The sequence below is a fragment of the Rhizobium sp. M10 genome (assembly GCF_002531955.1).
In the GTDB taxonomy this organism is placed as follows: Bacteria; Pseudomonadota; Alphaproteobacteria; order Rhizobiales; family Rhizobiaceae; genus Rhizobium; species Rhizobium etli_C.
Map to the genome: position 1 here is coordinate 169,369 of NZ_NWTA01000008.1, position 115,343 is coordinate 284,711.

A 115,343-nucleotide genomic window follows, 5' to 3' on the forward strand; every position below is an offset into this window, starting at 1 on the left:
TGAGATCACCCTGCTCGATGTCTACAACGCCCTTGGCGAGCCTCACCTCTTCGCCATCGGCCCCGCCGACGACCAGCCGCAATGTCTGGTGGAGCGGGCCGTCAATAGCGCGCTGGCAGATGCGATGCAGGAGGCCGAGGCGCTGCTGCTGAGGCGGCTGGGCAGTGTGACTCTCAAGCAAATCGCGGACGAGTTCGAGGCAAAACTCGAAGCCCGCTCGGCTGCGGCTTATTCCTGCGCCTCGTGAGGGATTAAGTCCTCCAAAAGAGGAATAACTGCCACTGCAAATCGCGACAGCGGCCGATGCCGCAGTCCCCGCCCAATCGCTTACGTCCTGCGATAGAGGAAATACCGCCCTTCCTTGATCCCCTCCGGCAGCGGCAGCGCCGCCAGCTCCGGATGCTCAAGCGGCAGGCCGCTGACCGCGATGCCGTTATGAGCGAGCACGCCGGCGATCAGCTGCGGCAGCCAGGTCAGTGTCACGGCGTCGATCTCGTCGTGGCCGGTGCCGATATCGGCATGGGCGAGGGCCGCGCCGATGCCGAGGAAGGCCTGGCCGGAGTCGCGGATATTGCCGGTCACCATATCTTGCGGCTCCGGGGTCGAGGCCGAATAGGAGCGGACCTCCCAGTCGAAGGCGATGATGCGGCGGCCGGGGAAATGCTCGCGCAGGTGATCATAGGTGCGGCCGTTGCCGAGGCCGAATTCCAGCACCGGGCCGTCGATTTCGGCGACCAGGTCGATGATCGCGTTCAAAATATCGCGCTGAGCCGTCAACCGGCGAATGAAGCTGTCGAGGCGGCTCATCTAGATCCGTATCCGTCATGAAATCGTGAGCGCGTGCTAACACTGAAACCTTGCCAAGTCGATTGCCGTAAATGGGAATTGGCGTTGCAGCACCAACATGGGTCTGTGCTAAGGTCGATGACATGGAAACCGTGACCGACGAAGAATTCTTTGCCGCCGTGCCGCTCTTCAGCGCCTTCGAGGGCGTGACCGATGCCGCCAACTACCGGCCGCTGCCGGATGGCTGGGTGCTGGCGCTGGCCGATATTGTCGGCTCGACCCAGGCGATCGCCGGCGGCCGGTACAAGGACGTCAACATGGCGGGCGCCAGCGTCATTTCGGCGGTATTGAACGCCGTCGGCAAGGGCGACTATCCCTTCGTCTTCGGCGGCGACGGGGCGCTGATCGCGCTGCCGGGCGGGCTCGAGCAGACGGCCCGCGAAGCGCTTGCCGCCGTGCAGGTCTGGGTCGAGGAGGATCTCGGCCTGATGCTGCGCGTCGCCATCGTTCCGGTCGCCGATACCCGCGCCGAGGGGCTCGATGTGCGCGTCGCGCGTTACTCGGCAAGCCCCTATGTCACCTATGCGATGTTCTGGGGCGGCGGCACCAGCTGGGCGGAGCGGCAGATGAAGCAGGGCCATTACGGTATAGAGCGGGCGGCCCCGGGAACACGGCCCGATCTCGCCGGCCTTTCCTGCCGCTGGAGCCCGATCGACGCGCAGAACGGCGAGATCGTCTCGATCATCGCGGTTCCCGGCGAAGGCCGGCCGGGCGAAGAATTCCGCGACCTCGTCAACGGCATCGTCGCCATCACCGGCGAGCAGAACCGCGGCAGCCATCCGGTGCCGGCCGGCGGCCCGGATTTCGCCTTCTCGCTGCACGGCATCAATCGCGAGGCCAAGGCCACGGCGCCGGCCGGCCGGCGACTACGCCAGAAACTGATCATCTTCCTGCAGCTCGCCGTCACCGTCGTCTGCTACAAGCTCGGCATTCCGCTCGGCCGCTTCGATGCGCGCCGCTACAAAAACGACGTCGCCGGCAATTCCGATTTCCGCAAGTTCGACGACGGGCTGAAGATGACGGTCGATGTCGATGCCGAGCACCTGAAACGCATCGAGGCGCTGCTGGAAGCGGCGCGAGCAAAGGGCATCGCCCGCTACGGCTTGCATCGGCAGGCTTCGGCGCTGATGACCTGCTTCGTGCCGACGCCGATTTCGCGCGACCATATGCATTTCATCGATGGCGCATCGGGCGGTTATGCGGTGGCCGCAAGCCGGATGACCGGCAAGGCGCTCTCCGGCGTTGCCGTCACGCCTTGATGACATGATCGGCCGAAAGGCCGAGCCGGTTGAAGACGTTGCGGGTGTCGATGATCAGTGCCGCGCCTTTTGCGATCGCCGCATAATCCACGCTGTCATGGTCGGTTGCCACCAGCACGGCATCGTAGCCGGAAACGGCGTCCGGCGTCAGCGCCACCGATTTGCGGCCTTTCAGGGCCTGGTGTTCGCGCGTCGGCGGGATCTCGGCGACGAAGGGGTCGTGATAGTCGGCCCGGCCGCCGCGCTCCTCGATGATCTCGATCAGCCGCAGCGACGGGCTTTCTCTGATATCGGCGACGTTCTTCTTGTAGGCGAGCCCGAGCACCAGCACCTTGCTGCGGCTCAGCGCCTTGCCGGCGCGGATGTCGAGCGCTTCGGCGAGCTTGCCGACGACATAACGCGGCATTGCCGAATTGATCTCGCCGGCAAGCTCGATGAAGCGGGTCGGCAACTCGTATTCACGCGATTTCCAGGTGAGGTAGAAGGGATCGATCGGGATACAATGGCCGCCGAGGCCGGGGCCGGGATAGAAGGGCATATAGCCGAAGGGCTTGGTCTTGGCCGCCTCGATCACCTCCCAGACATCGATGCCCATCGCCGCATAGACGGTCTTCAACTCGTTGACGAGGGCGATGTTGACCGAACGGAAGATGTTCTCGGTGAGCTTGACCGCCTCGGCCGTCGCATTCGAGGAAACAGGCACGACGGTCGATACCGCCGCACCATAGAACGCCTTCATCAGCGCCAGCGCCTCGGGCCCGTCGCCGGCGACGACCTTCGGGATGGTGGCGGTGTGATAATGCTGGTTGCCGGGATCCTCGCGCTCCGGCGAGAAGCCGACGAAGAAATCCGCGCCGGATCTCAGCCCAGTGCCTTCGAGGATGACCTTGACGATATCGTCGGTGGTGCCGGGATAGGTGGTCGATTCCAGCACGACGAGCTGACCGGGGCGCAGATGCTGGGCGATCGAGCGCGACGTCGCCTCGACGAAGGACAGATCGGGATCGCGATGTTTGGTGAGCGGCGTCGGCACGCAGATGATGATGACGTCGCAGGCGGCCAGACCGGCGAAATCGGTCGTCGCCTGGAAGCGCCCGGCATCGATCTCGGCGGCAAGGGCTGCATCGCTGACGGCATCGATATAGGAGCGGCGGGCATCGAGCGCCACCATCTTGGAAGGGTCGATGTCGAAGCCGGTGACCGCAAAACCGCTGCGCGCCACGGCGATCGCCAGCGGCAGGCCGACATAGCCGAGCCCGATGACGCCGGCGCGCGCCGCGCGGGTTTCGATCTTCTGCAAAAGCGTATCGAAGGTGGAAGTGGCCAAGGCGGGATCTTTCAAACCGAGAAATTCAGAACGCTGATCTAATGCATGATTTCGGCAAATTAAACCCGATGTCAGGTCTTGCTCTTCTCTTCGGGGCAATTACGCGCAGTTGGCGACCTAAAACCCCTCCCCAACCCCTCCCCACAAGGGGGAGGGACTAATTCGCGGCGTCGGCCTGCCCTCTTTCGGCCTCAGCGTTCTCGGCGATGATTTTTGAGTGAGGCACTGCCGCAAGTTAAGCCCCTCCCCCTTGTGGGGAGGGGTTGGGGAGGGGGTGACTGCTCAAGATCCTTAGCCGGGTGTGGCCGAAATGCCCCGGTACAATCCTTTGTTGCAACTTCAGCGCACAAAAAAATCCCGCTCCCATTGTTTCGCATTTGCAGCATCCCTATTTTGACTTTTGATAATGAACCGCTGTGAAAGGACCACCCGTCCGGTCCCCGCCCGGGGGAGCTGAGGGGCGCTGCTGCCGGGCTTTCGGCAGATCGTTGACACAATAATACCGCTCGTACATCCTGATTTCCCTGTGACCTGCGCATGAAAATGTGCCGGCCGAGGGATTTTTGCCTCTTGGGGATGGCGTGCCTTATGAGGATCATACCGAGAATGAGCACGATCGAAACCAGCGTGTCCTCCATCCTGTTGGACCGCGTCGCCGAATGGCTGACGAATTCCTCGCTGGCAGGCGATGACCTCGAAAACATCGTGCGCGGCTTCTGCGAAAGGCTTGCCTCCGCCGGCCTGCCGATCGCCCGCGTGCATCTGACCTTTTCGATGCTGCATCCGCTCTACGACGCGCTGAGCTTCACCTGGCGGCGCGCCAGCGGCGTCACCATCGAGGGCTTCCGCATGCCGGCCGGGCAGAAGCCGGACCGCTTCCTGCAGAGCCCCTATTATTACCTGCTCGACAACAACCTGCAGCACATCCGCCGCCGGCTGTCGCAGGAGGGGCCGGCCGAATTCCCGATCTTCGAGGATCTGCGCAAGGACAAGATCACCGATTACCTTGCCTTCGTGCAGCCCTTCGGCGACGGTTCGGTGCAGGGTATGATGGGCTCGTGGTCGACCGACCACAATAACGGCTTTTCCGACGACATGATCGACGCGCTGCTGAGAATGCAGAACCATCTGGCGGTCGCCGCCAAGATGGCGGTGCTCGGCAAGCTCGCCAACAACATGCTGACCACCTATCTCGGCGGCGACGCCGGCAAGCGGGTGCTGAACGGCCAGATCCGCCGCGGCGACGGCGAGACGATCCGCGCCGCCCTCGTCATGGGCGACATGCGCGAATCCACCATGTATGCCGAAAAGGAAGGCCGGCAGGCCTATATCGACACGCTAAACCAGTTCTTCGACGCGATCGCCGCCCCCTTCAACCGTAATGGCGGCGAAATCCTGAGCTTCCTCGGCGACGGCTTCCTGGCCGTCTATCCCTGCGGCCGCCACAAAGACCCCTCGAAAATCGCCTGCGAGGCAGCGCTGTCGGCCGTCCACCAGGCGCAGGCGCGGGTGGCCGAGCTCAACAACGACCGCCAGCAGAAGGGTCTCAGCAAGATCGGCTACGGCATCGGCCTGCATGTCGGCAACGTCATGTTCGGCAATGTCGGCCTCAAGGACCGCCTGACCTTCTCCGCCTTCGGATCGGCGGTCAACGAGGTGCAGCGTCTGCAGATCCTGACCAAGAAATATGGCCGCGAAGTCGTCGCCAGCCAGGCTTTCGCCGGCTATTGCGGCGGCGAGTGGACGCGGCTCGGCGAAGAGAAGCTGCGCGGCATCCGCCAGAAGGTGACGGTGCTGCAGCCGCGCGCGCCGGCCCCCGAGCTCCATGTCGACGAACACTTCCGCGAGGCCGTGCAGAACGGGCTTTCCGAAGCCGAGCAGGTCATCCTGCTGCACCGGGACGCGAAGAAACAGGTCAAGCGCACAAGCATGGAGAAGTTCATCCAGTAAGACGCCAGGCTGACGCCGATAAGACTGCGTGTTTCGTCCGGATGACCACGGCGAAAGGCGGCGATATCCCCTTGATTGTCATCAACTAGACACCCCGTTTGCGGTACGATAGTGTGCCTGAAAGGGAACATAGAAGACTGGGGAATATCATTGGTATGGCGTCCGCTGCCGATTTGTTGCGTATCGAGAATCTCGACGTCTCCTTCTCCGTTTTCGGCGACCGGCTGCGTGTCGTAAAGGAAGCCAATCTCCGCATCCTTCCGGGCAAGGTCACCGCTCTCGTCGGTGAATCCGGCTCGGGCAAATCGGTGATCAGCCAGGCAATCATGGGCATCCTGCCCAATCCGGCCAAGGCATCGGGCAGCATCCTCTTCACCGATCCGCTCGACGGCAGCACGACCGATATCCTCTCCTTGTCGCGCGACAGCGAGGAAATGCGCGATCTGCGCGGCCGGCGCATGGCGACGATCTTCCAGGAGCCGATGACCTCGCTGTCGCCGCTGCATACCGTCGGCAACCAGATCAGCGAAGTGCTGTTGATCCACACCGAGATCGACAAGCAGGAGGCGCGCGAGAAGACCGAGGAAATGCTCGGTCTCGTCGGTTTTTCCAATCCGCACCGCACCTACGACATGTATCCGTTCGAATTGTCCGGCGGCATGCGCCAGCGCGCGATGATCGCCATGGCGCTGATCTGCAAGCCGGCGCTCTTGATCGCCGACGAGCCGACGACGGCCCTCGACGTGACGATCCAGGCGCAGATCCTGGAATTGCTGCGCGACCTGCAGGCCAAGCTCGGCATGGCGATGCTGCTCATCACCCACGATCTCGGTATCGTCGCCAACATGGCCGACGAGGTGGTCGTCATCTATCACGGCGAGATCATGGAAGCCGGGCCGGTCGAGGCGATCTTCCGCAATCCGCAGCATCCCTATCTCAAGGCCCTGATGGCCGCCGTTCCGCATTTCGACATGAAACCCGGCGAACGGCTGAAGGCGCTGCGCGACGTGCCGGTCAATCTCGAGACTCTCGTCGGCAAGAAGAAGCCGCTGCAGGCGGAGGCGCCGGGCACGCTGCTGTCGGTCACCAATCTCTCGAAGACCTACAAGACGCGCAAGCGCAGTCTCCTCGGCAAGCATGAGGCCACCGTCCTGCGCGCCGTCGACGATGTCAGCTTCGACATCCGCCGCGGCGAATGTCTCGGCCTGGTCGGCGAATCCGGCTGCGGCAAGACGACGCTCAGCAAGATCCTGATGCGCGCCATCACACCCGACAGCGGCGCGGTCGTGTTCAACGACGGCAAGGATGTCATCGACGTGCTTGCCGTCAAGGGCGACGAGCTGCAGGACATGCGCACCAAGATCCAGATGGTGTTCCAGGATCCGGTCTCCTCGCTGTCGCCGCGCATGACGGTGCGCAACATCCTCAGCGAACCGCTGGAGATCCACGATCGCGGCGACAGTGATGAGCGCAAGCGCAAGGTCGAGGGGCTGATGGGGGCGATCGGCCTCGACAAGCGTTATCTCAGCCGTTACCCGCACAGCTTCTCCGGCGGCCAGCGCCAGCGCATCGGCATCGCCCGCGCGCTTGCCCTCGGCCCGAAACTCGTCATCCTCGACGAGCCGGTCTCGGCGCTCGACGTCTCCGTCCAGGCGCAGATCCTCAACCTCCTGAAGGATCTGCAGAAGGAGCTGGGGCTGACCTATCTCTTCATCTCGCACAACCTCGCCGTCGTCGATTACATGGCCGACCGCATCGCCGTCATGTGCAAGGGCCGCATCGTCGAGATCGCGCCGCGCGAAATCATCCTGCGCGATCCGGTGCATCCCTATACGAAATCGCTGCTCGCCGCCGTCCCCTTCCCCGATCTCGACCGGCCGCTCGATTTCAAGGCGCTCCGGGAAAACGGCGCCGCCGACAAGCAGAATTGGGGCGTGACCTTCACCGCCGAGCATGACGATGCTTCCGAGCTTGCCTATGCCGATCTCGGCGACGGCCATCTGGTGCGCGCCCGCAAGGGTGCTACGGCCAAGGAGTTGCGCTGATGGTGACGCGTCGCACCTTTCTCGGCGGCCTTGTCGGGGCGGCGATCGCACCGGCGGTGCTTCGCGCCGAGCAGATAGTCGAGCCGGAATTCCTCAAAGAGCGGCTGGCCGCAGGCAGCCTGCCTGCAATGGCCGAGCGCATTCCCGCCCGTCCGCGCATCGTCAATCTCAAGGAGATGGGGCTCGAACCCGGCGCCTATGGCGGCACGGTGCGCACCATCATCGGCAGCCAGCGCGACATCCGCTTCATGACGATCTACGGCTATTCCCGCCTGATCGGCTACGACAAGCACCTGCAGTTTCAGCCGGATATCCTTGCCGACTTCCGCTCGGAGGACGATACGGTCTTCACCTTCACGCTGCGCGAAGGCCATAGGTGGTCCGATGGGCAGCCGTTCACCGCCGACGATTTCCGCTACTGGTGGGAAGACGTCATCCTGAACGACAAGCTGACGCCGGGCGGCGGCGCGCTCGAGCTTCGCCCGCACGGCAGCCTGCCGCGCTTCGAGATGCTCGATCCGCTGACGGTGCGTTACACCTGGGAAAAACCCAATCCGATGTTCCTGCCGACGCTGGCAGGTCCCCAGCCGCTCGTCATCTTCGGACCGGCGCATTACCTCAAGCAATTCCATAAGAAGTTCCAGCCCGACGAGGCGAAGATGGAACAGATGATGAAGACCAGCCGCGTCAAGAAGTGGCAGGATCTGCACATCAAGATGGCCCGTTCCTACCGGCCTGAAAATCCCAACCTGCCGACGCTCGATCCCTGGCGCAACACCACGGCGCTGCCGGCCGACCAGTTCGTCTTCGAGCGCAACCCGTTCTTCCACCGGGTCGACGAGACCGGCCGGCAGTTGCCCTATCTCGACCGTTTCGTCCTCAACGTCTCCTCCTCGTCGATCATCGCCGCCAAGGCGGGTGCGGGCGAAGCCGACCTGCAGGCGACCGGCATCGATTTCAACGACTACACCTTCCTGAAGGAGGCCGAAAAGCGCTTTCCGGTGAAGGTCAATCTCTGGAAGGTGGCGCGCGGCTCGCGCATCACGCTCTTGCCGAACCTCAACTGCGCCGACGAGGTGTGGCGCGGCCTGTTCCGCGACGTTCGCCTGCGCCGGGCGCTGTCGCTGGCGATCAACCGGCACGAGATCAACATGGTCGCCTTCTACGGCCTGGGCACGCCGAGCGCCGATACCGTGCTGCCCGACAGCCCGCTGTTCAAGCAGGAATATGCCGACGCCTTCGTCAAGTTCGATCCCGATGAGGCCAACCGCCTGCTCGACGAACTCGGCCTGACCAGACGTGGCGACGACGGCATAAGGCTGCTGCCGGACGGCCGGCGCGCCGAGATCACCGTCGAGACCGCCGGCGAAAGCAACCTCGATACCGACGTGCTGGAGCTGGTGCACGATCACTGGGCCGATATCGGCCTTGCGCTCTATACCCGCACCTCACAGCGCGACGTCTTCCGCAACCGCGCCATGAGCGGCACGATCATGATGTCGATCTGGTACGGCCTCGACAATGGCGTGCCGACGGCCGACATGTCGCCCTCGGGCCTGGCGCCGACGCTCGACGATCAGTTGCAATGGCCGCTCTGGGGCATGCATTACCTCTCCGCCGGCCAGGAGGGTGTCGCACCCGACCTGCCGGAGGCGGCCGAACTGGTCGACCTGCTCAAACAATGGGGCTCGACGGCCGAATTCGAGGAGCGTCAGGTGATCTGGCACAGGATGCTGTCGCTCTATACGCAGCAGGTGTTTTCAATCGGCCTGATCAACAGCACGCTGCAGCCGATCCTTCGCGCCGCCAAGCTGCAGAACCTGCCGGAGAAAGCCCTCTACGGCTTCGATCCCACCTCCTATCTCGGCATCTACATGCCGGATGCATTCTGGTACAAGGAGGCCTGAGGCGTGCTCAGATACATTCTCTGGCGCATCGCCGCCATGGTGCCGACGCTCTTCGTCATTTCAGCGCTGGTTTTCACCATCATCGAACTGCCGCCCGGCGACTTCTTCGAGAGCCAGATCGCCGAGCTGCGCGCCTCCGGGGAGACCGCCAATCTCCAGGAAATCGAGGAGATGCGCCAGCAATACGGCTTCGACAAGCCGGAGATCGTGCGCTATTTCTACTGGGTCGGCGGCATGCTGCACGGCGATTTCGGCTATTCCTTCGAATACCAGCTGCCGGTGTCCGACGTCGTCGGCGACCGGCTGTGGCTGACCATCCTCGTCTCCTTCACGACGATCCTGCTCACCTGGCTGATCGCCTTTCCGATCGGCATCTATTCGGCCACGCATCAGTACAGCTGGGGTGATTACGGCCTGACCTTCCTCGGCCTGCTCGGCATCGCCATTCCGAACTTCATGCTGGCGCTGATCCTGATGTATTTCGCCAATATCTGGTTCGGCATCTCGATCGGCCATCTGATGGACCAGCAATACATCTCGGCGCCGATGAGCTGGGAGAAGGCGCGCTCGATCCTCTCCCACCTGTGGATCCCCGTCATCATCGTCGGCACGGCGGGCACGGCCGGCATGATCCGTCGCTTACGCGCCAACCTGCTCGACGAGATGCAGAAGCAATATGTGACGACGGCACGCGCCAAGGGCCTGCATCCGATGCGGGCGCTGGTCAAATATCCGCTGCGCATGGCGCTCAACTTCTTCGTCGCCGATATCGGCTCGATCCTGCCGTCGATCATCTCGGGTGCGGAGATCGTCGCCATCGTGCTGTCCCTGGAAACGACCGGGCCGATGCTGATCAAGGCGCTGCAGAGCCAGGACATGTATCTCGCCGGCTCGTTCCTGATGTTCCTCGCCTTCCTCAACGTCATCGGCGTGCTGATTTCCGATATCGCCCTCGGCTTCCTCGATCCCCGCATCCGTCTGCAAGGCAGGAGCACCAAATAATGTCGCCCCTTCCCGCACCCGGCGCGCCGCTGCCGCATTACGTCTCGACCGCACCTTTCGATCCGCATGCGACCGAAACCATGACGGCGGCGCAATCGCGCATCCATCTCGCCTCGCAGAAGAAGCTGATGTGGTGGAAGTTCAAGCAGCACCGGCTGGCCTTGGTCTCCGGCATCTTTCTCGCCGCAATCTACCTGATGATCCTGATCGTCGAGTTCCTGGCGCCCTACGGCCTGCACACCCGCAATGTCGATTTCATTCATGCGCCGCCGCAGCGCGTCCATTTCTTCGACAAGGGAGAATTCGTCGGCCCCTTCGTCTACGGCCGCAGCATGACGCTCGACCTCGATACGCTGCATCGCGTCTATACCGACAGGCCGAACGACGTGCAGCCGATCCGTTTCTTCTGCCGCGGCGATTCCTATAAATTCTGGGGCCTCGTCGCCTCGAACTATCACCTCGTCTGCCCGTCAATCGGCGGCCAGATGTTCCTGCTCGGCACCGACCGGCTCGGCCGCGACGTGCTCTCGCGCATCCTCTACGGCGCGCGGATCTCGCTGACGATCGGCCTGATCGGCATCGCCATCAGTTTCGTGCTCGGCATCGTCATCGGCGGTCTTGCCGGCTATTGGGGCGGCGTTTTCGATCTCATCGTCCAGCGCCTGATCGAGATATTGCAATCGCTGCCGAGCCTGCCGCTGTGGATGGCGCTCGCCGCGATCATGCCGGTGACCTGGAGCCCGATCGTCATCTATTTCGGCATCACCGTCATCCTCGGCATCATCGACTGGACCGGGCTCGCGCGTGCCGTGCGCTCGAAACTTCTGGCGCTGCGCGAGGAGGATTACGTGCAGGCCGCCCAGCTGATGGGCGCCAGCACGCCGCGCATCATCGGCCGCCATCTGGTGCCGGGCTTCATGTCGCATCTCATCGCCTCGGCGACGATTTCGATCCCCGGCATGATCCTCGGCGAGACCGCGCTCTCCTTCCTCGGCCTCGGCCTTCGCCCGCCGATCACCAGCTGGGGCATTCTGCTGACCGAGGCAAAAAGCGTCAGCGTCATCGCCTTCTATCCTTGGCTGCTCTTTCCGATCATTCCTGTTGTTCTTGTCATTTTGGCGTTCAACTTTCTGGGAGACGGCTTGCGCGATGCGGCAGATCCCTACAAATAGCAGGAAACCCGGCGGCGCCGCACGGCACCGCCCCCGCCTCGTGGCCTCCGGACGGTGGGGGTACTAACGCATGTTGTTCACCCCGGAGGGAACACCCATGGCCAGACGTCTCGAAGATGCACGCATCCTCATGTACAGCCACGACACCTTCGGCCTCGGCCACCTGCGCCGCTGTCGCGCCATCGCCCATGCGCTGGTCGAGGATTATCGCGGCCTCAACATCCTGATCATTTCGGGCGCGACGATCGCCGGCGCCTTCGACTACCGCGCCCGCGTCGACTTCGTGAAAATCCCGAGCGTCATCAAGCTGCGCAACGGCGAATATACGTCGCTCGCCAGCCATATCGACCTGCACGAAACGCTGAAGATGCGCGAATCGAGCATTCGCCACACCGCCGAGACCTTCCAGCCCGATATTTTCATCGTCGACAAGGAGCCGATGGGGCTGAAGGGCGAGGTCGAGGATACGCTCGCCTATCTCAAGGCTCGCGGCACCGTGCTGGTGCTCGGGCTGCGCGAGATCATGGACGCGCCGCCTCTGCTCGATGCCGAGTGGAAGAGAAACGGCATCATGCAGAAGATCGACCAATATTACGACAGCGTCTGGGTCTACGGCCCGCCTGATTTCTACGACCCGCTGATCGGTCTCGACGTGCCGGCCAGCCTGCGCCGGAAGATGGATTTTGTCGGCTTCCTGCAGCGCAGCGTTTCCAAGGGCAAAACCTCGATCCACGCCCGCAAGGATAATTACCTATTGGTCACGACAGGCGGCGGCGGCGATGGTTCCGATCTCGTCCACGACGTGATGAATGCCTATGAGGCCGATCCGACGCTGACGCAGAAGGCGCTCGTCGTGCTCGGGCCCTATATGCCGGCGGCCGAGCGCGCCAAGCTGGTGCAGAAGGGCGAAGCCATCCCCTATATCGAGGTGATCGAGTTCGACAACCACATGGAAGAACTGATCGACGGCGCCACCGGCGTCGTCGCCATGGGCGGCTACAACACCTATTGCGAGATCCTCTCCTTCGACAAGCCGGCCCTCATCGTGCCGCGCGTCAAGCCGCGCGAGGAACAGCTGCTGCGCGCCAAGCGCGCCAGCGAGCTCGGCCTCGTCGACATGCTGCTGCCGGAACAATCGGTCGATCCCACCATCATGGCTGAGGCGCTGAAGCGCCTGCCCTCCCGCCTGCCGCCGTCGAAGAGCGGCAGCAATATGCATCTCGAAGGGCTCGACCACATCTCGCAGACCGTCGGCCGATGGATCGACGGCCGCGCCAGCCACCTCGCCCTCGTCGGCGCGGAATAGGACCAAGCCTTGCCGCCACGCCGCAAGATTCTCGTCGTGCTGAAAGGCTATCCCCGCCTTTCGGAAACCTTCATCGCCCAGGAGCTGCTCGGCCTCGAAAAGGCCGGCTTCGACCTGACGCTGATTTCGATGCGCCGGCCGACCGACAAAAAGCGCCATCCCGTGCATGACGAAATCAAGGCGCGCGTCGTCTACCTGCCGGAATATCTGCACGAGGAGCCGATCCGCGTGCTCAAAGGCTTTATCGCCGGTTTCTCCAAACCCGGCTTCAAGGCGCTGATCAAACGGTTTCTGGCCGATCTGCCACGCGACCTCTCGCGCAACCGCTTCCGCCGTCTCGGCCAGGCGCTGGTGCTGGGGCGCGAATGGCCTGATGGAGGCGAGTGGCTGCATGCGCATTTCATCCACACGCCGGCCTCGGTGACGGAATATGCAAGCATCCTGACGGGCACGCCCTGGAGCTGTTCGGCGCATGCCAAGGACATATGGACGTCGCCCGACTGGGAGCTCACCGAAAAACTGAACCGCGCCCGCTGGACCGTCACCTGCACCCGGGCGGGCTACGAGCACATGCGCACCCTGACATCGCGCAAGGATGCGGTGCACTTGAGTTACCACGGTCTCGACCTCGCGCGTTTCGGTCATTTTGCCGGCGAGCGTTCGCGGCGGACCGGCGATGATCCGAACGATCCCGCCTTCATCTTGAGCGTCGGCCGCGCCGTCGAGAAGAAGGGCTACGACGTGCTGCTGCGCGCCCTCGCCTTGCTGCCCGCCGATCTGCAGTGGCGCATGGAGCATATCGGCGGCGGCGAGGCGCTGGCGAAGCTGAAGGCGCTGGCCAGCGAACTCGGCCTTTCCGACCGCATCGTCTGGAAGGGCGCCCTGGCGCAGGAAGACGTGCTCGATCACTATCGCCGCGCCGACCTCTTCGCGCTCGCCTGCCGGATCGCCGCCAATGGCGACCGCGACGGCCTGCCAAACGTGCTTGTGGAAGCCTCGAGCCAGCGGCTGGTTTGCATTTCGACCGAAGTCTCCGGCGTGCCGGAACTTCTGAGGGACGGCGAAAACGGCCTCGTCGTGCCGCCGGAAGATCCGGCGCTGCTGGCCAGAGCCCTGGAGGCGGCGATCCGCGACCCGGCGCTGCGCAAGCGCCTCGGCGACGCCGCCGAAAGGCGGGTGCGCGACGATTTCGACTATCACTCCAGCATCAGACAGCTCAGCGGCCTGTTCGAGGCCGAATGGCAGAAGGCGTCATGACGGCACCACGTATCTTCTTCTACGTCCAGCACCTGCTCGGCATCGGCCATATCGCCCGCGCCAGCCGCATCGCCAATGCGCTCGTTAAGGACGGTTTCGACGTCACTGTCGTGACCGGCGGCCTGCCGGTGCCGGGCTTTCCCGGCGAGGGCGTCAAGACCGTGGCGCTGCCGGCGGTCGTCGCCAGCAATTCCGGCTTTTCCGGCCTTGCCGATGCCGATGGCCGGCCGGTGGGCGAGGATTTCCTCCATGCCCGCCGCGACCTGCTGCTCGAGGCCCTTCATGCCGCAAGGCCCGATGTCGTCATCATCGAAGCCTTCCCCTTCGGCCGGCGGCAGATGCGCTTCGAACTGCTGCCTTTGCTCGCGGCGATCGAGAAAGCCGAACCGCGGCCGAAGCTGCTGAGCTCGGTCCGCGACATCCTGCAGGAGAATCGCAAGGCCGGCCGCGACGCGGAAACCGCAGCCCTGGTCAGGGATCATTTCGACGCCGTGCTCGTCCACGGCGATCCCGGCTTCGTCAGGCTCGAGGACACCTTCCCGCTGACGGCAGAGATTGCCGACAGGGTACGTTATACCGGCCTCGTCGCCGCACCGCCGGCGCCGGAACCGGCTGAGGCCTTCGACATCATCGCGTCGGCGGGCGGCGGTGCGGTCGGCGCGGCGCTGATCGGCGCGGCAAAAGAGGCGGCGGCGTTATTGCCGGCCGATCTACGCTGGCTGCTGATCGCGGGACCGAACCTGCCGGAGGCCGATTTCGCCGCGCTGTCGCAGGATGCGCCGGCGAATGTGACGCTGGTGCGCTTCCGCAAGGATTTTCCCTCGCTGCTGCGCGGCGCCAAGGTCTCGATCTCGCAGGCCGGCTACAACACGGTCGGCGACCTCCTGCGCAGTCAGTGCCGGGCGATCCTGATCCCCTTCGTCGCCGGCGGCGAGACCGAGCAGACGGTGCGCGCCGAACGGCTGCAGGCGCTTGACCTCGCCGACATCCTGCCGGAAGAGGGACTGACGCCGGGCCATGTGAAGGAAGCCGTCGAAAAGGCGCTCGCCGCACCGCGTCGCGGGAGGGTCCTGCTCGATCTCGACGGGGCGGAGAAAACCGCCGGCATCATCCGCTCCATGCTGGCCGGCAATTCGAAGGTTTGAGGATTTCGATGAGCGCCCGCGGTTAAAGACGCGGGCGCACGGCTTCGGCAAAGCCCGGCAAATCTTATCCTGCCACTATCTGGCAGCAGCAAGCCTGTATAAGCTTGCCTCATGTCAGTATGATGGGCGGTGACGACCAGGTGAGTGTCGATGCCCTGATCGACAGATTTTCCTGGCTGCGGTCGCGGAAGCGGCCGACACGATGAAGATTCACGACGCGTAGAAGGCTTTCGCGACTTTCGCCCTTGTTTAGCTCCGCGGTTGTTGTCTTGCGCAAGTCCTCGTCGTCGATCCAGTCGAGCGTGAACAGTGTCCGCTCGCGATCCGGCCATCTGCCGGAGCGCCTGGGCAAGACCGCTCTTCAGCTAAGTGTTCGGTTGCGGGATTGCCAGCCCGTCCACCAGAGTGGCAATGGCTGCGTCCAGCGGCGCCGATCCGACTTTTTCTGGCACCAGAAGTCCATCGATCGCGAGCAGGGTGATGCCGTGAATGAGCGCCCATGCGGCGGTCGCCTGTCCCCTGACTGGCCGCTTGCGAATGGTCCCGGCAGCCTGGCCGCGTCCGAGCATGTCCAGCACCACGTCGAATACGGCGAGCGCCCTATGATCGAGATGCATTCCTACAGCCCGCCCCTCCTCCGGGCTGAACATCAGGCGATATAAGGCCGGGTTTTCGGTTCCGAACGCGACATATGCCAGAGATATCGGAGTGATCTCCTCGAGCAGAGATCGGGGGGCTTCGGGTTTCGCATCCACTAGCGCCTCGCGTAGTCGATCGAACCCAATCATGGCGAGTTCTACAAGAAGGGCAGTCCGATCCGGAAAGTGCTTGTAGGGCGCCGCGTGGCTGACGCCTGCCCGACGGGCAACTTCCCGCAGCGTGAACTGCCAGTCCTTCTCTGTACGAAGCATGTCCAGAGCAGTTTCGATAATCGCACGGCGGAGATCACCGTGATGATAGGGGCGGTGCGGTGCAGCCTGCATGGTACCTCGAAGTTTCTCGTAGAAACATTGTTGACACTGATAACTTCATCGCCTATGTAGAGGCATAAGTTTCTTCTGTCTACATCGGAATTCACCTTGAACGCCATAGCAAAAGTCACCGACGCCGATCAAAGGGATGCAGGCCTGCCAGCAGAATAGTGCCTATCACGGCGTCGAGGGCTTCAGGCGACTGAGCCATGCCAAAGGCATCTATGAGCAGGGACGGTGGAACATCGTGAAACTGCTCCAGCCCCCATTCGGAACACTCACCGAACGCATCTTGAGCTTCCTGCTCCGGTAGACGTTCGAATTCTATACGGGCGGGTAAAGGCCAACATTGTGCCAGCTCCGCCAGAGATCCACGTAGTTAAAAGGAAAACAGATGCAACACGTTGCTAACGCGGAAACGCAAACGTCCCTCGTAGGAAAGCTGAATGGTGCCGCAACGAAGCGGGCTCTGATCACCGGTGCCTCCAGTGGCATGGGTCTCGAATATGCCGAACTCTTGGCAGCGCAGAAAGTAAATGTCGTGCTCGCCGCCCGGCGCAGGGAACCGATGGAGAAGCTCGCCATAGAGCTTCGCCAGAAATATGGTGTCGAGATCGTTGTTGAACCGATCGATCTTGCAGCCCCTGGCGCTGCCGCTCGCTTGAAAAGCAGTCTGGACGACAAGTCGCTGCAGATCGATATTCTGGTGAACAATGCCGGGTATGGGTTGCACGGGGATTTTCTGGACACCCCGCTGGAGCGCACGACCGATATGATACAGCTCAACATCACGGCGGTAACGGAACTGAGCTTTATCTTCGGACAGGATATGGCAACCCGCGGGTCGGGACAAATACTTCTCATAGGGAGCATTCTGGCATTCCAACCCGTCCCTGGGTTTTCTGCCTATGCAGCAACGAAGTCTTACGTGCTGTCGTTTGGAGAAGCTTTGCACGACGAACTCAGCCCTCGAGGCGTGACTGTCACCTGCCTTTGCCCAGGACACACCGAAACCGGATTCGATTCGGCCGCTAGCGCCCCTGTCTCGCGCATGCTGCGTATTCTGACGATGAAGCCCCGTCCTGTCGCGCAAAGCGGTCTTCGCGCGCTGTCACAAGGCAAGGCCTCCGTAGTTGCCGGGTTCATGAACAAGATCGTTATATTTTCAAATCGCCTGACACCGCGTTCGATGCAGCGAGCCGTCATGAAAAGCGTTACGGGAGGATAGAACTGCAGTCGGCCGGCGACCGACGCGTCCGTTGCCGGCCTGTTGATCTTGGCGGCCGGTCTGCGTTCGGGAAGATCGGCATCCAGATGACAACGGCGAATCCCGCCCGTATCACTATCTGTGTCCATCTGATGCTCGGCGGCTCGCATCGAGACGTATGATACTGCCAGAATTTGGCAGTGTCGGGTCATAAGGTTCTGCTGTCCAACGAACAGCAGGAGACCCTTATGACGGCCAGAAAAGCCTGGATCGCCGTCGCCTCAGCAGAGCATGTCCGCATCGGCCGTCAAGCCGGCTTCATGCAGGTCTGTCACGGCAAGGCATCACCCCTCAGGCGGATCACGCTCGGGGATCGCGTGATCTATTATTCGCCCACCGTGGTCTTTGGCGGCAAGGACCGCCTTCAGGCTTTCACTGCGATCGGCATGGCCCGCGACGGCGCGCCTTACCAGGTGGAGATGGAAAGCGGGTTCAGGCCCTGGCGGCGGGATGTCGATTGGCAGCCTGCGGAAGAAACCCCGATCCGGTCACTGCTCGGCCGGCTCGCCTTCACCAGGGTCGGCCCCAATTGGGGCTATCAGCTCCGCTTCGGTTTGTTCGGCATCGGCGATGAGGATGCCGATATGATCGCGGAGGCGATGAGCCATGCCGATCCGAGCGCCTGAACGCGACCGGTCTTGCGATCTGGAATGACGAGCCCCCGGATTTTCCGGGGGTTTCTTTTGCTCGCAGCACCGATATCGGCATGCTGTAATCCAAAATTCCTGTGATATAAGCAATGTTCCGGCGAGAATCGGCATTGTTGCGGCCGGTCGCTCCGCCTTGTTTTCATTGCGATATCGGCGGTCCGGCTGCATGATCCTGTTCTCAAAATTCTCCCCGTTCCGGCGCCCGGATCGCGCCTCCGGACTTTCCCTGCAAGCTGACGGTTAGCTATGGAAAAAAGCCTCGCCCGCTACATCTGGAAGAACACGCGGCTGCAGCAGCTGTGGATCCTGGCCGTCGTCGCGGCCTCGATGATCCCCTACTTCCTGTCCTTCGACCTGCCGAAGCAGATCGTCAACGGACCGATCCAGGGCGACGGCTTCGAAGGGCCTGGGGCAACGCAGCGATTCATGCATATCGCCTACGACATTCCGCTGATCGGCCATGTCGAATTCTTTCAAGGCGTAGAGCTCAACCGTTTCCAGATGCTGATGGCCCTCAGCCTGGTGTTCCTGGCGCTGGTGGTGCTGAACGGCCTCTTCAAATTCTACATCAACACCTATAAGGGCCGGCTCGGCGAGCGCATGCTGCGCCGTATCCGCTTCGAGCTGATCGACCGAGTGCTGCGGTTTCCGCCGATCCACTTCAAGCGGGTGAAATCGGCCGAGATCGCCACGATGATCAAGGACGAGGTCGAGCCGATGGGCGGCTTCACCGGCGATGCCTTCGTTTCGCCCGCCCTTCTCGGCGGCCAGGCGATCACCGCGCTTGCCTTCATCATCGTGCAGAATTTCTGGCTCGGCATGATCGCCGCCGGCATCGTCGGCGTGCAGGCGGTCGTCATCCCCCGCATGAGGAAACGCCTCTTGGATCTCGGCCGCCAGCGGCAGCTGACGGCGCGTGAACTATCGGGCCGCGTCGGCGAAATCGTCGAGGGCATCGGCACGATCCACGGCAACGACACATCCAACCTCGAACGTGCCGACATCGCCTGGCGGCTCGGCCGCATCTTCTCGATCCGTTACGACCTTTACCAGTGGAAATTCCTGGTGAAGTTCATCAACAACTTCCTCGCCCAGGTCACGCCTTTCCTGTTCTACGCGATCGGCGGTTATTTGGCGCTGCAGGGCAGGCTCGATATCGGCCAGCTCGTCGCCGTCATATCGGCCTACAAGGATCTGCCCGGTCCGCTGAAGGAACTGATCGACTGGGACCAGATGCGCCAGGACGTGCAGGTGAAATACCAGCAGGTCTACGAACAGTTCAACGTCGAACCGCTGATCGACAGCCAGATCCAGGAACTCGCCACCACCCCGGTCGGGGCGCTGACGAGCGCCCTCGTCGTCACCAACCTGACGCTTTCCGACGATAGCGGCGCCCGCCTCGTCGACCACGTCTCGGTCGAAATCAAGCCGAATGAGACGGTGGCGATCGTCGGCCCGAACGGCAGCGGCGCGGAAGCCTTCGCCGAAGCGCTTGGCCGCATGATCTGGCCGGATTCCGGCCGCATCACCATCGATGGGCGCGACCTGCTGGACCTGCCGGAATCGATCACCGGCCGGCGCATCTCCTATGCCTCGGCCGACACCTTCTTCTTCCATGGCTCGCTCGCCAGCAATCTGCTCTACGGCCTCAAGCATGCGCCGATGACCGATCCCGTCTACGACGAGAAGGAAGCGCTCGAATATAAATGGCATTCGGCCGAGGCCGTGAAGGCCGGCAATCCGACCCTCGACCTCAACAGCGACTGGGTGGATTACCAGGCCGCCGGCGCCAGCGGGCCGGAAGACCTTCTGAAAGCGATCCGGCCGGTGCTCGACGCCGTGCTGATCTCGCAGGACATTCTCGATCTGGCGCTGCGCTCGACCGTCAACACCGACGTGCATGTGGCCGTCAGCGACCATGTCGTCGCGTTGCGCGCTTCGCTGCGGGACCGGCTGCGTGACGAGGGGCTCGACGGCATCGTCGTACCTTTCGATTTCGACGCCTACAACGCCCAGGCGACGGTCGGCGAAAACCTGCTCTTCGGCACGATGAAGCGGCCGCTGATGACCAACCGCAGGCTGGCTGCGCACCCCTATTTCCAGCAGCTCTTCCGCGAGACGGGCCTCAGCACCGATCTCTACGCCATGGGTCTCGAGATCGCCGAAAACGCCGTCGAGCTCTTCCATGACCTGCCGCCGGACCATCCTTTCTTCCAGCAGCTGACCTTCATGACGGCGGACGACATTCCGACCTATCAGGCGCTGCTGCAGAAGCTGCAAAGCCGGCGCTTCGAGGACGCCACGCCGGAGGAGCGCTCGGCGATCATCCGGCTGAGCTTCGCCTATATCGAGCCGCGCCACCGCTTCGGCCTGTTGACGACCGAGCTGATGGACAAGATCGTCAGCGCCCGCAAACAGTTCCACGCGCATATTCCGGCCGACCTCGCCGAGCTGATCGAGCGCTATGATGCCGAACGCTTCACCCCGTCGGCCAGCCTGATGGACAATGTGCTGTTCGGCCGCATCGCCTACCAGCAGGCCGACGCCTCCGACCGTATCCGCGCCGTCATGGGCGAACTCTTCGACGCGCTCGACCTTTATGACGACGTGCTGTCGATCGGGCTGGAATTCGACGTCGGCTCGGGCGGCAAGCGGTTGACCATGGTGCAACGGCAGAAGCTGAACCTTGCCCGCGCGCTTCTGAAGCGTTCGGACTATTTCATCTTCAACCGGCCGCTGTCGGCGCTCGATCAGCGCGTCCAGGACCAGATCACCCGCAACATCATCGAAGACCTGCATAAGGAAGGCGAGCGGCCGGCGATCATCTGGGTGCTTTCCAATGCGCGGCTTGCCGAGATGTTCGACCGGATCCTGCTCTTCGACCGCGGCGGCCTGGCCGAGGCCGGGAACTATCCGGAACTTTCCGAGAAAAACGGTATGTTCAAGGAACTGTTATCGTAATATTCTATGGGAGCGGCGATGGTAGGCGTTCCCTAGGGAATGCCCGGGAATTGAAGGCGTCTGGTTCGAAGAACCCTGCGCCCAGGGGATTGAAACGCTAATGCTGTTGAGAGACGAAGTCGAAATGCTGCGCCGGGTGCCGATCTTTTCAAGGATTGCGCCAGCAAAGCTCAAGCTTTTGGCCTTCACCTCCGACCGCATGACCTACAAGGCCGGTCAGGATCTCTTCCATCAGGGTGATGTCGGCGACGCCGCCTATGTCATTCTCTCCGGCAGCGCCGACATCATCGTCTCCTCGCCGGCCGGCGAGATCAAGGTCGCCGACGTCGAGCTCAATTCCATCGTCGGCGAAATCGCCATCCTCTGCGACGTCTCGCGCACGGCAACGGTGCGCGCCACCTCGCCGCTGGAAGTGCTGCGCATCAGCAAGGAACACTTCCTGAAGCTGCTCAGCGACTTCCCCGAAATGGCCGTCGAAATCATGCGCGTGCTCGCCGACCGCCTGAACCACACCACCGCGGAACTGACCGCGGCGCGGGCGGCGAAGCAGCCGCAGATGGCGCAGTAAAGCCGCCGAACCAGAATTGCTCCACAGCAAATACAAAGACCGAACGGGCTGTAAACATCATGCAGTCCGGAGGATTTTGCAGCGTTTCAACGGGTCTGCAGGAGCTTCATCCGGCTGCCATGGATGAGAAGCGCGCTTAGGACGCCTGTTTCGCAGGCCCCGGTGTCCAGGTTGATCCTGTGTTGGTTGCCGAGAACGACATCAGCGATGGGCGTGTGACCATGTATGACAGCCAGGTTATTTTCATATGGCCCGTTCGAAGAAAGCCAAGGCTCGCGAATCCACGCAAGAGTTTCTGCTGTCTGACGATCGATCGGAACCTCTACATCGATGCCCGCATGGACGAAAAGCAGGTCTCCGAGCTGCAGCTTTAGAGGCAGCGAATGCAGCCATTCAATTGTATGGCCGCCTAGAAGCTCCGACACTCGGCCTTCCCATCCGTCGCGGGGGTCAACGCTGAGCTCCTCGAAGAATTCGGCACCGCCATTCGCCAGCCAACGATCCATCATCTTGGCGTCAGGTGCGCGAAGCAATTGAAGCAATCGATCTTAATGATTTCCGATCAGGGTGCAGTTGGTCGCACCGGGAATGCCCTGCATGGCCAAGCTGAGCGCCCGCAAGCTTTCCGGGCCCCGGTCGATCAGATCGCCGAGATGGATACAGTAAGCAGCGCGTGGAGAGATGAGGTCAAATTCATGGGCGATACCGGCATGCATCTCTTGGAGAAGATCGGCGCATCCATGAACGTCGCCTATTGCGCAAATGGCCGTCTGTCCGTCGATTTCGCGGACTGCGGGCATCCACTCTGAACAAGCCAGCACCATTCGACCCTCGCAACGATTACAGATCCTTGAAGAGGATATCGAAGTTCATCCCCAAAGCAAGATGAGCAGGCCATCCCGGAGGCGAGAAGACTGCCGCCTGCAACAAGGTTCAGGATTTTGGCGGCCATTTCTGCGCGCCGTGGACGAGGCGCAGAATTTCCACCTGTTTGATTTTATGGCGAACACGATAGATGACGATAAAAGGTGTGCGTGAAATGACCAGTTCACGCGTTCCATCAATTCGTCCGCGCCGGCCGATCTCCGGCTGATCGATGAGCAAATCGGTCTGACGCTCGATCTCATCGAGCTGGTTTATCGCAGCGGCGACATTCTGGTCGGCAATAAACTGAATTGCTTTCTTACGATCGGATGCAGCTTTCGCATGCCAGACGAGCTTCACTTGGTCTCGCTCTTAAGCCGCGCCAGCAGCTCTGCCCGTTCGCGCGCCATCTCTTCCTCGACGACTTCGTGCGGGATCCAGACCGTATTCGGATCATCGGCCTCCCGGATCGCTTCCTCGACCTGTTCGCGGAACCACTTGTCGTATTCCGCCGCCTCATGGGTCCGACGCAGCGCGGCGGCCCGGTCCGGTCGCGATGCCGTCTCCGGAGCGTAATCGGCCGCATCGACATCGAACTGCGAGATGCCGACATCCTTGAGATAGGAAACCAAAGTATCCATGCGCTTGAACAGGCGCACCTGCCGACTGCGTTGGGCAGCAAGCGCGTGCTCTGATTTGCCGTAGCGAATGACGAGCGACCAGCCGCCGGTCTTGCCGACGACATGCGCGGCATCGACCGCGCCTGCTTCGACAAGGCGGGAAAGGGTCGAATGATCGATGGTTTCCGCGGTCATGGCATATCCTCGCTAAGGCCGACAGGATATGCATTTAATTATAGATTGCAATGCGTTCAATAATTGGAATTGCGCCGATGGCTGCCCCTCACCCTAACCCTCTCCCCGTTTTGACGGGGAGAGGGGACGTGCCCTCCGAGAGGTTGGCGAGGGACGGAAAGGTCGCGGCATATCCCCTTCGCCCCGTTTACGGGGAGAAGGTGCCGGCAGGCGGATGAGGGGCGGGCCGCGACGCCCCATCTATTCGCGCTGTTCCAGCGCCCTGCTGAAGGCCAGTGCGGCCAGCGTGCAGATGGCGCCGGAGAGCAGGTAGTAGCCGACGAAGGTCAGGCCGAAGCGGCTGGAGAGGCTGAGCGCCACCAGCGGTGCGAAGCCGGCGCCGACCAGCCAGGCGAGGTCCGAGGTGAAGGCAGCACCGGTATAGCGATAGCCGCGGCCGAAGCGCGACGAGATCGAACCGGTCGCCTGGCCGAAGGACAGGCCGAGCACGCCGAAGCCGATGATGACGAAGGCATCGTGGCCGTTATTGCCGGATGCGATCAGGATCGGCCCGATAAAGCTGAAGACGGCGATGATGACGGCGCAGATGGCGAGCTGGGCGCGCCGCCCGATGCGGTCGGCAATCAGGCCCGAGGCGATGATGGCGACGATGCCGACCATGGCGCCGACCACCTGCACCACCATGAAGGTGCCGATCGGCTGGTTGCCGTACAGGCTCATCCAGCCGAGCGGGAAGATGGTCACCAGGTGGAACATGGCGAAACTGGCGAGCGGTACGAAGGCGCCGATCAGAATGTCGCGGCCGTGAACGCGCAGCACTTCGAGGATCGGTGCGGCCTCCAGCTCATGTTGCTCGAGCAGCGTGCCGAATTCCTTGGTCATGACCAGGCGCAGACGCGCAAACAGCGCCACGACGTTGATCGCGAAGGCGACGAAGAAGGGATAACGCCAGCCCCAGGAGAGGAAATCCTCGCTGGAAAGGTTGGCGACGAAATAACCGAAGAGCGTGCTTGCCAGCGCAAAACCGATCGGCGCGCCGAGCTGCGGGATCATCGCGTACCAGCCACGGTGATTGGGCGGCGCGTTGAGTGCGAGCAGCGATGCCAGACCGTCCCAGGCGCCGCCGAGCGCAAAACCCTGGCCGAGACGGAAGAGCGCCAGAAGCGCGATCGACCAAACGCCGATCTGCTCGTAACCCGGCAGGAAGGCGATCGAGGCGGTCGAGCCGCCGAGCAGAAAGAGTGCGATCGTCAGCTTGGTGCCGCGCCCATACATCCGGTCGATGGCCATGAAGACGACGGAGCCGACGGGACGGGCGAGGAAAGCGAGCGAGAAGATGGCGAAGGAATAGAGCGTGCCGGTCAGCCTGTCGGGCGCGAAAGGAAAGACGAGCTGCGGAAAGACCAGGACCGAGGCGAGACCGTAGACGAAGAAATCGAAGAATTCCGACATGCGGCCGATCACCACGCCGATGGCGATGCTGCCCGGTGACACCGGCTTGTCGTCGTGAATGCGCCGCGCGTCGCGTTCCAGCGACGACGACGACGGTCCGTAATGTGATGTTGTTGCCATAGACGCCTCCTCGTTAAGGCGCTTCCGGCAAGGCGCCCCAAGCGTGATCTTGATCAAACCCGCAGGCTTATCAAGTCCGTAAGACGGAAATAGTTCATCATCACGGCTCAAATGAAGCGCGGACCGAAAAATTTGCGTGATCCGGACGGTGATTTTCCCCTGCAAATGCTGGCCTGACCGGCTGATGCGGATATATTGGCCTGAGACATGCGCGCGCCTAAAATCCTTCTATATTTCATCAGGATTTCAGAGCACTAGCGCCCGATGATTTTTGCCGCAGTGCGGCATGTTTGCTGCACTGCGACCTTCCGCCTCATGTCGCGATCCGGTTCAGTGCTTTAGTCGCGGACCAAACGAAACAACAAGAGCTTAGAGACGTGCCAAAACTCATGAAGTTTTCCCGCCTTCTATCCGTCTTGCCGCTGCTTTTCCTGGCAGGATGCAACATGGTGGTCATGGCGCCCTCCGGCGACATCGCCGCGCAACAGCGCGATCTGATCGTCGTCTCGACGGTGCTGATGCTTCTGATCATCGTTCCGGTGATCTTCCTGACGCTGCTCTTCGCCTGGCGCTACCGCCGCTCCAACACGGCCGCCACCTACGCGCCGGAATGGCATCATTCGACCCGCCTCGAAATCGTCATCTGGGCTGCACCCCTGGCGATCATCATTGCGCTCGGTGCCGTCACCTGGATTTCCACGCATAAGCTCGATCCCTACCGCCCGCTCGACCGCCTCGATGCCGAGCGCGCCATTCCGGCCGATACCAAGCCGCTGACCGTCGAGGTCGTGGCGCTCGACTGGAAGTGGCTGTTCTTCTATCCCGAACTCGGCATTGCCACCGTCAACGAGATGGCCGCGCCGGTGGATCAACCGATCAATTTCAAGATCACCGCTTCCTCGGTGATGAACTCCTTTTACATCCCTGCCCTTGCCGGCCAGATCTATGCCATGCCCGGCATGGAGACGAAGCTGCACGCCGTCATCAACAAGGAAGGCGAGTATGAGGGCTTCTCGGCCAATTACAGCGGCGCCGGCTTCTCCCACATGCGCTTCAAATTCCACGGCCTCACCCGCGAAGGCTTCGACGCCTGGGTGGCCAAGGTCAAGCAGCAGGGCACGATGCTCAACCGCGACGCCTATCTGAAGCTCGAGAAGCCGAGCGAGAAGGAGCCGGTGCGTTATTATGCCGGCGCCGACGCCGATCTCTACACCGCCATCCTCAACATGTGCGCCACGCCGGGCAAGATGTGCATGAACGAGATGATGCACATCGACATGATGGGCGGCGGCGGCAAGGAAAGCGCCGAGAATCGCGAGAAGCTGCAATATGACAACCGCCATGCCGGCGAAGGCGTCGTGGCGCCCGCCGCCACCGTGCCGGCAACGGGGGCTCCGGCACGCAGCGAGCCAGACAGAAGCACCGATGGCAACAGCATGCAGCACGACATGCCCGGCATGCAGCACGACATGCCCGGCATGCAGGGCGCGCCCGGTACGGACAGCACGCCCGGTACGGGCATGCAGCATGACGGCCATTCCATGCCCGGCATGAGCAACGGCACCGATCCGGCGCCTGCGCAGCTCAACAACAACAATTAACCTGGCGCTTTGCGTCGCAAGACATAATGAACGGGTTGCTCCATGTTTTCCAATCCTGACCTCCTGAAGTTCATCTTCGGCCGGTTGACCCTCGACGCCATCCCCTATCACGAGCCGATCCTGGTCGTGACCTTCATCGGCGTCGTCATCGGCGGTCTCGCCGTGCTCGCCGCCATCACCTATTTCAAGTTCTGGGGTCCGCTCTGGCACGACTGGATCTGCAGCGTCGATCACAAGAAGATCGGCATCATGTATGTGATCCTGGCCGTCATCATGCTGTTGCGCGGCTTCTCCGATGCGATCCTGATGCGCATCCAGCAGGCGATCGCCTTCAACGGGTCGGAAGGCTACCTGCCGCCGCACCATTACGACCAGATCTTCACTGCCCACGGCGTCATCATGATCTTCTTCGTGGCGATGCCCTTCGTCACCGGCCTGATGAACTTCGTCGTGCCGCTGCAGATCGGCGCGCGCGACGTGTCGTTCCCCTTCCTCAACAATTTCTCCTTCTGGATGACCACCGCCGGCGCGATCGTCATCATGCTGTCGCTGTTCATCGGCGAATTCGCCCAGACCGGCTGGCTCGCCTACCCGCCGCTGTCGGGCGCCGCCTACAGTCCGGGCGTCGGCGTCGACTATTATATCTGGGGCCTGCAGGTGGCCGGTGTCGGAACGACGCTCTCGGGCATCAACCTGATCGCCACCATCGTCAAGATGCGCGCGCCGGGCATGACCTTCATGAAGATGCCAGTCTTCACCTGGACGGCGCTCTGCACCAACGTGCTGATCGTCGCCTCCTTCCCGATCCTGACGGCAACGCTCGCCCTGTTGTCGCTCGACCGTTATGCCGGGACGAACTTCTTCACCAACGACCTCGGCGGCAATCCGATGATGTACATCAACCTCATCTGGATCTGGGGCCATCCGGAGGTCTACATCCTCGTGCTGCCGGCCTTCGGCATCTTCTCGGAAGTCGTCGCCACCTTCTCGGGAAAACGCCTCTTCGGCTACGCCTCCATGGTTTACGCCACCTGCGTGATCATGATCCTGTCCTACATCGTCTGGCTGCACCACTTCTTCACCATGGGCTCGGGTGCTTCCGTCAACTCCTTCTTCGGCATCACCACGATGATCATCTCGATCCCGACAGGGGCGAAGATCTTCAACTGGCTCTTCACCATGTATCGCGGCCGTATCCGCTACGAGGTGCCGATGCTGTGGACGGTCGGCTTCATGGTGACCTTCGTCATCGGCGGCATGACCGGCGTCATGCTCGCCGTGCCGCCGGCCGACTTCGTGCTGCACAATTCGCTGTTCCTCATCGCCCACTTCCACAACGTCATCATCGGCGGCGTTCTGTTCGGCATGTTCGCCGGCGTGAACTACTGGTTCCCGAAGGCCTTCGGCTTCAAGCTCGATCCCTTCTGGGGCAAGCTGAGCTTCTGGTTCTGGCAGATCGGCTTCTGGTTCGCCTTCATGCCGCTCTATGTGCTCGGCCTGATGGGCGTCACCCGCCGCATGAGCCAGTTCGAGGATCCGTCGCTGCAGATCTGGTTCATCATCGCCGCCTTCGGCGTCGGCCTGATCGCGCTCGGAATCGCCGCCTTCCTGATCCAGATCGTCGTCAGCTTCATGAAGCGCGAGGAACTGCGCGACGACAGCGGCGATCCCTGGGACGGCCGGACGCTCGAATGGTCGACCGCCTCGCCGCCGCCGGACTACAACTTCGCCTTCACGCCTGTCGTGCACGACCATGACAGCTGGTACGACATGAAGAACCGCGGCTACCAGCGCCCGCTCGGCGGCTTCAAGCCGATCCATATGCCGAAGAATACCGGCACCGGCGCCATCCTCTCGGCCATCAGCGTCGCCCTCGCCTTCGGCCTGATCTGGTATATGTGGTGGCTGGTCGTCGTCTCCTTCGTCGCCCTGCTGGTCGTGGCGATCGGCCATACCTTCAACTACAGACGCGATTTCTACATCCCCGCCGACGCGGTGACCGAAACCGAAGGCAAGCGCACCGCGCTGCTTGCCGAGCAGGTGTAATGACCATGAGCGATCACACCATCGACACGGCCGAAAAGCCTGAATTCTACCTGACGGAAGACCATCATCCGGAGAACAGCACCAATCTCGGCTTCTGGCTCTACCTGATGAGCGACTGCCTGATTTTCGCGGTGCTGTTTGCGACGCACGGCGTGCTCGGCCGCAATTATGCCGCCGGTCCGTCGCCGGCCGATCTCTTCGATCTGCCGATCGTCGCCCTCAACACCTCGATGCTGCTCTTCTCCTCGATCACCTACGGCTTCGCCATGCTGCAGATGGAGCGCAACGCCAAGGCGGAGACGCTGTTCTGGCTCGCCGTCACCGGCCTGTTCGGCGCAGCCTTCATCGGGCTCGAACTCTACGAGTTCGTCCACCTGATCCACGAAGGCGCCGGGCCGACGCGCAGCGCCTTCCTCTCCTCCTTCTTCACGCTGGTCGGCACGCACGGTCTGCACGTCACCTTCGGCATCGTCTGGCTGATCACGCTGATGGTCCAGGTGTCGATGCACGGGCTGGTCGAGGCCAACCGCCGCCGGCTGATGTGCCTGTCGATGTTCTGGCACTTCCTCGACGTCGTCTGGATCGGCGTCTTTTCCTTCGTCTATCTCTTGGGAGTTCTCGGATGAGTTCGCAAGCACCTGCCCATGAGGATGCCCACGAGGCCCATCACGGCCACAGCCACGGCCATCAGGCCGGTCACGGCACCTTCCGCAGCTATATGACGGGCTTCGCGCTCTCCGTCATCCTGACCGCCATTCCCTTCTGGCTGGTCATGGCCGGCGTCTTCGATAGCCCGGCAGTGACGGCGGTGCTGGTGATGGTCATCGGGGCGATCCAGATCGTCGTCCATATGGTCTTCTTCCTGCACATGAACCCCCGGAGCGAAGGCGGCTGGACGATGATGGCGCTGATCTTCACCCTCATCATCGTCGCCATCGCGCTCTCCGGTTCGCTCTGGGTCATGCATCATCTCAATACCAACATGATGCCGATGAGCCCCGAGATGATGAAGAACATGCCGTGACGATATCGAAAGGGCGGCGGCACCGCCGCCCGAAGCGATTCTTGCCATGAGTGGGGTTCCCTCGGAACAAGCGGAAAGACGGCATTCGCGTGCAAAGCGCGCGCTCTTCTGCGTCTGCCTGGCGCTGCTCGCCGCCGCGCTCTTTGGCCTCGGCAGCTGGCAGGTGCAGCGCCTCGGCTGGAAGCGCGATCTCATCGCCCGCATCGACCAGCGTGTGCATGCCGCACCCGTGCCGGCCCCGGCGCGTGCCGACTGGGACAAGGTCAATGCCGCCGACGACGAATATCGCCGGGTGGCCGTGGCTGGAACGCTGGCGAACGACAAGGAGACGCTGGTCTATGCCTCGACGGTGCTCGGTCCCGGTTATTGGGTGATGACGCCACTGTCGCTTGCCGACGGCACCGACATCCTCATCAATCGCGGCTTCGTGCCGATCGAACGGCGCGATCCGGCCACGCGCCGCGAGGGTCAGCCGGCAGGCTCTGTCGAAATCACAGGGCTGGTGCGGATGACGGAGCCGAAAGGATCATTGCTGCAATCCAACGACGTCGCCGCTGACCGCTGGTATTCGCGCGATGTCGCAGCGATCGCGCAGAAGCGCGGCCTTGATGCGGTCGCGCCCTATTTCATCGATGCCGATGCGACCGCCAATCCCGGCGGCCTGCCCGTCGGCGGCCTGACGGTCATCCATTTTCCCAACAACCATCTTCTCTATGCGATCACCTGGTACGGGCTGGCGGCGATGGCGCTGGCACTGCTGGTGTTCATCCTGCGCGGCGAGATCGGAAGAGATCGCCGCGGATAATACGCGTTCCGGCAAGCAGTTGCGCCGCGCAGCTCAAGCGCAGCCGATTAATATCTTATAAAGTCATGTCGGCTACTGCTTGCCTGACCAGAATAGATAAAAGCTGCAGATGAGCCGGCCGGATTACATCCCCAGTCTCGATGGCCTGCGCGGCATCGCCGCGCTGCTGGTCGTTCAAGCGCATATCGGCCTCATCTTTCCAGGTAGCGCCCCGCATTTGATGACGATGGGCAGTGAAGCCGTCGGCTTGTTCTTTGCCCTCAGCGGCTTTCTCATGGCCCATCTCTACGGTTCGCGGCCGGTGACCAGGGAAAACGTCCTGGATTTCCTGGTGAGCCGCTTTGCCCGCATTTATCCGGTCTATCTGGCTGCCGTTCTGCTTGTGGCGATGCTGTCCGGCATGCAGGATCTAAACTTCGTTCAGCCGATCGTCGGCGGCATGGACTTTGTGCGCCATGTCTTTCTTCTCGGCTCGAGCGGCGTTTTCTGGTCAATTCCGCCCGAAATTCAATTCTATCTGCTCTTCCCGGTTCTATGGCTTTGCCTCGCCCGCCCGCATCGCCATAGCGCCGTGATCGCAGGCTTCGCCATTGTCGTCGTCGTCGATGGCCTGCTCGAATTGCCGGGGCCCGGAATCCTACTCCTGTCCAAGCTCCCCTACTTTCTTTTCGGCGCACTTGCCGGTGCGCTGCATTCTCATTTGGAACGATGGACGCCGTCCGCCCTCACGGGGATTTTCACGCTGGTCCTGCTGGCGGTATTCTTCACCTACAGGCATGTCCTGCCGAATTTCTCGCCTGAATTTTGGGGCTTGCAAAGCGCGGCCGCCGCAGCCGTCATCGTAGCGCTCGTCGCGCGACAACCGCCCATCGCAGCACGCGTCCTGGCAGCTGCCCCCGTCAGGTTTTTGGGCACGATCAGCTTCTCGCTCTATCTTTTCCACGTCCCGATCATGTTCCTTGTCCACCGGGCTTTTGAAACTCTGCTGCCTGAACCGGCGCTGATTGCGGCAGCGCTTTTCGTTGCGGTCGGCGGAGCATGGTTCCTGCATGAAACGATAGAAGTCCCGAGCCGGCGCCTGCTCGTCACCTTGTGGCAGCATCATCGCTCGCGCCTGGTCTCGCGCCAGATCCCGGCCGAGGGGATCGAACGGGCGATCCTTGATCTGCAAGAGACCGAAAAGCGTCTTCTCGGCGGCACACCTTCAGCCACGACGGGTGACCTTCGGGAAGCAGCCGACAGCGCGGTCATCCAGGATGATGGCGACGAGAAGCTCCGCGCATAGCGCAAACATTCGGAACGTGGCGAAGTCACGCACGTCAGAATCCAGCCCGCCCGTCACGCGCCTTGAGCAGCGACCCGGCTGATCGCATCGGCGAGCTGTGCCTGCGAGAAGGGTTTGCCGAGCCGGGGCAGATTGGCGGCGCCGGCGCCGTCGGGCAGATCGGCGTAACCGGTGGCGAGGATGATCGGCATCCCGGGCCACTCGCTGCGGATCGCCTCCGCGAGCTGCGCTCCGGTCATCCGCGGCATCGCGTGATCGCAGATGACCAGATCGACCGGCTCCTTGCGCAGGATGTCGAGCGCCTCGGGACCGGCCATCGCCTCAAAAACGGTGTGGCCGAGATCCTCCAGCATCAGCGTCGTATTCATCAGCACCAGGCCGTCGTCATCGACGGCGACGATGCGCAGCCGGCGCCGTGTATCGTCGTCCGGCTGCGGCACGTCGATCGCGGCCGCAGCCCTCTGTTCGACGGTCGCGACCGGGAACCACAATTCCGCCGTCGTCCCTTGGCCCGGGCTGCTCTGCAGCATCAGCCGGCCGCCGGACTGGGTGGCAAGACCCTGCACCATGGAAAGGCCGAGACCGGTGCCCTTGCCGACACCCTTGGTGGTGAAGAACGGCGTGACCGCCTGCTCCAGCGTCTTCGCATCCATGCCCTCGCCTTCATCGATCACCGCGATCCTGATATAGCGGCCGGCCGATAGCGGCCCCTTGCCGGCGGCGATCGATTCTTCGGAGGCGCGCAGTGTGATGCGGCCGCCGGCCGGCATGGCGTCACGGGCGTTGACGACGAGGTTGAGGATCGCCATCTCCAGCTGGTTCGGATCGGTGAGGATGGTCGGCAGCCGGACGGGATAAGAAGTCTCGATCGTGGTGAGGGGGCCGAGCGAACGGCTCAGAATATCCATCATCCCACGCACTAGGCCGGAGACGTCGAGCGGCTCCATATGCAATTCCTGCCGGCGGGAGAAGGCCAGCATGCGCTGGGTCAAGGCAGCACCGCGCTGGGCGCCCTGCATGGCATTGTCGACCAGCGATGTCAGCGACAGATCCTGCGGCATGCGTTTCTTCAGGATCTCCAGGCTGCCGAGCACGGCCATCAGCAGATTGTTGAAATCATGGGCGATGCCGCCGGTCAGCTGACCGATCGCCTCCATCTTCTGCGATTGGAAAAGCTCTTCGCGCGCCTGCTCCAGCGCCCGCTGCGTCTCCATCTTCTCGGTGATATCGCGGGTAATCTTGGCAAAACCGAGCACCTCGCCGTCATCGCCGCGGATGACGTCGACGACGATGCTGGCCCAGAAGCGGGTGCCGTCCTTGCGGACACGCCAGCCTTCCCGCTCGAACCGGCCTTCGGCGCGGGCGACGCGGAGCGCCGTCTCCGGCAGGCCGGCGGCGCGGTCCTCCGGCGTATAGAAGGTCGAGAAGTGCCGGCCGATGATTTCATCCGGCCGATAGCCCTTGATCCGCTCGGCGCCGGAATTCCAGCTGCTGACATTGCCATTGGGATCGAGCATGTAGATCGCGTAGTCGGAGACGCCCTGGACAAGCCGGCGGAACTGTTCCTCACTCTGACGGATGGCGTTTTCGGCTGCCCTGCGTTCGGTCAGATCGCGGGTGATCTTGGCAAAGCCGATGAGCTCGCCGGAGGGGCGGCGGATCGGATCGATGACGACATGCGCCCAGAAGCGGCTGCCATCCTTGCGCTGCCGCCAGCCCTCCCCCTCGAACCGTCCCTGCTCGAGCGCCGTGGCAAGCGCGCGCTCGGGAATGCCGGCCGCGCGATCCTCTTCGACATAAAAACGGGAAAAATGCTCGCCGAGAATTTCCGAAGGCTTGTAGCCTTTGAAGCGCTGAGCGCCGGTATTCCAGCTGGTGACGATGCCTTCGGGGCTCAGCATGTAGATGGCGTAGTCGGTGATGGCATCGACCAGAAGACGAAAGCGCCCTTCTTCGTGAAGAGACGTATCATGTCGATCCAGCACTTCCATCTGCCCCTCTCGGTCACCAGCGTTTTTAACGCGACGGGGCGCAGATGGTTCCGAAAAGATCACACTTTTTCAGACCGCCTTGACCTGCGGATAGAACAGCTCGCCGATCCGTTCGGCCGCCGCATAGGCCTGCGAGACGATCTCGGGCACGAGATCGATATCGGGCAGGCTGCCGAGGCCGAGCGGACCGACGGCAAAGAGCCCGGCAACCGTCGAACCGTCCTCCAGGAAGGGCTCGCCGCGGGCAGTGACCGCCAGTCCGAGCGAGAGTTCGTCCGGCATGGCAAGGCCGGCGGAAAACAGGCTTTGCATCAGCGGCGCCGAGAGATCCGGCGCCTGGCAGCGGCAATCGATGATGCGCTCGGCATGGATCACCTCCTCGGCAGAGGATCCCGCCGGGGTGAAAAACAGGCCGCTCAGGCCCCGGCGACCGACCCGGCCGCGGCGCAGCACGGTGCGGCCTTCGGCAAGCTCGCGCTGCAGGCGCAGGTGCATGGCCTCCGGCAGGCGGTTGCGATGGCTGTCGTAGATCGCTCTCAAATGCCGGTTGAACTGGTGCTTGTCGCGGGCCGGCAGCGCGCGCCAGAGCGAGCGGGCGTGTTTGCGCAGGCCGTTCATCACCGATTGCCAGCTTCGGCCCTCTTCCTCCGCCTCGCGACAGGCCTGGCGGATGAAGCGCACGATCTCGGGCAGGCTCTCGGGCAGCGCTTCGGCCGGAAAGACCGGATCGGCAGCGTTCGGCGTGTGGCTCTGCGGCAGAAAACCGTGTCGCGAAAGGATCGTCACCTGGCCGGCATAGCCGGAATCGCGAAGCTGCAGCAGCTGATCGACGACGCGGATGCCGCTGCCGAGCAGCACCGCATGCGGTCGCGCCACAAGGCGCTGGGCGCGGACCGGCGAAGCATCCGGCTCCTCCGCATGCGGATCGCTGAGGCCGTAGCCGGTGGCGAGGATCACCGTATCGAACAGCGGATTGGCCGGATTGGTGCTTTCGAGCAGGAAGCGATTGCCGTGGCTGCGGCGGATCGTCACCACAGGATCGTTGCAGACCTGAACGGTGATGTCCCGGCGCGCCGCCAGCGCTTCGGAAAAGCGCTGGTAGACGTAATCGCTGAAGATTTCCTTCGGCACGAAGATCTGCCGGAAACCCGGAATGGCGGCCGGCACGGCGGCGCGGAAGGCGGCGTTGCTACAGAGCCAGTCGTTGAAATCGTCGCTGTCGCCGACCGAGACCGAGAGATCGCGAACGCGGGTATTAAGGATCGTCGAGGCACGGGCAGAGGCGAGCGCCTGGCCGCCGCTGACCGAGGAATTCGGATCGAACAGCTGCAGGTGGAAGGGTGCGCGCACCGTCCTCATCAGCGCAATGGCCGTCATCATGCCGGAGAAGCCGCGCCCGACGATCGCAATGCGCGCAACGGCTGATATCTTCGCCGCCACATTGGCCCTTCCGGAGAAAAGTCCCTGAACCGTCATCGCAACTCCTTTGCGGTTTGATCCGCAGCGTGGGTCGATCGAGGTTTCAACGCATGAACATCCGGCCACGCGTTGATGAGGGTCGTGCGGCAAATTCACGGCTGCCGCAGCATCGGGTCCGATCAGGCGGGCCCGCAAGAAAACGAGGGGTAACTCCCCTCGCCGATAGTCTATCAAACTGGTCGTGTATGAAAGCGCGAAACAGCAGCCCTGGCAAGAACTTTGTTGCCAATTTCCATAACCTATTGAATCAATTAGTAATTTCGAAGGGTTCTCCGTGACCAAACCTCAACCGCCCTCGCCAGGATATTGCTTCGCCTTCAATAGGCCCGCCAGATGCGCCGTATTGCGCGCCAGCATGTCGACGGCTTTCGTCACGACCTTCGGCACCTTGTCGAGATCGACGAAATTGGGGGAACCCATCGCCTCTCCAACCCAGTAGGCGACGGCATTGGCCGGGATGGTGAAGCCGACATCGTTCAGCGCCTGATAGAGTTCGGCCGACACGTGATGGGCACCATCCTCATTGCCGACGACGGCAACGGCCGCGACCCTGCCGTAGGAAACCATGCGGCCCTGATCGTCCGTCTCCTCAAGGAAGGCGTCCATGCGCTCGAGCGCCCGCTTGCAGACGCTGGAGGGCTGGCCGAGCCAGATCGGCGTCGCCAGCAGCAGGATATCGGCGTCGAGCAGCTTTGCGCGAATATCGGGCCAGTCGTCGCCTTCGCCCTCGTCCGACGTGACGCCCGGCTTGACGTTGAAATCGGCAAGGCGGAGCACTTCGGTCACGACCCCGTATTCGGACATTGCCTTGTCGATGAGCCCGACCATCCGGTCGGTGGAAGATGGATCCTCGGCGTCGCTCGTCTTCAGCGTGGCGTTGAGAGCAAGGGCTTTCAGCGGCATCGTATCTCTCCGGTAACGGTTGCCCGACGGGTCTGCCTGCTGCAACCCAGCCGCGCGCCGATTGTTCCCGCGGCGGAGGCGAGGCGGCCTCACGCAAAAATAACCAGTTGGTGAATTCTTTACTTGAACCGCCAAATGGAATCGGCAAAAGTGACGGTGCTATCAATCCTTTCATGGATTTGCCGTCTTTCCGGGCCAGCGTCCGAGCACACATCTATTGGAAAAAATACCGTGAGCAGCGAAGCGTCAACACGCGCGACGAAGCCTTCGGCTTCGATGGCGCTTGCAACTGCGGCAGGCTGGGGCCGAGGCCTCTATACACTGGTGCGCATCACCGTGATGGCCTTCCGCCACCCCTGGCAGGCGGGTTTTGCGATCGGCGCCACCCTCGTCGCCTCGACCTTCCAGCTGATGATCCCCCGCCTTCTCGGCCAGGCCGTCGACCACACGCAGATGGCGATGGGCGGCGGTGCGGCGGGCCAGGCGGCGCAGGACGCGCTGCTGACCACGGCCTTGCTGCTGCTCGGGGCCAGCGTGCTGCGCGGCCTCTTCACCATGGTGCAGAACTATTACAGCGAAGCCGTCGGCCACCACATAGGCTACGAGCTGCGCCTGGCCTGCTACGAAAAGATCCAGCGTCTCTCCTTCAGCTTTCACGACACGGTGCATTCCGGCGACCTGATCACCGTCGGCATGCTCGATCTCGAAGGCGTGCGCATGTATTTTTCCACCGCGCTGGTGCGCATGATCCTGCTGACGATCCTGATCGGCATCGGCGCCTATCTGCTGCTGTCGACCGATGTCGTGCTCGGGCTGCTGGCGCTCTCCTTCGTGCCCTTCGTCGGCTGGCGCTCCTCGGTGACGCAGCTCAGGCTGCGCGCCACCTGGCTTGATCTGCAGGAGCGGCTGTCGGTGCTGACCCGCATCATGGAGGAGAATCTCGGCGGTATCCGCGTCGTGCGCGCCTTTGCCGCGCAGGAGCATGAGCTCACCAAATTCGAGGCGGCCTCGAAGAATGCCCTGGCGCTCGCCCATCAGCGCGTCGGCATCCGCGTCACCAATACCAGCGCCATGACCTTCTCCTTCTTCGCCGCCATGGGCCTCGTGCTCTGGATCGGCGGCGGCAAGGTGATGTCGGGCGAGATCACCGTCGGTACGCTCGCCTCGTTCCTGACCTTCATGACCATTCTGCAGATGCCGGTGCGCCAGCTCGGCCTGATGGTCAACGCCTTTGCCCGCGCCTCCACCTGCGGCTCGCGCCTCTTTGCCCTGCTCGACCTCGACATCGCGATCAAGGACGCCCCGGATGCCAGGGAACTGGCGGTGACGGACGGCGTGCTGCGCTTCGAGAATGTCAGCTTCGCCTATCCCGGCTCGGAAAAGCGCACCGTGCTCCACGATGTCTCCTTCGAAGCCCGGCGCGGCCAGACGATCGGCATCGTCGGGCCGCCCGGCAGCGGCAAATCGACCATCGCCCATCTGATCCCGCGTTTCTACGACGTCAGCGGCGGCAGGATCACCATCGACGGCCAGGATATCCGCAAGGCGACGCTGCAGTCGCTGCGCCGCGCCGTTGCCGTCGTGCAGCAGGATTCCTTTCTGTTCACGACGACGATCGAGAACAACATCGCCTATGGCGACCCATGGGCGAAGGAAAGCCGCATCGAACGCGCCAGCGAAAGCGCCCAGCTGCACAATTACGTGCTCGGCCTGCCCACCGGCTACGGCACCGTCGTCGGCGAGCGCGGCGTATCGCTATCCGGCGGCCAGCGGCAACGCCTCTCGATCGCCCGCGCGCTGATGCTGAAGCCGGCGGTGATGGTGTTCGACGATTCGACGGCGGCAATCGACGCGGCGACCGAACAGCGCATCCGCAGCGCCATGCGCCGCTATGCCGCCGACCGGGTGACGATTATCGTCGCCCATCGCCTGAGCTCGCTGATGCATGCCGACCAGATCCTGTTCGTCGAAGACGGAAGGATCGTCGAGCGCGGCACGCATCAGGCGCTGCTTGCGCTCGGCGGCCGCTACAAGGCGCTCTACGACCTGCAGGTGCGGCCGGGCGACGAGGTGCTGAGTGCGTGATGCCTGGGTGGTGGCGTTTCCTCTTGCTCCCTCATCCCTGTGCTCGTCACAGGGATCCAGTGCGCCAAGTCCTTGGCGCGGGAAACCGTTTTAAGAGTCATTCACCGCGCAGATGCGCGGTGGCTGGATTCCTGTGACGAGCACAGGAATGAGGGGAGGAGAGGTTATTCCTCCACAACCACTCGCTGCGGATTGAGGCTATCCGCGGTCAGCGGCCGGCCAAACCAGAACAAAGGCCGTGGTACTAGGGAGATTGTGATGGCCGAGGAACTGGAAACCGAGCGTCCCGACGTGCGCGAGGATGGGCGCCGGCCGCCGCGGGCGGTGGTCGGTTCGCACCGCGTCGAGGAGGAAATGTTCGGCAAGGCCTTCGACGGCAACATCGTCAAGCGCATCTGGGCTTTCGTCCACCCCTACCGCACCCAGGTGCTCTGGGCGGTCGTCGCCGTCCTGACCTTCACGACGATGCAATTGTTGATCCCGCTGATCATCCGTTACGCCATCGACCACGGCATGTCGCCGGGCGGCAATCCTTCGGCGCTGATTTGGGCGATCGTCGCCTTCGCCATCGCCATCCTTATCAATTATGCGGCAAGCTATGCCCAGGAGACGCTGGTCGGCAATGTCGCGGAAGAGGTGCTCTTCGACATCCGCAAGGCGATGTTCTCGCATCTCCAGCGCGTCTCGCTCTCCTTCATGGACAAGACCGAAGTGGGGCGGCTGATGTCGCGCCTGCAGGGCGACGTCAACTCGATGCAGGAATTCCTCGAAACCTCGGTGCTTTCGGTCGGCGACATCGTGCTGCTCTTCGGCATCGTCTTCGTGATGCTCTATCTGGATTTCAAGCTGGGGCTGCTGACGCTCTCGGTGCTGCCGGTGCTCTTCGTCGTCCGGCTGTTCTGGCTGCCTCTCGCCCGCAAATCCTTCATGGCCGCGCATGAGACCAATTCGGTCGCCAACGGCGCCCTTGCCGAAGCGATCCATGGCGTGCGCGCCGTCCAGAGCATGGACCGGCAGGGCGTCAACTTCACGCTCTACGACGACAAGGCGCACGCCAACCTGAAGACGCATCTGACGGCGGCGCGTTATGCGCAGGTGATGGTGCCGATCGTCGACAGCCTGACGGGCGTGGCAATGGCGCTCGTCATCGTCGTCGGCGGCGCCCGCGTTCTCAACCAGGCGCTCGATGTCGGCGTGCTCGTCGCCTTCCTGTTCTACATCCAGCGCTTCTTCGACCCGATCCGGTCGCTGACCCTGCAATATTCGGTGATGCAGCGCGCCATGGCGTCCGGCCAGCGGCTGACCGAAGTGCTCGACGTGCCGGTCGACATCAAGGACGCCCCCGACGCCAAGACCCTGTCGCGCGACATGGACGGCTCGGTCGAATTCAAGGACGTCGTCTTCGGCTACAATCCGAAGCATCCGGTGCTGAAACATGTGAGCTTCAAGGTCAATCCGGGCGAGACGGTGGCGCTGGTCGGGCCGACGGGTTCCGGCAAATCAAGCTGCATGTCGCTGATCCACCGCTTCTACGATGTGCAGCAGGGCGAGGTGCTGGTCGGCGGCCACGATGTGCGTGACCTGACGCAGGATTCGCTCGGGGCGCAGATCGCCATGGTGCTGCAGGAACCCTTCCTCTTCACCGGCACCGTCTTCGAAAACATCCGCTACCACAAGCTGGAGGCGACGCGCGAGCAGGTGATCGAGGCGGCGAAGGCCGTCGGCGCCCATGATTTCATCATGCGCCTGCCCGATGGCTACGACAGCATTCTCGGCGAGCGCGGCGGCAATCTATCGCTCGGCCAGCGCCAGCTTTTGAGCTTTGCCCGGGCGCTGGTGGCGGACGCGAAGATCCTCGTGCTGGACGAAGCCACCGCCAATATCGACAGCTATACCGAAATGCTGATCCAGAAGGCGCTGGTGAAGCTCTTGGAAAACCGCACCGGCCTGGTCATCGCTCACCGCCTGGCGACGATCCGCGAGGCCGACCGCATCATCGTGCTGCAGAACGGCGAGATCATCGAAAGCGGCGACCATCGCCAGCTGATGAAGAACGGCAAGCTGTACTCCAGGCTCTATAACCTCAATTACGCCTCTTTCGACGATATACCCGAAGATGTGCTGGAGGAGACGACGGCGACGCAATCGGCGACCTGACTGCATTAACGCCTGTCGCAAAGTTTGAACGAACAAACGCCTTGCTGCCGTATTTTCCTCTTATCCGGGACGAGTGCCCACTGAGGAGAATGTTATGAAGAGAATTATTAGCAGCCTGTTGATCGCGACGGCCCTTGTTGGATCGGCTATTCAGCCCGCTGCCGCGCGCGACCGTCATCACGACAATACCGGCCGCATCATCGCCGGCGGCGTAGCCGCAGGTGTCGTCGGCGGCCTGATCGGCGGCGCAATCGCCAATGGTGGCCCGCGCTACGTCGATGAAGGCCCTCGTTATGTCGAGAGCCCCCGCTATGTCGAACCCGAGCCGAGATGCTGGTATGAGGATCGCGACGTCCGCAACCGCTATGACGGCGGCTACCACGCCGAAACCGTGCGGGTCTGCGAGTAGACCTGAAGTTTTTGCAGCGGCGTTGAACCCGTCAGCGCCGCTCGGCTCTCAGCCGAGGTTGCGTCCCGCAGCCTCGGCTTTGTCATTTTATATCAGGGACATCGGCCAAGAATTAGCCCCTCATCCGGCTGCCGCCACCTTCTCCCCGTAAACGGGGCGAAGGGGACAGGCCGCGACCTCTCCGTCCCTCGTCAACGTCTCGCGGGGCACGTCCCCTCGCCCCGTTTACAGGGAGAGGGTTAGGGTGAGGGGCAGCCTTTGGCGTGATTCGGTCGATCATCCCAACGACAATGCCTTCGCAAAAATTTCCCCCGCCCCACCGGCTGTCATCTGCCTGTCAGAGTCGAGCAATAGCTGAGGGCCGATGAATGATAGTTCCATAAATGCCGGCAAAGCGCCGAAAAAAGAACGCATGCGCTTCGTCAGCGCCGAGCAGGTGGCGCAACTGGCGGGCGTTTCGCGCTCAGCCGTCTCGCGCACCTTCACGCCGGGCGCAAGCGTCGCCCCGGCAACGCGCGAAAAGGTGCTGCGGGCGGCTGAAGAGCTCGGCTACCATGTCAACGATCTGGCGCGCGGCGTCCTCGCCAATCAGAGCCGCCTCGTCGGCATCGTCGCAACGCGGCCGGAGGTCGGCTTTCGCGCGCATCTGGCCGCAGCCCTTGCCAAATCGCTGATCCGGCGCGGCAGCATTCCGATCCTCATCAACACCGGTCAGACGGAAGAGGAGTTGCTCGCCGCCCAGAAGATGCTGATCGGCCACCGCGCCGAGGCGATCATCATTCTCTCCGGCTCGCCGCCGGCAAGTTTCCTCGAGCTCGCGTAGCGAAACGGCCAGCCGCTCGTCGTCATCGGCCGGTCGGAGCCCGACGCCGACCACGTGCGCGCCGGCAACTCCGAAGCCTCACGCAAGGCGGCGACGGCGTTTTACGACAGCGGCCGGCGGCGGCTGGCGGTCATCGGCTCCAATACGGGAACGCCTGCGATCGTCGAACGCGAAAGCGCCTTCCTTTCGGCGGCGGAGACGCTTGGCGCATCCGTCACCCTCGCCCGCGGCGGCGATTCCGATTATGACGGCGGCGTCACCGCCGGGCGCGCGCTTCTCGCGGAAAAAACAAAGCCCGACGCCATCTTCTGCGCCAATGACCAGATCGCCTTCGGGCTGATGGATGTCCTGCGCCTGGAAGCGCAGCTACGCGTCCCCGAAGATGTCGCCGTCATCGGCTTCGACGACGTGCCGGAATCGGCCTGGCTGAGCTATCAACTGACCACCTTCCGCCAGGACCCGCTGATGATGGCGCAACGCGCCGTCGCGCTGTTGGAGCGGCGGCTGGAAAACCCGGATTCGCCGCCAGCTTACGAACGCGTCATTCCGGAACTCGTCATCCGCCAGAGCTTCAGACCGTAACCTCTTCCCCCATGGCTTTTCGCAGACGCCGTCCTGTGGCAAGAAGGGCGATGACGCGCGGCGCGGCAAGGGAGGACGATCGCCAGAGATGAAGGGAATTCGCCAGCTCGCCGAGCATCTCGACATTTCGATCGGCACCGTATCCCGCGCGCTGAACGGCAAGCCCGACGTCAATGACGAAACGCGCCGGCGCGTGCTCGCCGCCGCCGAAGAGCTCGGTTATGTCGCCAATCAGTCGGGCCGCAGCCTGCGCCAGGGCATGACCAATGTCATCGGGCTGATGCTCGAGGTCAGCCGCGAGACGGTCGAAAACAGCGACGACTTCTTCCTCGGCGTCACCGACGGGCTGCAGAGCGTCTTTTCCCGCCACAAGCTCGATCTGGTCATGCTGCCCTGCCCCGATGACGAGGATCCGCACGAATATCTGAAGCGGATGGTGGCGCGCCGCCTCGTCGATGCGCTGATCATCTCGGCGACACGGCGCACCGACCGGCGCATCGAGCTCCTGGAAAAGGCGCGCATCCCCTTCGTGGCGCTCGGCCGCAGCGCGTCCGGCGGCAGCTATACCTGGATGGACCTCGATTTCGAAGGCGTGGCGGCGCGCGGCGTCGACCGGCTCGTCGCCAAGGGCCACCGGCGGATTGCGGTGGCTGCCCCCTCCTCCGACATCAATCTCGGCTACATCTTCCTCGACAGCTATCGTCAGGCGCTGCAACGCCACGGCCTTGCCTTCGACCCGGCGCTGGTCATCCGCGTCAAGTCGAGCGAACAGGGCGGCTATCAGGCCGGCCACGAATTGCTGATGATCGAAGACCGGCCAACCGCGATCATCCTGATCCACGAGCTGATGGCGATCGGGCTTTACCGCAGGCTGGCCGAGGCCGGCATCGTGCCCGGCCGCGACCTTGCCGTCGTCGGTTTCCGCGAGGAGCCGCGCACGCATTTCCTGCAGCCGTCGCTGACCTCCTTCCGCATGTCGCTGCGCGATCTCGGCGCCCAGCTCGGCGAAACCCTGCTCGCCACCATGCCGGCCTATGCCGAGCATTATCCGCAGGGCGCCCGCAACAGGATCTGGCCGATGGAGTTGGTTCCGGGCGAAAGCGACGCTTTCACACTGACGGGCTGAAGCCTTCAGATCCGGCTCGGCGCCGCCGCAGCCTCCCGGCTCGACAACTGACGCGTCACGAAGAAGACCAAGAGGGCGCCGGCGGCAAGGCAGGCGGCGAGGAAGAACATCGGTGCGATCGTGCTGCCGCTTTCATCCTTGATCCAGGGCACGACGTTCTGGGCGACGAAGCCGCCGAGATTGCCCACCGAATTGATGGCGGCAAGCCCGGCCGCCGCACCCGCCCCTTTCAGGAACCGCGAGGGCAGGCTCCAGAACACCGGCTGCGGCGCGAAGATGCCGGCGGCGGCGACGCAGAGGGAGGCGAATTGCAGCGTGTGGTTCGGGATCAGCGCCGACAGCAGCAGGCAGGCCGCGCCGATGAACGCCGGAATGACGATATAGGGCGTCTTCGATTGCGCCTTGTCGGCCATGGCGGGAACGGCATAGAGCGAGACGGCGACCAGCAGCCAGGGAATGACGTTGAGAAAACCGTTGACGGTGTTGCTGACGCCGAAGGCCTTGACGATGGTCGGCAGCCAGTAACTCAGCCCATAGGCCGATAGCGGAAAGGCGATATAGCAGAGCGCCATCAAAAGGACGCGCGGGTCGACGAGCGCCTTGAAGCCGTCCGACGCATGTTCGCCCATGCCGGCATTTTCCGAGGCGAGCCGGCGTTCGAGCCAGCTCTTCTCCTCGCTGCTCAGGAAGCTCGCATTTTCCGGCCGGCCGGGAAGATAGAAGAAGGTGACAATGCCGGCGATGACGGCGGGAATACCGGTCGCCAGGAACACCCATTCCCAGCCGGCAAAGCCGTAGAGGCCGTCGAGATCGAGCAGCGCGCCGCCGAGCGGTGCGCCGACGGCATTGGCGATCGCGCTGAAGATCATGAACAGGCCAACCATCCGGCCGCGATAGGCCGACGGGAACCACAGCGTCAGGAGATAGAGGACACCGGGAAAGAAGCCGGCTTCGCAGACGCCGAGCAGGAAGCGCAGGATATAGAACATAGCCGCGTTCTGGGTGAAGGCGAGCCCGATGGTGACGAGGCCCCAGGAGACCAGGATGCGGGCGAACCAGACACGCGCGCCGAGCCTGTCGAGGAAGAGATTGCTCGGCACCTCGAAGAGAAAATAGCCGATGAAGAAGAGCGAAGCGCCGAGGCCATAGGCATATTCGCTCAGGCCGAGAGCATCGACCATTTGCAGCTTGGCGAAGCTGACATTCTGCCGGTCGATATAGGCGATCAGATAGAGGATGCCGAGAAACGGCATCAGCTTCCAGGTGATTTTCGAGATCAGCCGCTTCTCATCAACCATGCGTATTCTCCGGAATGATCATGTGCGTCGGAGGAGCGTAGATAGTGCCGCCCGCCAATATTCAATTGGACGAGGTATTTTCTCCGATCCCGCAACCCAGATTGGTGGCCGCATCCGGGGATCGGTGCGGCCGGTCTTTGACTATTCGGCAGCGGCGACGGCGGCGCGGCGGCCGATCGTCGCCTGGGTCAGCACGAAGGCTGCGAAGGCGCAGAGCGCGATGCCAGCGGCCATCGGAACGGCGGTGCCGTCGAAGAACAGGCTCGAGATCACCATGGCGACGGCGGCGATGACGAAATGCAGCGTGCCCATCAGCGACGAGGCGGTGCCGGCGATTGCGCCGTGATCCTCAAGCGCCAGCACCGCGCTCGTCGGGATGACAAGCCCGAGGAAACCGTAACCGATGAACAGGAAGCTCGCCATGACAGGCAGCGCATTGAAGCCCGCAGCCATCATCACCGCCATGACGACCATGGCCAGCGCAAAGGCGCTGACGGCAATCCGCATGACGCGCACCAGGCCGAAACGCTCTCCGAGCCAGCCCGTCGCCTGCGATACCGCAAAGAAGGAGACGGCATTGATCGAGAAGGCGAAGCTGTATTGCGTCGGCGTCAGCCCATAATGCTCAATCAGCACGAAGGGCGAGTTGGCGAGATAGACGAGGAAGCTCGAAATGCCGAGACCGCCGATGAAGGTCAGCGTCAGGAAGTTGCGGTCGGAAAGCAGCAGCCGGTAGGCGGCCATGGCGCTCCCGAGGCCGCTGCCGCTGCGCTCGGTGGCCGGGCGCGTCTCGTCAAGCTGGGTGGCAAGCAGGACGAGGCCGATCAGGGCGGCTGCTGTCACGGCCCAGAACACGCCGCGCCAGCCGTAGAATTCGATGACGGCGCTGCCGGTCAGCGGCGCCAGGATCGGCGAGATCGAGAAGACCAGCATCAGCAGCGACATCAGGCGCGCGGCCTGAACGCCGGTATGCATGTCGCGGACGATGGCGCGCGGAATGACCATGCCGGCGGCGCCGCCGAAGCCCTGGACGAAACGGAAGGCGATCAGCGTTTCGATATCGGTCGCAAGCGCGCAGCCGACCGAGGCGAGCGCGAAGAGGCCGATGCCGAGATAGAGCGGCAGCTTGCGGCCCCACATATCGGACAGGGGACCATAGAAGAGCTGGGCGAGCGCGAAGGAGATGAAGAAGGCGAGCAGGGTCAGCTGCGTGACATTATTATTGGCCCGCAGGTCCTGGCCGATCGAAGGCAGCGCCGGCAGATACATATCGATGGCAAAGGGGCCGATCGCTGACAAAAGGCCGAGAATGAGCGCAATGCGAAAGAAGGAAGCCGTCATAATGGTGATCTTTCATAAAAGCGGAGCGGAGCGCCGGATCGTCACTCCGCCGCATTGCTCTTAGGGGTTCAATGATGATCGTTCGCGCGAAGACGAAGTTGGGAGCTCATAGCTTCAGCGGCTGAACCAGGAGTGTCAATAAATTTGGACACTGATGTAAAACTAGACGCCATTGTCTAAAAGGTCAAGACGTCTTATCTTCGCTCGCATGAAAGATCGCATGACACCGGCAGGCCGGATGACGGGACATACCCAGCGCGGGCAATGCGCCAAGCGCATGTCCATCCTCGATGCCGCCGCCGACGTCTTCTGCCGCCAGGGTTTCGCCGCCGCCAGCATCGATGAGATCGCCGCCGTCGCCTGTGTCTCCCGCCAGACGATCTACAACCACTATCGCGAGAAGGAAACGCTGTTCGTCGCCGTCGTCGAGGACGTCATGAACCGCGCCAACGCCATGCTCTTCTCCGTGCTGTCGGCCTTCCCTGACAATGCCGACAATCTCGAGGACGACCTGACGGCCTTCGTCGTGCGCCTCAACAAGAACTGCCTCTGCAACCATGACGGAAAATTCCTGCGCAAGCTGGTGCAGACGGAGGGCGAGCGCTATCCGCACCTCTTCGAGAGCTGGCGCCAGCACGGGCCCGGCAAGCTGACCACCGCGCTTTCCGCGCTTCTCGCGCGGCTGGCGCAAAAGGGAGCTCTCGTCATCGACGATTTCGACGTCGCCGCCCGGCAGTTCGTCGCGCTCGCCAATGCCGACCTGCAGATGATGACCCTTTTCGGGGGAACTCCGAGCGACGCGGAACTGGAAAAGGCAGCGCGCAACGCGGTGTGTACCTTTCTCAGGGCCTATGGCGGCCCGAAGGCCGAAAAGGCCGAGGCTCAGCCGCAGCTTGCCGCTTTGTCCGGCTGATCAAGCGCTTCCGATCACGCAAAAACCGTCATCTGCGCCGGCACGACCGCGAACATGCCGACGCGGCGCGCGGCAAGATATTTCACCAGCTGTTCGACAACCGACGGCATGACCGGCTTCTGGACGACGCCGACCGCGCCCTTGACGCCGTCGGCGACGGTCTCGGGATTGCCGGTCATGAAGACGACGGCGATGCCGTGCTCTTCCGCCAGCCGCCTGCCGAGCTCGGGCCCGGTCGGGCCGTCGGCAAGATTGACGTCGACGAAGGCGATATCGGCCGACGGCGCCAGTCGCAGCGCCTGTTCGCGATCATTCGCCAGGCCGGCGACCTGCATGCCCATGCCTTCCACCGTCGCGCCGAGATCGAGTGCGATGAGGAATTCATCTTCGACGATCAATACGCGCTGTTGCATGAGATCATCCCGTTGCCAGCGCCGCACGACATTGGTGGCCATGATACGTCCCCTTGTTACGCCATACTTCGAAAGAAGGATCCGCTCCGGCAGCCTGTGCTGCTCGAAACTCATTGTCGTAACGGGCAACTTGACGATATGTTCCGCCGTGAAACGCGATTTCCCGGATTTAAGATATTGTTAACGTTGATAAAATCTTAACCGAAAGCCGGCAAAGCAAAAACCGGTGCTCGATCGTGTTCAATCCCGGGCCCGCGCTTCTTGATGCGGGCGCAATGATACGATTTGATTATTCCATTGCTTTTGGAGGATCCCGTTGAGAACCAAGCTTATCGTCCTTGCCCTCGTGGCGATCAGCCTTTTCGCCTATACCAAGGTGATGGCCAGGATCGGCTCGGGCTCGCCGCCTCCGGATGCACCGCTGGAGCAACGCGCCGACCTCATCCGTGTTTATAAATCCGAACGCCGCATGGTTCTTCTCAGAGCGGACGCTCCCATCGCGACATATCGGATTTCGCTCGGGAGGGCGGCGGATGCCGGCCCTAAGCAGCGCGAAGGCGACGAAAAAACACCGGAAGGGCGCTATGAAATAGACTGGCGCAATCCGAAATCCATGGCGCATCTGAGCCTGCACATTTCCTATCCGAAGCCGGAAGAGCAGCGCGCAGCTCAAGTGAACGGCTTTCCGCCCGGCGGCAACATCATGATCCACGGGCTGCCCAATGGCTGGGGCCTGCTCGGAGACGTTCACCGCCTGTTGGATTGGACGGATGGCTGTATCGCAGTCACCAACGCGGAGATGCGCGATATCTGGGCCCGCGTGCCCGACCATACGCCGATCGACATCATGCCCTGACGATCAATCAGCCCTTCGCCTTCCCGACGAGGACCGGCTCGCTGCGGTAGTCGGCCGGAAACAGCGACTTCAGGTTCTCGATTTTCGGAGGTCGTTGTAGACGATATAGGGATAGGTCGGGTTGAGCGTCAGGAAATCCTGATGATAGGCCTCGGCCGGATAGAAGCCGGCGGCATCCGATACTTTGGTGACGATCGGTTGCTGGAACACATGCGCCCTGTCGAGCTGATCGATATAGCGTTCGGCGACCTTGCGCTGCTGCGGATTGGAGACGAACAGCGCCGAGCGATACTGCGTGCCCCGGTCAGGTCCCTGGAAATTCAGTTGCGTCGGGTTGTGCGCCACGGAGAAGAAGATCTGAAGCAACCTGCCGTAGCTTATCTTTTTCGGGTCGAACCGCACCTCGACGGCTTCGGCGTGACCTGTCGAGCCGATGCTGACAGTTTCGTACTGCGCCGTTTTCGCCTCGCCGCCGGCATAACCGGAGACGGCGCTCTCGACGCCCTTGACGTGCTGGAAGACGCCCTGGACGCCCCAGAAACAGCCGCCGGCGAAAATGGCGGTCTCGGTGCCCGATGTGGCGGTTTCGTCGATATCAGGCGGCGGGATGACGACCGCCTCCTCGGCGGCGCCCGCTGCACTCACACCGAGTAAGACAACAGCGGCGGCAAGGAGCGCGGCGAAGCGCCTGCGGTGGAAAGACATGGACATGGCGCGACCTCCTGCGAGTTGTCCAAATCCTTGCGCATCCTTGCAAAAGCGGCAAATCACAAGGCGATCACTCACGCCGATGTGACAACCAAAAGAAAGTGGCTGTGCGAAGTTGAAACAGCGCTCAAGTTGAGTTGACAATCGCGTGAGGAGTGAGGAGAGTGCCGCCGGTTAGAGCCAGCATCGCCTGTATCCTTGGGGGGAACCTATGTCCGTGCGCTCGTTCTTTGCTTTCGCCAGCATCGCCTTTTTGTCCGTGATCACCGTTAGCTTTCCAGCCGCCGCCGCGGAGACGAAGCGTGACATTCAGACGATCAAGGACGCCGATTTCTTCGGCTTCGATCTTCGCACCGAGCAGAACGTCTCGCTCGATCAGTGCAAGACCTCCTGCATCGGCGACAAGAGCTGCAAGGCCTTCACCTACAATCCCAAGGTGAAATGGTGCTTCCTCAAATCCGATTTCAAGACGATGAACGCCTTCCCCGGCGCCATCGCCGGCAAGATCGTCGAGACGGCCGCCCAGAAGGAGCCGGATATCGGCGCGGCGCCGCGCCTGACCTTCCTGACCAACGACCTGATCCAGCAGGCCCACGACTTCAGGGACAATCTTGCCCTGACCGACGCCCAGCAGGGCCAGAGCGTCGACAGCCTGACGGCCAGCGCCCGTCTCGACATGACCGCCAACAATCTGACCGACGCGCTGATCGCCTTCCACGGCGCGCTGTCGATCACCCCCGGTGATGCCGATCTCTGGCTCGAAACCGCCCGCGCCGCCGCTTCGCTCGGCAGCGCCCAGACCGGCACGAGCGGCCAGGCCGTGCTCGACGCGCTGAACGGCTACGAGCTGACCCGCACCAAGGCCAAGCGCGCCGAGGCGCTCGCCGTGCTCGCCGACGCCCTGGACCGAAACGCCAATTACCGCCCGGCCCTCCACGCCTACAAGGCTAGCCTGGAGCTGGTTGCCTCCGACGATGTGCAGGCGGCCTATCTGCAGCTGAAGGCGACGCAGGGCTTCCGCATCACCGAACACACGGTCGATGCCGACAGCGCCACACCGCGGGCCTGCGCCACCTTCTCCGAGTCGCTCGTCAAGACCACCGACTACACGCCCTTCGTGACGCTCAACGGCGCCGCTCCCAAGGCGGTGGAAACCAAGGACAAGCAGATCTGCGTCGAGGGACTGACGCACGGCGAGACCTATAAGATCGCCTTCCGCACCGGCCTGCCGTCGTCGGTCGACGAGACCCTTGAAGCGCCCGTCAGCATCGACGTCTACATCAAGGACCGCAGCCAGATGGTGCGGTTTACCGGCGACAGCTTCGTGCTGCCCTCGACGGCGCGCCGCGGCATTCCGATCGTCTCGGTCAACCTGACCTCGGCCAACCTCAAGCTCTACCGCATCGGCGATCGCGCCATCGCACCGCTGTTGGCCAACTCGCAGTTCCTGAGCCAGCTCGACGGCTACAGCGCCCAGAACATCCAGGACCAGAACGGCGAACTGGTCTGGCAGGGCGCGATCGACATCGCCAATGATCTCAACAAGGACATCGTCACCAGCTTCCCGGTCGACGAGGCGCTGCCCGAGCGCAAGCCCGGCATCTACGTGATGACCGCGACGGCGCCGAACGCTCCGTCGCAGGAGTGGGATTCGCAGGCGACACAATGGTTCCTCGTCTCCGATATCGGCATCACGACCTATGCCGGCACCGACGGGCTCAACGTCTTCGCCCGCTCGCTCGCCTCGGCCAAGCCGATGTCAGGCGTCGAGCTGCAGCTGCTCGCCAAGAACAATGAAGTGCTCGGCACCGCGACGACCGACGAAAACGGCCGCGCCACCTTCACCGCCGGCCTGATCCGCGGCACGGCGGCGCTGACGCCCGCCGTCATCGCCGCCAAGAACGGCACGTCGGACTATGTCTTCCTCGACATGACCCGGGCCGGCTTCGATCTCTCCGACCGCGGCGTCACCGGCCGCGCCGCACCCGGCGCGATCGATGTGCTGACCTTCACCGAACGCGGCATCTACCGCGCCGGCGAGACGGTGCATGCCCAGGCGCTTGCCCGCGACACCGACGGCAACGCCATCGAGAACCTGCCGCTCACCTTCATCTTCAGCCGCCCGGACGGCGTCGAAGACCGGCGGATCGTCAGCCAGACCAGCAATCTCGGCGGCTATTCCGTCGATTTCGCCACCCAGGAAAACGCCATGCGCGGCACCTGGACGATGAACATCTATACCGATCCCAAAGGCAGCGCGATCGCCAGCAAAACGTTCCTCGTCGATGATTTCGTGCCCGATCGCACCGACATGGAGATCAAGACCGAAGCCAAGGAAATCGGCCCGGATACGCCGGCGAATATTACGATTTCGGGCAAGTATCTCTACGGCGCCCCGGCCGTCGGCCTGACGCTTGAAGGCGACGTCGTCGTCAAGCCGACGCGTGAGAGCGCCGCCTATAAGGGCTTCCAGTTCGGGCTTGCCGACGAGGAAGCGAGCGAAGATTCCCGCCTGCCGATCGACGGCCTGCCGGAACTCGACGAGAACGGGCAAGCCTCGACCGACCTCACCGTCGGCGATCTGCCGGCAACGACGCAGCTGCTCAACGCCACCGTCTATATCAGGATGCAGGAAGCGGGCGGGCGCGCCATCGAACGCTCGCTTGTCATTCCGGTGAAGAACGAGCGCGCGACGATCGGCATCAAGCCGGAATTTTCCGACGAGCTGCCCGAGAATTCGATCGCCAACTTCACGGTGATCGGCGTCAGCGCCGATGGCAAGAAGCAGGAGAGCAAGGGGCTGCGCTGGAAATTCTACAGCCTCAACCGCCAATACCAATGGTATCGCGAGGGAACCACCTGGAAATATGAGCCGGTCTATACCGCCGAGCAGATTTCCAACGGCAGCGTCGACGCGACGATGGACGGCGGCAAGATCTCCGTGCCGGTGACATGGGGCCGCTATCGCCTCGAGGTGGAAAGTCCGGATGCCGACGGTCCGACCTCCAGCGTCGAATTCGATGCCGGCTGGTTCGTGAGCTCGACCTCGACCGAAACGCCGGACGGCCTGGAAATCGCCCTCGACAAGGACAGCTACAAGATCGGCGAGACGGCCAAGCTGAAAGTCACCTCGCGCTACGGCGGCGAGCTGATGGTGACATCAGGAACCGAAAAGCTGGTCGCCGTGCAGAATGCGACGATCGGCGAGACCGGCGGCGAGATCGAAATCCCCGTCACCGCCGACTGGGGCGCCGGCGCCTATGTGACCGCGACCCTCTTCCGTCCCGGCGACGCCCAGGACAGCCACATGCCGATGCGCTCAATCGGCATCCAATGGCTGAAGGTCGATCCCGAACAGCGCGCCCTGCAGGTCAAACTCGACACACCGGAAAAGATGCTGCCGCGCGGACCGTTGAACATCGGCCTGCAGGTGGCCGGTGCGGGCGCCAATGAGGATGCCTATGTCACAGTTGCCGCCGTCGATGTCGGCATTCTCAACCTGACGCGCTACGAACCGCCGAATCCGGAGGACTGGTATTTCGGCCAGCGCCAGCTGGGCCTCGAAATCCGCGACCTCTATGGCCGCCTGATCGACGGTTCGCTGGGTGCCACCGGCAAGCTCCGGACCGGCGGCGACGGCGGCGCCATTGCGCTGCAGGCAAGCCCGCCGACGCAGAAGCTCGTCTCCTTCTTCTCCGGACCGGTGAAGCTCGACGCCGAAGGCAAGGCCAACGTCTCCTTCGACATTCCGCAATTCAACGGCACGGCGCGCGTCATGGCGGTCGCCTGGTCAAAATCCGGTGTCGGCCACGGCGTCAAGGATGTCATCATCCGTGATCCGGTCGTCGTGACCGCGAGCCTGCCGAAATTCCTCGCCCCCGGCGACAAGGCCGATCTGCGCCTCGACATCGCCAATACCGATGCGCCGGCCGGCGACTTCAAACTGCAGCTGACCGGCAATGAGGCGGTCGGCATCGAGCAGACCTCGGCCGCGCAGACGATCCGCCTCGAGGCCGGCGCAAAGACGGAGCTGACGCTTTCGCTGATCGGCAGGCAGCCGGGCGCCGGCAGCGTCTCGATCAACCTCTCCGACGCTTCCGGCCTTTCGCTCGACCAGATCGTCGACGTGCCGGTACGCCCGGCATCCCTGCCGATCACTCAGCGCAGGGTGCTGGCGCTGAAGCCCGGGGCAAAACTCACCGTCGACAGGAACCTCTTGGCCGACAGCGTGCTGCCCGGGGCCGCAATCAGCGTCAACGTCACCCGTTCGGCCGCCTTCGACATTCCGGCGCTGCTGATGACGCTCGACCGCTATCCCTTCGGCTGCGCCGAGCAGACCACCAGCCGGGCGCTGCCGCTGCTCTACTTCGCCGAAGTGGCGAAGCAGGCCGGCATCGAAAACGACGCCGACGTGCACAAGCGCGTGCAGGACGCGATCTACCGCGTGCTCTCCTATCAGGCCTCGGCCGGCAGCTTCGGCCTCTGGGGGCCGGATTCGGGCGACGTCTGGCTCGATTCCTACGTCACCGATTTCTTGACGCGAGCCCGCGAAATGAAATATGACGTGCCGGAAAGGGCCTTCGTGCAGGCGCTCGAAAACCTGCAGAATACCCTCTCCTACACCACCGACATCAAGGGCCAGGGCGACCAGATCGCCTATGCCGTCTATGTGCTGGCCCGCAACAAGAAGGCCGCGATCAGCGATCTGCGTTATTACGCCGATACGATGATCAACGACTTCCCGACGCCGCTCGCCAAGGCGCATATCGCCGCCGCATTGGCGCTCTACGGCGACGCCCAGCGCTCGAAGAACATCTTCCTCGACGCGCTGCAGATGTCGCAGCAGTCGATGGTGTCGCGCGTGAACCTGTCGCGTACCGATTACGGCACGATCCTGCGCGACGGCGCGGCGATCCTGGCGCTTGCCGCCGAAAGCCGGCCGGTGCCGCCTGTCATCCCGGATCTCGCCAAGGCCGTCGCCAAGGAATGGGGGCGCAGCAAATACAAGAGCACCCAGGAAGAAACCTGGATGCTGCTGGCCGCCCGCGCCATCCAGGGTGGCGATGACGGGTTGAAGGTCGACGTCAACGGCGCGGCGCACACCGGCGCCTATATGGCCCGGATGACCGGCGAGGCGCTCGCCGACCATCCGTTGACGCTGACCAACCAGACGAACGACACGGTCTCGGCCATCGTCACCACCGTTGCCGCTCCGACCGTGCCACTGCCGGCCGGCGGCGACGGCTTCCTCATCGAGCGCAGCTATTACACGCTCGACGGCGAGCAGGCGAATGTCAGCGAGGCCAAGCAGAACGAACGCTATGTCGTCGTCATCCACGTGCGCGAGACCAACGACTGGCCGTCGCGCATCGTCATCACCGATCTCCTGCCGGCCGGTTTCGAGATCGACAATCCGAACCTCGTCGACAGCGCCCAGATGACGAATTTCGACTGGATCGGCGAAATCTCCGCCGCCCATACCGAATTCCGCTACGACCGCTTTGTCGCCGCTTTCAACCGAGCGGCCGGCGACAATCGTGAATTCAACGTCGCCTATGTCGTGCGCGCCGTCACTCCCGGCACCTACGACCATCCGGCCGCAAGCGTCGAGGACATGTATCGGCCCGAGCTTTCGGCCCGCACGGCGACCGGGAAGATGGAGGTCGTGGCGGCGCAACAATGAGGCTGTGGCGCAAGTTTGCCATCGGATCCGCCGCCGGCATCATTCTTGCCGGCGGGGCCCTCCTTGCGCTCGACGCCGCCGACAAGGCCTTTCCGCCGCCGCTCGACAAGGCGGATATGCTTTCCCCGGAAGTGCTGGATGCCGACGGGCAGTTGTTGCGCGCCTTCGCGACGGCCGAAGGCCGCTGGCGGCTGAAGACTGGAGTCGCCGATGTCGATCCGCAATTCCTGCGCATGCTTGTTGCCTATGAGGATCAGCGTTTTTACGATCACGGCGGCGTCGACGTCTGGGCCCTCGGGCGGGCCAGCCTGCAATTCGTCCGCAATGGCCGCATTGTCTCCGGCGCCTCGACGCTGTCGATGCAGGTGGCGCGGCTGATCGAGCCGCGAGCGGAACGTTCGTTTGCGGCAAAACTGCTGCAGCTCGCCCGCGCCGTGCAGATCGAACGGCGGCTGTCGAAGGAAGAGATTCTCGATCTCTATCTCACCCATGCGCCCTATGGCGGCAATCTGGAAGGCGTGCGCGCCGCAAGCCTCGCCTATTTCGGCAAGGAGCCGCGCCGCCTGACGGTCGCCGAAGCCGCCCTGCTCGTCGCCCTGCCGCAATTGCCGGAACGGCGCCGGCCGGACCGCAATCTCCAGGCGGCGCAAGAGGCGCGCAAGCGCGTGCTCGAGCGCGCCGCGGTGGCCGAGGCCGTCGGCGATGGCGAGGCGGAGCGGGCCGAAGCTGTCGCGATCCCCATGCGGCGCATGCAGCTGCCGGCATTGGCCGCCCATGTGGCCGAAGCCGCGCTGCGCAAGCAGCCTGATGTGCTCAAGCATCAGACGACCCTGAAGAAGCCGGTGCAGCAAGGGCTGGAAGCGGTCGCCCGGGCCGCGGCCATGAAGCTCGGGCCGAAGCTTTCGCTCGCCATGGTGATGGCCGATGCCCAGACCGGGGCGATCGTCGGCGAGGTCGGCTCGGCCGATTATTTCGACGCCAGCCGCTCCGGCTGGATCGATATGACGCGCGTCAACCGCTCGCCCGGCTCGACGCTGAAGCCCTTCATCTACGGACTTGCCTTCGAGCAAGGCCTCGTCTCTCAGGAGACGATCATCGAAGACCGGCCGGCCGATTTCTTCGGCTACCGGCCGCGCAATTTCGACATGAGCTACCAGGGCGACGTCACCGTGCGCGAGGCCTTGCAACTCTCCTTGAATGTGCCGGCCGTCAAGCTGCTCGACGCCGTCGGGCCGTCGCGGCTGCTGGTGCGCTTCCGCCGCGCCGAAGTGCGTCCGGCCCTGCCGCCGAACGAGACGCCGGGCCTTGCGATCGGTCTTGGCGGCGTCGGCATCACGCTGAAGGATCTGGTGCAGCTCTATACGGCGCTCGCCAATCGCGGTCAGCCGGCAAGGCTCGGCGACGGCATCACCGGCACACCTGGCAAGCTCGACGGCGAACCGCTGCTCGAGCCGGTGGCGGTCTGGAACGTCGCCGATATTCTCTCCGGCGTCATTCCCCCCGCCGGCGCGCCGCAGCGCGGCATCGCCTACAAGACCGGCACCAGCTACGGCTATCGCGACGCCTGGTCGGTCGGCTATGACGGACGCTATGTGCTCGGCGTCTGGGTCGGGCGGCCCGACAACAGCGCCGTGCCCGGCCTGACCGGCTATGGCACCGCCGCACCGATCCTGTTCGAGGCTTTCGCCAAGTCAGGCATCGCGACGACGCCCTTGCCGCGACCTCCGGCCGGAGCCGTGCGCATCGCCCAATCGGAGCTTCCGATCAGCCAGCGGCGTTTTGCGCTGAATGCCAGCGGCCTGCTCGTCGCCTCCGGACGCGAACCCGCGCCGCAGATTGTCTATCCGCCCGAAGGCGCCCATATCGATCTCGGTGCAAAAGGCGGCGATCTGTCGCCGTTGATGCTGAAGCTGCAGGGCGGCCGCGCGCCCTTCCGCTGGCTTGCCAACGGCAAGCCGCTGCCCGACCTTTCGCGCCGGCGCACCCAGCAATGGCAGCCCGACGGCGGCGGCTATTCGAAGCTGACCGTCATCGACTCCGCCGGACGAGCCGCGAGCGTCGGCGTCTTCATCGACTAAAGCCCTTTGTTTTGATGCATGTCGTTGTCCCGGAACCGCTGCACACTTCCGGACGACATGCATTAGCGCACAAGACACGCGGCGCCATGAGGGAACAAAAACCCGGCCACAACCGTTGAAAAGGGTCTCCCTCCAACGTCAGACGGCCTCATGACATTTCCGACCGCGACCTACCGGATACAGTTCCGCAACGGCATGACCTTCGATCGCGCCTGCGGCCTCATTCCCTATCTCAAGACGCTCGGCATCAGCCACCTTTACGCCTCACCCATCTTCACCGCCGTCAGCGGTTCGACCCATGGCTATGACGTCACCGACGCCAACGACATCGACCCCGCACTTGGCGGCCGGGCAGGCTTCGACCGGCTGACGGAAAGACTTGCTGCCGCCGGCATGGGATTGGTTCTCGACATCGTCCCGAACCATATGGCCGCCTCGCCAGATAACGCTTGGTGGCGCGACGTGCTGACATTCGGCCGGCAAAGCGCCTATGCCGGCCACTTCGACATTGATTGGCGCGAGCCGCTGACCCTGCCGCAGCTCGGCCGGGACTTCGAAGAGGCGCTGGCTGCAGGCGAACTGCGTCTTGTGCTCAACGAGACGCAGGGCAACTTCGCCTTGGCTTACTTCCAGACCTTGTTGCCGCTGAACCCCGCCAGCTACGGTGCGCTCGCCAACCGCCTCGACGATCCGGTCGCCATGCGAATGGCCGAGGCGGCCGTGACGTCGGGCGAGGATTTCGCCCGCGCGATGCGCGATATCCTCTTCGAAGGCGGCGATCGGGCGATCCTCCGGCAAAAACTCGAAGACGTCTCGTCCGATCATGATTTTCTCCGAGGCCTGCATGAGGAACAGCATTGGCGCCTGACCCATTGGAAGGAGGCGGCGCGGCATCTGAGCTACCGCCGTTTTTTCGAGGTGACCGGACTGGTCGGCACCCGCGTCGAAGATCCCCCGGTGTTCGAAGATCTGCATCGGCTGGTGCTCGAGCTGGTGGGCCAGGGCAAAGTGCAGGGGCTGCGCATCGACCACGTCGACGGGCTCGCCGAACCCAAGGCCTATCTCGACAGACTGAGGGCAGCGGTCGGAGCCGATATCTATATCGTCGTGGAAAAGATCCTCGGGGCGGGCGAGGTGCTGCCGGAGAGCTGGCCGGTCGCCGGCACGACAGGATATGAATTCATCGCCGCGCTGAGCGAGCTCTTCATCGACGCTGGCGGACTGCGCATATTGAATGATGCCTATCGCGGCCTCGCCGGCGAGGCGGCTGATCCCGAAGAGAGCCGGCGGCTTGCCAGGCGACAGATGGTGGAGCGCAATTTCGCCGGCGAGTCCGGCAGGCTGGCAACGATCGCGGCAGGCATCTTTCCCGAACTCGACAGAGCGGAGATCGCCGCCGCGCTCGGCGCGCTGTTGGTCGCCTTTCCCGTCTACCGCACCTATGGCGACGGCGGTCCGCTTTCCTGGCAGGATTCGGCCGTCCTTGCCGCGACCGCGTCGCACGTCATGGCAGAACTTGACGACCGGCGCGCGCTCGATCATGTGCTGAAGCTTCTCGAAGGCAGGATCGAGGGCGATGCGGCTCATGAATTCCGGATCCGCTTCCAGCAATTGAGCGGGCCGGTCATGGCGAAAGCGACGGAGGATACGCTGTTCTACCGCTATAACAGACTGTTGGCCGCAAACGAGGTCGGCAGCGAACCGGGCAAACCGCCCGAGGGCCCGGACGGCTTCCATCGCCGCATGGCCGAGCGGGCGCGGCTACAGCCGCATGGGCTTTCGGCAACGGCCACCCACGACACCAAGCGCGGCGAAGATGCGCGCGCGCGGCTTTACGCCTTGAGCGAGGGGGCGGATGTTTTTGCCCAGGCGGTGGCACGTTGGCGTGAGATGAACCGGCCGTGGCTGAAGGATCTCGCGGATGGCGCGGCGCCGGAGCCGAATACCGAATGGATGCTCTATCAGGCGCTTGCCGGCGTCTGGCCGGAGGATTTCGACAGAGGACAGATGGAAGAGCTGCGCGCCCGCTTTACCGACTACGCGGTCAAGGCGGTGCGCGAGGCGAAATTGCGCACCGCCTGGACCGAACAGAATGACGCTTATGAGGAGGCCGTCGCGAGTTATGCCGCGGCGCTGGTGTCGCCGGACAATGACGGCTTTCTCGAAGATTTCGAAAGAGTATTGCAGCCCTTCATTGCGGCCGGCTACGTCAACAGCCTGTCGCAGACACTGCTCAAGCTGACGGCGCCGGGCATTCCCGACATTTACCAGGGCGCGGAAGGTTTCGATTTCAGTCTTGTCGATCCCGACAATCGCCGACCGGTCGACCACGAACAGCTGGCTGCCTGGCTTGCTGAAGCCGGACCGATCGCCAAGCTTCAGGCGGCGGCGTTGAAGCAGCGTATCGTCAGCATTGGCCTGCAGCTGCGCCGGCGGCACGCGGCTCTGTTTTCGAAAGGCGATTATTTGCCGTTGAAGGCGACGGGCAGCCGCCGGGATCATCTGCTCGCCTTTGCCCGGGTGCATAAAGGCGATTTCGCAATCGTCGCCGTGCCCCGAATGATGTTCGGCTGGCTCGATCCCGGCGTGCTTTTTGCCGGCACGGAGTTCTGGGAGGACACGGCGATCGCGGTGCCCTCCCCTCTTCACGGGTTGAAGGCGGATCTGCTGACCGGAAAAACCATCGAGCCCGGCGGCAGCATTTCGGTTGCCGCCTTGCTCGGAAGCCAGCCCCTCGGGCTGATCAGCCCGACCTGAGGATGGCGCCACGCCACCCGGGTCCGTCACATAAAATAGGCCCAGATATACGCTAAGGATGGCGGGTGTCTAAAAACACCTGTTTGTCGCACATTGGAGCAGGAATAGCCGCTTGCCACCTTCGACGCGTCCGATCCTCCGTCGGAATCTGCCGTAGGTTCGACGGCAAGGTTGCCGCGTCCGGACAGAGTCCGCTAACGGTGTGGGTGTGTGAAAAAGAGACGTTCGGACTGGCGTAAGAATCAAACATGCGGAAATCGGCGCAACAAGCTTTTGCAAGGATTATCATTGAACAACGAGTTGGACGTTGGGGAAGCAAGCATGACTGAAGCCCGAACTAAAATTATTCGCCTTTTCGAGAAGCACCGCGCGACGCCGGGCGCACCCTACGACGAAGACCACTTTCTCGACTTTTTGTTGGCCGATCCCAAAAGGAAGGGTGCGCTCTACGACAGCTTTCGAGGGCTTCGTAGGTTCCGCGCTTTTCTGGATGACGTCCAGTACGAGTTGGAGGTGTGCTTTTCGATCGAGGATCGGGAAGCCAATTATCCGCTCAACAAGTTTATAGCCCGGGCGATGGAGCTTCAGCAATCTCGGCGCGGGTCGCTGCGGTCCCTGCAACGTCAAATTAACGCCGGACCAGGATGGGGAGTGCTGATCGTCGCAGATGTCTTGCTACTGACTATTGGCAGCTTCTTAAGCGGCAGTCTGTGGGCGCTTACGACCGTTGTCACCCTTGCAGTGGCTGTAAACATCAGCTTTGCGCTATTCGCTTGGAAGGCCAGGTCTTATCTCCTCAAGCTTCGGGCACGCATTAAAGGTAACTGAAGTCTCGAAAGCTCGAATGTCCGCCACGGCTTTCCGGACATTGGTCGCGCTGCAGTTCGTCGGAAAGCTGCCTGTCGGCAAAAACATGTTTTTTGACAGGGGCCTGCGCTCTCGGATCGCGCCTCCACGACGGCCGGAAGGCTGCGGCCGTTGCGCCAAAAGTTCGGAGTTTCCGATGCCCAAAGCGCTTAGCGTATATCTGTGCCCATTTTATGTGACGCCCCACCCGCTCCGGAAGCGAGCGGCGGCCGTCGAAAAATCAATCTCGCCGAAATTAGCGCTTGACCTTCCAGTTGCTGGAAGGTCGATAAGTCTCTCCAACTGCCCTGCGGGCATAGGAGACAAGCATGAACATAAAACACGACCACCATCACGGCCACGCCCATGGCGATGATGATCATAGCCTTTGCAGCCATGATCGGGCGAAAGTCGCCGACGCCATCATTCGTGATCCCGTCTGCGGCATGACCGTCGATCCGGAGGCCGGCAAGCCATCGCTTACGCATGCTGGCCGCATTCATCATTTCTGCTCCGAGAGCTGCCGGACGAAATTTGCGGCCGCGCCGCAGGATTACCTGACAGCGAAGGACCCTGTCTGCGGCATGGCCGTCGATCGTTCGACGGCAAGACATTTTCTGAAGGTCGAGGGCGAGAAATTCTACTTCTGCTCGGCCGCTTGCCAGACGAAATTCGAAGCCGACCCCACGGCCTATCGCGACGGCAACCGCCCGGCTGCAAAGCCGGCGCCGAAGGGTACGCTCTATACCTGCCCGATGCATCCGGAGGTCGTCAGCGACCGTCCCGGCGACTGCCCGAAATGCGGCATGGCGCTGGAACCGATGGGCATTCCTCCTGCTGACGAGGGCCCGAACCCGGAACTTGTGGATTTCACCAGACGGCTCTGGGTCAGCGCCATCCTTGCCCTGCCGCTGCTGGCGCTCGGCATGGGGCCGATGCTCGGCCTGCCGCTCCGCGAAGCGATCGGCGAACCGCAGGCGACCTACATCGAGCTATTGCTGGCAACGCCGGTGGTGCTGTGGGCGGCCCTGCCCTTCTTCCGCCGCGCCTGGGCGTCCCTCGTCAACCGCAGCCCGAACATGTGGACGCTGATCGGTCTCGGCGTCGGCACCGCCTATCTCTACAGCCTCGTCGCCACGCTTGCGCCCGGGATCTTCCCGATGAGCTTTCGCGGCCACGGCGCCGCCGTGCCGGTCTATTTCGAGGCGGCCGCCGTCATCGTCGCGCTCGTCTTCGTCGGCCAGGTGCTGGAATTGAAGGCGCGCGAACGCACCGGCTCGGCGATCCGCGCCCTACTTGATCTCGCGCCGAAGACGGCGCGCCGCATCAATGCCGACGGCAGCGAAAGCGACGTGCCGGTGGACGACATCCAGGCCGGCGACCGGCTGCGCGTGCGTCCCGGCGAACGCATTCCGGTCGACGGTTCCGTCCTCGAAGGCCAGTCGACCGTCGATGAATCGATGATTACCGGCGAGCCCCTGCCTCTGGAGAAAGCGAAGGGCGATGCTCTGACCGGCGGCACGATCAACAAGAATGGATCGCTCGTCATGGCGGCCGAGAAGGTCGGCGCCGACATGGTGCTGTCGCGCATTATCGACATGGTCGCCGCGGCGCAACGCTCGCGGGCGCCAATCCAGGGCGCGGTCGACCGGGTGTCGGCCGTCTTCGTGCCGGCCGTCGTCGTCGTGGCCATCCTTGCCTTCATCGTCTGGGCCGCGATCGGGCCGGAACCGAGCCTGGCCAATGCTCTGCTGGCCGCCGTCGCCGTTCTGATCATCGCCTGCCCCTGCGCGCTCGGTCTTGCGACGCCGATGTCGATCATGATCGCAACCGGGCGCGGCGCTCAGGAAGGCGTGCTGATCAAGGATGCCGAAGCGCTGGAACGCTTTTCCAAGGTCGACACGCTGATCGTCGACAAAACAGGCACGCTGACCGAAGGCAAACCAGTTCTCACCGACATCGTCGCCTTCGGCGGCATCGAGGAGAACCGGCTGCTATCGCTGGCGGCAAGCCTGGAGCGCGGCTCTGAACATCCGCTGGCCGAAGCGATCGTTTCCGGCGCCGAAGAGCGCGATGCCACCTTCGTCGAGGTCACCGGCTTCGAGGCAAAGACGGGCAAGGGTGTCATGGGCCTTGCCGGCGGCATGACGGTGGCGCTCGGCAATGCGGCGATGCTCGCCGATCTCGGCATCGATCCCGCGGCGCTGTCGGAAAAGGCCGAAGCCCTGCGCGGCGATGGCAAGACGGTGATGTTCGTCACGCTCGACGGCAAGCTTGCCGGCCTCGTTGCCGTCGCCGACCGGATCAAGCCGACGACATCAGCCGCCATCAAGGCGCTGCACGACAGCGGGCTGAAGATCATCATGGCCACCGGCGACAACGAGCGCACGGCGCGGGCGGTCGCAAAAAGCCTCGGCATCGATGAGGTCCGCGCCGACGTGCTGCCGGAAGGCAAGAAGGCGCTGATCGAGGAATTGCGCGCCAAGGGCGCCGTCATCGCCATGGCCGGCGACGGCGTCAACGACGCCCCGGCACTTGCTTCGGCCGATGTCGGCATCGCCATGGGCACCGGCGCCGATGTTGCGATGGAAAGCGCCGGCATTACATTGGTAAAGGGCGACCTCAACGGCATCGTTAGAGCGCGGCGGCTGGCGGAGGCGACGATGCGCAACATCCGTCAGAATCTCGGCTTCGCCTTCGGCTATAATGCCCTCGGCGTTCCGGTCGCCGCCGGCGTGCTCTATCCGGTCTTCGGCCTGCTGCTGTCGCCGATGATCGCGGCAGCGGCGATGAGCCTGTCGTCCGTGTCGGTGATTGCCAACGCGCTGAGGCTGCGCTTGGCAAAATTATAGGAGATGGCAATGAATATCGGCGAAGCATCCGAGCGGTCCGGTCTGCCTTCGAAGACGATCCGCTATTACGAGGATATTGGCCTGATCCGCCCCGAAAGGGGCGGAAACGGCTATCGCGACTACGCTGCGAGCGACGTTCACAAACTGCGTTTCCTGCAGCGCTCGCGCGGTCTCGGCTTTTCGGTCGAGGAATGCCGGCAATTGCTGGCGCTCTATGAAGACAAGGCTCGGGCGAGCGCCGACGTCAAGGATATAGCCGAGAGCAAACTCGGTGAGATCGACCGCAAGATCCGTGAGCTGACGGAACTTCGCCGCACGCTGGAGCACCTCGTGCATGCCTGCCACGGCAATGACCGGCCGGACTGTCCGATTCTCGAAGAGCTTTCAGATGGCCGCTGAGCATTTCAGGAAGGTCGAGATGTGTCCTGGATGACCGCGTGAGAGAACGGCGCCGGCTCCGCGGCATCGTCCTCGTCGCCGTCATCGAGCACGCCCTCGTCGAGGCGGTGCTTGATCGCAAGCGCATAGATCACGTCGAGGATGTTGCGGTCCTTGAGATGCGGATCGGTCAGGGCGAGAAGCGAGGCCCGGACGATCTTCTTGCTGGTGGCCTTCGGGCAACGCATCTTGACGAAATCATACAGCGCCTCACCCGTCAGCCCTTCCATGGCGCCGTCCACGAGAGCTTCGTAGACCCGCTTCTTTTCCTTCATTGTGTATCTTCCCCTCCAAATCAGCGGCGTGATGATCTGTCATGTAATTGTCATAAACAATCGCCGATTTAGGGCGCTCATCGTATCCTGGCCGAATATTCGGCAACGATGTTCCGTCCGGATGACTTTTTTTGTCCCGCCGGGAATAAAATCCGGCGCGCTTGCGTATACTCAATCATGGAACGCAAAGACCGCCCGTTCGACGTCATCGGCCAGCTCGCAGCGCTGAGGCGCTACGCGCGCGCGCTGGTGCGCAATTCGGACGAGGCAGAGGATCTGGTGCATGATGCGCTGGTGCGCGCCTTCGAGAAGCGAAAGAGCTTCCGCAGCGGCGGCAACCTGCGCACCTGGCTGCTGTCCATCCTGCACAATGCCCATATCGATCGCCTTCGCCAGAAGCGGTCGCTGACACGGCGCCACGACGAAGCGGCTGTCGAAGCCGAGCAGTCCTTGCCGGCCGGCCAGGAACACGCCGTGCGCCTGCAGCAGGTGCGCGACGCCTTCTTCGACCTGCCGGAGGAACAGCGCGAGGCGCTACATCTCGTGGCGATCGAAGACCTTTCCTATCAGGAAGCCGCCAATGCGCTCGGCATTCCGATCGGCACGCTGATGTCGCGCATCTCCCGCGCCCGCACGCAGCTGCGCGAATTCGAGGAGAAGACACCGCGCATTTCGCATCTGAGATTAATCGGAGGGAACGGCCATGAAAGCAGTTGACCCGATCGTCGACGCCGATCTCGACGCCTATGTGGACGGCGAGCTCGATGTCGCCCGCCGCATCCAGGTGGAGTCCTATCTTTCCGAAAATCCGGCGATTGCCGCCAAGGTGATGGCCGATCTCAGCGTGAAAGGTGAACTGCGCCTGGCGCTTGCCGGCAAAAGCGCCTTCGGCCGTGCCGAGACCCGCGATGCCGCCCGCCGGCTGGAGCGTGGCCTTTCCTATGGCCGCATCTTCCACTCCATGCAGCGCATCGCCGCCGTCGGTATTCTGGTGACCGCCGGCTGGGTGGCGCACAATTCCTTCGGTGCATTCTCGGCGACCGAGGTGGCGGCCTCCGTTCCAGCGCCCGCCTATGTCGAGGATGCCGTCCGCGCCTATCAGACCGCGGTCCTGCGCGAAACCATGCCTTCGCAGCCACCGACCACTTACAGCGCCGACGAAATCCGCGCGGCCACCGCGATCGTGATGCCCGAACTGCCTAGGGATTGGAAGATCGCCGACGTGCAGATCTTCCCATCCGAATTCGGCCCGAGCGTCGAGATGGCGATCGAGCAGTCGGATGGAAAGCGGCTGTCGCTTTTCGCCGTCCGTCCGGGCGCTTTCGAGGTCAAGCCGGTCAGCCATCTCACGCTCGAAAAAGCAGAAGCCGCCTATTGGCAGATCGGCGAGGTCGCTTACGCCCTGATCGCTGACGATAGCGGTCTCAATCTCGATCAGGCGGCCGAACGGCTCGCCCGCTCGCTCTATTAGTTCTAACCGAGGAGATCAGCATGAACCCGATCAATCCCCGCTATGGCGCCGTTGCCGGCTCCCAGGCTATCTTCGACGAGGGTCTGCGCCAGCACATGCTGCGCGTCTACAACTACATGGCTCTCGGCCTTGTCATCACCGGCCTCGTCGCCTTCGTCGTTGGTTCGACGCCGGCGCTTTACGTGCCTATCTTTGGCTCGCCGCTGAAGTGGGTGGTGATGCTGGCGCCGCTCGCCTTCGTCTTCTTCTTCTCGTTCCGAATCCAGACGATGTCGGCGAGCACGGCGCAGATCACCTTCTGGGCCTTCTGTGCCGTGATGGGCCTGTCGCTCGCCTCCATCTTCCTGGTCTTCACCGGAATGAGCATCGCGCGAACCTTCTTCATCACCGCCACGATGTTCGGCGCCACCAGCCTTTACGGCTATGTGACGAAGCGAGACCTGTCGCGCATGGGCTCGTTCCTGATGATGGGCCTCTTCGGCGTCATCATCGCCAGCATCGTCAACATCTTCCTGGGTTCGAGCGCGCTGCAGTTCGCGATCTCGGTGATCGGCATCGTCGTCTTCGTCGGCCTTACCGCCTACGACACGCAGAACATCAAGGAACAGTATTCGGAAAACTACGATCAGGAATCGAACCAGAAGCTCGCCGTCTTCGGAGCGCTCTCGCTCTACCTGAACTTCGTCAACATCTTCACGCTTCTGCTCAACTTCACGGGCGAGCGGGAATAGGACCGCGCTTCCGGGGGCAATGGAAGCGCAAGAGCGCTCGGTCTGCAGTCTGTGACAGGATGGCAGATCGGGTGCTCATCTCAAAACGAAGCGGCCGGGTTCACGCCCGGCCGCTTTCATTTCAGATGATACCCCAGGCACGATAGCGACCGCGGCCGGTGATTTCGCGAATGCCGATCTCATTGACGAGGTTCAGTGCGCCGCGCGGCGTAATCCTGAGATGGCGGGCGATCATCGCCGCCGAGACCATCGGCCGCGACAGGATGAAATCGGCAAGGTCCGGCAGGCTGCTGTTCGAGCGTCGGCCGCGGAAGCGCAGCTCCATCTGCGTGCGTGCCAGCGACAACCGGTCGACTTCCTTGAGACCGGCTGCGGCACCCAGATGCATCGCCTCCAGAAAGGCTTGCAGCCGTGTGGCCCGGTCGCGGGCCCGACGCCGCTCATGGCGCACCAGCTTCAGCCCGCCGTAGAAGGAGAAGAGATGCGAGGCGACCTTGCCGCGGGCGCGCAGATAACTTGCGACCAGAAGACCGCCGAGCCAATGCTGGCGCCGTAGCGGCTCGATCCTGTCCCAGGCTTCGAAAAGAATGACGGCGCCGAGAACCGGCGGCAGGCTGTCGGCCAACGGCAGCACGCTTCGCCACTCCGCAAGCCGCTGTTCCTCGTCCCATTCCTCGTCACCGAGCAACCCGAGCGGGTCGTCGGTGCGCTTGGTCGTCGATACTGCCGCTGTCTCTCCAGCCGGCGCCTTGCCGGTATGGATATCGATGAGCTTCTGCGAGCGGGCAAGAAGCGCATCGATCTCCGCCATCTCGGCAGCGAGCGGCCCGTCTTCATCCTCGTCCTCGTCGTCGGTCTTGACCACGGTCGCCGGGCTTTTGCTTTCCTGGGCCGTGCCCTCCCCTTCCCCCATGGTCGCGGTCAGCGTTGCAAGGCCCGGCCCGCTAAGAGCCCAGGAAGGTTCCCCGGTCCAGATGCGCCGACGCGTCCGCAGCACCGAATGGGCGATCGTCAGTTCGTGGCTCGGCGCGCGGCTATCCATATGCGCGTCGTGCAAAACGAGATCCTCGACATGCACGAGTTCGCCGGCGACCCAGAGCGCACCGGCGGCATCGAAGAAATGACTGCGTTCGGCAAATCCCTCGCCGACCGGCGAGCGCAACACCCGCTCGTCCAGCCGTGCCAATCCGTCCTCTGCGGCGGCAAGGGGTGGAAGCAGGTTTTGCAGCATCGCACCGTCTATATCGTAGCGCATTGTTAAGCTTTACGGTTTTTCACAAATGGAAGCAAAAGACATGTTTTCTTCCGTCACTATGACATGGTTAACGGTGTATTTCAATAAAAGTGGTGGGGGAAGAAAGCGGTTAGGGGTCTCATCGACAGGCCGCATTTCCTTCTAACCCTCGCAGCTGGCGCGAGGCTTTTTGGCCACCCGCTCACCCGGTTCTCCTCGCCAGCGGACCATTTGCCCGCATCAACGCCATCAGCATCGGCCCGAGCGAGAATTCGCCGCGTTCCGCCCGCCGGGTCAGGTCGCGCAGATAGCCGCCGGCCGAGTTGATATGGCCGCCTCGTTCCAGAATGCAGGCGATCACCGTGGCGGCGTTTTCCGGCCCCATGATATCGCAGGCCAGTTGATAGGCGCTCGGGCTGACGCCCAGCGTCGAGCGGACGATGACGGCCGCGGCCATCAGATCCCGCCAGCTGCCGATCCCGCCGCCCGGCCCATAAGCGGCGATCTCGGGGCAGGCCTGCAACACCATGGCAAGCGGGAAGGACTTTGGCGGCTCCCGCCACGCCCGCGGTTCTTCCTCCGGCTTTGCGCCCTGCTTCGTTTCGAAGCCTGGTTCAAGTTCAGATATTAGGTGTGGGTTTGAATTATGTATGTGCCGACCGTTTTGGCTGTCATTGGCGTCTGTTTTTTCTGTTTTCGTTTTCGATTCCAGCGTCTTGATGATCATTTCGCGGAACGCTTCGAGATCCGCCAGCAGGCTTCTCATCTCCGCAGCCGACGGACGGCGCGGCAGGCTGGCCGACAGCAGATTGAAATGCTTCTGCATCTCGATCCATTCGCCCGCAATTTCCTCTTCCAGCGCGATCTCGATCAGCTTGGCGATGTCACGCCGGCAGAGCGTCAGGCGCTCCCTCAGGCGCTTCCATTCGAGCCTATCGGCCATCACCTGAGCCGCCTGCGCTTCGATCTCGCCGGCGCGGGCAAGAAGCGGCGCCAAGCTGAACCCGAAGGCCTCGCCAAACCCGCCCTCACCGTTGCGGCGGGCAAACCGTTTGCCGTTCGGGCTATCGCGCCGGATGATCAGGCCGGCTTCCACCAGCATCGCCAGGTTCCGCCGCAGCGTCGTGCCGGCCATGCCATGCGTGCGCAGCGAGAGCTGCTCATTCGAAGGAAAAACCACGAAGCCGTTGGCCTCGGCAATCTCGTTCTTCGGATAGAAGGTCAACAACGCGTTGAGAACGGCAAGCGCACGATCGGATACGCCGATCATGTCCTTTGCCTCGCAGAGCGAGCGAAAGATCTTCCACTTGTCGACCGATGCGTCCGGATCGACCTTGCTGGCGCTTTCCTGGCTTGCCAGCATGCCAAGCGTCATCGATCGCCGCCCAAAGGGCGTCGATACATATTGAGGCTCCATGTCCCTCACCTTTTTTTCAAGGCAAAAGAAATCTTACCACCCAAAAGGATGCCGAAGATGCTTGACAGTGATTCGAGGAAGTGCGATTCTCAGATTGTCCAGATATGAGAAAGGCTTCCGCGACGGCAACGTTCGGAGGCTTTTTTCTTTTGCGGCCTACTCTCCTGCTTGCAACTTGCCGGCCCGATAGGCTTCGTAAAGCTCATCGAGACGGCGTGAAATGTAAGCGCCGAAATCCGGCGCATCGCCTGTTTTCAACGCTATCGTGAAAGAATTGCCGGCGCTTCTGATTCGCCCGGCAATCTTGCCGCCGCTCTTCGGCTTCCAGTCATATTCCGTGGGCTCCGGCTTCGCCTCTTTCCTGGCGAGCTCGGCAACCAAAAGCTCGAAACGGCGGTCGCTCTCTTCCGCCATAAACTGTTCCGAGGCGATAAGCTTCGCAAGCCGCGCCGCCGTCATCCCGTTCCAGTCCTGGGCCAGCGCCATCCATTTACGCCGTCCAATGCCGGGGGCAGCTCCCACGGAGCGGACGATCTCGGCCGGGATGGCTTTTGCGACCGACAGCAGCTTCGACAGCTCCGTCTTGTCGGTCGACAGCGCCTTCATGATGACAGGACGCTCAAACCCCTTGAGCTCGAGATTGAAGGCGAAGACGGCGCGTTCGATATAGGAAAGGTTCCGGCGCGCCGAGTTCTCGATACCCTGCGCGATGACGACATCGGTATCGTCGAGCTGACGGACGATCGCCTGCACTTTGCGTCCGAGCAACCTGACGGCCTGCAGGCGTCGATGGCCGTAGGCGATCTGGTAGCGGGCCTCGTCATCAGGATGGCGACGAACCAGAACCGGCACTTCCTGGCCATTCTCGGCAATCGACTGCACCAGCTCGTCTTCCATATCGAGCGGCTGGTCGGCAAGCCGGTCGCGCACGAAGGAGGAATCGATCAGATCGGGATCGAGTTCGACGATGCGTTCGCCGGAGAGCAAGGCCTCCTGCATCGCCCTGCTCTCTTCCTCCATGCGCCCGAGGGTCAGCGCCATCGTCCGGACCGGCCCGGCCGATCCGCGTGAAGAAGACTCCTCGTAGTTGGCCGCGGCCAACTCCTGCGCCGTATCGTCGAAAAGACCTTTGAGGCGATCGCGTCTGCTCATGTCCTGCCCCAGGCTTTGTGAATGCCGACAAGAACCTCGCTGTTGGCGGCATTGACCGATTCCAACGCCCGATCGTAAGTCGAGCGGCGCACCTGCCCCTTCTCGATTTCGAAGAGCGTCTGCTTGGTCAGGCCGGCATCGGCAATCGCCGTCGATTTGAGAATGGTTGCCGTCAACACGTCATCGCCGAACAGGCTGCGCAACAGCGCAACGATCTGCGACTGCGGTGCATCGAAAGGTTCGTGGCGGGTGACGACATATTTGATGAAGTCGTGCTGCAGGTCGCCGCCGGCCTTGCGAACGACGGAGAGCAGATCCGAGGTCATCAGCAGGAACTGCGACATGGACGCGACGTCGACCATCTGCGGATGGATGGTGATGAGCAGCGATGTGGCGGCGCAGACGGCTCCGAGGGTGAGATAGCCGAGCTGCGGCGGGCAATCGATCACCACCACGTCGTAATCCGCCTCGACCTCGGCAATCGCCACGCCGACCCGGCGGAAGAACAGCTCGGCCGGCTTCTGGCGATCATTGAGCGCCCGCGGGGTCTCGTGCTCGAACTCCATCAGCTCGAGATTGCCCGGCACCAGATCGAGCCCGTCGAAATAGGTCTTGCGGACAATCTCTTTCAGTGGCTTGCGTCCGGCATCGTAGCGAATTGCGCCATAGAGCGTATCGCCGTCGGAGAGATCGAATTCGGGCTGCACGCCGAGCATGGAGGAGAGCGAGGCCTGCGGATCGAGATCGATGGCAAGCACCCGGTAACCGGCCAGCGCCAGATACTGCGCCAGATAGAGTGTCGTCGTCGTCTTGGCCGAACCGCCCTTGAAATTGGTCACGGCGACCGTCTGCAGCTTCTCGCCGGGACGCCGCCAGGGAAGATAGCTGAGCGCATCCTTCGGCTTCAGCTTCGCCATATAATGGCGCAATTCATTGATTTGGCCGAGCGTATAGGAGCGCCTGCCATTCGGGGAAAGTTCCGGCTGCGGCCCCTTGCCATCCAGCGAAAGCTGGCGAAGATAGCCGTCGGAAACGCCGATCATCTGAGCGGCCTCGCCGGAGGAGAATGTACGCAGCGTCTTCTGCGAAAGCGGCGGAAACAGCTTGTCACGCAGCAGCTTCAACTGCCGCGACAGCTGGTTCGCATGCCGCTCGATCCGCACATCTGTCGTCGATACGCTAATGTTGTCCAAAACACCCAATCCTTTTCGATGCGCTTTTCTGTCAACATAGCGTCAAAAAGCGTATCGAAAGTGACACGATTCGGGATTTCCGGCAACAATAGGGGCCAGGGCCTCATCGGCGGCCCGGTTGGCCGCGGCCAACTCCCTGCCCTGCCCTTGCGGCGACCCGGCTTTTTCGGCAAGACCGCCAGGAATCATGGGAGTATCGGCGTGAAGCACATCCATATCATCGGCATCGGCACGGGCAACCCGGAGCACGTCACCATACAGGCAATCAATGCGATGAACGCCGCCGACGTGATCTTCCTGCCGCTCAAGGGCGCGGCCAAGGAAGAGCTTGCCGAGGTCCGCCGCGAGATCTGCGAGCGATATATCACACGGCCGGGGATCCGGATTTCAGAATTCGCAGTGCCGCAGAGACAGACGGCGGACAGAAGCTACGCGCAAAGCGTCGACGCCTGGCATGGCGAGATCGCCCATATCTATGGAGAGCTGATCGCCGGCCTGCCCGAGGATGGCCGCGGCGCCTTTCTGGTCTGGGGCGATCCCAGTCTCTACGACAGCACGATCCGCATTATCGAACGGGTGCGGCAGCAAGCCGACCTGGATTTCGATTACAGTGTCGTTCCCGGCGTCACCAGCATCCAGGCCCTGGCGGCCAGCCACAAAATCCCGATCAATCTCGTCGGCAAGCCGATCGAAATTACCACGGGGCGCCGGCTGGCGCGGGAGGGGCTCCAGGCGCCCACGACGGTCGTCATGCTCGACGGCGAACAGGCTTTTGCGAAGATCGACGACCCAGATGCCGAGATCTTCTGGGGCGCCTATCTCGGTACCGAGGACGAGATCGTCCGATCAGGGCGGCTCGGCGATGTCGCGACCGATATCCTCACCCTCAGGAGCGAGGCCCGGCAACGGCATGGCTGGATCATGGACATCTATCTCCTGCGCAAGGGACGGGATTTCGAGGAATAGCCGGCCGACCGTTTCCATCATGTTTTGCCGCGTCTGCCGCGATCATGTAAGACACGGACAGAGGATTAAGAATGGGCAGTGAGACCGCCAAGGCGATCGACAGAAGAGACGCGACGGACGGCCGTGATCGCGCGGCGGCGAAGAAGCGCGCGCGCGGCGCCTGCCCCGCCCTTGCCGCGCCGATGCCGACCGGTGATGGCCTGCTCGTGCGGCTGCGGCCGGCCGGCGGCGCGTTGACGCTCTCGCAATTCTCCGCCCTTGCTCGCTCAGCTGCGGCGCATGGAAACGGCATTCTCGAGATCACCGCACGCGGCAATCTGCAGATCCGCGGGCTGCGGGCCGAGACGGTCGGACAGCTCGCTTCCGATATCGATGCCGCCGGGATCACCATGCCGGACGGGCCGGCGATCGAGATCTCGCCGCTGCATGGCATCGACCCGGAAGAGGTGAGCGATCCGGCCGCAATGGAACTGGCCCTGCGCAGCAAGCTTCAGGAACTGCTCGCCTCGCCGCGGCTTGCGCCGAAACTGTCGATCGTCATCGACGGCGGTGGAACCTTTGGCTTGTCGGCGCTTTCCGCCGATATTCGTGTCGTCGCACTATCCCAAGCGCATTGGCTTGTCGCCATCAACGGCGATGGCGCGACCGCAACCCCGGTCGCGGCCGGTCCTGCGGAGGCGGCCGTCTCGGCCCTAGGCGAAATCCTGGTTCTGCTGGCAATGCTCGGGCAGGGCAGTCGGGCACGGGATATCGATCCGGTGCTTCTGCAAACACATTTTCCCGCCATGGCCGCCATCCGATCCATTCAGTCGTGCTCGGCAAGGATGCCGCTACCGGGCCTGCATAGGCTGGCGGACGGCAAAGCCGTGCTCGGCGTGCGGCCGGAATTCGGCCAGACGAGAGCGTCCGACCTGACCGCCCTGCTCGATCTCGCCAAAGCCTCCGGCGCAACGGCCATCCGGCTGGCGCCGGGTCGCGGTTTCTTCTTCCTCGGCCTGCCGGCAGAGAGAGTGCCGGCGATCAGAGCCGCGGCCGCCCAATATGGCTTCAGCGCGCAACCTGGCGAGAAAGCGGAGCATATTGCCGCCTGCGCCGGCGCCGGCGCCTGTGGCTCCGCCTTCTACGAGACACGAACGCTGGCCCGCCGCATCCTGGCCGCCGCACCCGACCTGTTCGACGGCTCGCTGACGCTGCATCTCTCCGGCTGCGCCAAAGGCTGCGCGCATGTGCGCCCGGCGCTGACCCTGACCGGCACGGCTGAAGGTTACGATCTCATCCTCAACGGGTTGGCAATGGATCGGCCGGATGAACGGATCGCTGGCGGACGGATCGATTTCGCTATAGAGAGGCTCGCCCGCTCCATCGAAGATAACAGAGGCGCTGGCGAATCGACCGCCGCCTGCCTTACACGGCTTGGCGCAACCGGCGTTTCGAAGGCGCTGCGACAGGAATAGGAATGCCAGACTACGATTATATCCGCAGCGGCGACGCGATCTATGAGCGTTCCTTTGCGATCATCCGCGCCGAGGCCGATCTTTCGCGCTTCACCGAAGAGCAGGCCGAGATCGCCGTGCGCATGATCCATGCCTGCGGGCTGGTCGAAGCGGCGGAGCATTTTGTGTTTTCCGCCGATGTCGTCAGCGCGGCGCGCGAGGCGCTGAAAGGTGGGGCACCGATCTTCTGCGACGCGGAAATGGTCGCTCAGGGCGTTACCAGGGCACGGCTGCCGGCGATGAACGAGGTGATCTGCACGCTGCGCGATCCCGCCACGCCGGAGCTTGCGGTTAAGACCGGCAATACGCGCTCAGCCGCCGCCATGCATCTGTGGCTCGACCGGCTCGGCGGAAGCATTGTCGCGATCGGCAATGCGCCGACGGCGCTGTTCCACCTGCTCGAACTCTTGCGCGACGGCGCCCCGAAACCCGCTGCCATCCTCGGCATGCCCGTTGGTTTCGTCGGCGCGGCGGAATCGAAAGATGCGCTGGCGGAAAATTCCTATGGCGTCCCCTTTGCCATCGTGCGCGGCCGGCTCGGCGGCAGCGCCATGACGGCGGCCGCCATCAATGCGCTGGCGAGGCCGGGCCTATGACAAAACAAGGCCGCCTGATCGGCGTCGGCACGGGTCCCGGCGACCCGGAGCTCCTGACCCTTAAAGCCGTCCGCGCTATCGAAGATGCCGACGTCATTGCTTACTTCGCCAAAGAGGGCAGGGGCGGCAACGGCAAGGCGATCGTCGAGCCGCTGCTGAAATCCGGCGTGACGCTGCTGCCGCTCTATTATCCCGTCACCACCGAAATCGACAAGAACGACGAGCGTTACCGGAGCCTGATCACCCAGTTCTATGACCGGTCCGCCGAGGCAATCGCCGGCCATCTCGATGCCGGGCGGACCGTCGCCGTGCTCAGCGAGGGCGATCCGCTGTTCTACGGCTCCTACATGCACCTGCATGTCAGACTTTCCCAGCGTTACCAGACGGAAGTGATCCCCGGCATCAGCGCCATGTCGGGCTGCTGGTCCTTGGCCGGCATGCCGATCGTCCAGGGGGATGACGTGCTATCCGTACTGCCCGGTACGATGGCCGAGGCCGAGCTGACGCGTCGCCTGGCCGATACGCAAGCCGCCGTCATCATGAAGGTCGGTCGCAATCTGCCGAAAATCCGCCGGGCGCTGGAAACTGCCGGACGACTCGGCGAAGCCGTCTATGTCGAACGCGGCACCATGGCGAATGCGGCCATGGCAAAGCTTGCTGACAGGGCTGACGGCGATGCGCCGTATTTTTCGCTCGTCCTGGTGCCGGGCTGGGAGGGCCGCCGATGAGCGGCGCGCTTTTCGTAATCGGCACCGGTCCCGGCAATCCCGAACAGATGACGCCGGAGGCATTGGCTGCCGTCGACGCAGCGACGGATTTCTTCGGTTATGGACCCTATCTCGACAGGCTGCAGCTCCGCCACGATCAGCTGCGCCATGCCTCGGACAATCGCGAAGAGCTCGACAGGGCAGGGGCGGCACTTTCGATGGCAGCCGACGGCGCCAAGGTCTGTGTCGTCTCCGGCGGCGACCCCGGTGTCTTCGCCATGGCTGCCGCCGTCTGCGAGGCGATCGAGAACGGACCGGCCGCCTGGCGCGCGGTTGATCTCACCATCCTGCCCGGCATCACGGCGATGCTGGCGGTGGCGGCAAGAGCCGGTGCGCCGCTTGGCCACGATTTCTGCGCCATCTCGCTGTCTGACAATCTAAAGCCTTGGAATATAATAGAAAACCGTCTCGAATTGGCGGCCAGGGCCGGCTTCGTCGTCGCCCTTTATAATCCGATCAGCCGGGCGCGGCCCTGGCAGCTCGGCGAGGCCTTCAAGCTGTTGCGCGACCATCTGCCGGCAATGACACCGGTCATATTCGGCCGCGCGGCCGGACGGCCGGACGAACGTATCGCCGTACAGCCGCTGTCGCAGGCGGATGCCTCGATGGCCGATATGGCGACCTGCATCATCATCGGTTCGGCCGAAACGCGGATCGTCACGCGGCCCGGCAGGCCGGACCTCGTCTACACCCCGCGTTACATGGCAGAGGGGAAGAGGTGATCGATCGCCGCCAGCGCCGCCTCGACCGTTTCGACCGTCTTGACCGTGGACGCCTCAGCACGCGTGACCATCATCACCTCGATGCCGAGCAGGCGGGCTGCCTCGATCTTCGCATAGGTGGCGACGCCGCCGCTGTTCTTGGCAATGATGACATCGATATGGTGCTGCCTCAACAGAGCCAATTCGCCTTCCAGCGTGAACGGACCACGATCGAGGATATAATCGACATTCGCAAGCGCAAGCGGCGGCTCGACGGGGTCGACACTGCGAACGAGATAGTGATGCTGTGCTGCCGCTTCGGCATAATGCGCACCCTGCCGGCCCGTTGCCAGGAAAACATGGCGGGGGGAGGGGCCAAGCGCCTCAATGGCCGCCGGAATGCTCCGCACGTCCCGCCAATGATCACTCGGCAGGCGCTGCCATTCGGGACGACGCAGAGCGATCGCGCTTATGCCGGTGGCCTCGGCAGCATGGGCGGCATTGGCGGAGATGCGCTCGGCGAAGGGATGCGTGGCGTCGATCAGCAGATCATATCCGCCCCCGTTCAGGAAATCGGCGAGCGCCGCGGCGCCGCCGAAACCACCGATTCGAACCGGAACCGGCTGCGCAGCCGGTTTTTCGGTGCGACCGGCCAGCGACAGAAGAACGTCGCAATCGTCGCGCGCCGCGAGCGCTTCGGCCAGCAGGCGCGCCTCGCTGGTGCCGCCGAGGATCAGAATGCGAGGTCGTCCCATGTCTGATCTCTCTCCTCCCGGCAATCAGCCCTGGCTGACTATTATCGGCATCGGTGAAGATGGTCCAGAAGGGCTGGGCGAGGAGGCGAAAAGGCTGATCGCCAGCGCACCGGCCGTCTTTGGCGGCGCACGGCATCATGCGCTGGCGGCGCCGCTGATATCAGGTGAGAGATTTTCCTGGCAGAGCCCGTTCGCGCGCTCGATCGAGGCCATCCTTGCAAGGCGCGGCACGCCGGTCGTCGTGCTCGCCTCCGGCGATCCGTTTCTCCATGGCGTCGGCGCAACGCTCTCCCGCCATGTGGCGGTGGAAGAGATGCGTACCATCCCGGCGCCTTCGGCCTTCAGCCTTGCCGCCTCGCGCCTTGGCTGGCCGCTGCAGGACGTCGCGACGATTTCGCTGCATGGCAGGCCGATCGACCTGATCCGGCCGCATCTGCACCCTGGACGGCGCATCATCGCGCTGACCTCGGACGAGAACGGGCCTCGCGCGCTGGCAAACCTGCTTGCCGCCGATGGTTTCGGTCAGTCACAGCTTACGGTTCTCGAGGCTCTGGGCGGCGCGCGGGAACGGCGCAGAAGCGCGATCGCCGCGGATTTCGATCTGGCGGACATCGATCCCCTCAATGTCTGCGCCCTCCATATCGCGGCAGGGGAGGGGGCGCGCATTCTGCCTTTCGTCGCCGGGCTCGAGGACGAACTGTTCGAGCATGACGGACAGATCACCAAACGCGAAACCCGGGCAATGACGCTGTCGGCGCTCGCGCCGCGGCACGGTCAACTGCTCTGGGATATCGGCGCGGGTTCGGGATCGATCGGCATCGAATGGATGCTTGCCGACCCGTCGCTGAAGACGATTGCCATCGAGCAATCGCCGGAGCGGGCGGCGCGGATCGCCCGCAACGCATCCGCCTTCGGCGTGCCGCATCTTGCCGTCGTCGAAGGCGCAGCACCCGGCGCGCTGGCGGGCCTGCCGGAGCCGGACGCGATCTTCCTCGGCGGCGGCGGCAGCGAGCCCGGCGTCATCGATGCTGCCGTTGCGGCGCTGAAGCGGGGAGGGCGGCTCGTCGCCAACGCCGTGACGCTGGAGATGGAAGCCGTGCTGCTCTCAGAACATGCAAAGCGCGGCGGCTCGCTGACGCGCATCGAAATAGCGCGCGCGGGGCCTGTCGGCGGCATGAGCGGCTGGCGGCCCGCCATGCCGGTGACGCAGTGGCGCTGGACGAAAGGATGACGGAATGACGGTGCATTTCATCGGCGCGGGGCCAGGGGCTGCGGATCTGATCACGGTGCGTGGCCGCGATCTCATCGCCCAGTGCCCGGTCTGTCTCTATGCCGGTTCGATCGTCTCTCCCGAACTGCTGCAATATTGCCCGCCGGGCGCGCGTATCGTCGATACCGCGCCGATGTCGCTCGACGAGATCGAGGCGGAATATCTCGCCGCCGCGGCTGCCGGGCAGGATGTCGCAAGGCTGCATTCCGGCGATCTCTCGGTCTGGAGTGCGGTGGCTGAGCAGGTGCGCCGGCTGCAAAAACACGGCATCGCCTATACGATGACGCCGGGTGTTCCGGCCTTTGCCGCCGCTGCCTCCGTGCTCGGCCGCGAACTGACGATCCCGGCCGTGGCCCAGAGCCTGGTGCTCACCCGCGTTTCCGGCCGCGCTTCGCCGATGCCGAATGACGAGACGCTGGCGAAATTCGGCACCACCGGCGCCACGCTGGCGATCCATCTGGCAATCCATGCGCTGAAGCAGGTGGTGGCGGAATTGACGCCGCTCTACGGCGCCGACTGCCCGGTCGCGATCGTCGTCAAGGCCTCCTGGCCGGACGAGCGCGTGCTGCGCGGCACACTCCGCGATATCGAGGCAAAGGTTGCGGCCGAGCCGATCGAACGCACGGCGATCATCTTCGTCGGCCCATCGCTTGCGGCAGAGGATTTTCGCGAGAGCTCGCTTTACGACCCCGCCTATCAGCGCCGGTTCAGGGGCCGCGAATAGATTAATGCGGTCGGCCGCTCGCCAGCGGCCGACCGCATCGACAATCGTGGCGACGCTTCATGACAGCGCCGCAGGTCTTTGCAGTCTCAAACTCGTGCGGTGAGATGATCCATGCTGGTGCGTAGCGCTGCAGCCGGGTCCTTGACGGCATGCACTTCGGCTGCGAAGGGCTCGAAGGAGAACGGACCCTTGTAGCCCGCCTGCAGCAGCGCCTTGATCTGCCCGGCATTGTCGAGCCGGTCGTCGCCGTCGACGAGCACGCGATGGGAATCGCGCATATCGGCAACCGACACAGAGGGGTCGCTGACGCCGGAAATGTGGACGAGACCGGCAAGCTCCGGGAAGGTCGCCGCTTCGCCGGCAAGGTGATGGTGGAAGGTGTCGTGGACGAGCTTGAAGGTCGATTGCGCGCCGAGTTCCTTGATCGCCTCGGCCGCCTCGGTCTTCGAACGCAGCGAGCAGATCTCGAAACCGAGCGGCTCGACGAGGCCGATGATCCCAGCTTTCTCGAGCATCGGCTTCAACGCCGTCAGGGACTGGCGCAGATTGGCCTGCCGTTCGCCATCGGCGCAGCCGGTGCCATCGTTCTTCGGAACGAGGACGAGCGCCTTGGCGCCGCAGGCGCTGGCATAGTCGATCAGTTCCTGCGCTTCGCCAGCCCGGGTTGCATTCCATTCGTTGAAGCGCTGCAGCGCATTGATCGAGATGATCGTCAGCCCGTGGCTCTCGGCGGCTTGCTTGATCGCTTCGGGTTTGGTCCCGTCGAGAATGGCGTTGCCGGAAAGGTCGTTGCGGATCTCGACCGCGTCGATGCCGAGCGACTTTGCCAGCGCGAAGAAATCATCGATGGCAAGCGACGGCGCGGCCATATGGTTGAGCGCAAAGCGGATCGAAGTCATGGCTGGTATTTCCTCCTCGTCTCCGCGTCGTGGCGGAGCAGTCCTCGTGAATAGTCCGGGAATCTCTATCGGAATTTGCCTGGCAATCCATCCGTCATCGCTCACGCGTCGCTCTCATCGCTGAAAGAATTTCCGTCGGAATGATGGAATTCCATCATTTCTCAGATGTTCTCCGAAATATGAATGTCGAAAGGCAGGAAGATCTGCCCGGGAACAGCGGTTTCGCCGTTTTCGATCGCGCTCCTCATCAGAGCCATTAGCTCCTTGCAGAGTGCCGGCAACGGAGTGCCGATCGCCATGGCAACGATTTCGTCGGCAAGACCCGCCTTGCTATCGGGTGTCAGCTCGTTGACCACGAGGACGATTCTGCCGCCGACGTCCTCTTCGCGGATCGCCGAGATCGCACCTTCCATGCCGCCGCCGCAAACGTAAAAGCCGACGAGATCGGGATGTTTCTCTAACAGTGTCAGCGTTGCCTCGTGGGTGATCTCCGGGGTATCCAAGTTGATCAACGTATCGATGACGTCGAATTCCGGCGCGTTTTCACGAAAATAGGAACGAAAACCGATCTCGCGCAGCTCATGCCCGTGAAAACGGTGGCTGCCGACGAAACAGGCGACTTTGCCCGGCACACGGGCAGTCTTGGCAATCACCCAGGCGGCGGTACGGCCGACCTTGCGGTTGTTGACGCCAATATAGGCATTGCGTACCCCTGAGGCGAAGTCGGAAAGCAGCGAAAAGACGGGAATGTCTCTTTCCCTCAGGTCCTCGATTGCCGCCGTCACCGCAGGATAGTCTGGAGCGACGAGAGCGATGGCCTGATTGCGGGCGCCGAGGGCCTTGAGCTTCTCGACGATCGCCGCCGGTGTCGAAGCGGAGGGATAGTCGATCTGGATCTGGAGACGGGCGGTGGTCACGGCACGCGCCGCCACTTCGATCTCGCGAGCGAAAGCCTGATAGAAGGGTTGCATCGGCTTCTGTAGCAGGAAGGCCAGCCTGTATTGCGGCAGATCCTCGAAGACGCGTTGCCGGATGAGACCGACGGCATGGTAGCCGATCGACTGGGCTGCATCATAAACCCGCCGCGCCGTTTCCTCGCGCACGCGGTGGCGACCGTTGAGAACCCGGTCGACGGTGGCAACACTGACGCCCGAGGCGCGGGCGAGATCGGAGATGGTGGGACGGCGCATCGGGGTTCCTGATAGATTCGATCATGGATGCAAGCCATTTCTGATGGCTTTTGATAGATTATATCAAGCCTGCATTGAGCGCCTAACAAAGTCAACCTATCCTCCCAGGCAGGGCAACGGGAGGCAGATGATGGCGACCCAGACAAAGAAACGTGACTACGATCTGCTTGGCGAAAGCGGCCGCACCGCCGTCGAGATGGGGCTGGCGGCAGCACAATGGTACCACACCGATATTCCGCGCAAGGAGATGAAGGCGCTGATGCAGCGCTCCGATGCGCCGGCGATCCGTGACACGGTCATCTGGCTCGGCAGCATGGCGGTTCTTGCCGGGCTCGGCATCTATTTCTGGGGTTCGTGGATCGCCGTGCCCTTCTTCCTCGCCTATGGCGTGCTTTACGGCTCGGCCTCCGACAGCCGCTGGCACGAATGCGGTCACGGCACCGCTTTCAAGACGCGCTGGATGAACGACGCCGTCTACCAGATCGCCTGCTTCATGATCATGCGCAATCCGGTGACCTGGCGCTGGAGCCATGCGCGCCACCACACCGATACCGTCATCGTCGGCCGCGATCCGGAAATCGCTGTGATGCGGCCGCCGGACCTCCTCCGGCTGGTTCTCAATTTCTTCGGCATCCTTGACGTCTGGCACGCTGTCATCGACATGCTGCGCAACGCCTTCGGTGTCGTCAGCGCCGCGGAAAAGACCTTCATTCCCGAGATGGAGCAGCCCAAAGCGATCCGCATCGCCCGCATCTGGCTGGCGATCTATCTCGCCACGATCGCCGTCGCAATCGCCACCGGCTCGATCCTGCCGCTGATGCTGATCGGCCTGCCGCGTCTCTACGGCGCCTGGCACCATGTGCTGACCGGGCTGCTGCAGCATGGCGGGCTTGCCGACAACGTCATCGATCACCGGCTGAACAGCCGCACCGTCTATATGAATCCCATCAGCCGTTTCATCTACTGGAACATGAATTACCACGTCGAACATCACATGTTCCCGATGGTGCCCTACCACGCGCTGCCGAAGCTGCACGCGATGATCAAGCACGACCTGCCGGCGCCGAACCCGTCGATCCTCTCCGGCTATCGCGAGATGATCCCGGCCTTCCTGCGCCAGCTGCGCAACGAGGATTATTTCCTGAGGCGGGAACTGCCGGCCACCGCGCGGCCCTATCGCGAGGAATTCCACAACGAACTGGCGCCGGCGGCGCAATAATCGAAAATCGAGGAGGACAAAGATGAGCGGAAACTGGATCGAAGTCTGCGGCAAGGACGAGATCGACGAAGAAGATGTCATCCGCTTCGATCATGGCGGGCGCACCTTCGCGGTCTACCGCAGCCCCGACGACGAGTTCTTCGCGACCGACGGGCTCTGCACGCATGAACATATCCATCTCGCCGACGGCTTGGTGATGGATGAGATCATCGAATGTCCGAAACATAACGGCCGCTTCAACTACAAGACCGGCGAAGCCAAGGGCGCCCCGGTCTGCGTCAATCTCAAGACCTATCCGGTCAAGGTCGAAGGCGACACCGTCTTCATCGCTGTATAAGGAGGCGGGCGTGGCTCATTTCGTCATCCTGGGTGCGGGCGAATGCGGTGCCCGCGCCGCCTTCGCCTTGCGGGAAAATGGTTTTGACGGCGAAATAACGCTTGTCGGAGCCGAACCCCTGCACCCCTATGAGCGGCCGCCGCTTTCGAAGGCGGGGGCCGATGCGAGCGATCCGAAATTCATCGTTGCCGCGGAAAAATACGCCGAAAACCACATCCGGCTCCTGACCGGCCTGGAAGCTACGGACTTCGATCCCGCCTCCAGGACCGTCACGCTTTCGAATGGCACTGCGCTTCTCTACGACAAGCTGCTGCTGGCGACGGGCGCGGCCGCGCGATCGTTCCCCGGCGCCCCGGAGGACAGTCCGCATATCCGCGCGCTTCGGACCCATGACGATGCGGCGGCGCTGCGCGAGGCTATGAAACCAGGACGGCATATCGCCATCATCGGCGGCGGCTTCATCGGCCTGGAGCTTGCGGCGACGGCGCGCCTGCTCGGCGCCAAGGTCACCGTCATCGAGGGGCTGGAACGGGTGCTGAAGCGCGGCGTGCCGGAGGAGATCGCTCATCTGCTCACCGAGCGCCACCGCGCCGAAGGCGTCGATATCCGCTGCGGCGTCTCCATCGAGGCGCTGACGGCGGAAGGCGGGAAAGCCCGCATCCGATTGTCGAGCGGCGAGGTGATCGAAGCCGATCTTGCTCTCGTCGGCATCGGCGCGCGGCCGAATGTCGAGATCGCGCAAAGGGCGGGGCTGACGATCGAAAACGGCATTGCCGTCGACACCTACCTCCGGACCTCGGCGCCTGACGTTTTTGCGGCCGGCGACTGCTGCTCCTTCCCGCTGCCGATCTATGGCGACCGGCGGGTGCGGCTCGAATCCTGGCGTAATGCCCAGGAGCAGGGCACATTGGCCGCGGCCAACATGCTCGGCCTCGACGAAGCCGTTTCATCGGTGCCGTGGTTCTGGTCGGATCAATACGACATGACGCTGCAGATTGCTGGCCTTGCCGAAGGGGCGGCCACGCATTACCGCCGCGACCTCGGCGCCGGCGCCTTCATTCTTTTCCATCTCGACGCCGACGGACGGCTGATCGCCGCCAGCGGCATCGGCCCGGGCAATGCGGTGGCGCGCGACATCAGGCTTGCGGAAATGCTGATCGCCGCACGCACCCACCCCGCCCCGTCGGCGCTGACAGCCGCCGACGTCAAGCTGAAATCCCTTCTGGCCGCCTGAGCCGTCCGACATTTTCAAAGGAATTGATGATGAAAAAACATAAGCGTGCAACCGTCGCCGATCTGCTTTCGGAAAAAGGCAAGCGCCAGCTGACCATGCTGCGCGTCACCTCGCTGGAAGAGGCGGAAGCGGCCGAAAAGGCGGGGATCGACATCGTCTCAGTGCCGCCATCGCTGCTTGGTCCGGTCTTTCGCGAGATCGCGCCCACGCCCTTTGCCATTCCGGGGCTCGAATATGGCGACCATGTTTCGGCCGAAGACTATCTGCGCGCCGCCTTCGCGGCGCTGAAGGCCGGCGGCGACGCGGTCTATTGCGCCGCCAGCCTACAGATCGTCCGGCGCCTGCGCGATGAGGGCATTCCCGTTTGCGGCCATCTCGGGCTGATCCCGTCGAAGGCGACCTGGACCGGCGGCTTCCGCGCCGTCGGCAAGACGGCGGCGAGTGCGGCCGAAATCTGGCGGCAGACCAAGGCGCTGGAAGAGGCCGGCGCCTTCGCTGCCGAAATCGAAGTCGTGCCGGGCGATGTCGCTGCCGCCATCAGCAGCAATACTTCGATGCTGATGATCTCGATGGGGGCGGGCAGCGGCTGCGATGCCCAATATCTCTTCGCCGACGACGTGCTTGGCGCCAACCGCGACCACTATCCCCGCCATGCCAAGGTCTACCGCAACTTCGCCGCCGAACACGACCGGCTGCAGCGCGAACGCATCGCCGCCTTCACTGAATTCGCCGATGATGTCCGAACCGGCGCCTACCCGGAAAAGCGCCATCTCGTCGGCATCGAGGAAAGCGAATTGAAGGCTTTCCTGGATCGGCTGGCGGGCGAAACGGGGAATAGCTGAGCGTCTGTTCTTGCCTTCGCTTGCGCTCAGCGCATTCGCTCCTATCGTCGCTCACCCCCTCATCTGCCTGCCGGCATCTTCTCCCCGCTGGGGAGAAGGGGGATGTGGCAGCGTCTCGCCCTCCTAAAAGGTTCGCTTGCAGAAAACGAAGCTTGCATCTTGCTCCCCCTTCTCCCCAGCGGGGAGAAGATGCCCGTAGGGCAGATGAGGGGGTGAGGAGCGCCCGCGACGAACGCCTTGAGCGCAAGCGAAAGGCATCTTCACGAGAGACAGAGAGATGTGGAAGGCCCGCGAAGTGGCTTCCGTTCCATTGGCTTCCGCTCCCGCCTGTGTCAGGAATGACCCATTCGGAACGGAGTATTCGGCCCCCTGTGACGATCGGCTTTGCGCATGCGGAACTGATTGCGGTGCTCGTCGCAGTGACGGGGGATGAGCCGCGCGTGATGACCATCCGGTCCGGCGGCGCGCTGCCGTCAGGTCCCTTCGAAATGGGCCATCGCACCCTGCAATCAGGCCTGCGCGAATGGATCCAGGAACAGACGGAGCACCCGGTCGGCTATCTCGAGCAGCTCTATACCTTCGCCGACCGCGACCGAAACAACGACATCCCGGGCGGGCGGACGATTTCGATCAGCTATCTCGGCCTCGTCAACGAGCAGGCGGGCGCCGGCCGGCCGGGATGGCACGGCTGGTACGACTATTTCCCCTGGGAAGACCATCGGCAGGGCCGCCCGGCCGTGCTGGATGAGATCATGACGCGCCTCGGAAGCTGGGCGGATGCCGATCCGGCCCGGCGTGATCACCGCCATCGCCGCGCCGATTTCACCTTCGGCCTCGATGGCGGCGGCTGGAACGAGGATCTGGCGCTGCAACGCTACGAACTGCTCTATGAAGCCGGGCTCGTGGCCGAAGCCGGATGTGCTGGTGAAGCCAATCTCGGCCGGGCAATGTTTGCCGATCACCGCCGCATTCTCGCGACCGGGATCGCCAGGCTGCGCGCCAAGATCAAATACCGCCCCGTCGTCTTCGAGCTGATGCCGGAGAGCTTTACGCTGCTGCGACTGCAGCGCACCATCGAGGCGCTCGCCGGGCTGACATTGCACAAACAGAACTTCCGCCGCCTGATCGAACAGCAGGAACTGGTCGAGGAGACCGGCGGCACGGAAAGCGAAACCGGCGGCCGGCCGGCCAAGCTTTTCCGCTTCCGCCACACCGTGCTCGAGGAACGGGCACTCGCCGGAACGAAATTACCGCTCTCCCGCAATTGACATATGCTCAGAACGAGAATATCTCTTTGCCCATGATATGCTCAAATAGAGCATAATTAGGAGCCGGCCATGAATCATCCTGTTTCCGCATCCTCGCTCTATGAGCGCGTCAGCCGCGTCATCCCCAAAGCCGAATGGATGGCGTTCGAGAACGACGTCGACGCCATCCTCGCGCTCAAGCGCCGCCGCAACGCCGTCATTCTCGCGCATAATTACCAGACGCCGGAGATCTTTCACGGCGTGGCCGATATCGTCGGTGACAGCCTGGCGCTCGCCCGCAAGGCGATCGAGGTCGATGCCGACGTGATCGTGCTCGCCGGCGTGCACTTCATGGCCGAGACCGCCAAGCTGTTGAACCCTGAGAAAACCGTGCTGATCCCGGACCTCGGCGCCGGCTGCTCGCTGGCGGATTCGATCACACCGGAGGATATCGCGCTGTTGCGCCAGGCCCATCCCGGCGTGCCCGTCGTCACCTATGTCAACACCTCGGCCGCGGTGAAGGCCGCCTCCGATATCTGCTGCACCTCGGGCAACGCCAAACAGGTGGTGGAATCGCTCGGCGTGCCGAAGGTGCTGATGATCCCGGACGAATATCTGGCGCGCAACGTCGCCCGCGAGACCGATGTCGAGATCATCGCCTGGCACGGCCATTGCGAAGTGCATGAACTCTTCACCGCCGACGATGTCCGCCAGCTGCGCGAAAACCACCCCGGCGTGACGGTGCTCGCCCATCCGGAATGCCCGCCCGACGTCGTGGCCGAGGCCGATTTCGCCGGCTCCACCGCCGTGATGTCGGATTATGTCGGCAGCCGGAAGCCGGCGCGTGTGGTGCTGCTGACAGAGTGCTCGATGAGCGACAACGTCGCCGTGCACCATCCCGGAGTCGAGTTCATTCGTCCCTGCAATCTCTGCCCGCATATGAAGCGGATCACTCTCGCCAATATCCGCGCCGCGCTTGAGGAAAACCGCCATGAAGTGACGGTCGATCCGGCAATCGCCGCTGCGGCGCGGCGCGCCGTCGAAAGGATGCTGGCGATATGAGCGAACGTCTCGATCATCTTGGCGGGCGCACCGTCATCGTCGGCAGCGGCTTGGCCGGGTTGATGACCGCACTGACGCTGGCGCCGGAACCCTCGGTCATCGTCACCCGCGCTGCCCTCGGCACACAGACCTCGAGCGCCTGGGCGCAGGGGGGCATTGCCGCCGCCATCGGCGCCGACGACAGCGCGGCGCTGCATCTGGCCGATACGCTTGCGGCCGGCGACGGGCTCTGCCATCGGACCGTCGCGGCCGGCATCATCGCCGAGGCGCCGTCGGCAATTGCAGCGCTGGAACAGGCCGGCGTGCGCTTCGACCGCAATGCGGCGGGAGAATTCTCGCTCGGACTGGAGGCGGCCCATAATCGCCGCCGCATCGTCCATGCCGAAGGCGACGGCTCGGGTGCGGCAATCATCGCCGCCTTGGTGCGGGCCGTGGCGCAGACGCCCGCCATATCCGTGCTCGAAGGCTTCGAAGCGCGGCGGATTCTGATGGACGGCGACGAGGTCGCCGGCCTGCTCTGCGCGACCGCGGGTGGAGCCGCCATCCTGCCGACCGGAAAGGTGGTGCTCGCCACCGGCGGCATCGGCGGTCTTTATGATGCGACCACCAATCCGCTCGGCAATTTCGGCCAAGGGATCGCGCTCGCGGCACGGGCAGGTGCCGATCTCGCCGACATGGAATTCGTCCAGTTCCATCCGACGGCGCTCGATTCACGCCGCAGGCCCTTAGCGCTGGTCAGCGAGGCGGTGCGCGGTGAGGGGGCCTTGCTCGTCAACGAACGCGGCGAGCGGTTCATGGCCCGTATCCCGGGCGCCGAGCTTGCGCCGCGCGATGTGGTGGCGCGCGCCATCAGCGCCGAGATCGCCCGCGGCGGCAGGGTCTTCCTCGACGCTCGTGACGCGCTCGGCAGTCGGTTTGCCGCACGCTTCCCTGTTATCGCAGCTCTTTGCGGTGAAGCCGGAATCAATCCGGCGAAAGACCTCATTCCGGTGCGCCCGGCCGTTCACTATCACATGGGCGGGGTCGCGACCGATGCCAACGGCCGCAGCTCGGTTCCCGGCCTCTGGGTTGCCGGGGAGGCGGCATCGACCGGCCTGCACGGCGCAAACCGGCTGGCCAGCAATTCACTGCTGGAGGCAGCGGTGATGGGCATGCGGGCGGCGCGCGACATAGCGGGCATGCCGGCACGCACCGGCAGTCCCTGCCAATCCGAAAGGCTGCCGGTGTCGACCGACGCATCGCTTGTCCGGCCGATCGTCTCGCGCCATCTCGGCGTGCTGCGCAATCGGGATGCCGTCCAGGACGCGATCGCTGCCCTGCTGCCGCTTGCCGAAAGTGGCGGCCCTGCCGCCGATCCGGCCATCGTCGCGCTGTTGATCGCCGTCTTTGCCGGCCTGCGGATGGAATCGCGCGGCGCCCATGCCCGCACCGATTTTCCGCTGAAGCTCGCCGATGCGCAACGCCGACGGATGCGCCTTTCCCAGGCGTTGGAGATCGCCCGCGCAACCCCGCCCTATGCCCTTGCCAGGAGTGCCTGAGATGAGCCTCGTTCCCCTTCCGCGCCTGATCGTCGAGCCGCTGGTGCGGGCGGCCTTGCTCGAAGATCTCGGCCTCGCCGGCGACATCACGTCGGCATCTGTCATCCCTAGGGATCACCGCTCGACGGTGGTGATGGCCGCCCGTCAGCCGGGCGTGATCGCCGGTCTCGACGCGGCCGAGCTCGCTTTCACGCTCGTCGATCCCGAGATCGTCCTGCGACGCCATGTCGAGGATGGCGACGCGGTCAAACCAGGCGACGTGATCGCCACCATCGAAGGTCCGTCGCGCGGCCTGCTCACCGCCGAGCGCACCGCACTGAATTTCCTCGGCCATCTCTCCGGCATCGCCACCGTGACGGCCGAGATTGCCGCCGTCATCAGCGGCAGCAAAGCTTCTGTCGCCTGCACGCGCAAGACGACGCCGGGGCTGAGGGCGCTGGAGAAATATGCGGTGCGGGCCGGCGGCGGCATGAACCACCGTTTCGCCCTTTATGACGCCGTGCTGATCAAGGACAATCACGTGGCGATCGCCGGCGGCGTTGCCGAGGCGATCCGCCGGGCCCGGGCCGGTGTCGGCCATCTGGTGAAGGTCGAGGTCGAAGTGGACAGGCTCGATCAGCTGCATGAGGCGATGGAAACAGGCGTCGATGCCGTTCTGCTCGACAATATGACGCCGGATCAGCTGCGCGAGGCCGTCGCCGTCGTCGCCGGCCGGGCGATCACCGAGGCATCCGGCCGGGTGACGCCGGCAACAGCCGCCGCAATCGCGGCCTCCGGTGTCGACCTCATTTCCGTCGGCTGGCTGACCCATAGCGCGCCGGTGCTGGATATCGGCCTCGATTTCGTCGAGGCCGCAACCGCGGCGGAACCCCGCGCCAAACGCGTCGCACCGGTGCTGTGATCCTCGGCTCTGCTCGCTGAAATTGCCGGCCATCGAGCCTCGCTCGGCTGAAATAACGGACGGCAATTCGTGTCGCCTGGAAAGTGTTGGCAAGCATTTCCTGTCGGCAGACGCGAAAAAATGCAAATATTCGACGAAAAATCCGCTTTTCGATAGCAAAGCCGCTATGCGCGGACCGCATATAGCTCTAACATAGAGTTGACCGGCGAGTGCGTATGCGCGCTTGGCTTTCAGGGGTGAGAAGCGGGATGCAACGGACATCCGGACAGATGTCGACGAGCAGGCTTTGCCTGCTCGGAAGGCCGCGACTGCTGGCAGCGGGGAGGGAACTCCCCTTGCCGGAGAAGTCTTATTTTCTCCTCGCCATGCTCGCCGCCGAAGCCAATCTCGAACTCGACCGCGAAACCGTCAGGCGACAGCTTTGGCAATCGGAATTGCCGGAAAAGCGGGCAGGCAGCCTGCGCCAGCTGTTGTCGCGCATCGAGCAGAGTATCCCCGCCGAGCTTCCGCCGCTGCTTGCCGCAACCCGAACCCATATCGGGCTTGCGGATGGCTGGGAAGTCGACGTTCATTTGCTGAAGCAGAAAGGGCCGCTCGCCGCTGAAGACGGCGACATCCTGAATGGCGAACTGCTCGAAGGCGCCAAGTCGCCGACGCAGGGGGCCGAGGACTGGCTGACCTTCGAGCGCCAGCGTGTTGACGAATTGCGCGCCGCCCATCTCACCCGGCTGGTCGAGGCTGGCGAAGACAGATCGGAGGAAGAGCAGGTCGCCTTTGCCCGGCGGCTGCTGGAACTCGACCCCGCCAGCGAGACGGCCTATCGGGCCCTGATGCGCCTCTATGTCAGGATGAACGATCTTGCCGCGGCCCGTCAGGCCTATCTGAAGTGCAAGAGCCAGCTGAAGGACGACTTTGATACCGAGCCGGAGGAAAGCACCACCGCGCTTGCCCGCGAACTCGGCCTGGTCCCGGCAGCACAGGCCGCGGCCGAGCGCCCGTCCTCCGCGCTCGGCGGCTTCGCCGACCCGCTCGGCCAGCCGCGGATCATCATCCTGCCGCCTGAAAGTATTTTTACCGATCCGCTGATGGAGCGCGTCGGCCGGGCCCTTCTCGAAGACGTCACCATCGGCCTCAGCCAGCAGCGCGGCTTCAAGGTGATCGCAGCCCATACGAGCCTCGAGATCCTCAGCCGCTCGGTCGATCCGGCGCGCGCCGTCCCCGGCCCCCTCGACCTCAGCTTCGATTATGCGGTCTACGTGACCATCCAGGGCCGCGACGAGGATGTCTATGCGACCTGCAGGCTGACGCGGACGACGACGTCGGAGGTGATCTGGGCGCTGGAACTGCCGCTGGTCATGCAGAAGATCAGCGAATCCTTCGCGCATCTGACACGGCGGATTGTTTCCTCGCTCGCCGACACGATCGAGCGCCACGAACTAGTGATGCCGATCGGCGATGCGCCGCCATCCGCCTACCGTCTCTATCTGGAAGGCAAGCGGCTGATCGCCCAGACCGACCTGCAGCATCTGCGCCAGGCGCGCAAATGGTTCAAATCTTCGCTCAATCGTTACGAGAATTTCTCGGCCGCCCATGCCGGCGTGTCGCGCGCGCTCGGCATGGAATGGCTGATCCGCGGCATGCAGGACACCGACCTGCTCGACGAGGCGAATGGGGCCGCGCGGCTCGCCCAGCAATCCGACCCGAACAGCGGCCGGGCCTACCGCGAACTCGGCTTCGTGGCGCTGTACCGCCGCCGTTTCGATGAAAGCCTGGAATATTTCCAGCAGGCTCAGGATCTCAATCCCAACGATGCCGACATCCTAGCCGATTATGCCGATGCCCTGTGCCACAACGGTGACTTTGACAAAGCGCTGGACCTGAACAAGGCTGCTTTCAAGCTTAATCCCTTGCCCCCCGATTATTACTACTGGAATCGTGGCGGCATTCATTTCGATCGCGGAGAATACCAACAGACGATCGAAGCGCTTGAGCCAGTGAAGTCCAAACAGGCGACCGCCCGACTGCTCGCCGCCGCCCATGCTATGGCGGGCGACGTGAAAAAGGCCGGCACTTATGCCAAGGTTGTTCTGGAAAATTTCCCGGATTTCCGCAGCGAAGACATTCGCCATTTCGTGCCCGATCGCGATCCCCGGTACACCGAAACGCTGATTCATGGCCTGCAACTGGCCGGACTTCCATGATTATCCGGCCTTTTAACGAAGCCTGTAACGCTTAAATGACGCAGGCAGTGTTCTTTTCCAATGGTTAACGGCAGCCCGCTGCCTATCCCATTGGAGATGGACAATGAAAACCAGCGTTGAAACCAATGCCGCAATGCCCTTCCAGCCGCGTTTCTCGGCTGCAGCCAAGGCTGCGATGAAGCAGGACGAACTCAATGTCGCTGCGAATGCTCTCGAAAACCTGACACATGCCCTGAAGTTCCGCTAAGGACGAGATGGCATGTCCGCTTTCGCCGACCTTGAGACGCTAGCCGGTGACCTCAAACGATCATCGGCCGGCGTCAGCGACTATCATGACCGTGCGCTCACCCCGGCGCAGACATTGGCCGCCATCAGGCCGCATCTGCGCGAATTCGGCATTACGCGCGTCGGCCTGCTGACCGCCCTCGACGTGCTGAACATCCCCGTCGCCTTTGCGACGAGGCCGAACAGCCATACGCTTTCGGTCTTCCAGGGCAAAGGTATCGACAATGATGCCGCCATGGCGTCGGCCGCCATGGAGGCGATCGAGACGCGGATCGCGGAAATTGCGCCAGCCGACCTGACACTGGCGACCGTCGAGAGCATGCGGGCGGAAGGCGCCGCCATGATCGATCTCGACAATGTTGCGCGCTGCGCGCCCGATGACATCGGCGGCGGCCCCATCCCCTGGTGCTCCGGCCTCGACATCCTCTCCGGCAGCAGCGTCTTTGTCCCCTGGTGGCTCGTCGGCCTTGACCATCGCGGCGAGCGGCCGTCGGGCTTCGAGCAGTCGAGCGACGGGCTCGCCTCCGGCAACACGCCGTCCGAAGCGGTCCTGCATGGGCTTTGCGAACTGGTGGAGCGCGACGCCTGGGCTCTGACCCAGCTGAAATCGCCGCAGCGCCTCAAGGAGAGCCGCATCGATCCTGCCTCCTTCGGCGATGCGGTCATCGATGTCATGACCGACCGGATTTCGCGCGCCGGGATGCGTCTGCTGCTGCTCGACATGACCACGGATATCGGTGTCCCGGCTTTTCTGGCCGTCATCATGCCGGGCAATCTGTCCGACCGCGTCGATGCGCGCTGGGCCCATGTCTGCGGCGGCTGCGGCTGCCACCCCGATCCCGTGCGTGCTGCGCTGCGGGCCATCACCGAGGCGGCGCAGAGCCGGCTGACGGCGATCGCCGGCAGCCGCGACGATTTCTCGCCGCGCATCTATCAGCGGCTCGACAAGAGTGCGGCGATGCAGCAGGTGGTCGAACTCTGGGAGGGCGATAGCCGAATGCGCGCCTTCCAGCCCCGCCATCGCCGTCCCGCAACCATCCAGGAGACCATCGGCCACATTGCCGATCGGCTGACGGCGACCGGCATCGAACAGATCGTCGTCGTGCCGTTTCCGCATTATCAGGCTCTGCCGGTCTCCGTCGTCAGGGTGATCGTGCCGGGCCTGGAGGTCGATATTTCAGGTCAGTACATCCAACTCGGCCTGCGCGCCGTCAACACCATGAGGGGAGCCCAATCATGAAGGTTCTGTTCGTCGGTCCGAGCCTTGGTGGCGGTCTTGCCGCAGCGAGAAACATGTCTCCCTGCATTGATTTCCGGCCGCCTGCCGTCTGCGGCGACATTCTCAAAGCGGTGGAGGATGGGGCCACCGCGATCGGCCTCGTCGACGGCTATTTCGGCGATCTGCCTTCGGTCTGGCACAAGGAAATTCTCTACGCGCTCGAGCACGATGTCGCCGTTGCCGGCGGCGCCAGCATGGGCGCATTGCGGGCCGCCGAATGCGCTCCTTTCGGCATGGTCGGGCTCGGCTCGATCTTCGAGGATTACCAGTCCGGACGGCTGCTCGACGACGAGGCCGTCGCGCTGGTGCATGCGCCGCAGGCGCTCGGCTGGCTGCCGCTTTCGGTGCCCTGGGTCGATTTCGAGCCGACGATCGATGCGCTTCATGCCGGCGGTGAGATTTCGTCGGGCGAGCGCAAGAAACTGCTGCTCTCCGGCCGCTTCCTGCATTTCTCCGAACGCACCTATGCGCGGGTGGTGGACGAGTGCCATTTCCGCAAGGCGCGCCGCGACCATCTGCTCGCCGCCCTGCGCAAGAACCGGGTGGAACGCAAGCGGGACGACGCGCGGCTGGTGCTGGAATGGCTGCGCCGTGACGAATTCGTGCCCATCAACCGTGACTGGCACTTTGCCGCGACCTCTCACTGGGAGCTTTTGCACGCCGAAGTCACGCGCAGTGTGACGCCTGTAACGCTTGTATAACGGTAATGGCGAAAAGATGCAGTGGTGATGGAATCTGAGGCCTCCACGGCCAAAGGGGCGGGACAATGTTTGAACAACATAACGAAGGTACAGGCAGTGAATACGCAAGGATCTTCCGGCTGCTGTCGGCAGCCAAGGAGGAGGCTGAAAAGCTTCAGCTGCGTAATCTGATGCACCTGACGAACATGGCGCTGCTGCAGGTCGTCATCGATTGGGACGGCATAGATCCGGACAGGGAGCTAGACGTCAACCTCGAGAAACTGCTCGGCAGCAAGGCCAAGATCGCAATGAAGGACGCCAGCGAGAATCTGATCCTGATCGATCGCCATTGACCTTCATGCAGTCCGTTCGGAACGCGTGAAGGAGATCCGGCCTATTCGGCCGCTTCACCGTCCATTTGCTCGGTGTGGGCGATTGCCTGGACGAGCTTCAGGATCTTCTTGCGAAGCGCTTCGTTCTTGATCGAGAAGAACGCGGCGTTGAGAAGGACGCCCTCGCGCGAAATAACGAATTCCTCGCTGGGAGCGGGGTTGTCGTTGGCCGTATCAGGAGTGGACAGGTCGTCGAAGAACGTCCTGACGTCGACCTTCAGCGCGCCGGCGATTTCGACCAGCATGCTGGCGGAAACGCGGTTGGAGCCTTTTTCGTATTTTTGGATCTGCTGGAATGTCACGCCGACGCGATCGCCCAATTCGGTCTGCGAGACTTTCCGCAGCAGACGCTGTATGCGGATGGTCTTCCCGACGTGGACATCCACTGCGTGCGGTTCTTCTTTCATTTTATTTTCCCTCCTGAGGACACGGAGATGAGGTTATTCGCCATATCCGTGTCTGACAACTTTTACCTGAGTTACACAAAGCTAGCAATTGCCCGGCTGTAAGTCGTCCCAAACCGAAACATCACCTCGCTTCATATTAGCAGGAGCAAAAAGCATGCCAAAGTAGTACTTTTGGACGATACATCACCTGATTTTGGGATGTGGCGTCACCTACGGGAGAGAGGGCGGGCTACCCTTGATTCCAACCGCCGGCATGTTCCGGATTACCACGCCCCGCGCCTGCAAAGCTGCGCAAAGAAGGGTGCAATATTTTGAATTAATTATCCTTAAATCGATTGTGATTTGGCAGTTGTGCGGTCGCAGCGCAAATTGTCGATCGAGCCTGCGCCCTTGTCGTCAGAATGGATATCCGATCCGTGTCGTAGCGGCTTCGACGGTCGGCAAGCGCCATGGGACCCGGAGGGCCGGATGCAGCGAGCTTGGAAAGTTCTTCAAAATATTGTTCGTGCCCAGGTGGAGAAACAGTCATCAGCACGCGTGCCGGCTTTTCGCTGACGGGCTGCTCGAACGCGCCGTCGAACTCGATCCGGCCTATGCTCGGGCGCATGGCAACGCCGCGATGTGCCATCATTGCCTGTTCCTGCGCGCCGGCTTGCAGGATGCCGACCGTACCACTTCGATACACTATGCCGGCGCGGCCATCCTCCACGGACAGGATGATGCTGCCGCCCTGACCCCGGCAAAAGCCGCGTCAGAGTGACCAGAGCCGTTGGGCATTGGCGAAGAGCAGCTTCGAACGCTCTGCCTCGCTGCTGCCGGAGAGCGCGGCATGGGTCGCCGCGACCCAGGTGGAAAGGCCGCCGCCAAGCGTGCAGACCGGCCAGTCGCTGCCCCAGACGACCCGGTCCCAGCCGAAACTTGCGATGACATGTTCGATATAGGGCCGCAGCGTCTGCGCCGTCCACGTCTCGGCATCGGCATAGGCGACGACGCCCGAAACCTTGCAGATGACGTTCGGCCGCCGGGCGATCTCCGATATGCCGGCCTTCCACGGCTGAAAGGCGTCCGAGCGGATATCGGGCACGCCGCAATGGTCGAGCACGAACTGCACATCCGGCGCAAGATCGACGAGGGCGGCGACGCGTCCGGCCTGATGCGGCAATGTGCAGAGGTCGAAGGTCAGACCGCTGCCGCCGATGCGCCTGATGTTTTCGCGAAACAGCGCGCCTTCCGAGACGTCGTCGGCCACGACATGCAGCACGCGACGAAATCCCTTGACGAAGGGATCGGCCCTCTGCCGCTCGAGATAGGCGGCAAAGCCTTCATCTTCCGGCCGGCAGGAGACGATGGCGCCGGCAATCAGGCTGCCCGGCTTTTGGGCGATGCCGGCAATGTGGTCGGTCTCGGCCTGCATGGCGGCCGGATCAACATCGACTTCCATATGCAGCGCCTTGGTGACACCGCAGCGGCGCGCTTCGGCTGCATAGGTCTCGTAGAGAAAATCCTGGTCGAGCGCAGGCACGCCGGAGAGCCAGGGGTAGGGGAGCGCCGACCGATCGATGACATGCAGATGGGTGTCGATGAGCACGGGGTTCCTCCAAGGCTGGCTTGCGGCAACCTATCCCTGGTGAATGGATTGTTCAAATAGAAATTCCGCAAGCTCAGGCCGGGATGGTGACGTCGGCGCCGGCAAGCTGCGAGAGTTCGGCGGCGGTCTTCTGCACCAGCATGATCGTCTGCGTGATGTCGGGCGCCGATGGCGCATTGACGAGCGCGATGAACGGACAGGTCAGCGCGGCAATGCAGCGCCGATCAGGCCCGAGAACCGGCGCCGACAGATTGTAGACGCCGGAGGTCTGGGCGCTCGCCATCATCTCGTAGCCGCGCTCGCGGATCTGATCGAGGCGATCGTAGAATTCGGCGCCGAGTTCGATATCAGCGCGGTTGCGCACATGTTCCGATATCATCATCTCCCGCTCCTCATCGCTGCGGAAGGCGAGCAGCACATGCCCCGAACCGGTGTCGAACAGGCTGATATGGGCGCCGATGCGGATCGAGAATCCCCAATAATCCGGCGCTTCCTGCTGGGCGATGACAACGGCGGCGCCGCGATCGAAGACGGCCAGGTGATTGGCCTGACGCGCGCGCTGGGCGAGATCGCGCATCAGCGGCGTGGCGTAGGAGGCAAGCCGGCGCACCGGCGCATGCAGCTGTGCAAGCCCGAAAAGCTTCAGCGTCAGCGAATAGCGATCGCCGTCCAGCCGGGTGACGTAGCCGCGACGCACCAGGCGGTCGAGCATGCGATAGAATTCGTTGGGGCTGCGGTCGAGCCGCTTGGCGATTTCCGCCTGGGTAAGGCCGCTGTCGACGCCGGCAAGCAGTTCCAGGATGTCGAGGCCCTTGTCGAGGGCAGGAGCGCGGTAGCGGTCTGACTCGTCGGGCTCCATTCCATCCTCCTGTGAATACTATTCTGCATATACGCAGAACCGCGGCCGGAAAAGCAAAACTTCGCGCTTGACCCTTGGCCAATCGTCTGTTTGTCTATAAACAGACAAATTATTGCTGAAGACAACTGATCGACGGAAACGACGAGAAGCCGGCATCGTGCCCTGCCTCAGGCGGGCCGCAACGCGCAAAGAGGGAAAATGGCAGGCGCTGACGGACAACCTATTCCATCTCAGCCCGGCCTTCGCCAAGATATGACTATACGCACCGCCCGCGCAGACAATTCCAGAAAAGGCCCGTGACATGACAAACAGACTTTCCGGCAAGACCGTTCTCATCACCGCCGCCGGCCAGGGCATCGGCCGGGCGACGGCGGCAGCCTTTGCCGCGACCGGCGCCAAGGTCCACGCCACCGACATCAACACCGACGCGCTGGCGACGCTCGCCGCCGAAACCGGCGTTTCCACCCATAAGCTGAACGTGCTCGAAGACGATGCGGTCAAGGCCCTCGTCGCCGAGATCGGCGCGGTCGACGTGCTGTTCAACTGCGCCGGCTTCGTCCATGCCGGATCGATCCTGGAGATGAAGGATGCCGATTTCGAATTCGCCCTCGACCTCAACGTCAAGGCGATGATCCGCACCATCCGCGCCGTACTGCCCGGCATGCTCGAGCGCAAGGACGGGGCGATCATCAACATGGCCTCCGTCGCCTCCAGCATCAAGGGCGTGCCGAACCGCTTCGCCTATGGCGTCACCAAGGCCGCCGTCATCGGCCTGACCAAATCCGTCGCCGCCGATTATGTCGCCGAAGGCATTCGCTGCAATGCCATTTGCCCGGGCACAGTGGAAAGCCCGTCGCTGCAGGACCGCATGCGCGCCGGCGGCGATTACGATGCGGCCCGCGCCGCCTTCATCGCCCGCCAGCCGATGGGCCGGCTCGGTTCGCCGGAAGAGATCGCCGATCTTGCCGTCTATCTCGCCGGCGCCACCTACACCTCGGGCCAGGCGATCGCTATCGACGGCGGCTGGACGATCTGACGCAGCGCATATCGCGCAAAACCGCGCAGCGGTTCGATGACGACATGCGTAAAACAACGACCTAAAGCGCGAGGAGCGAATCGGAAAGATCGCAACGCGCTTTCGCCGATGAGGAGGCCGGCAGGCTGCCGGCCGATCCGGCCATTGCAATCGGGAGGAACAACATGACCCGCATCACCGACCTTCGCGTCTTCGATCTCCGCTTTCCCACCTCACAAAGCCTGGACGGGTCCGATGCGATGAACCCCGATCCGGATTATTCGGCCGCCTATGTCATTCTCGATACGGACGCGCCTGATCTTGCCGGCCACGGCCTGACCTTCACCATCGGCCGCGGCAACGACATTTGCTGCATGGCGATCGAGGCGATGCGCCATCTCATCGTCGGCGCCGAGCTTACCGACGTGCTCGCCCATCCCGGCAAGTTCTGGCGGCATCTGACCAGCGACAGCCAGTTGCGCTGGATCGGCCCGGAAAAGGGCGCCATCCATCTGGCGACCGGCGCCGTCGTCAATGCCGTCTGGGATCTGCTCGCCAACCAGGCCGGCAAACCGGTCTGGCGGCTCGTCGCCGAGATGTCGCCGGAAGAGATCGCCGATATCGTCGATTACCGCTATCTGACCGATGTGCTGACGCGCGCCGAAGCCGTCGAAATCCTGAAGCGCGCCGAGGCGGGCAAGGCCGAGCGCATCGCTCTGCTCGAAAAGGAGGGCTATGCCTGCTACACGACCTCGGCTGGCTGGCTCGGTTATGAGGACGAGAAATTGCGCCGCCTCTGCCAGGAGGCGATCGACGCCGGCTTCAACCACATCAAGATGAAGGTCGGCCGCGATCTGGAAGACGATATCCGCCGTCTGCGGATCGCCCGCGAGGTGATCGGCCCCGACCGTTACCTGATGATCGACGCCAACCAGGTCTGGGACGTCGGCCAGGCGATCGACTGGGTCAAGGCGCTCGCCTTTGCCAAGCCCTTTTTCATCGAGGAGCCCACCAGCCCCGATGACGTCGCCGGCCACCGCAAGATCCGCCAGGCGATCGCGCCGGTGAAGGTCGCGACCGGCGAGATGTGCCAGAACCGCATCATGTTCAAGCAGTTCATCGCCGAGGGCGCGATCGACATCGTCCAGATCGATTCCTGCCGCATGGGCGGGCTGAACGAGGTCCTGTCGGTGCTGCTGATCGCCGCCAAGTTCGGCCTGCCGGTCTGGCCGCATGCCGGCGGCGTCGGCCTCTGCGAATATGTGCAGCACCTGTCGATGATCGATTACGTCGCGGTGTCAGGCACCAAGGACGGCCGCGTCATCGAGTATGTCGATCACCTGCACGAACACTTCCTCGACCCCTGCCGGATCGAGAACGCCGCCTATATGCCGCCCACCCTGCCGGGCTTCTCCATCGAGATGAAACCGGCTTCGATCAGCAGCTATACATTTCGCGGCTAATGCGGCCTTAGGCGCCGCTATCCCTGTCGGCGACAACCGCCATATGCCCGAGCGCATTTGAGGGAAGGCAAGCCTGGTTGCCTTCCCTCGTCTTTACCGGCGCTTTTTACGCCAGGGCGCATTCTGCTGCCAGTCGCCGGCCATGATGCTCCCGTAGGGGATCACCTCGTCGACCACGTCGGCGAGACCGTAGTGCTCGATCTGCGCCCGCACGTTCGCAGCGCTCTTGTAGGCACTCGGCAGTTCCGACACATCGGCGAAACCGGAGAAAAACCGCGCGTCGAGACCGCTTGTTTCCTTCTCCAGGATAGCCGCGATGTTGTTCGGGCTCAGACCTCGCGAATCCGCCCCATACTCCGCAGACAGCTGCCTCATATGCGCGCTGCGCGAAAAGTTGCGGCCGGCGCCATGCGGTGAGAAGCCGAGGCCATGGGCAGCGTTCGAGCCACGAACGATCAGGATCGGTTCCGCCATATTGAGCGGAATGATGGTCAGATCGGTCGCGTCATGCGCCCAGTTGTCGAAGGCAGGGGTGGCACCCTTTCCGTGGTAGAACAGCCCGTCCGACTTCCGGAAGACGAAATTATGCTCGTTCCAGAAGCGGTCCGCGACCTTGGCCGAGAGTTTTTCCGCCGCCATGTCGTGAAGGACATAGTGGTTTTCTTTCGTCCACTGGCGGATCGTCTGCAGCGCCGACCAGTAAAAGTTACCTTCCTCGGTATCTGCCGGAATCCAGGCATTTTCCCGATGCGTCTCGGGCGAAATGCGCTCCCGAAACCGGTTGGCGACCTTCATGCCCCTGTCGTAGAGCCGCGCCCCCGGTGCCCGCGATCCGTGGTGGGTCACAAGCGCGGTTTCGCCGGTCGATTTCATCGTTCCGACATAGGCGAAATGATTGCCGTCGCCCTGGGTGGCGAAATGCTCGATGCCGGCGCTCAGCACGCCGTCGCGCAGATAGGGATTCTGCTCGAAGGCCGAAAGCGTCGCCTCGGAAGGCTTCAGCTGCGCGCCGCGGGGCCGACCGCCGGGACCGAAATGCGTCACGCCGTGCACGGCATCCAGAAGCGACTTCGGATCCACGCCAGGAAAGATCGAGATCGCCATGGAGCAGCAGATATCGGCCGAGTGCATGCCGGGATGGATCGCTTCGGATGCCACCACGCCACCGACCGGGATCGTTCCGACCGGACCCGCCGGGCAGGCGTCCGGCATGATCGCCGCGGAACGAACGACCGGTGTGCGCACCAGCGCCCGCATCGTCGCGTTGACCTTCTCGACATTATCTTGCTCGAAGGCATTCTCGGCGCGGATGTTGGAATAGATCTCGATATCGTTATCGGCTTTCAAGGCAAGCGTCGGCCCGGGCTGGAAGGCCCTTGCCGCCTCCAGCGCATCGGTCGCCGAGCCACCCTGGCTCAAAACCGCGTTGGCCGCGTTGAGAGCCGGGCGAAACCACTTCCCCTGGCTCATGCCGGCATCGATCAAATCCTGTCCGCTCATTACCGCTATCATTGTCTTTTCTGCGTCTGCAGTCCTTCTTGTTCAGTTGCTTCTCTTCACACCGCCTGAGCGACGAGCATTGCCGGAGATCTATCTCACCGCACGCATTCCATGATCATGGCGCGATGCGGCCCCTGTAATCACCGGCGGCATTCGCCCAGAGCCTTACCATCGTCCCGGCGACGAGATTTGGCAGGACGGTTTACTGAGCTACGTGCTCCCTTCGGAAACACGGGATGATTTGAACATCCGACCTGCCCGCCGGAAATCCGACGGGCCGCTCTACCTGTAGTCCTGCCGGCATTCGCCGGGGTAGTTTCCTGCATGGCAGGAGGGTCGCAGCGGCGACGAGGATGGACGAAACCGGATGGCCCCGCTCGTGCCAGAGAGCGTATGCCCAGGAGGAGTCGAACCTGCCAGACCATCCAACTTTGGAGGCTGTAGTTCCGTCCGGCATTCGCCACTGCAATCTTCGTCATGGCGACAAGTGTGCGAGGAACAGCTTGCTCTACCAACTGAGCTACAGGACCAGGCCCTGGCGAGAATCGAACTCGCGACACAGATGTAGTTCCCCATGCATTCGCCATGTCATTCCATTCGTCCGTGACGACGAGGTGTGGTGAAACGTCCTGCTCTATCCGCTGAGCTACGGGTCCATAAACTGGAGGACCCGACGGGATTCGAACCCGCGACCTGGAGATTGACGATCTGTAGTTTCATCCGGCATTCGTCACGGCTCCCCGCGCCGTTCACGGCGGCGCGAGGATATTGCTTCCTGTGAGCCCGTCAGAGCTCGATTGCTTCGATGGCTTTCACCCAGCCATCCGCTCCTTTGCTATTGGCCGCGAAAGCCGTGATCACCCCGTAGACGGCATCCGAGAAGCCACCGATGTTGAGCACGTCTTCCCGTGTCGGCGCCTGCGTCGAGGCGTGGGGCTGGATGTCGAGGCAGACCAGCTTTGCAGCCGGGTTGACCCGCTTGATCCTGGCCCATTCCGTCATTACCGCCGTCGGCTTTCCGCTGCCGCGCGCATCCACCCAGGACTCATTGTCCGAGATGAACACGACGAGATCGACCTTGGCCCTCTCGTTTGCCAGCCTCTTCAGCGGTGCGGAGCAGTTGGTTCCTCCGCCACCGATTTTCGCCAGCTTACCGGCATTGGTCATCACCGAATCCCGCTTGTTGAGGCTGACGCGCACCACGTCATTCTCGAACGGCAGCACCCGCGCCTTCGGGTTGCGCTGCAGGAACGCCGCAGTCATCAGACCGGCGACGTCGATGCAACGAACCGAGGACGTCGCGCCCTTCCGGTAACCGGTCACGGGCGAGCCCATGGAACCCGATACGTCGGGGCAGAGCACGACATTGCCCATCAGGGACGGCACATTGGCGATGGCGATATCCATCGCGTCCTGAAGCGCATCCCGCACGACATCCGGAACTTGGCCGTCGACCATCTTCCACGCCATCATCAACTGATAGGGGAAGACCTTTGCCTTGCGGATTTCCTCCGGATCGGCAAGCCGCGCCGCCAGCGCCTCGGCAAAACCCTCGACCTCGAACACGCCGTTGCGTGCAAAGGTGTTGAGGTTCTGCCGCACCATCTGCCAGCCGCCCTTGCGGGCGATCTCGACCCAATGCTCCCGCGTCAACGGCAGCGAGGTCAGCATCTGGAACGGCACATCAGGCACCGGCACCGTCTGGTCACGCCGGAACGCTTCCAATGCCCTGACGAGCTCCGGCAGGGCCGCGTAGTCGTGCGGCTTGCCGATCGCCCAGGCATAAAGCGCCTTGCGCTCCTCTGTAGCCGGCTTCGGATGCACCATGCGGATGACGTCGGCGAGCGAAGGATCGTTTCCAACCATCGCACGCAGGATCTGCTCGGTGCCGGCCCGTTCGAGCCACGCCTGCACCACCTTCTTCGGGCGTGTGCCGAGCGACTTGCGACCCGCGGCGCCAGAGCGCATGACCTGCACGAAGCCACGCAGCATCTTGCCGCTCTTCACCACCCGCGGAAATGCACGGGCGAAGGCATCGCTCTGAAGGCTGGAAAGCATGGCGAGCAACGTCACCGGCATGTCCTTCATGTGACCCTTTTCGGCGGCGTAAACGGCCAGCTTGGCGAGAAATTCCGGCTCGACCTGAAGGGCAAGCGCCTTTACCGCGTCGAGCTGCTCAGCTCCTTCAGCATAGAAGGTGCCGTTGAACGTCCCGGTCACAGCATATTGCGCCAGCGCCTCGCGCGGCGTCAGCCGGTAGGCAGGGGCCGCTTCATGATTTTTTGTGTCCGTTCCCGGAAGTAGTTTTCCGAGGTAGGTTTTGAAGATCGCCTTGTTGACCATGACAGCCCCTCTTGTGTGGTTCGTGCCAGATACCTTTCAAGACACGTGCCAGTTTGGAGAAAAGAACACCTCCCGCCTGCATTTTTATTTTATCTGTTTGTTTTTAAATATTAAATTTTTTTGAAGCCTTCACGCACAATCATGAATTGCGAAAATCCACATCCCGATTATATTATCGAAAACTATATAGCTTTATAATTTTGGATAAGTCATGAAGCGCCGTGTCGCCATCAGCATATTGGGAACCACCCTGGACGCAGGGAAATGGGAAAATCGCTGGAGCCGCTGGCGCCCCAATGTCGCGCTCTGCCAGCAACCGGGCCTGTTCATCGACCGGCTGGAGCTGATCCTCGACAACCACTCGCAAGCTCTCTGTCACCGTATCGTTGCCGACATCGAAACCGTGGCGCCGGCAACCGAGGTGCGGAGCAACATCATCAACTTCCGGGACCCCTGGGATTTTTCGGAGGTCTATACGCACCTCAGGGACTTTGCCCGCAACTACAACTTCGACCCCGAAACGGAAGACTATCTCGTCAACATCACCACCGGCACTCATGTGGCACAGATCTGCTGGTTCCTGCTGACCGAAGCCCGCATCATTCCCGGCCAGCTGCTGCAGCTCTCGCCGCCGCGCGACCGCGAGCCGGAACAGGATTTCGCCGGCACGCATCGGATCATCGACCTCGACCTTTCCCGCTATGACGAGATCGCCAAGCGCTTCGCCTCCGAGCGCGAAGACGCCGCCTCCTTCCTGAAATCGGGGATTTCGACCCGCAGCGCCGCCTTCAACAGAATGATCGACGAGATCGAGAGGGTGGTGATCCGCTCGACCGCGCCCGTTCTCCTGACCGGGCCGACCGGCGCCGGCAAGTCGCAGCTCGCCCGCAGGATCTACGAGCTGAAGAAGAGCCAGCGCAAGGTCAGCGGTCCGTTCATCGAGGTCAACTGCGCGACCCTGCGCGGCGACCAGGCCATGTCCACCCTGTTCGGCCATGTGAAAGGCGCGTTTACGGGCGCCGCCGGCGAGCGTGCCGGCTTGCTCAAGTCCGCCGACAAAGGCGTGCTGTTCCTCGACGAGATTGGCGAACTCGGCCTTGACGAGCAGGCCATGTGCCTGCGCGCGATCGAGGAAAAGAAGTTCCTGCCCGTGGGCGCTGATCGGGAGGCCTCCGCGGACTTTCAGCTGCTTGCCGGCACCAATCGCGATCTTGGCGAGGATGTCCGCAAAGGCAGGTTTCGCGAAGATCTCTATGCCCGGCTGAACCTCTGGACGTTCCGGCTGCCGGCCCTGCGCGAGCGCAAGGAGGACATAGAACCCAATCTCGACTTCGAGCTCCGGCGCTATCTGGAACGAGAAGGCGAAAATGTGACGTTCAACAAGGAAGCACGCGACCGCTACCTGAGTTTCGCAACCGGCTCACAAGCCGTCTGGAGCGCCAACTTTCGCGATCTCTCGGCGTCGGTGACCCGTATGGCGACCCTCGCGCCGCATGGGCGCATCACGACCGACGTCGTTGACGATGAAGTCCGACGGTTGAATGCGTTTTGGCGCAGCTCAAGTGACGACGGCAGGGTGGATCTGATCATTGAAGACGTGCTGGGTGCGGAAGCTGCTGCGCGCCTCGATCGCTTCGACGCAGCCCAGCTTGCCACTGTTCTCCACACCTGCCGTCAATATGCCACGGCAAGTGCTGCGGGCAGAGCCCTGTTTGCGATCACGCGACTGGAGAAAAAGAGCAGCAACGACGCCGATCGCCTGAGTAAATATCTCGCGCGCTTCAGCCTCAGATTCGAGGACATTAGGAAAGCCGGATAAAGGCTTGTGGTAACCGGTGTTCTACTCCCACGTTGCCCTGTCTGGGCTAATCTGTGATCGGCCATGGACGAGCAACGGGAGTTTCTCCATGGAGAGTACATTGGAGGTTTTCACGACCAGGAAGTCTGGGCGTGAGGTTCACCTATAGAACGTCTTCTGGAGCAAAGCACACGTTCCACTGATGCCGCTATTTAACGCATTATTGCTTCAATATCACAGCCGAAGGAACCTCTCAGCCGAGGCCTTCTCCAATCCTGCATTCACGCCAGAGCTACTGTACGCTGCAAATCTACGATGTTGCCTCATCAATCACACGCCCCATGGCATATGACGGCTGGTAACCTGGCAACACGTTGCCAGTGGGTCTGATGGAACGCATCAACGCGTCTCGGGACCTGCCTACGATTGCACCTGCTTTTCGTAAGCCAAAAACGTAAGGACCCACGTCAGCAGGCAGTGAATTGAGCGACAATCCCAACTCTTTATCGGAAAGATGGGCGACAGATGCTGCCAGTTCAGCGACCTTCCTTTCCATCGCCGCGTATTCCTTCGTCAGGAGGAGTACGATGTTGTCAAAATCGCTCCAAAACTCTTCCGGCAAATCACGACGAATCGCGGCCATGTCGTCCCCGGCGGCCATTGCTTCCCACATTGCCAATGGCGTGCAGCGTGAGATCAACGCATGGATACGACGGTACTCGGAGCCTTTGAGTTTGAGGCGCAAGCCATTTGTGAATCTAACGACAAATCCCTCGTTGTCGCGTGGGAGCGTTGCAGTATGGAGCATCATGTCCGCCATATTCCCGAATTCATGGCGTTCGGCCGCACGCCATCCCAACGCTTGGCTGGTCGTTCGAACCTCGTCGTAGGTTACTTCAAGACCTGAAGCGTGGTAGGCCGCCAACATCACCATGGCAGGCTCCGCATATCGCACGACGATTCTGTTTTCCGGATATACCGCCTCGAACAGATATGTCGTATCCGGCGACAGACCGGAGAGATCGTGGGCATCCAAGCGTGCTTGAGCCCATAGGGCCTGTTCGGAGTCGAACGCGCCTTTGGTGGCTGCGTGCCAACGGCCAGCATCATTGAACACGATTATCAGACTACCATCGAGCTTTTCGAACGCCTCAAACGGCAGATCGGGTACGTCGCCATGCCGCTCGTCGGCATTGAAAAACTTCGGAAACGGCGTGGCAACGACCCGACCAGCGCCCTCGTCCACAATGAGACCGCGAGCGATCAGCGAAAACTGATCCCAACCATCCTCATATACGCACCGGGGGGTATAGATGTAGAGCTGCAAAGTACCGGTTGCGTTCTGACGGCGATGGACATGACCGAGCCCTTGGGCTCGCTTCAAGCCAGCGATAAGATCGGGAAACGGGATTTGGCGTGCAGGGTGTATCGGGTCGTTCATCTTTTCACAGCACCCTCTTTTATCGCCTTCAGAATTAATTTTGGCTGATTTATCAATTGTTCAGCCGTTCCACTCCGTCAAACGCGATTTACTAATAGATTTGATCGTCCGCTCTGATGGATGCAACGCCTATTGGGTTCGGACCCCGCACATCCTTTGCCAATGATTTCGCTACTGGCGTTCGCGATCCCCGCGTCGAATCGTGAATTCGATTCGAGATAACGGTTCGATCAATCATGCTCAAAGAAATTTATCTCGCGGCATTATCTAGGCTGCCACAAGGTCTGATTGGGGCACCGCTTACCATCTGTGTCAGTCCCTAAAAATTTCGCCGCCACCCTCTCCACTGTAGCGAATTCTCGTGTTGGCTCGACGGTCAATGGCTGCGTGCCACCGCGCCGGAAAGTTGAACCTTACAGCTATTTTCGCTCAATCGTCGATCTTTGCGCCGGCACGGCGGCCCTTAAGCGCCACCGTCCTTTTCAGCACTCGCCGCCATATGCCTGAGTTCGTCCCAGAGGCTTTCGGCGAAGCTGCGCAGAACAGTGAGTTCGAAGCTGTCATCGCCGGTGCGGAAGATCTGTACGGAGATGTGACCCATCATGGTCATCGCCGAACTGCCTTCCGGGAAAACGGCGGAATCGAGATCGATGGCGGTGCCTTTTGAGAGAAGCAACCGCGAGGATCGGCCTGAGATGCCGATGCGCACGCGCCCGTGGCTCTGGTCCATGACGAAGGCTTTTCCCGCGAGTACTGCCGCAAGGGCGGCAAGGCTGGCGGGGGAAAGTGGCTCGTTGCCGGCGACGAACCATTGGCGGAAGCCGGATTTGCGGATCGAACTATTGGTAAAGCCGGCTTTGGCCAATTCCGCGGCCAGTGCCGCCGGTTCGATCGTGCCGAGCACGTGCAGCAGATGGCCTTCCGGCAGGGCCTCCAGCCGGATGTCTGCTCCGGAAATGCCACTATATACCGCTCCGGCAAGAACCGGTCTGTGCTGGGGAAGATCAGGCATGGAGCTTCTCGTTTTCGGGATCGATGAAGACGGGATGGCAGAGCACCGCATCGGTGTATTCATTGTGCAGGCCGTTCCAGACCGTCACCTTTTCGCCGATGCGTTCCGGTCCTCGCCGGACCAGCGCCAGGCCGATCTTATGGCCGAGCGTCGGCGAAAAGGCGCTTGAGGTGACGTAGCCCTGATCGTTTTCGAGCGTCGCCGCCGCACCCTCGGCAAGGATATGCGAGCCGGTGCGGAAGCCGCTTGCCGGGTTGAGCGGCTTGACGCCGACGAGGCGCGGGCGCTCGGGATCCTGCAGGCCCTCGCGGGCAAGCATCGCCTTGCCGATGAAATCCGGCTTGGTCGATGACACCATGCGGCCGAAGCCGAGATCATCAGGGGTGACCGTGCCGTTGATCTCGGCGTGGGTGACATGGCCCTTTTCGATGCGCAGGACGCCGAGCGCTTCGGCGCCGTAAGCGCAGATGCCGTGTTTCTCCCCGGCCGCCATGATGGCGTCGGCAACGCTTTCGCCGTAGCCGGCCGGCACTGCCAGCTCGTAGGCGCGTTCGCCGGAGAAGGAGATGCGGAACAGCCGGCCTTCGAGACGGCCGCCGAATAGCGACACCTTGCGGGCGCTCATGAAGGGGAAGGCGGCATCGGAAATATCCTCGTCGACGATCTCGGCAAGGATGGCGCGGGACTTCGGCCCGGCCACGGCCATCTGCGCCCATTGGTCGGTCGAGGAGGCGAAGCAAACGTCGAGCTCCGGCCACAGCGTCTGAGCGCAGAATTCGAGGTGGGTGAGCACGCCGGCGGCAAGCGCCGTCGTCGTCGTCATGAAGAAATGCTCGTCGCTGAAGCGGCTGGTGGTGCCGTCGTCATAGATGAAGCCGTCCTCACGCAGCATGATGCCGTAACGCGCCTTGCCGACCGCAAGCTTGGCGAAGCCGTTGCAATAGACCCGGTCGAGGAAGGTCGCGGCATCGCTGCCGAAGATTTCGATCTTGCCGAGGGTCGAGACGTCGCAGAGGCCGGCATTTTTGCGGATGTTCAGCACTTCGCGGTCGACGCTGTCTCGCCACGTCGTCTCACCGGCGCGCGGAAACCAGGAGGAACGGTACCACAGGCCGGTTTCGACAAAGACGGCGCCGTTCTTTTTCGCCCAGCCGTGGAGCGGCGATTTGCGCGCCGGCTGGAAATCCTTGCCGCGCGACGCCCCGGTCAAAGCGCCGAAGGAGACCGGCGTATAGAACGGCCGGAAGGTCGTCGTTCCCACCTCGGCCGGCGACACGCCGCGCGCCTCGGCGAGAATGCCGATGGCGTTGATATTGGAAAGCTTGCCCTGGTCGGTCGCCATGCCGCTCGTGGTATAACGCTTGGCAAGCTCGACATGGCCGTAGCCTTCGCGCACGGCGAGGCCGAAATCCCTAAGATGCACGTCGTTCTGATAATCGACGAAAGCCTTGCCCTTCGAGCCCTTGACCGACCAGAGCGGTTTTGCGGGCTGAGCGGCCTCCTGGACAGCAGCAAAAGCCGGTTCCGCCGCTGCAAAGCCGATCGCCTTCAAGGCGGTAGCTGCCTTTGCGGCTCCATCGCCGAGGCAGGCCGCGATTTCCTCGAGGCCGGCGGCCGAACCGGCAACGGCAAGGCCGTCTTGCGCGGCCGGCGCCAGAAAGGCCGCGGCCTCGTCCGACCATTGCGGCTTGCCGCTGCGGTGGCAGGCAAGATGGATGATCGGGCTCCAGCCGCCCGACATGGCCAGCGCATCGGCGTCGATGCGGCGGGTGCCGCTTGCGGTTTCGACGCTGACGCCGTTGAGGCGCTTGCCGCCGAAGGCATCGATCACCCGGGCGCCCCTCAGCACCTCGGCGCGACCCTGCCAGATCTTTCCCCCATCGGCGCGGCTGTCGACGATCGCCGCGACGGCGAGACCGGCCGCTTCCAGATCGGCCGCCGTACGGTATCCCGCATCGTTGGTGGTGAAGATGACAGTGCTTTTGCCCGGCGCCACCGCCTGCCGGTTGAGATAGCTGCGCATGGCGCCGGCCATCATCACGCCGGGGATGTCGTTACCGCCGAAAACCAGCGGCCGCTCCTCGGCGCCCGTCGCTAGGATCGCCTGGCGGGCGACGATGCGCCACAAGCGTTCGACCGGGCGGTCCGGATCAGGCAGCGCCACATGCTTCTGCACACGCTCGACGGCGCCGAAAACATTGTCGTCGTACCAGCCGAAGACGGTCGTGCGCGGCAGGCGGCGCACATTTTTCAGGCCCTCCAGTTCGGTCAGCAGTTCACCGAGAAGCGCGTCCGCCGGCTTGCCATCGATCGTGCCGCTTTCGGACAGCAGGCTGCCGCCGAGCTCGGGGCCTTCGTCGGCAAGGATGACGCGGGCCCCGGCGCGGCCGGCGGTGAGTGCCGCGGCAAGGCCGGCTGGGCCAGCGCCGATCACCAGCAGATCGCAATGCGCCCAGCATTTCTCGTAGGTGTCAGGGTCGGCCTCGTAGGAGGCTCTGCCGAGGCCTGCTGCCTTGCGGATCACCGGCTCGTAGAGCTTTTCCCAGAGGGCTGCCGGCCACATGAAGGTCTTGTAGTAGAAACCGGCGCTGAGGAAGGGCGAGAGCAGGCCGTTGACCGCGCCGACATCGAACCCGAGCGACGGCCAGCGGTTCTGGCTCCTGGCCGCCAGCCCCTCGTAAAGCTCGATCATCGTCGCGCGCGTATTCGGTTCGGTGCGCCCGCCGCTGCCTGTCGTCACCAGCGCGTTCGGTTCGGCAGCACCCGCCGTCAGGATGCCGCGCGGGCGGTGATATTTGAAACTGCGGCCGACGAGCTGGACGCCGTTGGCAAGCAGCGCCGAGGCGAGCGTATCGCCCGGATGGCCTGCGAGCGCCCTACCGTCGAAGCTGAAGCCGAGGGTCGTGGCGCGGTCGATGCGGCCGCCGGAGGAAAGACGGAAGCTGGTCATGCCGGTTCTCCGCCGAGCTTCGCAAGGGCGGCATCCCTGACGCCGTGGACCGCATGGGTGACGGTATCGCGTTCGACGATCAGCCAGCGGCGGCATCCGGAGGAATGGTGCCAATATTCGCTGTGGCGGCCGCGCGGGTTGTCGCGCAGATAGACATAGTCGAACCAGGCCTGCGCGCCGGCATCCGGCGCCGGCCTGGCAAGGCCGGCATCGCCGCGGATCGAGAATTCCTCTTTCGGCCGCGCGCCGCAATGGGGACAGGAAATCAGGCTCGCCATCGTCAAAATGTCCTCAGTGCAGATTGGGCTGGGCGCCGACGCCCTTTTCGTCGATCGGATAGCCGCGGGCGAAACGGTCGAGCCGAAAGGCGCGGGCGGTCTGATGCGGCGTGTTGCGGGCGATCAGATGGGCGTAGCAGAAGCCGGAGGCGGGCGTCGCCTTGAAGCCGCCGTAACACCAGCCGGCGTTGAGATAGAGATTGCCGATATGGGTGCGGTCGATAATCGGCGAGCCGTCCATGCTCATATCCATCACTCCGCCCCAGGAACGCAGGAAACGTACCCGCGACAGCGAAGGGATCATTGCCACGCCGGCTTCGGCGACATGCTCGACCATCGCCAGATTGCCGCGCTGGGCATAGGAATTATAGCCGTCGATATCGCCGCCGAAGACGAGGCCGCCCTTATCGGACTGGGATACATAGAAATGCCCGGCGCCGAAGGTGACGACATTATCGATGAACGGTTTCAGCCCCTCGGAGACGAAGGCCTGCAGCACATGGCTTTCGATCGGCAGGCGGAGGCCGGCCATATCGGCGACGACGGTGGAATTGCCGGCGGCTGCCAGCGCCAGCTTGCCGCAGCCGATGAAGCCCTTGCTGGTCTCGACGCCGGTCACTTGACCGTTTTCGCGGCGGATTCCGGTGACCTCGCATTGGCTGATGATGTCGACGCCGCGGCTGTCGGAGCCGCGCGCATAACCCCAGGCGACCGCATCGTGGCGCACCGTGCCGCCGCGCGGATGGAACAGGCCGCCCATGATGGGGAAACGCGCATTGTCGAAATCGAGGAATGGCAATTTCCTGCGCACCGCCTGCCGGTCGAGAAGCTCGGCATCGACGCCGTGCAGCCGCATGGCGTTGCCGCGGCGCGTATAGGCATCGCGCTGCGCGTCGGAATGAAAGAGGTTGAGCACGCCGCGCTGCGAGACCATGGCGTTGAAGTTGAAGTCCTGCTCCAGCCCCTCCCACAACTTCATCGACAGCTCGTAGAAAGGATTGTTGCCGGGAAGCAGATAGTTCGAGCGGATGATCGTGGTGTTCCGGCCGATATTGCCGGAGCCGAGATAGCCCTTTTCGAGGACGGCGACATTGGTGATGCCGAATTCCTTGGCGAGGTAATAGGCGGTGGCAAGGCCATGCCCGCCGCCGCCGACGATGACGACGTCGTAATGCGGCTTCGGTGTCGGGTCACGCCAGGCTGGCGCCCAGGCTTTGTTGCCGCGAAGGCCGTTGAGGAAAATCGAAAGAGCGGAATAGCGCATGGATCAATCCGAAAAGAACTGGCGCATGATGCCAGAAAGGCGGCGCGCGACTTGCGCAATAGGGACATCAATGGTTAGAAAAGAGACATGTCCTCCTCCGATAGCAGAAATGTCCAGGAGATCGGCTTCATCCTGATCCCGGGATTTGCGCTGATGTCCTATGCCTCGGCGACCGAGCCGCTCAGGGCGGCCAATCTTCTGGCCGGGCGTGAAATCTATCGCCTGTCGATCTTCTCGCCGGATGGCGCGCCGGTGCTCTCCTCCTCGGGCGTGCCTGTGCCGGCCGAACCGCTTCCCGTCAGGGGGGCCGGCCTCGGCACGGCCTTCGTCTGCGCCGGCGGCTCGCCGCGGGATTGGCGTTATCCCGGTGTGCTTGCCTGTCTCAGGCAGCTGTCACGCGAGGGTGTTCGGATCGGCGGCATTTCCGGTGGTCCTTATCTGATGGCCGCCGCCGGTCTGCTTGCCGGCCGCGACTTCACCATCCATTGGGAACATGCGGCCGCCCTTCTCGAAGCCTTCCCGGATCTCACGCCGCGCCAGGCGCGCTTCATGATCGACGGCAACCGCATCACCTGCGGCGGCGGTATTGCGCCGCTCGACATGATGCATGTGCTGATCGCCGAGCGCATGGGGCCGGATTTCGCCCGCCGCGTCAGCGACTGGTATCTGCACACCGAGGTCAACGAGCCTGCCGCACCCCAGCGCGCCTCGCTCGCCGAGCGTTACGGCGTCCACCATCCCGGCCTGCTCAGCGTTCTCGAGCGCATGGAGGAGACGATCGAGATGCCGCTCGGCCGCGCCGCCATGGCGCGCATCGCCGGTGTTTCCGCCCGCCATCTCGACCGGCTGTTTGCAGCCCATCTCGGGATCACATTCCTCGATCAATATCACCGGATCCGGCTTCAGCATGCCCATCGCCTCTTGAAGCAGAGCCCGCTTTCCGTCTCGGAGATCGCCGTTGCCACCGGTTTTTCCAGTCTGAGCCACTTTTCCCGGATGTTTCGGAACGTCTACGGAATCGCTCCGCGCGAGGCGCGACGGGCATAGGTTTTTCTTCACGGTTGAGAAAATTTCACTATGGCGATAGGGTTGCCCCGGACAAAGCGGAAGGCGGCAGCATGAAATCCAACCGTGAAGCAGCAGTAAATCAACCGGAACAGGCGCATAGCGGACGCGCTTCCCTTTCCCAGGATCCGCACGCTGTTCGGGAGCCGAAGGAAAACAACCTGGAAATGGCGATCGGCCATGAGGTGCGGGCCTATCGCAAGAAACTCGGCATCACGGTCACCGATCTCGCCGCCGCGACCGGCATTTCGCTCGGCATGCTGTCGAAGATCGAGAACGGCAACATCTCGCCGTCGCTGACGACGCTGCAATCGCTGTCGCGGGCGCTTGGCGTGCCGATGACCGCTTTCTTCCGCCGCTTTGAGGAACCGCGCAATGCCGTCTTCGTCAAGGCGGGGCAGGGCATCGAGCTCGAACGCCGCGGCACACGCGCCGGCCACCAGTATAATCTGCTCGGCCATATCGACAACAATTCGAGCGGCGTCATCGTCGAGCCTTACCTCATCACGCTGACGGCCGATTCCGACATCTTCCCGACCTTCCAGCACGAGGGCATGGAGTTTCTCTACATGCTCGAAGGCGAGGTGGTCTATCGCCACGGCGACCAGCTTTTCCAGATGCAGCCGGGCGACAGCCTGTTCTTCGACGCCGATGCGCCGCATGGGCCGGAGCGGCTGGTGAAACTGCCGAGCCGGTATCTCTCGATCATCAGCTATCCCCAACAAGTCACCAGAGGCTGATGTTGCCTTAAAAGAAAAATTTATTCCTACCAGTTGAATACCGCAAACAGAGCTGTTACTCCTTTCGCAACATGAACGGAGGCACGCGCTATGTGCGGCATTGTTGGACTGTTCCTCAAGGACAAGAGCCTTGAACCCCAGCTGGGAAATCTGCTCTCGGATATGCTGATCACCATGACGGATCGCGGCCCGGATTCCGCCGGCATCGCGATCTATGGCGGAACGGCTGAGGGCAAAGCGAAAATCACCATTCAGTCCGCCAATCCGGGCGCGGACTTCGAAGGCCTTGCCGGCGACCTCGATAAGGCCGGCATTAGAGCCGAGGTCTCGGTCAAGAGCACGCATGCGGTCATCGAGCTCGCAGCCTCGAAGCTCGGCGCCGTGCGCAAGGCGCTTGAAGAAATCCGCCCGGCGGTCCGTCTGATGGGATCGGGCGAGAGCGTCGAAATCTACAAGGAAATCGGTCTTCCCAAAGACGTCGTGGCGCGCTTCGGCGTGCGTGCGATGAGCGGCACCCACGGCATCGGCCATACCCGCATGGCCACGGAATCCGCCGTCACCACGCTCGGCGCCCATCCGTTCTCGACCGGCGCCGACCAATGCCTGGTGCACAACGGCTCGCTCTCCAACCACAACAATCTGCGCCGCGAACTCATCCGCGAAGGCATGAGCTTCGAGACGCAGAACGATTCCGAAGTCGCCGCCGCCTATCTGACGGCCGAGATGGCCAAGGGCAAGGATCTCGGCCAGGCGCTGACCGGTGCGCTCGACGATCTCGACGGCTTCTTCACCTTCGTCGTCGGCACCAAGTCCGGCTTCGGGGTGGTGCGCGATCCGATCGCCTGCAAGCCCGCCGTCATGGCCGAGACCGAGCAATATGTCGCCTTCGGCTCGGAATACCGCGCGCTGGTCAACCTTCCCGGCATCGAGAATGCCCGCGTCTGGGAGCCGGAGCCGGCAACCGTTTACTTCTGGGATCACGACAAGGCCGCCTGAGGGGCGCCTGAAAGCAGGAGCCGGCCGAGACCGTCTCCCCCGACCAATGAGGACCCAATGCCCACATTCGATCTTGCCAACACCCCTCTTCGCGAGCTGAACAGCGCGCTGCACGCCCTTTCCAAGGGCGCCAACGACACCGAATTCGAAGTCGTCAACCCGCGCGGCAGCCATGCCGTCGCCGTCGGCATCGACAGCCCCGTCACGGTCGCCGTCAGAGGCTCGGTCGGTTATTATTGCGCCGGCATGAATGACGGCGGCAGGGTGACGGTTCATGGCTCTGCCGGCCCAGGTGTTGCCGAAAACATGATGTCCGGCACCGTCGTCATCGAAGGCGACGCCAGCCAGTATGCCGGCGCCACCGGCCAAGGCGGCCTGCTCGTCATCAAGGGCAATGCGGCCTCGCGCTGCGGCATTTCGATGAAGGGCATCGACATCGTCGTGCACGGCAGCATCGGCCACATGTCGGCCTTCATGGGCCAGTCCGGCCATCTCGTCGTGCTCGGCGACGCCGGCGATGCGCTGGGGGATTCGCTCTACGAAGCCAAGCTTTTCGTCCGCGGTGAGGTCAAGAGCCTCGGCGCCGACTGCATCGAGAAAGAGATGCGGCCCGAGCATCTGGAGAAGCTTGCCGAGCTGCTCGACAAGGCCGGGGTCACGGACGTCAGGCCCGAAGAGTTCAAGCGCTACGGCTCCGCCCGCAAACTCTACAATTTCAACATCGACAACGCCGACGCGTATTGAGGCGAGGGACATCCATGAGCTACCACAACCCCTATACCCCGCCACGCAAATCCGCGACCTTCGACGACTATACGCTCGCCGAAATCCGCCGCGCGGCTGCCACCGGCATCTATGACATCCGCGGCGCCGGCACCAAGCGCAAGGTTCCGCATTTCGACGACCTCTTGTTTCTCGGCGCCTCGATCTCGCGCTATCCGCTCGAAGGTTATCGCGAGAAGTGCGACACCACGGTGGTGCTCGGCTCGCGCTTCGCCAAGAAGCCGATCACGCTCAAGACGCCGATCACCATTGCCGGCATGAGCTTCGGCGCGCTGTCCGGCAATGCCAAGGAAGCGCTCGGCCGCGGCGCGACGATCGCAGGCACCTCGACCACAACGGGCGACGGCGGCATGACCGACGAGGAGCGCGGCCACTCGCAGACGCTGGTCTATCAGTACCTGCCGTCG

General features: G+C 63.0%; 94 protein-coding genes and 5 pseudogenes (2 of these 99 only partly in view). 64 read left to right on the plus strand and 35 right to left on the minus strand.

Going from position 1 to position 115,343, the window contains the following annotated elements; genetic code table 11:
- Positions 1–247, plus strand: partial view of an Rrf2 family transcriptional regulator gene (locus tag CO671_RS15530; RefSeq protein ID WP_097606658.1) — the 3' portion only. The gene continues 209 nt to the left of window position 1, outside the view; the window shows 247 of its 456 coding nt (coding positions 210–456); its start codon lies off the left edge, out of view; its stop codon occupies positions 245–247.
- An 80-nt stretch (positions 248–327) separates the two neighbouring features.
- On the opposite strand, the gene CO671_RS15535 is transcribed toward CO671_RS15530, so the two are convergent.
- The gene (locus tag CO671_RS15535) at positions 328–807 is read right to left on the minus strand and encodes a class I SAM-dependent methyltransferase (protein WP_097606659.1); all 480 of its coding nucleotides are present in this window, start codon (positions 805–807) and stop codon (positions 328–330) included.
- 122 nt (positions 808–929) lie between these two features.
- Between CO671_RS15535 and CO671_RS15540 the strand changes: the two genes are divergently transcribed.
- On the plus strand, positions 930–2,105 hold the full coding sequence (locus tag CO671_RS15540) for a DUF3095 domain-containing protein (RefSeq protein WP_097606660.1): 1,176 nt from the start codon (positions 930–932) through the stop codon (positions 2,103–2,105).
- Here CO671_RS15540 and CO671_RS15545 read toward each other — a convergent pair.
- Positions 2,095–3,432: a nucleotide sugar dehydrogenase gene (locus tag CO671_RS15545; protein WP_097606661.1), complete on the minus strand. Its 1,338-nt coding sequence runs from the start codon at positions 3,430–3,432 to the stop codon at positions 2,095–2,097. The genes CO671_RS15540 and CO671_RS15545 overlap by 11 nt on opposite strands.
- Positions 3,433–4,038: 606 nt before the next feature.
- Here CO671_RS15545 and CO671_RS15550 point away from each other — a divergent pair.
- From CO671_RS15550 to CO671_RS15585, 8 genes are all read left to right on the plus strand, one after another.
- Positions 4,039–5,382, plus strand: coding sequence for an adenylate/guanylate cyclase domain-containing protein (locus CO671_RS15550; RefSeq protein ID WP_097606662.1), 1,344 nt, complete (start codon positions 4,039–4,041; stop codon positions 5,380–5,382).
- Positions 5,383–5,537: 155 nt separating this feature from the next.
- Positions 5,538–7,427: an ABC transporter ATP-binding protein gene (locus CO671_RS15555; protein WP_097606663.1), complete on the plus strand. Its 1,890-nt coding sequence runs from the start codon at positions 5,538–5,540 to the stop codon at positions 7,425–7,427.
- Positions 7,427–9,334 carry an ABC transporter substrate-binding protein gene (locus tag CO671_RS15560; protein WP_097606664.1) on the plus strand — a complete coding sequence of 636 codons (1,908 nt, stop codon included), beginning with the start codon at positions 7,427–7,429 and terminating at the stop codon, positions 9,332–9,334. The genes CO671_RS15555 and CO671_RS15560 overlap by 1 nt, the downstream gene beginning before the upstream one ends.
- A 3-nt stretch (positions 9,335–9,337) precedes the next feature.
- Entirely contained in the window at positions 9,338–10,336 is a 999-nt protein-coding gene (locus CO671_RS15565; protein WP_040111305.1) for an ABC transporter permease, read from the plus strand.
- Positions 10,336–11,508, plus strand: a complete 1,173-nt coding sequence (locus CO671_RS15570; protein WP_170964833.1) for an ABC transporter permease — start codon at positions 10,336–10,338, stop codon at positions 11,506–11,508. The genes CO671_RS15565 and CO671_RS15570 overlap by 1 nt, the downstream gene beginning before the upstream one ends.
- Before the next feature lie 97 nt (positions 11,509–11,605).
- The gene (locus CO671_RS15575) at positions 11,606–12,814 is read left to right on the plus strand and encodes a glycosyltransferase family protein (protein ID WP_097606665.1); all 1,209 of its coding nucleotides are present in this window, start codon (positions 11,606–11,608) and stop codon (positions 12,812–12,814) included.
- Positions 12,815–12,823: 9 nt separating this feature from the next.
- Positions 12,824–14,071, plus strand: a complete 1,248-nt coding sequence (locus tag CO671_RS15580; RefSeq protein ID WP_097606666.1) for a glycosyltransferase — start codon at positions 12,824–12,826, stop codon at positions 14,069–14,071.
- The gene (locus CO671_RS15585) at positions 14,068–15,216 is read left to right on the plus strand and encodes a glycosyltransferase (protein WP_097606751.1); all 1,149 of its coding nucleotides are present in this window, start codon (positions 14,068–14,070) and stop codon (positions 15,214–15,216) included. The genes CO671_RS15580 and CO671_RS15585 overlap by 4 nt, the downstream gene beginning before the upstream one ends.
- A gap of 142 nt (positions 15,217–15,358) precedes the next feature.
- Here the strand turns inward: CO671_RS15585 and CO671_RS15590 are convergent.
- Both CO671_RS15590 and CO671_RS15595 read right to left on the minus strand, forming a co-directional pair.
- Positions 15,359–15,538, minus strand: a pseudogene (locus tag CO671_RS15590) (Tn3 family transposase); the annotation flags it as partial.
- A gap of 43 nt (positions 15,539–15,581) precedes the next feature.
- Positions 15,582–16,199, minus strand: coding sequence for a TetR/AcrR family transcriptional regulator (locus tag CO671_RS15595; protein ID WP_097606667.1), 618 nt, complete (start codon positions 16,197–16,199; stop codon positions 15,582–15,584).
- Between the two features lie 382 nt (positions 16,200–16,581).
- On the opposite strand from CO671_RS15595, the gene CO671_RS15600 reads away from it, so the two are divergent.
- The 4 genes from CO671_RS15600 to CO671_RS15615 all read left to right on the plus strand — a co-directional run bounded on the left by CO671_RS15600 (position 16,582) and on the right by CO671_RS15615 (position 21,633).
- Entirely contained in the window at positions 16,582–17,415 is an 834-nt protein-coding gene (locus CO671_RS15600) for an SDR family oxidoreductase (RefSeq protein ID WP_097606668.1), read from the plus strand.
- A 227-nt stretch (positions 17,416–17,642) separates the two neighbouring features.
- Complete coding sequence (locus CO671_RS15605; RefSeq protein ID WP_097606669.1) at positions 17,643–18,080, plus strand: EVE domain-containing protein; 438 nt, start codon at positions 17,643–17,645, stop codon at positions 18,078–18,080.
- A gap of 270 nt (positions 18,081–18,350) precedes the next feature.
- Positions 18,351–21,065 (plus strand): ABC transporter ATP-binding protein, encoded by a 2,715-nt coding sequence (locus CO671_RS15610; RefSeq protein WP_097606670.1) that lies wholly within the window; start codon positions 18,351–18,353, stop codon positions 21,063–21,065.
- Positions 21,066–21,165: 100 nt separating this feature from the next.
- Positions 21,166–21,633, plus strand: coding sequence for a cyclic nucleotide-binding domain-containing protein (locus tag CO671_RS15615; RefSeq protein WP_004679746.1), 468 nt, complete (start codon positions 21,166–21,168; stop codon positions 21,631–21,633).
- Between the two features lie 86 nt (positions 21,634–21,719).
- On the opposite strand, the gene CO671_RS34205 is transcribed toward CO671_RS15615, so the two are convergent.
- The 5 genes from CO671_RS34205 to CO671_RS15635 form a co-directional block, all read right to left on the minus strand.
- Entirely contained in the window at positions 21,720–22,142 is a 423-nt protein-coding gene (locus CO671_RS34205) for a hypothetical protein (protein ID WP_245424985.1), read from the minus strand.
- 39 nt (positions 22,143–22,181) lie between these two features.
- Complete coding sequence (locus CO671_RS34595; RefSeq protein ID WP_348627717.1) at positions 22,182–22,457, minus strand: metallophosphoesterase; 276 nt, start codon at positions 22,455–22,457, stop codon at positions 22,182–22,184.
- Positions 22,458–22,566: 109 nt separating this feature from the next.
- Positions 22,567–22,857: a type II toxin-antitoxin system RelE/ParE family toxin gene (locus CO671_RS15625; RefSeq protein WP_097606671.1), complete on the minus strand. Its 291-nt coding sequence runs from the start codon at positions 22,855–22,857 to the stop codon at positions 22,567–22,569.
- Positions 22,854–23,312, minus strand: a complete 459-nt coding sequence (locus tag CO671_RS15630) for a hypothetical protein (RefSeq protein WP_097606672.1) — start codon at positions 23,310–23,312, stop codon at positions 22,854–22,856. Before CO671_RS15630 ends, CO671_RS15625 begins: the two co-directional genes overlap by 4 nt.
- Before the next feature lie 240 nt (positions 23,313–23,552).
- The gene (locus CO671_RS15635) at positions 23,553–24,884 is read right to left on the minus strand and encodes an MFS transporter (protein WP_097606673.1); all 1,332 of its coding nucleotides are present in this window, start codon (positions 24,882–24,884) and stop codon (positions 23,553–23,555) included.
- A 377-nt stretch (positions 24,885–25,261) separates the two neighbouring features.
- Here CO671_RS15635 and cyoA point away from each other — a divergent pair, with 377 nt between their 5' ends.
- From cyoA to CO671_RS15665, 6 genes and pseudogenes are all read left to right on the plus strand, one after another.
- The gene (gene cyoA / locus CO671_RS15640) at positions 25,262–26,485 is read left to right on the plus strand and encodes a ubiquinol oxidase subunit II (RefSeq protein WP_097606674.1); all 1,224 of its coding nucleotides are present in this window, start codon (positions 25,262–25,264) and stop codon (positions 26,483–26,485) included.
- A 42-nt stretch (positions 26,486–26,527) separates the two neighbouring features.
- Positions 26,528–28,531 (plus strand): cytochrome o ubiquinol oxidase subunit I, encoded by a 2,004-nt coding sequence (cyoB, locus tag CO671_RS15645; protein ID WP_097606675.1) that lies wholly within the window; start codon positions 26,528–26,530, stop codon positions 28,529–28,531.
- 5 nt (positions 28,532–28,536) lie between these two features.
- Positions 28,537–29,157, plus strand: coding sequence for a cytochrome o ubiquinol oxidase subunit III (gene cyoC / locus CO671_RS15650; RefSeq protein ID WP_097606752.1), 621 nt, complete (start codon positions 28,537–28,539; stop codon positions 29,155–29,157).
- Positions 29,154–29,555, plus strand: a complete 402-nt coding sequence (gene cyoD / locus CO671_RS15655) for a cytochrome o ubiquinol oxidase subunit IV (protein WP_097606676.1) — start codon at positions 29,154–29,156, stop codon at positions 29,553–29,555. The genes cyoC and cyoD overlap by 4 nt, the downstream gene beginning before the upstream one ends.
- Positions 29,552–30,360 (plus strand): annotated as a pseudogene (locus CO671_RS15660) (SURF1 family protein). The gene cyoD and the pseudogene CO671_RS15660 overlap by 4 nt, the downstream one beginning before the upstream one ends.
- 109 nt (positions 30,361–30,469) lie before the next feature.
- On the plus strand, positions 30,470–31,645 hold the full coding sequence (locus CO671_RS15665) for an acyltransferase (RefSeq protein WP_097606678.1): 1,176 nt from the start codon (positions 30,470–30,472) through the stop codon (positions 31,643–31,645).
- A gap of 53 nt (positions 31,646–31,698) precedes the next feature.
- Here CO671_RS15665 and CO671_RS15670 read toward each other — a convergent pair whose 3' ends face one another.
- The 3 genes from CO671_RS15670 to CO671_RS15680 form a co-directional block, all read right to left on the minus strand.
- The gene (locus CO671_RS15670) at positions 31,699–33,636 is read right to left on the minus strand and encodes a PAS domain-containing sensor histidine kinase (protein ID WP_097606679.1); all 1,938 of its coding nucleotides are present in this window, start codon (positions 33,634–33,636) and stop codon (positions 31,699–31,701) included.
- Positions 33,637–33,705: 69 nt separating this feature from the next.
- Complete coding sequence (locus tag CO671_RS15675) at positions 33,706–35,112, minus strand: FAD/NAD(P)-binding protein (protein WP_097606680.1); 1,407 nt, start codon at positions 35,110–35,112, stop codon at positions 33,706–33,708.
- 288 nt (positions 35,113–35,400) lie between these two features.
- Positions 35,401–36,018 (minus strand): NAD(P)H-dependent oxidoreductase, encoded by a 618-nt coding sequence (locus CO671_RS15680; protein ID WP_097606681.1) that lies wholly within the window; start codon positions 36,016–36,018, stop codon positions 35,401–35,403.
- 123 nt (positions 36,019–36,141) lie between these two features.
- Between CO671_RS15680 and CO671_RS15685 the strand changes: the two genes are divergently transcribed.
- From CO671_RS15685 to CO671_RS15705, 5 genes and pseudogenes are all read left to right on the plus strand, one after another.
- Positions 36,142–38,103: an ABC transporter ATP-binding protein gene (locus tag CO671_RS15685; RefSeq protein WP_170964989.1), complete on the plus strand. Its 1,962-nt coding sequence runs from the start codon at positions 36,142–36,144 to the stop codon at positions 38,101–38,103.
- Between the two features lie 258 nt (positions 38,104–38,361).
- Positions 38,362–40,260, plus strand: a complete 1,899-nt coding sequence (locus tag CO671_RS15690; protein WP_097606682.1) for an ABC transporter ATP-binding protein — start codon at positions 38,362–38,364, stop codon at positions 40,258–40,260.
- Between the two features lie 94 nt (positions 40,261–40,354).
- Complete coding sequence (locus CO671_RS15695; RefSeq protein ID WP_097606683.1) at positions 40,355–40,669, plus strand: hypothetical protein; 315 nt, start codon at positions 40,355–40,357, stop codon at positions 40,667–40,669.
- A gap of 364 nt (positions 40,670–41,033) precedes the next feature.
- A pseudogene (locus CO671_RS15700) lies at positions 41,034–42,074 on the plus strand (LacI family DNA-binding transcriptional regulator).
- Between the two features lie 88 nt (positions 42,075–42,162).
- A complete protein-coding gene (locus tag CO671_RS15705) occupies positions 42,163–43,200 on the plus strand; it encodes a LacI family DNA-binding transcriptional regulator (protein ID WP_097606684.1) in 1,038 nt (345 codons plus the stop codon).
- Between the two features lie 5 nt (positions 43,201–43,205).
- Here CO671_RS15705 and CO671_RS15710 read toward each other — a convergent pair whose 3' ends face one another.
- A complete protein-coding gene (locus CO671_RS15710) occupies positions 43,206–44,498 on the minus strand; it encodes an MFS transporter (RefSeq protein WP_097606685.1) in 1,293 nt (430 codons plus the stop codon).
- A 141-nt stretch (positions 44,499–44,639) separates the two neighbouring features.
- Positions 44,640–45,839 (minus strand): multidrug effflux MFS transporter, encoded by a 1,200-nt coding sequence (locus tag CO671_RS15715; RefSeq protein WP_097606686.1) that lies wholly within the window; start codon positions 45,837–45,839, stop codon positions 44,640–44,642.
- Positions 45,840–46,011: 172 nt separating this feature from the next.
- On the opposite strand from CO671_RS15715, the gene CO671_RS15720 reads away from it, so the two are divergent.
- Positions 46,012–46,752 carry a TetR/AcrR family transcriptional regulator gene (locus CO671_RS15720; RefSeq protein ID WP_097606687.1) on the plus strand — a complete coding sequence of 247 codons (741 nt, stop codon included), beginning with the start codon at positions 46,012–46,014 and terminating at the stop codon, positions 46,750–46,752.
- A 14-nt stretch (positions 46,753–46,766) separates the two neighbouring features.
- On the opposite strand, the gene CO671_RS15725 is transcribed toward CO671_RS15720, so the two are convergent.
- Positions 46,767–47,207, minus strand: coding sequence for a response regulator (locus CO671_RS15725; protein WP_097606754.1), 441 nt, complete (start codon positions 47,205–47,207; stop codon positions 46,767–46,769).
- 274 nt (positions 47,208–47,481) lie between these two features.
- On the opposite strand from CO671_RS15725, the gene CO671_RS15730 reads away from it, so the two are divergent.
- Positions 47,482–48,021 carry a L,D-transpeptidase family protein gene (locus CO671_RS15730; RefSeq protein WP_097606688.1) on the plus strand — a complete coding sequence of 180 codons (540 nt, stop codon included), beginning with the start codon at positions 47,482–47,484 and terminating at the stop codon, positions 48,019–48,021.
- 7 nt (positions 48,022–48,028) lie between these two features.
- Here the strand turns inward: CO671_RS15730 and msrA are convergent.
- A pseudogene (gene msrA / locus CO671_RS15735) lies at positions 48,029–48,732 on the minus strand (peptide-methionine (S)-S-oxide reductase MsrA).
- 208 nt (positions 48,733–48,940) lie between these two features.
- On the opposite strand from msrA, the gene CO671_RS15740 reads away from it, so the two are divergent.
- From CO671_RS15740 to cueR, 6 genes are all read left to right on the plus strand, one after another.
- Positions 48,941–54,412 (plus strand): alpha-2-macroglobulin family protein, encoded by a 5,472-nt coding sequence (locus tag CO671_RS15740; RefSeq protein ID WP_097606689.1) that lies wholly within the window; start codon positions 48,941–48,943, stop codon positions 54,410–54,412.
- The gene (gene pbpC, locus CO671_RS15745) at positions 54,409–56,490 is read left to right on the plus strand and encodes a penicillin-binding protein 1C (protein ID WP_097606690.1); all 2,082 of its coding nucleotides are present in this window, start codon (positions 54,409–54,411) and stop codon (positions 56,488–56,490) included. Before CO671_RS15740 ends, pbpC begins: the two co-directional genes overlap by 4 nt.
- Positions 56,491–56,640: 150 nt before the next feature.
- Positions 56,641–59,247, plus strand: coding sequence for a malto-oligosyltrehalose synthase (treY, locus tag CO671_RS15750; RefSeq protein WP_097606691.1), 2,607 nt, complete (start codon positions 56,641–56,643; stop codon positions 59,245–59,247).
- Between the two features lie 321 nt (positions 59,248–59,568).
- On the plus strand, positions 59,569–60,075 hold the full coding sequence (locus CO671_RS15755) for a hypothetical protein (protein ID WP_141514467.1): 507 nt from the start codon (positions 59,569–59,571) through the stop codon (positions 60,073–60,075).
- A gap of 347 nt (positions 60,076–60,422) precedes the next feature.
- Positions 60,423–62,945, plus strand: a complete 2,523-nt coding sequence (locus tag CO671_RS15760; protein ID WP_097606693.1) for a heavy metal translocating P-type ATPase — start codon at positions 60,423–60,425, stop codon at positions 62,943–62,945.
- Between the two features lie 9 nt (positions 62,946–62,954).
- Entirely contained in the window at positions 62,955–63,344 is a 390-nt protein-coding gene (gene cueR, locus CO671_RS15765; protein WP_009995283.1) for a Cu(I)-responsive transcriptional regulator, read from the plus strand.
- A 5-nt stretch (positions 63,345–63,349) separates the two neighbouring features.
- Here cueR and CO671_RS15770 read toward each other — a convergent pair whose 3' ends face one another.
- A complete protein-coding gene (locus CO671_RS15770) occupies positions 63,350–63,658 on the minus strand; it encodes a hypothetical protein (protein WP_097606694.1) in 309 nt (102 codons plus the stop codon).
- 177 nt (positions 63,659–63,835) lie between these two features.
- On the opposite strand from CO671_RS15770, the gene CO671_RS15775 reads away from it, so the two are divergent.
- The 3 genes from CO671_RS15775 to CO671_RS15785 are packed head-to-tail and all read left to right on the plus strand — an operon-like array spanning position 63,836 to position 65,860.
- On the plus strand, positions 63,836–64,375 hold the full coding sequence (locus CO671_RS15775; protein WP_097606695.1) for a sigma-70 family RNA polymerase sigma factor: 540 nt from the start codon (positions 63,836–63,838) through the stop codon (positions 64,373–64,375).
- Positions 64,362–65,129 (plus strand): anti-sigma factor, encoded by a 768-nt coding sequence (locus tag CO671_RS15780; RefSeq protein WP_097606696.1) that lies wholly within the window; start codon positions 64,362–64,364, stop codon positions 65,127–65,129. Before CO671_RS15775 ends, CO671_RS15780 begins: the two co-directional genes overlap by 14 nt.
- A 20-nt stretch (positions 65,130–65,149) precedes the next feature.
- Entirely contained in the window at positions 65,150–65,860 is a 711-nt protein-coding gene (locus CO671_RS15785) for a Bax inhibitor-1/YccA family protein (RefSeq protein WP_097606697.1), read from the plus strand.
- Positions 65,861–65,981: 121 nt separating this feature from the next.
- Here the strand turns inward: CO671_RS15785 and CO671_RS15790 are convergent, their stop codons facing one another.
- The 4 genes from CO671_RS15790 to repA form a co-directional block, all read right to left on the minus strand.
- A complete protein-coding gene (locus CO671_RS15790) occupies positions 65,982–67,115 on the minus strand; it encodes an RHE_PE00001 family protein (protein WP_097606698.1) in 1,134 nt (377 codons plus the stop codon).
- Positions 67,116–67,296: 181 nt separating this feature from the next.
- A complete protein-coding gene (gene repC / locus CO671_RS15795; RefSeq protein WP_097606699.1) occupies positions 67,297–68,511 on the minus strand; it encodes a plasmid replication protein RepC in 1,215 nt (404 codons plus the stop codon).
- Positions 68,512–68,667: 156 nt separating this feature from the next.
- On the minus strand, positions 68,668–69,663 hold the full coding sequence (gene repB, locus CO671_RS15800) for a plasmid partitioning protein RepB (protein ID WP_097606700.1): 996 nt from the start codon (positions 69,661–69,663) through the stop codon (positions 68,668–68,670).
- Positions 69,660–70,856 carry a plasmid partitioning protein RepA gene (gene repA, locus CO671_RS15805; RefSeq protein ID WP_097606701.1) on the minus strand — a complete coding sequence of 399 codons (1,197 nt, stop codon included), beginning with the start codon at positions 70,854–70,856 and terminating at the stop codon, positions 69,660–69,662. The genes repB and repA overlap by 4 nt, the downstream gene beginning before the upstream one ends.
- A gap of 201 nt (positions 70,857–71,057) precedes the next feature.
- On the opposite strand from repA, the gene cobF reads away from it, so the two are divergent.
- From cobF to CO671_RS15830, 5 genes are all read left to right on the plus strand, one after another.
- Entirely contained in the window at positions 71,058–71,822 is a 765-nt protein-coding gene (cobF, locus tag CO671_RS15810; RefSeq protein WP_097606755.1) for a precorrin-6A synthase (deacetylating), read from the plus strand.
- 71 nt (positions 71,823–71,893) lie between these two features.
- Positions 71,894–73,276 (plus strand): precorrin-3B synthase, encoded by a 1,383-nt coding sequence (cobG, locus tag CO671_RS15815; RefSeq protein WP_097606702.1) that lies wholly within the window; start codon positions 71,894–71,896, stop codon positions 73,274–73,276.
- Between the two features lie 2 nt (positions 73,277–73,278).
- Complete coding sequence (locus CO671_RS15820; RefSeq protein WP_097606703.1) at positions 73,279–73,911, plus strand: precorrin-8X methylmutase; 633 nt, start codon at positions 73,279–73,281, stop codon at positions 73,909–73,911.
- On the plus strand, positions 73,908–74,639 hold the full coding sequence (locus CO671_RS15825) for a precorrin-2 C(20)-methyltransferase (protein WP_097606704.1): 732 nt from the start codon (positions 73,908–73,910) through the stop codon (positions 74,637–74,639). The genes CO671_RS15820 and CO671_RS15825 overlap by 4 nt, the downstream gene beginning before the upstream one ends.
- Positions 74,636–75,400, plus strand: a complete 765-nt coding sequence (locus CO671_RS15830; protein WP_097606705.1) for a precorrin-3B C(17)-methyltransferase — start codon at positions 74,636–74,638, stop codon at positions 75,398–75,400. The genes CO671_RS15825 and CO671_RS15830 overlap by 4 nt, the downstream gene beginning before the upstream one ends.
- Here CO671_RS15830 and CO671_RS15835 read toward each other — a convergent pair.
- Positions 75,376–76,134 carry a cobalt-precorrin-6A reductase gene (locus tag CO671_RS15835; protein ID WP_097606706.1) on the minus strand — a complete coding sequence of 253 codons (759 nt, stop codon included), beginning with the start codon at positions 76,132–76,134 and terminating at the stop codon, positions 75,376–75,378. The two genes, CO671_RS15830 and CO671_RS15835, sit on opposite strands and share 25 nt — an antisense overlap.
- Between CO671_RS15835 and cbiE the strand changes: the two genes are divergently transcribed.
- Positions 76,133–77,365 carry a precorrin-6y C5,15-methyltransferase (decarboxylating) subunit CbiE gene (cbiE, locus tag CO671_RS15840; protein ID WP_097606707.1) on the plus strand — a complete coding sequence of 411 codons (1,233 nt, stop codon included), beginning with the start codon at positions 76,133–76,135 and terminating at the stop codon, positions 77,363–77,365. The two genes, CO671_RS15835 and cbiE, sit on opposite strands and share 2 nt — an antisense overlap.
- 4 nt (positions 77,366–77,369) lie before the next feature.
- A complete protein-coding gene (cobM, locus tag CO671_RS15845; RefSeq protein WP_097606708.1) occupies positions 77,370–78,128 on the plus strand; it encodes a precorrin-4 C(11)-methyltransferase in 759 nt (252 codons plus the stop codon).
- Between the two features lie 86 nt (positions 78,129–78,214).
- On the opposite strand, the gene CO671_RS15850 is transcribed toward cobM, so the two are convergent.
- Positions 78,215–79,027, minus strand: a complete 813-nt coding sequence (locus CO671_RS15850; protein ID WP_097606709.1) for a TIM barrel protein — start codon at positions 79,025–79,027, stop codon at positions 78,215–78,217.
- Between the two features lie 161 nt (positions 79,028–79,188).
- Positions 79,189–80,217, minus strand: a complete 1,029-nt coding sequence (locus CO671_RS15855; protein WP_097606710.1) for a LacI family DNA-binding transcriptional regulator — start codon at positions 80,215–80,217, stop codon at positions 79,189–79,191.
- Positions 80,218–80,347: 130 nt separating this feature from the next.
- Here CO671_RS15855 and CO671_RS15860 point away from each other — a divergent pair, with 130 nt between their 5' ends.
- The 13 genes from CO671_RS15860 (at position 80,348) to CO671_RS15915 (ending at position 93,395) form a co-directional block, all read left to right on the plus strand.
- Positions 80,348–81,436, plus strand: a complete 1,089-nt coding sequence (locus tag CO671_RS15860) for a fatty acid desaturase family protein (protein ID WP_097606711.1) — start codon at positions 80,348–80,350, stop codon at positions 81,434–81,436.
- 22 nt (positions 81,437–81,458) lie between these two features.
- Complete coding sequence (locus CO671_RS15865; protein ID WP_010028639.1) at positions 81,459–81,773, plus strand: MocE family 2Fe-2S type ferredoxin; 315 nt, start codon at positions 81,459–81,461, stop codon at positions 81,771–81,773.
- Between the two features lie 10 nt (positions 81,774–81,783).
- Positions 81,784–83,007 (plus strand): FAD-dependent oxidoreductase, encoded by a 1,224-nt coding sequence (locus CO671_RS15870; RefSeq protein WP_097606712.1) that lies wholly within the window; start codon positions 81,784–81,786, stop codon positions 83,005–83,007.
- Between the two features lie 26 nt (positions 83,008–83,033).
- Positions 83,034–83,849, plus strand: a complete 816-nt coding sequence (locus tag CO671_RS15875; protein ID WP_010031211.1) for a 3-methyl-2-oxobutanoate hydroxymethyltransferase — start codon at positions 83,034–83,036, stop codon at positions 83,847–83,849.
- Between the two features lie 338 nt (positions 83,850–84,187).
- Positions 84,188–85,117: a hypothetical protein gene (locus CO671_RS15880; protein ID WP_170964990.1), complete on the plus strand. Its 930-nt coding sequence runs from the start codon at positions 84,188–84,190 to the stop codon at positions 85,115–85,117.
- A gap of 69 nt (positions 85,118–85,186) precedes the next feature.
- Positions 85,187–86,158, plus strand: coding sequence for a quinolinate synthase NadA (gene nadA, locus CO671_RS15885; protein WP_097606715.1), 972 nt, complete (start codon positions 85,187–85,189; stop codon positions 86,156–86,158).
- On the plus strand, positions 86,155–87,696 hold the full coding sequence (locus tag CO671_RS15890) for an L-aspartate oxidase (RefSeq protein WP_097606716.1): 1,542 nt from the start codon (positions 86,155–86,157) through the stop codon (positions 87,694–87,696). Before nadA ends, CO671_RS15890 begins: the two co-directional genes overlap by 4 nt.
- Complete coding sequence (gene nadC, locus CO671_RS15895) at positions 87,674–88,597, plus strand: carboxylating nicotinate-nucleotide diphosphorylase (protein ID WP_170964991.1); 924 nt, start codon at positions 87,674–87,676, stop codon at positions 88,595–88,597. Before CO671_RS15890 ends, nadC begins: the two co-directional genes overlap by 23 nt.
- Positions 88,598–88,845: 248 nt before the next feature.
- Positions 88,846–90,798, plus strand: coding sequence for a BTAD domain-containing putative transcriptional regulator (locus tag CO671_RS15900; protein WP_097606718.1), 1,953 nt, complete (start codon positions 88,846–88,848; stop codon positions 90,796–90,798).
- Between the two features lie 103 nt (positions 90,799–90,901).
- Positions 90,902–91,045 (plus strand): hypothetical protein, encoded by a 144-nt coding sequence (locus tag CO671_RS33755; RefSeq protein ID WP_010029296.1) that lies wholly within the window; start codon positions 90,902–90,904, stop codon positions 91,043–91,045.
- Positions 91,046–91,057: 12 nt separating this feature from the next.
- The gene (locus CO671_RS15905; protein WP_097606719.1) at positions 91,058–92,323 is read left to right on the plus strand and encodes a YcaO-like family protein; all 1,266 of its coding nucleotides are present in this window, start codon (positions 91,058–91,060) and stop codon (positions 92,321–92,323) included.
- Entirely contained in the window at positions 92,320–93,063 is a 744-nt protein-coding gene (locus CO671_RS15910; protein WP_097606720.1) for a TfuA-like protein, read from the plus strand. Before CO671_RS15905 ends, CO671_RS15910 begins: the two co-directional genes overlap by 4 nt.
- 65 nt (positions 93,064–93,128) lie before the next feature.
- Positions 93,129–93,395: a hypothetical protein gene (locus CO671_RS15915; protein ID WP_004668299.1), complete on the plus strand. Its 267-nt coding sequence runs from the start codon at positions 93,129–93,131 to the stop codon at positions 93,393–93,395.
- Between the two features lie 41 nt (positions 93,396–93,436).
- Here the strand turns inward: CO671_RS15915 and CO671_RS15920 are convergent, their stop codons facing one another.
- The 4 genes and pseudogenes from CO671_RS15920 to CO671_RS15940 form a co-directional block, all read right to left on the minus strand.
- The gene (locus CO671_RS15920) at positions 93,437–93,841 is read right to left on the minus strand and encodes a helix-turn-helix transcriptional regulator (protein WP_004668301.1); all 405 of its coding nucleotides are present in this window, start codon (positions 93,839–93,841) and stop codon (positions 93,437–93,439) included.
- 385 nt (positions 93,842–94,226) lie between these two features.
- Positions 94,227–94,397, minus strand: a pseudogene (locus CO671_RS15925) (cupin domain-containing protein); the annotation flags it as partial.
- Between the two features lie 195 nt (positions 94,398–94,592).
- Entirely contained in the window at positions 94,593–95,429 is an 837-nt protein-coding gene (locus tag CO671_RS15935) for an amidohydrolase (RefSeq protein ID WP_097606721.1), read from the minus strand.
- Between the two features lie 73 nt (positions 95,430–95,502).
- Positions 95,503–96,288, minus strand: a complete 786-nt coding sequence (locus CO671_RS15940; protein WP_097606722.1) for an IclR family transcriptional regulator — start codon at positions 96,286–96,288, stop codon at positions 95,503–95,505.
- A gap of 301 nt (positions 96,289–96,589) precedes the next feature.
- Between CO671_RS15940 and CO671_RS15945 the strand changes: the two genes are divergently transcribed.
- Both CO671_RS15945 and CO671_RS15950 read left to right on the plus strand, forming a co-directional pair.
- Positions 96,590–97,324: an SDR family oxidoreductase gene (locus CO671_RS15945; RefSeq protein WP_097606723.1), complete on the plus strand. Its 735-nt coding sequence runs from the start codon at positions 96,590–96,592 to the stop codon at positions 97,322–97,324.
- 164 nt (positions 97,325–97,488) lie between these two features.
- A complete protein-coding gene (locus tag CO671_RS15950; RefSeq protein ID WP_097606724.1) occupies positions 97,489–98,766 on the plus strand; it encodes an L-fuconate dehydratase in 1,278 nt (425 codons plus the stop codon).
- Positions 98,767–98,859: 93 nt separating this feature from the next.
- On the opposite strand, the gene CO671_RS15955 is transcribed toward CO671_RS15950, so the two are convergent.
- Together CO671_RS15955 and CO671_RS15960 are read right to left on the minus strand one after the other, a co-directional pair.
- Positions 98,860–100,266 (minus strand): RtcB family protein, encoded by a 1,407-nt coding sequence (locus CO671_RS15955; protein ID WP_097606725.1) that lies wholly within the window; start codon positions 100,264–100,266, stop codon positions 98,860–98,862.
- Between the two features lie 786 nt (positions 100,267–101,052).
- Complete coding sequence (locus CO671_RS15960) at positions 101,053–102,609, minus strand: RNA-binding protein (protein WP_097606726.1); 1,557 nt, start codon at positions 102,607–102,609, stop codon at positions 101,053–101,055.
- A 211-nt stretch (positions 102,610–102,820) separates the two neighbouring features.
- Here CO671_RS15960 and rtcR point away from each other — a divergent pair, with 211 nt between their 5' ends.
- Positions 102,821–104,428, plus strand: coding sequence for an RNA repair transcriptional activator RtcR (rtcR, locus tag CO671_RS15965; RefSeq protein ID WP_097606727.1), 1,608 nt, complete (start codon positions 102,821–102,823; stop codon positions 104,426–104,428).
- A gap of 289 nt (positions 104,429–104,717) precedes the next feature.
- On the opposite strand, the gene CO671_RS15970 is transcribed toward rtcR, so the two are convergent.
- The 5 genes from CO671_RS15970 to CO671_RS15990 form a co-directional block, all read right to left on the minus strand.
- Positions 104,718–105,848: an RNA ligase gene (locus CO671_RS15970; RefSeq protein WP_097606728.1), complete on the minus strand. Its 1,131-nt coding sequence runs from the start codon at positions 105,846–105,848 to the stop codon at positions 104,718–104,720.
- A gap of 463 nt (positions 105,849–106,311) precedes the next feature.
- On the minus strand, positions 106,312–106,860 hold the full coding sequence (locus CO671_RS15975; protein ID WP_097606729.1) for a sarcosine oxidase subunit gamma family protein: 549 nt from the start codon (positions 106,858–106,860) through the stop codon (positions 106,312–106,314).
- A complete protein-coding gene (locus tag CO671_RS15980; RefSeq protein ID WP_097606730.1) occupies positions 106,853–109,810 on the minus strand; it encodes a sarcosine oxidase subunit alpha family protein in 2,958 nt (985 codons plus the stop codon). The genes CO671_RS15975 and CO671_RS15980 overlap by 8 nt, the downstream gene beginning before the upstream one ends.
- Positions 109,807–110,088 carry a sarcosine oxidase subunit delta gene (locus tag CO671_RS15985; protein ID WP_097606731.1) on the minus strand — a complete coding sequence of 94 codons (282 nt, stop codon included), beginning with the start codon at positions 110,086–110,088 and terminating at the stop codon, positions 109,807–109,809. Before CO671_RS15985 ends, CO671_RS15980 begins: the two co-directional genes overlap by 4 nt.
- 13 nt (positions 110,089–110,101) lie before the next feature.
- Positions 110,102–111,352: a sarcosine oxidase subunit beta family protein gene (locus tag CO671_RS15990; RefSeq protein WP_097606732.1), complete on the minus strand. Its 1,251-nt coding sequence runs from the start codon at positions 111,350–111,352 to the stop codon at positions 110,102–110,104.
- Between the two features lie 87 nt (positions 111,353–111,439).
- Between CO671_RS15990 and CO671_RS15995 the strand changes: the two genes are divergently transcribed.
- The 5 genes from CO671_RS15995 to CO671_RS16015 form a co-directional block, all read left to right on the plus strand.
- Complete coding sequence (locus tag CO671_RS15995) at positions 111,440–112,399, plus strand: GlxA family transcriptional regulator (RefSeq protein ID WP_097606733.1); 960 nt, start codon at positions 111,440–111,442, stop codon at positions 112,397–112,399.
- Positions 112,400–112,470: 71 nt separating this feature from the next.
- Positions 112,471–113,157 (plus strand): helix-turn-helix domain-containing protein, encoded by a 687-nt coding sequence (locus CO671_RS16000; protein WP_097606734.1) that lies wholly within the window; start codon positions 112,471–112,473, stop codon positions 113,155–113,157.
- Positions 113,158–113,247: 90 nt separating this feature from the next.
- Positions 113,248–114,153, plus strand: a complete 906-nt coding sequence (locus CO671_RS16005) for a glutamine amidotransferase family protein (RefSeq protein WP_097606735.1) — start codon at positions 113,248–113,250, stop codon at positions 114,151–114,153.
- A 57-nt stretch (positions 114,154–114,210) separates the two neighbouring features.
- Positions 114,211–114,897 (plus strand): GXGXG domain-containing protein, encoded by a 687-nt coding sequence (locus CO671_RS16010; protein WP_040141323.1) that lies wholly within the window; start codon positions 114,211–114,213, stop codon positions 114,895–114,897.
- A 14-nt stretch (positions 114,898–114,911) separates the two neighbouring features.
- On the plus strand, positions 114,912–115,343 hold the 5' end (the start) of the coding sequence (locus tag CO671_RS16015; RefSeq protein WP_097606736.1) for an FMN-binding glutamate synthase family protein. Its footprint extends 897 nt past the window's final position; the window shows 432 of its 1,329 coding nt (coding positions 1–432); it begins with the start codon at positions 114,912–114,914; its stop codon lies off the right edge, out of view.

Excerpts from the sequence above, each read along its gene's own strand:
- CO671_RS15595 (WP_097606667.1), bottom strand. The coding sequence starts at position 16,199 with ATGCAGGCTGCACCGCACCGCCCCTATCATCACGGTGATCTCCGCCGT.
- CO671_RS15905 (WP_097606719.1), top strand. The coding sequence starts at position 91,058 with ATGTCCGCTTTCGCCGACCTTGAGACGCTAGCCGGTGACCTCAAACGA.
- CO671_RS34595 (WP_348627717.1), bottom strand. The coding sequence starts at position 22,457 with ATGGTGCTGGCTTGTTCAGAGTGGATGCCCGCAGTCCGCGAAATCGAC.
- CO671_RS15680 (WP_097606681.1), bottom strand. The coding sequence starts at position 36,018 with ATGCCGCTGAAAGCCCTTGCTCTCAACGCCACGCTGAAGACGAGCGAC.
- CO671_RS15980 (WP_097606730.1), bottom strand. The coding sequence starts at position 109,810 with ATGACCAGCTTCCGTCTTTCCTCCGGCGGCCGCATCGACCGCGCCACG.
- CO671_RS15830 (WP_097606705.1), top strand. The coding sequence starts at position 74,636 with ATGAGCGGCGCGCTTTTCGTAATCGGCACCGGTCCCGGCAATCCCGAA.
- CO671_RS15860 (WP_097606711.1), top strand. The coding sequence starts at position 80,348 with ATGGCGACCCAGACAAAGAAACGTGACTACGATCTGCTTGGCGAAAGC.
- CO671_RS15550 (WP_097606662.1), top strand. The coding sequence starts at position 4,039 with ATGAGCACGATCGAAACCAGCGTGTCCTCCATCCTGTTGGACCGCGTC.
- CO671_RS15915 (WP_004668299.1), top strand. The coding sequence starts at position 93,129 with ATGTTTGAACAACATAACGAAGGTACAGGCAGTGAATACGCAAGGATC.
- cyoC (WP_097606752.1), top strand. The coding sequence starts at position 28,537 with ATGAGCGATCACACCATCGACACGGCCGAAAAGCCTGAATTCTACCTG.
- CO671_RS15755 (WP_141514467.1), top strand. The coding sequence starts at position 59,569 with ATGACTGAAGCCCGAACTAAAATTATTCGCCTTTTCGAGAAGCACCGC.
- CO671_RS15610 (WP_097606670.1), top strand. The coding sequence starts at position 18,351 with ATGGAAAAAAGCCTCGCCCGCTACATCTGGAAGAACACGCGGCTGCAG.
- CO671_RS15710 (WP_097606685.1), bottom strand. The coding sequence starts at position 44,498 with ATGGTTGATGAGAAGCGGCTGATCTCGAAAATCACCTGGAAGCTGATG.
- repC (WP_097606699.1), bottom strand. The coding sequence starts at position 68,511 with ATGGAGCCTCAATATGTATCGACGCCCTTTGGGCGGCGATCGATGACG.
- CO671_RS15675 (WP_097606680.1), bottom strand. The coding sequence starts at position 35,112 with ATGACGGTTCAGGGACTTTTCTCCGGAAGGGCCAATGTGGCGGCGAAG.
- CO671_RS15940 (WP_097606722.1), bottom strand. The coding sequence starts at position 96,288 with ATGGAGCCCGACGAGTCAGACCGCTACCGCGCTCCTGCCCTCGACAAG.
- CO671_RS15790 (WP_097606698.1), bottom strand. The coding sequence starts at position 67,115 with ATGCGCTACGATATAGACGGTGCGATGCTGCAAAACCTGCTTCCACCC.
- CO671_RS33755 (WP_010029296.1), top strand. The coding sequence starts at position 90,902 with ATGAAAACCAGCGTTGAAACCAATGCCGCAATGCCCTTCCAGCCGCGT.
- CO671_RS15600 (WP_097606668.1), top strand. The coding sequence starts at position 16,582 with ATGCAACACGTTGCTAACGCGGAAACGCAAACGTCCCTCGTAGGAAAG.
- CO671_RS15605 (WP_097606669.1), top strand. The coding sequence starts at position 17,643 with ATGACGGCCAGAAAAGCCTGGATCGCCGTCGCCTCAGCAGAGCATGTC.
- CO671_RS34205 (WP_245424985.1), bottom strand. The coding sequence starts at position 22,142 with ATGATGGATCGTTGGCTGGCGAATGGCGGTGCCGAATTCTTCGAGGAG.
- CO671_RS15900 (WP_097606718.1), top strand. The coding sequence starts at position 88,846 with ATGCAACGGACATCCGGACAGATGTCGACGAGCAGGCTTTGCCTGCTC.
- CO671_RS16010 (WP_040141323.1), top strand. The coding sequence starts at position 114,211 with ATGCCCACATTCGATCTTGCCAACACCCCTCTTCGCGAGCTGAACAGC.
- CO671_RS15960 (WP_097606726.1), bottom strand. The coding sequence starts at position 102,609 with ATGGTCAACAAGGCGATCTTCAAAACCTACCTCGGAAAACTACTTCCG.
- CO671_RS16000 (WP_097606734.1), top strand. The coding sequence starts at position 112,471 with ATGAAATCCAACCGTGAAGCAGCAGTAAATCAACCGGAACAGGCGCAT.
- CO671_RS15820 (WP_097606703.1), top strand. The coding sequence starts at position 73,279 with ATGCCAGACTACGATTATATCCGCAGCGGCGACGCGATCTATGAGCGT.
- CO671_RS15945 (WP_097606723.1), top strand. The coding sequence starts at position 96,590 with ATGACAAACAGACTTTCCGGCAAGACCGTTCTCATCACCGCCGCCGGC.
- treY (WP_097606691.1), top strand. The coding sequence starts at position 56,641 with ATGACATTTCCGACCGCGACCTACCGGATACAGTTCCGCAACGGCATG.
- CO671_RS15775 (WP_097606695.1), top strand. The coding sequence starts at position 63,836 with ATGGAACGCAAAGACCGCCCGTTCGACGTCATCGGCCAGCTCGCAGCG.
- CO671_RS15760 (WP_097606693.1), top strand. The coding sequence starts at position 60,423 with ATGAACATAAAACACGACCACCATCACGGCCACGCCCATGGCGATGAT.
- CO671_RS15780 (WP_097606696.1), top strand. The coding sequence starts at position 64,362 with ATGAAAGCAGTTGACCCGATCGTCGACGCCGATCTCGACGCCTATGTG.
- CO671_RS15715 (WP_097606686.1), bottom strand. The coding sequence starts at position 45,839 with ATGACGGCTTCCTTCTTTCGCATTGCGCTCATTCTCGGCCTTTTGTCA.
- CO671_RS15880 (WP_170964990.1), top strand. The coding sequence starts at position 84,188 with ATGACCCATTCGGAACGGAGTATTCGGCCCCCTGTGACGATCGGCTTT.
- CO671_RS15835 (WP_097606706.1), bottom strand. The coding sequence starts at position 76,134 with ATGGGACGACCTCGCATTCTGATCCTCGGCGGCACCAGCGAGGCGCGC.
- CO671_RS15670 (WP_097606679.1), bottom strand. The coding sequence starts at position 33,636 with ATGGAAGTGCTGGATCGACATGATACGTCTCTTCACGAAGAAGGGCGC.
- cobM (WP_097606708.1), top strand. The coding sequence starts at position 77,370 with ATGACGGTGCATTTCATCGGCGCGGGGCCAGGGGCTGCGGATCTGATC.
- CO671_RS15555 (WP_097606663.1), top strand. The coding sequence starts at position 5,538 with ATGGCGTCCGCTGCCGATTTGTTGCGTATCGAGAATCTCGACGTCTCC.
- repB (WP_097606700.1), bottom strand. The coding sequence starts at position 69,663 with ATGAGCAGACGCGATCGCCTCAAAGGTCTTTTCGACGATACGGCGCAG.
- CO671_RS15985 (WP_097606731.1), bottom strand. The coding sequence starts at position 110,088 with ATGGCGAGCCTGATTTCCTGTCCCCATTGCGGCGCGCGGCCGAAAGAG.
- CO671_RS15630 (WP_097606672.1), bottom strand. The coding sequence starts at position 23,312 with ATGACCGCGGAAACCATCGATCATTCGACCCTTTCCCGCCTTGTCGAA.
- CO671_RS15770 (WP_097606694.1), bottom strand. The coding sequence starts at position 63,658 with ATGAAGGAAAAGAAGCGGGTCTACGAAGCTCTCGTGGACGGCGCCATG.
- CO671_RS15635 (WP_097606673.1), bottom strand. The coding sequence starts at position 24,884 with ATGGCAACAACATCACATTACGGACCGTCGTCGTCGTCGCTGGAACGC.
- CO671_RS15825 (WP_097606704.1), top strand. The coding sequence starts at position 73,908 with ATGACAAAACAAGGCCGCCTGATCGGCGTCGGCACGGGTCCCGGCGAC.
- CO671_RS15570 (WP_170964833.1), top strand. The coding sequence starts at position 10,336 with ATGTCGCCCCTTCCCGCACCCGGCGCGCCGCTGCCGCATTACGTCTCG.
- CO671_RS15995 (WP_097606733.1), top strand. The coding sequence starts at position 111,440 with ATGTCCTCCTCCGATAGCAGAAATGTCCAGGAGATCGGCTTCATCCTG.
- CO671_RS15865 (WP_010028639.1), top strand. The coding sequence starts at position 81,459 with ATGAGCGGAAACTGGATCGAAGTCTGCGGCAAGGACGAGATCGACGAA.
- CO671_RS15955 (WP_097606725.1), bottom strand. The coding sequence starts at position 100,266 with ATGAGCGGACAGGATTTGATCGATGCCGGCATGAGCCAGGGGAAGTGG.
- CO671_RS15975 (WP_097606729.1), bottom strand. The coding sequence starts at position 106,860 with ATGCCTGATCTTCCCCAGCACAGACCGGTTCTTGCCGGAGCGGTATAT.
- CO671_RS15665 (WP_097606678.1), top strand. The coding sequence starts at position 30,470 with ATGAGCCGGCCGGATTACATCCCCAGTCTCGATGGCCTGCGCGGCATC.
- CO671_RS15560 (WP_097606664.1), top strand. The coding sequence starts at position 7,427 with ATGGTGACGCGTCGCACCTTTCTCGGCGGCCTTGTCGGGGCGGCGATC.
- CO671_RS15890 (WP_097606716.1), top strand. The coding sequence starts at position 86,155 with ATGAGCGAACGTCTCGATCATCTTGGCGGGCGCACCGTCATCGTCGGC.
- CO671_RS15850 (WP_097606709.1), bottom strand. The coding sequence starts at position 79,027 with ATGACTTCGATCCGCTTTGCGCTCAACCATATGGCCGCGCCGTCGCTT.
- CO671_RS15585 (WP_097606751.1), top strand. The coding sequence starts at position 14,068 with ATGACGGCACCACGTATCTTCTTCTACGTCCAGCACCTGCTCGGCATC.
- CO671_RS15615 (WP_004679746.1), top strand. The coding sequence starts at position 21,166 with ATGCTGTTGAGAGACGAAGTCGAAATGCTGCGCCGGGTGCCGATCTTT.
- CO671_RS15875 (WP_010031211.1), top strand. The coding sequence starts at position 83,034 with ATGATGAAAAAACATAAGCGTGCAACCGTCGCCGATCTGCTTTCGGAA.
- pbpC (WP_097606690.1), top strand. The coding sequence starts at position 54,409 with ATGAGGCTGTGGCGCAAGTTTGCCATCGGATCCGCCGCCGGCATCATT.
- CO671_RS15575 (WP_097606665.1), top strand. The coding sequence starts at position 11,606 with ATGGCCAGACGTCTCGAAGATGCACGCATCCTCATGTACAGCCACGAC.
- cyoD (WP_097606676.1), top strand. The coding sequence starts at position 29,154 with ATGAGTTCGCAAGCACCTGCCCATGAGGATGCCCACGAGGCCCATCAC.
- nadA (WP_097606715.1), top strand. The coding sequence starts at position 85,187 with ATGAATCATCCTGTTTCCGCATCCTCGCTCTATGAGCGCGTCAGCCGC.
- CO671_RS15740 (WP_097606689.1), top strand. The coding sequence starts at position 48,941 with ATGTCCGTGCGCTCGTTCTTTGCTTTCGCCAGCATCGCCTTTTTGTCC.
- cbiE (WP_097606707.1), top strand. The coding sequence starts at position 76,133 with ATGTCTGATCTCTCTCCTCCCGGCAATCAGCCCTGGCTGACTATTATC.
- CO671_RS15950 (WP_097606724.1), top strand. The coding sequence starts at position 97,489 with ATGACCCGCATCACCGACCTTCGCGTCTTCGATCTCCGCTTTCCCACC.
- nadC (WP_170964991.1), top strand. The coding sequence starts at position 87,674 with ATGCCCTTGCCAGGAGTGCCTGAGATGAGCCTCGTTCCCCTTCCGCGC.
- cobG (WP_097606702.1), top strand. The coding sequence starts at position 71,894 with ATGGGCAGTGAGACCGCCAAGGCGATCGACAGAAGAGACGCGACGGAC.
- CO671_RS15705 (WP_097606684.1), top strand. The coding sequence starts at position 42,163 with ATGAAGGGAATTCGCCAGCTCGCCGAGCATCTCGACATTTCGATCGGC.
- CO671_RS15695 (WP_097606683.1), top strand. The coding sequence starts at position 40,355 with ATGAAGAGAATTATTAGCAGCCTGTTGATCGCGACGGCCCTTGTTGGA.
- CO671_RS15990 (WP_097606732.1), bottom strand. The coding sequence starts at position 111,352 with ATGCGCTATTCCGCTCTTTCGATTTTCCTCAACGGCCTTCGCGGCAAC.
- CO671_RS15540 (WP_097606660.1), top strand. The coding sequence starts at position 930 with ATGGAAACCGTGACCGACGAAGAATTCTTTGCCGCCGTGCCGCTCTTC.
- CO671_RS15785 (WP_097606697.1), top strand. The coding sequence starts at position 65,150 with ATGAACCCGATCAATCCCCGCTATGGCGCCGTTGCCGGCTCCCAGGCT.
- CO671_RS15535 (WP_097606659.1), bottom strand. The coding sequence starts at position 807 with ATGAGCCGCCTCGACAGCTTCATTCGCCGGTTGACGGCTCAGCGCGAT.
- CO671_RS15970 (WP_097606728.1), bottom strand. The coding sequence starts at position 105,848 with ATGAACGACCCGATACACCCTGCACGCCAAATCCCGTTTCCCGATCTT.
- CO671_RS15910 (WP_097606720.1), top strand. The coding sequence starts at position 92,320 with ATGAAGGTTCTGTTCGTCGGTCCGAGCCTTGGTGGCGGTCTTGCCGCA.
- CO671_RS15920 (WP_004668301.1), bottom strand. The coding sequence starts at position 93,841 with ATGAAAGAAGAACCGCACGCAGTGGATGTCCACGTCGGGAAGACCATC.
- rtcR (WP_097606727.1), top strand. The coding sequence starts at position 102,821 with ATGAAGCGCCGTGTCGCCATCAGCATATTGGGAACCACCCTGGACGCA.
- cueR (WP_009995283.1), top strand. The coding sequence starts at position 62,955 with ATGAATATCGGCGAAGCATCCGAGCGGTCCGGTCTGCCTTCGAAGACG.
- CO671_RS15855 (WP_097606710.1), bottom strand. The coding sequence starts at position 80,217 with ATGCGCCGTCCCACCATCTCCGATCTCGCCCGCGCCTCGGGCGTCAGT.
- CO671_RS15690 (WP_097606682.1), top strand. The coding sequence starts at position 38,362 with ATGGCCGAGGAACTGGAAACCGAGCGTCCCGACGTGCGCGAGGATGGG.
- CO671_RS15725 (WP_097606754.1), bottom strand. The coding sequence starts at position 47,207 with ATGGCCACCAATGTCGTGCGGCGCTGGCAACGGGATGATCTCATGCAA.
- CO671_RS16005 (WP_097606735.1), top strand. The coding sequence starts at position 113,248 with ATGTGCGGCATTGTTGGACTGTTCCTCAAGGACAAGAGCCTTGAACCC.
- cyoB (WP_097606675.1), top strand. The coding sequence starts at position 26,528 with ATGTTTTCCAATCCTGACCTCCTGAAGTTCATCTTCGGCCGGTTGACC.